Genomic DNA, 115,343 nt, shown 5'->3' with positions numbered 1-115,343 from the left:
TCGAATATCCCATCCGGTTGCGGATCCAGCTGGTTATTTAAGCGGTCGAGTCCCAGGATGGTGATAATAGGTGCACCTGCGTAATCTCCTTTGGCGTCGGGGATATAGCGTTTATCGCTGGGTGGACGGCCTTCTGCACCGGGGTCTTTATAATATACGTCCATGCGGAAGTCTTCCTTATTTACCTGGAAGGCGCCGGTAGCGTAAATATTTTTCATCATCAGGTCCCAGATCGGTAAAGTAGGGCGGGCAGATGTAGCTTTCAATAATTTGAGGAACAGTATGGGCTGATTGGCGCTGTTGTTTTGGTCTGGTGGTACATCCTGAGAAAACTCACCCACCTGGTATACCCTTCCGTTGTAGGTATACTGATAGGCCACTGCCAGTACTTCATCGGCCTGTAGTTGTTGATTTAAGGAGATGAAACCCAGTTGTTTGTTATAAGTATATTCGGTAGAATCGAGTTTGCGGGCGAATGTTTTTTCAAATTCAGAAACCGGTTGCAATCCCAGGGAGAGCAATCGGCTAACCACCGTCCCGGTATTCCGGCTCATCGGGTCCCGGATCAAGTTGGAATAGAGGTCGTTCGTTCCTCTATCGGGGAGCTTTGAGGAGGTATTAACTTTAATCGCTGTTTTATTGTAAGGATTTTGTTCCGCCAGGTCCATCAAACCTACGATATCACGTGTTTGTGTGGTAGCCCCGGTTTTGTTGGTCACCCATACTTCAAGGCGGGTGATATTGGTGAGCGACCTGATGATGGGCAGATTTGACATGGCATAGTTGAACGTATCCTTGAAAAACTGCGCCAACAGGAAGTGGCGGTTATCTTCATACTCATCTGCCCGGAGGTTGTAGTCCTGTACCTGGGTACCGCCTTTGAGCATGAGGTTTTGTTTCTGAGACTTCTGATTAGAGAGTACGCTGGTAACCGTTAAGCGGCCGAACTGTAACTGGGTTTTCACCCCGAACAGGGATTGTATCCCGGAAATGAGGGAGCTACGCAGTGGGAAGCTCACGTTACCGGCTTCTATTTTCTTGATAATTTCATCGGGATAACCGGTGTATTCGAGTTTTACCTGGTTTTCAAAATCAAATTGGGATTGGGTATTGTAGTTGGTAATCAGTTTCAGTTTATCCCCGATTTTACCGACTACGTTCATGTTGATACCCATATCAAAATTGAATCCGCCGTTTTTCCGGGCTTGTTCCACCAGTACGGGGTTTTTGATATTCTGACCCTGGTAGCCGAAAGTGAGGTCGAGGCTACCCTGGGGGCGTATATCTACTTTGCTGCCACCGAAAAGGCGGTCGAAAAGGTTGTTTCCATTATACAGGGCGGGGCCGTTGCTGCGCTGGTTAAGGTTACCGAGGGCGCTGGCTCTTTTCTGCCAGTAGTCCTGTTCGCTCTGTTTGGATTGTAATTGATAGAACTCGTTGAAGTTCATGTAGGTGGGGTTACGATAGTATTGGCTACCGATTTTTTCGGTAACCGTATATTGCTTCGTAACGGGATCGTATTCTACTGTTTTGTTGATGTTTGCAGGGTCTTTCAGATCAATACCTCCTCTGGACGTCGGATCCGTTAAAATGGGGCCGCGTCTGTCCTTCAGGGGGTATTTCAAGGTATCTTGTTTTCCGGTAGTATCGACTTTGGTTTGACCTGTAATGGTGGTATCCGGCTTCCATCTCTTGCTCGATAATTTCAGATTCCCAGAACGATCCCTAGCGGCAGTGTCAACAATGATAAAGGATACAATTGCTATCACGGCAAAAGCACCATAGTATGTTTTTCTTGCCAAGAAAAATAGGTTTTTATAGAGGATTTTATGTATTTATTATAAACTTTTCAGGGCCTTCTTTATGAGCTCTTCCAAGTTTTGCAATAGTGGCTCATTTTTCATAACTCTCTGGATCGCCGATTCTGCCATGTTCCGGGCTATGCCTAGAGTTATCAGAGCATTTAACGCATCTTCGTGCATTGTATTGTTTACAGTTGCAGATAAATGTGTACCAGTGTCCTTGTGCTTCGCAATTTTATCTTTCAGTTCCAGTATAATTCTTTTGGCTGTTTTAGCGCCGATTCCCTTCACGCTTTCGAGCATTCGCTCGTTTTCCATCATAATAGCACGTTGTACATCTTCTGGTTGTAAAGAGGACAACATCATACGGGCAGTACTGGCGCCTACACCTGAAACACTGATCAGCAGGAGAAAAAGACTTCTTTCTGCTTCTTCAAAAAAGCCATATAGCGTATGCGCATCTTCTTTAATCTGGAGGAATGTCAACAGCTTGCAACTTTCCATATTTTGTATGCGCGAATAGGTATTGAGACTGATCTGTACTTCATAACCGATTCCATTCACATCCAGATGAACAAGCGCTGGTGACTTATATGCCAATTTTCCGTTCAGATAAGCAATCATACAAGGTAAAGGTTCAGTAATTTAATTAAACTTTCGGAAATAGATTAATAATGTATTTGGGTGACCGGGGCAAAGATGCTAACTTTTAACGGATTGGCAATCCTTAAAGTTTGTCATATTCGACTTTTTTAGGAAATATACGTTTATATCGTATTTTTACGCCTCGTTTTAAACACATATTTAGTTTATATGAATAAAATAACGGCCGCCATAACAGCGGTGGGTGGGTATGTTCCGGACTACGTGCTAACCAACCAGGAATTAGAAAAATTAGTAGATACAACTAACGACTGGATAATCACCCGGACGGGCATTTCGGAGAGAAGGATATTGAAGGGAGAAGGGAAAGGAACCTCTGATCTGTGTGTACCGGTAGCTCTTGAAATCTGCAAAAAGAGAGGCATTTCTCCGGAAGAAATTGATCTGTTAATTGTGGCCACAGTTACCCCGGACATGACATTTCCGGCTACTGCCAACGTGGTAACCGATAAAATCGGCGCTACCAATGCGTTTGGTTTTGATATCAGTGCTGCCTGCTCCGGCTTCTTATACGCACTGGACACCGGTTCCCGCTTTATCGAAAGTGGCCGTTACAAGAAAGTAATGGTGATTGGCGCCGACAAAATGAGCTCTATCATTGACTATACTGACAGGACTACCTGTATCATTTTTGGTGATGGTGCCGGCGGCGTGCTGCTGGAACCCAATACAGAAGGGTATGGCCTGATCGACAGCATCCTGAAAAGCGATGGCCATGGCCGTGAGTACCTCCACATGAAGGCAGGTGGCTCCGTGAAACCAGCTACCCTCGAAACCGTAAACGCCCGTGAACACTACGTATACCAGGAAGGTAAAATGGTGTTCAAATATGCCGTATCCAATATGGCTGGCGCTGCGAAAGATATCATGGAACGTAATCAGCTGACTTCCGACGATATTGCATGGCTGGTACCTCACCAGGCCAACAAACGCATCATCGGCGCTACTTCCCAGTATATCAACGTACCAGATGAAAAAGTAATGATGAATATTCACCGCTATGGTAACACTACCGCCGGTACTATTCCATTATGCCTCTGGGACTACGAAAAACACCTCAAAAAAGGCGACAACATCATGATGGCTGCCTTTGGTGGTGGATTTACCTGGGGCGCCAACTATATCCGTTGGGCCTATGATGGTGAACAATACGGCAAAAAATAAACGATATTAGCCTCTCCGGATACCTGTACCACGTTGCCACACACCGCTACTACGTACAGGTATCCGGCAGCTATTACGCTTTCCAGGTGCCTAAAAACACCAGGAACTTCCCCTCACTTTCCGTTACCTGTAGCCCTCCCCGCATTTTATCCGTAAAATCTTTTGTAATCGCATAACTGATGGCGTACATATCCTGCTGCCAGTCGGATAACCCTTTTACAATACCCGCCGTATCCCCACCCGCATCTGCAATCATACGGCTATACACCTGCCCCTCACTTTCCCAGGCCGAAATAATGATCAGCGTTCCCGGTTGTGCATAGTGTACTGACAACCGCAGTAAATGCAGGTGCACGGTTCGCAGCATATCTACATCTGCCGCCAGGGAAGTATCTTCCGGTACCAGGTTCATGGCCACCAGGCCTTTTTCCGACATTACGCCTGCGGTTTGCTTCAATACTACTTCTATCGCCTCATACAGATTAGTAGACACCGGCTGATACCTGAAGCCGGCCAATTGCAGCCTTATCCATTTCAGAATGTTGTCAAAAACACATAAAGTACTACTGGAAACATCCGAGATCTTTTTTATCAAAGTAGCCATGGTGCCAGGGTCATCTTCATAATCCTTTAACCGGCCGGCCACATTGGAAATATAATACAGGGGCGCCCTGAAATCATGGGCGATAATGGTAATCAACTTGTTCTTAAACTCATCATTGGCCCGTAATGCCACACTTTTCAGCGAAATATCTGCATAACTGTTCGCCAGTTGCTGCTCCTGCTCCTGTGAAGCTTTAAACTGCCGGTAACGACTGAAAAGCAATATGACTAATAGTATCACAATGACAAACAGGCCTATGATCAAAAACTGACTTTGTTGTTTTTTGATCCTTCTGGCGGCCAGGTCCTGTTGCTGCTTCAACACCCGCTGGGTTAACTGCTGCAATGCCTGTTCTTTCAGAAAGTAATCGATATAATTAATCTTGTATTGATCTGATTGATAACGGGCCTGCTTCGCCATGCGCATAATTTCCCCGCTGTAATACTTTACTTTTTCTTTATCATGCTGTTGATCATAGTAGTCATATAAACCCGCTACCATGGGAAGGTTCAGCTCAATACATCCTGCCTGCTTCGCCAGCTTATAAGAAAGTTCCCGATAATAAGTAATTGCTACTTTATATCCCATATCCCCATAAGCTTCCAGCCGGTTATATATTTCCATGGCCACATAGGGCAAGCCTCTTTTTAACGCTTCCTCTGCCAACGCATTGATTTTGGCTTCTGCTTCTTTTCCTCTTCCCTGCGCCACCAGCGTATCTGCACAAAAAGCGTCCACATATAATCCTATTCTTCCTTTGGGATATTTATTGGCAATCTGCCGGGCTTTATGCCAGGCCCATTGTACGGAATCCTTACGGGTAGTATCTCCATAAAACCGCATGGCATAATTTACCAGTAACAAACTATAAATAGAATCCGCAGCGGCTGGCAAACGAGTGGCCATATGAAAGGCATCGTAAAAATAATTGTTGGCTTCCTCCGGCCGGCCCATATTCCGGTAATAGAGATACAGGTTACTCAACGTAGCGCATATACGCGCACTGTCCGATAACCCTTTATGAAGCTGCAATGCCCGGTATCCATAGATGCCGGCAATATTAAAATCCGTTCTCAGCGCATACACAAAGCTGATCACATCATAGGCATCCGCCATTCCCCTGTTATCATGCAACCTGTTAGCTATTTCCAACTCTTTTGATGCATAGTAAAAACAACTATCCAGGTTAATCATCATGTACAGTGTGCCTATTTTTCCCAGCGTCAGTACATACTGGCTGCTATCGCGCTGATCATGCAACTCCTGCATTAACTCCGGTAACTGCGGACTTTGCGCACCGGATTTACCAACAGTGCACAACAAGGCGATAGCCAACCAAATACTGCGTGGCCATTTTATATCACGTGCACGACTAATCGCTTTTCCCATTACTTAATTTCTACCCCTGTCAATGATTTCCGGGAGGCGGTAATAAAAAGTGCTTCCGCGCTGTTCATTATTATACGCATTTATTTCCCCCCGCATTTTATCAATAAAGTCTTTACAGATAATCAATGCCAGTCCGGCGCCTTTACCAGATCGCTCCTGCTCGTATGCTTTACTGTTCCAGGAAAACAGCAGGGGCAGTACTACGGCATCAATCCCCGGCCCTTCATCGCTCACTGCCACCGTCAGCCATCCATTTTTTCGTGTAGCCTTTATAGTTATTGATCCATTAACTGGCGAAAACTTAACCGCATTGTGTAAAAAATTCCGGTGGATGAACTGCATCATTTCGAAATCTGCCAACACCACAGTTTCTGGTGGGATATCCATCACTAGTTGCAGTTTCTTTTCTGTCAATAAATGTTGTAAGTTTTGGGCGGTTGCCCGGATCAGGTCTGTGAGCAGTAAGGCCTCCGGGCGATAAACGAAACCCGACAGCTGTGTGCGTATCCATCTTAATATTTCTTCAAATACCCCCAGGGTGCTGGTAGCTGTTTTCTCCACTTCCAGGATCATCTCTGCTGCTTCGGTGATGGTCAATGCTTTATCATCTATGAACCCGGTAATGTTCACGATGTTATGCAGTGGTGTACGGAAGTCATGTGCAATCATGGAAATCAGCTTATTCTTGAAATCGTCGTTATCCTGTAATGCTTTGTTGCCCCGGCGGATCTCTTCTTGCAAACCGGCCATATGGGCCCTGTTGATGCGGGATAACCGGTACGCGCGAATATAATATATGAGTAAAACCGTCAACAATATGGCAATTGCAGCGATAATGAGCAGCTGGTAATACCAGAAATGATTGGTGGTTTTAGCATACTCCAATTGTTCCTGCTGTGCCCGGTGCTGCATTTCAAGAGAATCTTTCAGTTCATCACCAAAGGCGTAGGCCAGGTAATCGGCTTCTCCTGCCAGCATATCATCTTGCTGCTGTTGCATGATATGCAGCGCAATACGGCTGTAGTTGGCGGCCTGCCGGGAATCTTTCCGATGTTGGTACCAGTTGTACAGGGTAGTAACTACCGGCAGCATTAACCCGGTGTATCCGCCTGCTACGGCATAATTCACCGACTGTTGCTGATAATGCAGTGAATCCGCTTTGCGTTGCCAGATACGATACCCCGTCAACTGTGTGCTGGCATACATGGCCAGGTAATTAAGCTCCGCGCTGTCGGCCGCGCGGATAACTTTTTTAAGTTTGTCTTCCGCTTGTTTTATTTCCCCTGCCCGCAAAAATTCATGGGCTTCAAACAATTGCACATAGAGCATGCCCAGTGGATCCTGGTATTTGTTAATCAGTACAGTAGCTTGTTTCAGGGCTTTCCGGGCATATGGCAACGCTGCTGTGTCGGCCGCATTTACCAGGTAATAATTTACCAGTACCCATGCCCGTAAGGAGTCCGACCCGGTTTTCCAGGCTACGTTCAATGCCCTGTTCAGGTAGTTTTGAGCTGTAGCATGTTCTCCTGCATATTGGTAATAGGTGCCCAGGTTCATGAGGGCGATGGCTACGCCTGTGGAATCGCCGGCAGCGCGACAAGCAGTGAGCGTATTCTCGTAAAATAAAAAGGAAAGATACCGGTGAGGGCGAAGGGAATAATAACGGCCCAATCCACGTAACGCCTCGCGGTGGCCTTTGTCGTAATGAATCCGGGTAGCCATGTCGTTGGCAGCTTTGGCATAACGGCCACTGCTATCCAGCTGCCGGGGCAGGTAGAGCGATGATAACCTGTTTAACGCATCCACATACAATGTGCTATCCGATATGGCGGACAATGTATGTTTAATTGCTATAATATCATTATGCTGTGCGCACAATGACTGTGAGAGGAACAGCAGACAACACAGGCCTGCATGGCGTATCCATACCATAAACGGGAATCAACAGGCCGTAAAATAGTTTTATTTACTATCCTGATTGTCATCCATTTTGTTCATTTTTCGGCCTTAGATTTCGAACACTAATCCTTTGCGTTTCAGTGCTTCATATTTCTCAGGATCAAAACGATACAGGTGTGCACCTTTCTTGGAAGAAGTCTTGTCTTTCTCTTCTAACTTTTCCATTACATCCAGTGATAATATCTTCTTGCGGAAATTGCGTTTATCGAGGGTTTTCTGATAAATTTCTTCGTAGAGGCTTCTTAATTGAGAGAGGGTAAATTTCTCCGGCAACAGTTCAAAACCGATAGGGTGGAATTGTGCATTGTTCCGGAGTGCGGCCAGTGCATCTTCAATCATCTTTCCATGATCGAAGATCAGTTCCGGGATTTCGTGGAGTTCGAGCCAGTGTGCCCCATGTTCCCTGGCCAGCGGTTTATCATGATTTTTAATACGTATGAGTGCGTAATAAGCAACAGATATTACCCTGGCGCCGGTATCGCGGTTTACATTGCCATAGCAATGCAGCTGGTTCATATAAATATCATCTAAGCCGGTAGTGAGTTCCAGTACACGGGCAGCGGCTTCATCAGTGCTTTCATCTTCCTGCACAAAACCTCCCACCAGCGACCATTCACCGGCCATCGGGGCTACCTTACGTTGCATGATTAATAACTTCAACCGGCCTTCATCAAAGCCGAAGATGATACAATCAACTGCCACCAGGTGTTTGGGGGCTTTCGCATAAAAAGAAGCAGCATTCATAAAGGAACTTTAAAGGCAGAAATCCGGTAAAAATAATAAAATCAACCTACTTTTTAGGTTTAAAACGACTGTAATCGGTAACGGGTAACTTACCCGCACCTAACAACCCTAATATATATACCAGTTGTCCCCGGTAAAAGGTACTATGATTGCACACCTGGATGATGACATCCTGCACGGCCATTTTATAGTGTTCACTCTTTTTTAGTGTATACGCAATGGTATGATTCAACTTCGCCTGGTTCGCCTGCTGTACCCATTCTTCCAGTAACCGGGATTGCCTCACTAAGCTATCACAGGCAGCGGAAAAGCTGCCCTGGAAATCAATAGTAGGATCCGATATTTTTTCGGTAAGCTGCAACCGCTGATACCAGGTACTTTCCTCCTGCCACAATTGGTACACCGTAGTCCGAATGGTAGCCGTTCCGGCGCCCAAAGGCCTGTCCAGCTGTTCTTCCGTTAGTTTAAGCAATCCTTTTACCAACTGCTGGTTTGCCCAGCAGTTATAAGCAGTAAAATGCACAAGCATATTTTTCATGTAAAAAAAGAGATTAATACCATCTGCGGCAAACAACCTACAAATTACAATATTGTTTTTCATTTTAGCATACGATATTTGCCTTCCCTATAACCTTGCTACCATGAATACGCTTACCTATCTAAGCCGGTGTATAATCAGGAATAATCCGCGGATCACAGACTACCAATACTTTCCTTCGGCTCTTATGCTGCGTGGTGGTGCTGTCAGGCATTTTGACGATGCCACGGCTGGCTGGCAGGCACCGCTTATTAAACATACCTGGCATGGACGTCCACAGGAAATCGCCTTATCAGACCTGTTACAACAAACCGGATCTACTGCCTGTATTGTGATGCAGCGTAACCAATTGCTCCTGGATGCCAGCTTTTCGGGATATACGGCCACGTCCATTAATACGTCTTTTTCTGTGGCCAAATCCATGGTATCTGCCCTTATTGGTATTGCCCTGGAAGAAGGTGCTATCCATAGTATCCGGGAATCTATAGGGAGATATATACCGCAGTATGACCTTCCGGGGCTGCGGGATATTACCATTGAGCACCTGTTACAAATGTGTTCCGGGTTACAGTACCGGGAAGGCGTAACGCCCTGGTCAGATGATGCCCGGGTATATTATGGCACCCACCTGCGGGAACAGGCCCTAAAAACGAAACTGGTAGAGGTGCCGGGCAGTACCTACCATTACAATAACTACAACCTGCTGTTGCTGGGATTAATCCTGGAAAAAACCACGGGGCAATCCGTACCCGCCTACTTCCAGGATAAAATCTGGCAGCATATTGGCGCGGAAGCCGATGCTTCCTGGAGCATGGACAGCCCCGCATCCGGCTTTGCCAAAATGGAAAGTGGATTCAATGCCCGGGCGATGGACTTTGTACGCTTTGGCGCCCTATGCCTGGACAATGGCAATGTCAAGGGCCGCCAGGTAATCCCGGCTGCCTGGATGGCGGAATCGGTAAGTCCGCCTATTCACAAAGCCGATACCCAAAAATACTTGTCCCGCCGCTCTCCTCCTTTGTGCAAATGGGCAGGCAGCCCCTCCGGCTACTACAAATACCTTTGGTGGGGATACCAGGTAGATCCACACAATTTTGATTATTTTGCATTAGGTGCAAAAGGACAGTTCATCTATATTTCTCCCCGCAAACAGGCCGTCATCGTACGTCTTGGCAAGCGCTGGGGAAAAACAGACTGGTGGCCCGGCACCCTGAAACAAATTGTTGACTCACTCGATTAATCATACAGACATGGAAGATATAACGTTAAGGGCTGCACGAAAAGAAGATTGCCCGGCTTTGATGAACCTCATCCGGGAACTGGCAATATATGAAAAAGCAGAAGAAGAAGTAACGGTAACACTCGCACAATTTGAGGATGCGGGCTTCGGCGCTCACCCGGTATGGAAAGCATTTGTAGCCACTACCATCATCAATGGTAAAGAAGTGATACACGGTATGGCGCTTTACTATACCCGCTACTCTACCTGGAAAGGCTGCCGCATGTACCTGGAAGACCTCATTGTAACAGAAAAATGGCGGGGTAAAGGCATCGGTAAAATGTTCCTGGATGAATTGATGAGAGAAGCAAAAGCCCAACAGTTTAGTGGTATCCTGTTCCAGGTGCTGGAATGGAATACACCTGCCATTAACTTCTACAAAAAATACACGTCCAAATTTGATCCGGAATGGATTAATGTGGCCATAGAATTAAACTAATTTTTTTCCGTTCATAATATTCCGGAATGGTATGTCGTCAATCCTCATTAATATTGAAGACATACCATTTTACTATGATTTTCATTCAGGATTTCAGAACACTTGAACAGGTAACCACGCCACAGCTATGTGATACTTTTAACACAGCATTCAGCGATTATATAGTCCCCCTGCACCTGACCCCTTCTATACTGGAGCAGAAGATACAAGGAGAAAATCTGCAACGGAATTTTTCCATCGGCGCCTTCGCCGGAAATGAGTTGGGCGGATTCATTTTACATGCCGTAGATAACATCAGTCGCCCTACTGTTTTGTACAATGGCGGTACCGGTGTGGTCCCTACCTACCGCGGACAACACCTCGTACAAAAAATGTATGAACGTTTTATCCCGGTATATCAGCAACGCGGCATCCGTAAAGTAATACTGGAAGTAATCAGCACCAATTTGCCTGCTATCAAAGCTTATACGAATAGCGGATTCCAGAAAGCCCGCGTTATTCACTCGTTCAAAGGCATGATAGCCACTCATAAAACACCCGCCAACATTACGATACAGGCCAATAAAGCACCTGACTGGAACACATTGGCCACCTTCATGGACATGACCCCCACCTGGTCTAATACCGTGGGCAGTATCGAGCGGGAAGGTATTTTCACCACTACCTGGGAAGCTGTTATCAATGGAGAAATGGCCGGCTATATCAGTGTGCATAAAGATACCCGCAGGATCAGGAATATTGCGGTGAATCCACAGTTCCGCAGACAAGGCGTTGGCTCTGCATTATTACAGCATGCCGCCGATCAACTGGGAGGCCCTTTTACCATCATCAATATTGATGATCATCTGCCAGAAATAAATGCCTTTTTACAACAGGCCGGCCTGGCGCATTATTTATCACAGTATGAGATGGTACTGACACTGTAAAAGAGCAGAAAGCATAAAGCAGAAAGCATAAAGCTATTGAGGCGAATGATTAAAGCGTTGGATTATCCGCTCTGATCATTCGCCTCAATAGCTTTATGCTTTCTGCTTTATGCTTTCTGCTCTTTATATCTAGTTGATTCCGTTTACTACGGTTTCTTTATTGATCTTCTGAATCAATCCCTGTAATACTTTACCAGGACCTACCTCTGTAAATTCGTGACCACCATCAGCAACCATTGCCTGAACAGACTGTGTCCATCTTACCGCGCCGGTTAACTGATCAATGAGGTTTTGTTTGATCTGTGCAGGATCAGTTACCGCTGTTGCTACTACGTTTTGATAAACGGGGCAGCTGGGTGTATTGAAGTTAGCGGTGTTGATAGCTGCCTGTAATTCTTCTTTGGCAGGTGCCATTAACGGAGAATGGAATGCGCCACCTACTGGTAATACCAGGGCGCGTTTAGCGCCGGCTGCTTTCATTCTTTCGCAGGCAATTTCCACACCTTTAATCGTACCGGAAATTACCAGCTGACCAGGACAGTTATAATTGGCTGGCACTACTATTTCGCCGGTTTCGGCGGTAACAGCAGCGCAAATTTCTTCTACTTTTGCGTCATCCAGTGCCAATACTGCGGCCATGGTAGAAGGCTGTAGTTCACATGCTTTCTGCATGGCGTTGGCGCGGATAGCCACCAGCTTTAAGGCTGCTTCGAAAGACAACACACCGTTTGCAACCAGGGCGGAGAACTCACCCAGGGAGTGACCCGCTACCATTTCAGGTTGGGAATGTTCCGTACACAGGAAAGCGATGACAGCATGCAGGAATACGGCGGGCTGTGTAACCTTGGTTTGCTTCAGGTCCTCATCTGTACCATTAAACATGATATCAGAGATGCGGAAACCTAAAATTTCATTGGCTTGCTCAAAAAGCGCTTTTGCTTTTTCGTTGGTCTCGTACAGATTTTTGCCCATACCCGGAAACTGTGATCCTTGTCCGGGAAATACGTAAGCATGCTTCATGTGGATATTTTGTTGTTTTAACGTTGCGGTTTTTTGTCTTATTCAGGATTATACTGATTATCCTGATTTTATGTTATTATGATTTTAAAGATAAACGAAGATATATAAATACGTATTATACATAATACATATTTATATATCTTCTAAAAATAAAATCAAAATCAGTGAAATCAGTATAATCCTGAGGAAGACAAAATTCGCTGTAAGACTCTTATTTGGAAATCAGTTTCATAAACTCTGCTCTCGTATCACCATGCAGAAACTGGCCGCTGAATGCGGAAGTTGTGGTGACAGAGTTTTGTTTTTGCACACCACGCATCATCATACACAGGTGTTGTGCCTCGATGACTACGCCTACGCCTTCTGGCTGCAAGGTTTCCTGTATAGCGTCCAGGATCTGATGTGTTAAACGTTCCTGCACCTGTAACCGGCGGGCAAATACATCTACCACCCTGGCTAACTTGCTCAGACCGGTGATATACCCGTTAGGAATATAAGCTACGTGCGCTTTTCCAAAGAAAGGCAGCATATGGTGTTCACACATAGAATATATTTCTATATCCTTTACGATCACCATTTCGCTATATGACTCCGTGAATTTCGCGCCTTCCAGGATAGCGCGGGCATCTTGCTGATAACCCTGGGTAAGGAATTGCATTGCCTTTGCCATGCGCTCAGGCGTTTTTTCCAGCCCTTCCCTGGCAGGATCTTCTCCTAACAGGTGCAGACATTCTTTATAGTTTTCTACAAGACCCGACGTGATCTTTTCATCGTAACTTTCAATCTTATTATACGCCATTCTTATATGATTTTAGTAAATTTCAAAGGCTGACATATACGTTCCCCTACCTTACTTTCCTCCGTAATATTCTACGTATATGCGAGGGGTTTCATACAACTTAATACAATGCAGTTGTACTTCTGCTGGCAAATGCTTCGCCAGTTGGTCCCAGATAGCAATAGAAAGATTTTCGGCAGAGGTGAATTTACCTGCCATGAAATCCACATCCATATTCAGATTCCGGTGGTCTATCTTCTCAATAACCGAATCCCGGATAATGATACCCAACGTTTTAGCGTTGAATACAAAGCCGGTTTCGGGATCAGGATTACCTTTTATAGTGACGTGCAGCTCGTAATTGTGACCATGCCAGTTTTCATTGGCACATTTACCAAAAACTTCTTCGTTCTTTTCTTTACTCCAGGCCGGGTTAGATAACTTATGCGCCGCATTAAAGTTCTCTACTCGCGTTAAATAAATCATTATTGCAAAAAATTTTCGCAAAAATACCACTATTAAATGAGTAGCCCCAAATTATCCTCATTCGTGTCAATTGTTTTACATGGGAGCAAGCATTTTTGCCGTACTTTTACCCCATGAAAATATTGGTTACCGCGGCTACCACACTGGAAATACAGCCTTTTTTACAGTACCTGGACGAACACCGCAGCACCTTCACTGCTGCTCACTGCGAAATAGACCTCCTCATTGCCGGCATCGGCATGATGCATACCGCTTTCAGCCTGGGACACCACCTGGTCCTGCATAAACCGGATATCGCCATACAGGCGGGTATTGGCGGCAGTTTCCGCCATGATTGGGACCTGGGACAGGTAGTTACTGTAAAACGCGAATACCTGGCCGACCTCGGCGCGGAAGACAATGATCAGTTTAAAGATTTATTTGATATACAACTCTGGCAACCCAACCAGGCGCCCTTTACCGGCACCTGCCTGGAAAATACCTTTGCCGGCCTCCCGGAACTGCCTCCCCTGCCCATCGCCACCGGTATCAGCGTAAACCTGGTCAGCGGCAGCGAGGCCACCATACAAAAACTCGTACGCAAGTATGACCCCGACGTAGAAAGCATGGAAGGCGCCGCATTTCATTATGCCTGCCTGCTGGAAAAAATACCTTTCCTCCAGCTGAGAAGCCTCTCCAATTACGTGGAAATCAGAGATAAAAGCAAGTGGAAAATCCCACACGCCGTAAAAACACTCAACGAAGAACTGATAAAAACGGTGCATACACTGGCCGGCATTTAACAACAGACAATAAAATTTTGATAGCATATGCATTTATCTTTAGGTTTTTCACCTTGCCCAAATGATACGTTCATTTTCGATGCACTGGTCAATAACAAAATAAACACACAGGATTTTACCTTTGATACCCACCTGGAAGACGTGGAAACGCTCAATAACTGGGCATTACAGGGCAAACTGTCTGTCACCAAACTGAGCTTCGCCGTATACCTCAAAGTAAAAGACCAGTATGAACTGCTCAACAGCGGCAGCGCCCTGGGACGTGGTTGCGGACCTTTGCTCATCGCTAAAAAGGACATCCCGCTGGATGAAATAAAAAATATGACCATCGCCATTCCCGGCGAAAACACCACGGCTAACCTCCTCTTCTCTATCGCTTTTCCGGAAGCGAAAAAGAAAAAAATAATGGTATTTTCTGACATCGAAAATGCCGTACTGAATGGAGATGTAGACGCGGGCGTCATCATCCACGAAAATCGCTTTACGTACCAGCTGAAAGGCCTCGTAAAACTCATGGACATGGGCGAATACTGGGAAAAAACTACCGGCAACCCCATCCCACTCGGTGGCATCTTTATCCGTAAAGACGTGCCGGAAGCTTCCCGCGCCCAACTGGATGCACTCATTCACCAAAGCCTGCAGAACAGCTATACTACCTATCCTCAGCTCTCCGACTATGTAAAGTCACACGCACAGGAAATGGACGAATCAGTAATGCGTCAGCATATCGACCTGTACGTAAATGATTTCAGTCTCGACCTGGGCAGCGAAGGAAAAGCAGCCGTAGCGGCACTCATGACAGCCGCCGAAAAAATACAGCGTTAAAACAACTGATTTTTTGTTCTTTTGTTGCGGTATGATCGAAAACAAGGATATAGACCTGTGGAACAGGTTCCGGCAAGGAGAGGAGCAGGCATTATACGCATTGTATGATCAGTATTACCACCTGCTCCTTTTCCTGGGCCTGAAAATATGCACCAACAGTGAACCGGTGAAAGATTGCATTCAACAGGTTTTCCTTTATCTCTGGGAGAAAAAAGAAAGCCTGGGGACGGTCAGCAACGTAAAAAGCTATATTATCACCTCCTTCAAACGCAGACTCCTACTGCAACTGCAACAGGAGAAAAAAGACAAGGGACTGCTCTCGCTGTGGATGAACCAGGAACCCGGCGATGACATTCCCTCCAGTGAACAATTACTAATACAGCAACAGCAGCATACAGAAGCCGTAGGACGCATACAGGGAGCCATTACATTATTAAGTCCCCGGCAAAAGGAATTAATCAATCTCCGCTTTTACGAAGAACGGAGCTACGACGAAATAGTGAACATCACCGGTCTTACACACCGCACAGTATACAACCATCTATACGAGGCATTAAAAACACTCAAGCTGTCACTGGAAGAGGATCTCAGATCTGGCAAGCTGAATCTGAAAATGCTCTTACTGTTACTTCCCCTATAAATCCCTTAGATTTTTTTCAAGAAGTCACACTTAAAATAAAAAATTTCTAAATCGAAAAATTTCCCGGTTCCTACCTGGTAAAACGGAAAAGATTGTCGCTCTACTTCTAAAATGAATGGGAAATGCTGCCAAAGGACTTAACAGAATTAGACCTGTTACTCGATGACTCCTTTCTGCAATATATCCGTCGTAATGACGCCGGAGCTATGCAGAAATGGGAAACCTATATCGCGCAACATCCTGAAATACAGGAAAAGGTGGCAGCAGCGGTAGCATTATACTATAATATCAATACCAGTGCCGCAGAATACGATAAAGCCACACAACGCACACGCTTACAACAAGCGGTTAAGGCAACAATGCCCGCACCTGTACGCCGCATTAACTGGCGCAGTTATGCCTGGCGTACAGCCGCAGCAGTGGCCCTGCTGGGAGGCCTTACCCTGCTTTGGAAAAAGCAACAGCCCACGCCTCCACCGGTAACCTACCTCGTATACTCCAGCGAATGGGGACAACGAAAAATGCTCACGTTACCAGATGGATCAGCCGTACTCCTCAACGCCAATACCAGCGTTAGAATACCTTCTGATTATAGCCATAAACACCGTCATGTTGAATTAATAAAAGGCGCCGCCCTCTTTGATGTAACGGGTAATACCGAAGACCCATTTGTGGTCACCAGCAAAGAAATACGCACCACCGTGCTGGGCACTTCCTTTCTCGTAAAATCATATGCTTACGAATCACAATCCAGTGTTTCATTGCTCAGCGGTAAGGTGAAAGTAAGTGAAAACGATGCCCGCAGCAGCGCCACCACACTTAATCCCGGAGAACAGGCCCGTTGGAATGAAACATCGCGGAAAATGACCAAACAATCATTTGATACCATTGCCCTCCACACCTGGAAAACTGGTAAGCTGGTATTCAGCAACGCCAGTGTACGGGAGGTAGTTGATCAACTGGAAAATTGGTATGGAATACCATTTGAAATAAAAGGAAATCTGTTGAATGCCAAACGGTTCTCAGGAGCCTTCGATAATGATAAACTTGAAAAAGTACTGAACATTTTTTGTTTCACAGCCGGATGCAATTTTCAAATACAACCGGATAAAGTAACGATTCAATTTTAATACAAGCGTTTCCACCAAAATCGCTAAATCGGGATCACCACAAGCTGCCGGCGCTTGTGATGGCCATATCAACCATTACATTTAAAAACTGACGCATGACTTTTAATTATGCGCGCCTCCGTGCGCTGTTTAACACTGCTGTTACACGACAGTTCACCACTTTGTTATTGTTGCTGATGCTCACGGGTATGGCATCATTCGGGCAACAGAAAAAAGTAGTTCCCTTGCAGGATATTTCCATGCAGGGAGCCATCCGTAAAATTGAAGCCGCTTTTCAGGTGAAGTTCTTTTATGTGGCAGGTACTTTACCCACCAAATCAATTACCCTCCCTTCCAAAGCAAGAAGTATCCAGGAACTGCTGGCAGAACTGGGAGCCGCTTCCGGATTGGAGTTTAAACTCAGCGGCAATATGATTGGTGTAATGAAACCTGATCAGTCAGGCAGATATAACGGGCAGGCGGCAGATAAGTACTCCGACAATACGCCATCAAACGTATACACATCACCACATCGCGCCGCTAAAGGAGTCGTTACAGACCACAAAGGTCAACCCCTTCCTGCAGCCACCATACGCGACATGATTACCGGGAAAGGTGCTGTAACAGATGCCAATGGAGCATTTGCTATCACAACCGAAGAAGGACATCCGGTCACCATTACCACTATTGGTTATCGTCCTAAAACAGTAGCCATTTCCGGCACAGACAATCATATTGTGTTAGAAGAAGATGCTACCAGCCTGGGTAGTGTAGTAGTGATGGGATATAGCAACAAACAAGCAGCAGAACTCACCGGTGCCGTACAAAAAATTTCCGGCGCCCAATTACGCAGTTCTGTTTCTTCTCCTAATATTTTATCCATGCTGAAAGCTAAAACTACCGGCATGTATATCGTAGAACCCAGTGCCAATGCAGGTGCTAAAGGACAAGTATTACTCCGCGGTATTTCCTCGCTGCCTTCAGGTACCAGTTCCTATTTTGGTCCGTTAATCGTGATAGACGGGGTGATTTCTACTGCACAATCTTTACAGGATGTAGTAAATCCTGCAGATGTAGAAAGCATTACAATCCTGAAAGATGCAGCATCTACAGCTATTTACGGTTCCCGTGCCGCGCAGGGCGTAATTGTGGTTACCACTAAAAGAGGTACCCAAAACAGCGGTATACAAGTTACCCTCGATACCCGCTATGGTGCTATCCGGCAAAACCGTGCTATCCATATGAATAGTACCGCGGAAGCCATTGCCGGAATGGATAAATTGATGCAACGCAAATGGGAAGAAACACCGTCGTTACATACACAGTTTCCCACTGCAGCAGACTTTATCAACCAACGCCGCATTTATACCGATGAGGATAAAACAAAAGATTTTAATTGGGAAAAAGCGTTGTTCAATGATGGTAACTTCTCAGATATCAGCCTAGGTATTACCAGCGGTAACGATAAAACCACCATATATGCCGGCTTAGACTGGTATAAAGAAAAAGGTATCAACTACGGAAATACCTTTGACCGCCGCAACCTGCGCCTGAATATCGAACAGAAATTCTCTGAAAAAATAAGCGGCGGTATCAACACCAGCGCCATCATTGACAAAACCATCAGCCGCACAGGTCTACCTGTCTTGTATTCAACACAGCCCTTTGTAACACCCTACAACGCTGATGGATCCCTGGCAGACAGCATCCCCGTAAAACAATCCACCAACTTTGGTGTACCGTACACAACCTACACCCAAAACCTTCCCGCAGAGAAAAAGTTCGATAATACCGCCATTACAGATAATATGCACTTCACCGGTACCGGGTGGCTCAGTTACAAAATATTGCCCTGGTTAAGTGTTAAAACCACTAATACCATCGATTATATTAACACACACTACAACGCTTACCTGGACCCCAGAAGTTTCTCCGGTAAATACGGCGGCTATCCCTACCTCTTTTCACCAGGTCAACCGGGAGTAAATGGTACGCTCTCTATTTCAGATGGCCGTTATTACAACTTTACCTCTACCAATACATTAACTGCTACCAAACAATTCAACGATCATAACTTCAGCTTCCTGGCCGGAACTGAATGGGCCAAACGTCATAGCGAAACACAGGCAAATGACTATTTCAATATGCTGCCGGGTGAACGCAACGCCGGCGCCGCTAAAAATATCGGCGACGCTATCAGCTATGTATATGGCATTCCTACCCGTCCCAATGGTACTTATGCTGAACGTGCCAGCTTCTCTGCATTTGGTGAATTAAACTATAACTATTTATCCCGCTACTTTGCTGCCGGATCGTTGCGTACAGATGCCTTTACCAACTTCGGCCGCAATAAAAGATATGGGACTTTCTATGCCCTCAGCGCCGGCTGGATGATCAACCGGGAAGCTTTTCTGGCAGATGTGAAAAGCATTGACCAATTAAAACTCCGTGTAGTGCACGGTACTTCCGGAAGAGATGTAGGCGATGGTTACCTGAACCAAACCCTCTACGGTAGCCCAAATCCTAATCCATATGATAATCCTGCCGGCGTTGGCGTACAAATCACCCAACTGGAAAACCCCAATATCAGTTGGGAAACTACGGTTAATAACACCATCGGTATTGACCTGGGATTATGGAAACGCGTTGAGGTGAATGTCGACCTATATTCCAAACTCAGCAAAAACCTGCTGCAACAAGTATATGTAAGCTCTGCACAAGGTTCCTTCCTCCAATACCAGAATATAGGGGAAGTACTGAATAAAGGACTGGAAGTGATGGTCAATACAAAAAATATTGATAGCAAAAACTTCACCTGGACCACTAACCTGAACATTAGTTTTAATAAAAACAGGATTCAGAAACTCTATAATGATTCTTTACTGGATAGCTACAGCCGGAGCTTTTTTCATTATGTGGGAGAAGATATTAACACCATCAGAGCCGTACACTATGCTGGCGTAAATCCCGATAATGGCGCTCCTTTATTTGAGAACTACGACGCTTCCGGAAAATTGCAAAAGGTAGAAGGCATGGGTAATTACGCGGACCTTCGTAACTTCCAGGTAGTAGGATCTGCTACGCCAAAATTCTTCGGCGGCTTTACCAACACCCTTACCTACAAACAGTTTTCACTCAGCGCAGAAATATGGTTCCAGGTAGGTAACTACACCCGTATGAGCATTATCAATAACTTCCAGGACCCAACGGCTCCTATGGGCGGTAGAAATAATGTCGCCTGGCAGTCGTCTCAAAAAATATGGCAACAACCCGGCGATAAAAATGCTAACTATCCAGATGTATACAGCAGTAAAATGACTCAATGGAGAGCATTTAATACCAACTCCTCTCTCATGTTCGGAAACGCCAGCCACCTGCGTATGCGTAACATCCGCCTGGGCTATGATCTTTCACCCAAAACATTATCCAAATTCCGGGCACAACGTGCAGGCGTATTCGTGAGTATGGACAATGTATTTGTTATCAAACACAAAGACTACGTAGGCGCTGATCCGGAAGGAGCTACCATCGGTTCCACCAGCTTTGCCGGCATTGGTATTGACAATGCCAATCCAAGACGTATCACCGCAGGTCTCAACGTAACTTTCTAAACTACTACCACATGAACCGGAAAATATTGATAGCATTTTGCAGCCTCTTTGCGCTAAGCGCCTGCAATAAACAACTGGATGATCTCCGTCCACATAACGTCACTAATGAGCAAATACAATTCTCCACACCGGGAGGATTTACACAAGCCAGCATTAACTTATACCAGATGATTACCACCGGCATAGGCATGGAAAATGACGCCTTTGGCTATGGTGGCATTGCTATGTTCCTTCCGGAAGCAATGGGTAATAATATCCATGGACTCGATCTGGGACTCAATAAAAATAGTGATGCATTTAATTACATCAACTCACCGGATAGAAATAACAGCTGGACCTACTACCTCTGGCGGGCCAGCTATTATACGATTCTCCATACCAACAAGCTACTCGACCACGTTGCGAAGGATGAAAAAGATCCGGTTATCCTACAGGCGAAAGCAGAAGCATTGTTTGTCCGTGCTTTTGTGTATTTCAACCTGGTACGTTTCTACGGCAAACCTTACTACCAGGATGCTGCCAACAGCCCTGCCGTTATGTTGATCACTACCGCTAACAACGCTGCCGATTATAAGCCCGCAAGAGCCAGTGTGAAAGCCGTGTATGACCAAATCGTCAACGACCTTGAAACTGCTATGCCCTTATTCTCACAGGATAAATCCAGCAGCTACGCGAGCAAGATGGGGGCTGCAGCGTTACTGTCACGCGTGTACCTATACATGGGCGGAACTTTTCAGCAGCCTGTCGCTGCTTTCAATCAAAAAGTAGTAGACAATGCTACCGGGATCATTAGTAGTAACAAGTTCGCCTTGTCACAAGACGCAGCCTATCGCACTTATTACAGCAGTAATAACAAAAATAATAAGGAAGATATTTTTGCCGGCAACATGGACTACGGTAATTCGTCTATCGCCATGTTGTATGCCTATCCACCCCGTGCCGGATACGATGGTGGTTATTATCGCCCTTCTGCACCGCTGTTAGCGCTGATAGCTCCAACAGACCTGCGTTCTTCGCACTATGTGGTAAATATCACTCCCGGCCTGACTACTGATACCATAGCCACCGTAAAATATATGCTTCTTTATAACGCCATCTTTAGCAAGTCGCCCTTCCGCTACCTGCGCCTGGCCGAAGTATACCTGAATCGTGCGGAAGCTTACGCCAAATTAGGTAACAAGGATGCTGCATTGGCCGACCTGAACACCATCCGCAACCGTGCCGGGCTGCCATCAGTAGATCTTTCCGGTGAAGCACTTTTCAATGAAATATTGTTACAACGCCGCATAGAACTGGCTTTCGAAGGACATAACTCCTTCGACTATTTCCGGAACGGCTTGTCAATGGTGAGGACCTACACCTCCGTTGGTAGCGGTGCGATGACCATACCAGCCACCAGTCCGAAAATACTACTGCGCATACCGCAGGAAGAAATCACACTCAATCCTAATCTGACACAAAATCCATAGTAGTATATGAGTAAAATAATCACCGTACTATCGTTATCGTTAGCCATAGCGCAGTTAGCTACTGCGCAGAAAAAATTCAGCATCACCGGCGACGCAGGCAGCAATGCTCCCGCTAAATATTACCTACAGTACAACAACGGGGAAAAATATATCACCGACAGTGCTGCAGTAGTAAACGGCAAATTCAGCTTTAGCGGAACTTTAGCACAACCTTCTTCGGGCATGATCTCCGCAATATTAAGCCGGTCAATGACCGGAAATAAAAAGGAACAGGCGTCTTTATTCCTGGAACCTGTTCCCATGACCGTCAACATACAGAATGGTGACCTTACCACCATTATATTGAAAGGCTCCGTTACCAATGATCAGTATCAAAAACTGGAAGCGGAAAAAGAAGCGGCTACCAAACAATATGAACCATTACTGCAAGCCCTGAAAAATGAAAAGGATCACGATAAAGCAGGCGCCATCCGCCAACAACTGGAGCCTTATTTCGAAGCAAACAGTCAGCTGTCCAGAAAATTCATCCGCGAACATCACAACGCTTTTCTCAGCCTGTACCTGATGCGCTTTGAAGTAGGCAAGTTGTCGCTGGATTCTGCCAAATACTATTTCTCCAGTCTGAGTCCCGCTTTACAAAAGACAAAAGACGGGCAGAAAATCGAGAAAGAAATAAAACAACTGGAAGCCGGATCTCCGGGTAGCACCGCCTTTAACTTCAGTAAAAAAGATATCAACGACCAACCCTTAAAACTTACTGACTTCAGGGGAAAATATGTGCTGCTCGATTTCTGGGCCAGCTGGTGTGTTCCCTGCCGCGCAGGCAATCCACACCTGCTGGAACTATACAAGGAATACAAGGATAAAGGACTGGAAATCATCAGCATTTCTGATGATGACCGCAATCACGACGCCTGGAAAAAAGCTGTGGAAAAAGATGGCATCGGTGTGTGGAAACATGTACTGCGGGGCCTCGACATGGATAAGGTGATGAAGGGTATTTCTAACCCCGGGGATGTTAGCGAACACTATGGCATTCATTCTTTACCCACTCAAATCCTCATTGATCCAAAAGGAGTCATTGTAGCCCGTTATGGTGGTGGCGGAGAAGAACATGAAGGATTAGACAAAAAACTGGCAGCAGTATTGCGATAGCTTTTAGCCATTAGCTTTTAGCTTTTAGCAAAATGCCGCGAATGATTAACATAGGTTGATCTTCCCGGCATTTTGCTAAAAGCTAAAAGCTAATGGCTAAAAGCTAAATAAAATCTTGACCCACACAAAGATTTTATAAATGCAGTACCGCGAATTTTGCATGATAAATGTGCAAATATGAAGCAATCCCGAATGATCAATGTTTTATCCCGCGTATACCTGTTTCTGTCGGCGGGAAGTTTTTTTATGGTAAGTATGATGGGCTTTTTCAGCCCACAGGCGGTAATGGATCTCGTACAGGTGAAGTTGCCTAACACCGATGCGTTTAGCTCCATCCGGGGCGTGTATGGCGGCGTGGGTTTAACGATCACGGTAATGCTGATACGCTGGGCCATTAAAGATATACAGCAGGGCGTTATTTTTTTATGCTGGCTCTGGGGACTATATGCGCTGTCGCGGATCATTACCTGGATGGTAGAAGGACCTCTGGGCGCTTTTGGCACGCAATGGCTCATCATTGAAGGCGTATTCTTTGCAATGGGCGCTCTACTGTGGCTACGTTTACGGAAAAACAGTTTTTCTTTCCAGGCATAAAAAATATAGCGGCAGGTTTAATAGGAAACGGGGTTCTTTCAACAAACAAACGAGCCTCGTTTTTAACCGTTTTTCTTTAATGCGTGCCCATATACTTCCAATGCACGTTTCCGCGCTACCTCATGCGATACAATGGGTTTCACATAATCAAATGTTTCAAATTCCGGCACCCATTTACGGATATATTGCAGGTCCTTATCAAACTTTTGTGTTTGCAAAGTAGGATTGAACACCCGGAAATAAGGCGCCGCATCGCAGCCTGAACCAGCCGCCCATTGCCAGCCACCGTTATTGGCGGCCAGGTCGTAATCCAATAACTTAGCAGCAAAATAGGCTTCTCCCCAGCGCCAGTCTATCAACAAATGTTTAGTGAGAAAACTGGCAGTAATCATGCGTACGCGATTATGCATGTAACCTGTTGCATTCAACTCCCGCATGCCTGCATCTACAATCGGATAACCGGTTGTGCCTTTACACCAGCGTTCAAACTCTGTATGGTTATTACGCCATGCAATTTTATCATATTCCCGCTTAAAAGCATGTCCGACTACATGTGGAAAATGCCAGAGAATCATCTGGTAAAATTCCCGCCATATCAATTCTTTGGCAAAAGTGGCATTCAATGGCATAGCATGTTGCATCAGCGCACGAATGCTGATGGTGCCAAAACGCAAATGAACGCCCAACCGGGAAGTGCCTGCTACTGCCGGGAAATCGCGGGTGGTATCGTAGTGTTGAATCAATACTTCCGGCAATTCTTTTGAAGGAAATTGTGCCGGGCCGGTTTTAAAACCCATCGTGTGCAACGAAGGAATGTTTAACGGCGACTGCTGATACAACTGCTTAATATACTTTTTGCAGGGATAAGGTGTAAGATGAAAATCCGTCAGGGTATCGTACCATCTTCTGCTATAAGGCGTAAAAATCGTATATGGTTCGCCGTTATCTTTCAATACTTCCTTTTTTTCCAGTATTACCTGGTCTTTATATGTATGAAAGGGAATACCTTTTGCGCCAAGCTGCTTACTGATAGCTGCATCCCGGCTAATGGCGTAAGGCTCATAATCATGATTAGCATATACTGCCGCCACCTTATACCTGGACATCCAATGTGAAAATGCAGCTTCAGGCGTCCCATAAAACACATCCATAGTGCTGCTATGTGTTTTCAATTGCTGCTGCATTTCTTCGAGTGCAGCATGGATGAACATCAGCCGGTGGTCCTGTTTTTCTTCCAGATCATCCAGGATGTTGGTATCAAAAATAAATACCGGCACTACCGGTATTCCTGCACGCAATGCGTAATAAAAAGCGGCCTGGTCTTCCAGCCGGAGATCCCGGCGAAACCAGCAAAGACTTACATGCTGTTCCATGCTAACGATTATTTTTCTGCAGCCATCACCCGGCTAAAAGCTAACCGCTAAAAGCTCATGCAAAATTGCGGCGGTAGCGTTCCCGTAACTGCTGTCGCGGAAAAGGCCCACCCAGCGAATGCCATATATGGCGTTCGTTAAAAAGATTTCATCTGCATTCTCGAGGTCATCAATATCAAGCGGTCTTTCTTCTACTTTAAACGGCAATTCTGCCTTCAGCAAATATTTCCGCATCACCCCGCAAACACCTCCTTCCGTAAGGGGTGGAGTATATATTTTTTTATCCCGTACAATAAACAAATTAGCGATGGTGCTGTCTGCCACACGTCCGTATTGATTCATCAGAATTGCTTCATTCAGCCGATGTTGTTTGGCATACATTGCGGCCATCACATAAGGTAAGCAATTATTGGATTTGATGGAAGATAACTTATCACAGCTCTTTTTCACATCCGGAAAAATATCAATCACCAAACCATTTTCGTTTAACTCCAGCACTGTTTTACTGAGTTCCCAGCATTGAATAATATAGTTGGGTAAATTATTCACCGGGTCATATAGTCCACCATCAGAACGGAAAATAGCTAACCGTACCCGGGCCAGGTGTGACACGTTATTCTTATTACAGAGGTCAATAATCTGCTTTGTAAAAAATGCTTTGGTAAAGTGTGGGGGGATATCGAAGTGCAGTAAATGTAAGCTGGCCAGCATTCTTTCGAAATGTAGATCTGCCATCAGTACATGTCCCTGGTATACTTTCAGGGTCTCAAAAAATCCATCCCCGTATCGAAAGGAGCGATTATCGGCAGTAAAAATCGGGTCAGCCGCAGGAATGTATTTACCGTTGTAACAAAGAAATCCAACTTGCACCTCGAACGTTTTTAGCAAGGTGAAAGGTACCAATTATTTGGGGATTTGAGAAGTTTGGGATTTCCGGATTTTGTTTCAAAGGGGTATGTATTGTTAAACAAAATATCTGATTTTAAAACCATCCGGAAATCCCACTGAATATTTATTTACGTTTTTGTAAGCCGCCGAAACGTACACCCACAAAGCCATCTAGCTGGTGAGAAGAACCCAGTAATGCGGTTAATACGCTACCGGAACCAACAAATAAGGGTCCTACACGGAAGCTGGCACCAGCGTTCAGCTTAGACAATTCGTTGTAACTGACCGGCAGGAAGAAACCGAAGATCCGGCCATCATAACGGGGCGTAATGCTGAAACCGCTGAAATACTGCGCATTATAAGGCTTGTTTTTACCGCTGGCCAGCGACAACTGTACATCCATATTTACATAAAACGCATGATGAATGTGGTAGTCGCCATTCAGCTGTAAAGTAGTAGGTAAACTTACGAAGTAAGAAGCATTACTGTTATCTGTAGCTGGTGTAAAATACTGGGGATATTTGCTTAATTCTGCTTTGTAGTTATCTAATTTAATACCATCCAGGTTTTTCATGGAAAACTGCTGTCCGGCAGGAATACCAATCGTGAAGGTACCACTACGGGTTACATCACGCTCGTACTTAATTTTGCCAATGTCCATCAGTGACAAACCGAGGCGGAACTTGTATTTGTTGGCGCCTTTTCCGTGGCTTTCACTCTCCGGACGGTATTCGTATACCGCTCCCAATTCTGCACCAACGCCATGTCCTGTAAATTTAAGCGCATCCGCCGCCTCAAAATCAGAGATATTGAAACCAGCGAAGTTCATCCCCACTTTTCCGGAAGCATTGGTCAGGTAAGCATCCTGTTTGCCTTCATCTACATTGAGCGTACCATGCAGGTGATCTATATTTATGGTACCGTTACCTGCACCGGAAAGGTATTTCAGGCTCACTCCTGCTTTCAGATAGTGAGGTCCCATGGTCAGCACTTCGCGGGCAACAGACACCCCATATTCTGCCCAGGCATTCACGCTTACCCGCATGTTGCTGTTGGAGGCAATGTTGTATGGCAGGTTAGCATTAGACGACAGGTCGTTTACAATTTTATCTGTAAACCTGCCATCCAGGTCGGTAACGTTGGCGACTACACGCACCCGGGAAGTAACCGCAAAAGCAAACTTACCTACGTTAAACATAGCAGAAGGAGCTACTACCCCCACATTCACCAGCGCCTTGGTTAACCCCTTGCTCTGGCCGAATAACTGGTTCTTGATAGAATCGCCGTTGAAAGCCGATCCGATATCGCCCATTTTATACTTCAACTGGTTGTTGGATACACCGGCATTTACGGCAAACAAGTTAACGTCCCAACGATAACGGCTATCTGCAATGTTGGCCGGGTTGGAAAATACACTGTTTACACCTGCATAACTACTGGTACGAAAGCCCGCAAAATCCTGGGCATAAGTGGTGGCACCGCATGACAATAAGAGGAATGTAAAAATCCTTTTCATAGTGACTATTATAGGTTAGGAATAAAATGCTAATAATGCTAAGGCATTAAGTATGCAAAAATATAAACATTAAAATTTATTATATAGTATAAACCCGACTATTAATAAAAATAAAAATGCCCCCGCTTTTGAAGAGCGGGGGCACGTAACGTGTATACGTTCGTTATCTTGTCAGATTTTCATCTCCGGAATATCTCCTTCAATAATTATTCTACCGGCTGTTTTAGCACGGATTTCTTCTACACTCACACCGGGTGCACGCTCCAGCAACTTAAAGCCATCGGGCGTTACATCCAGCACTGCCAACTCTGTAACAATCTTTTTCACACAATTAACACCAGTCAGCGGCAAAGTGCACTGGGGCAGTAATTTGCTTTCCCCTTTAGGATTGGTATGCATCATCGCCACAATAATATTGCGTGCAGATGCCACCAAATCCATGGCGCCTCCCATCCCTTTGACCATTTTACCAGGAATTTTCCAGTTGGCAATATCCCCTTTATCAGATACTTCCATGGCACCTAATACCGTCAGGTCTACCTTACCGGCGCGAATCATACCGAAGCTTTCAGAAGAATCAAAGAAACTTCCACCAGGCAATAATGTCACCGTTTCTTTACCCGCATTGATTAAATCAGCGTCAATATCTTCTGCAGCAGGATAGGGCCCCATACCCAATATCCCGTTTTCAGACTGCAACATAATAGAAATACCCGCAGGGATATAATTGGAAACCAGGGTAGGAATACCAATACCCAGGTTTACATACATACCATCCTGCAGCTCCTGTGCTATTCTTTTGGCTATGCCATATTTATCGAGCGACATGCTATAAAATTTGAAGCGTGGAAAATGTAATCCTTAGATCTTCACCGTGCGGCGTTCGATCCGTTTTTCATAATTACTACCTTGGAAAATGCGGTGCACATAAATGCCCGGCACATGAATCCCGTCGGGATCCAGTTCTCCCGGTTGCACCAGGTGCTCTACTTCTGCAATGGTAATATTCCCCGCTCTGGCCATAGAAGAGCTAAAATTCCGGGTAGTTTTGCGAAAAACGAGGTTACCCATGGTATCACCTTTCCAGGCTTTTACAATGGCGAAATCCGCGTGCAGCGCCAATTCCATCAGGTGAGGCTTACCATTAAATTCACGGACTTCTTTTCCTTCCGCCACTTCAGTACCATAGCCGGCAGGTGTGAAGAAAGCAGGAATACCCATGCCTGCCATCTGGATACGGGTAGCCAGGGTGCCTTGTGGAATCAGGTCTACTTCCAGCTCTCCGGCTAACAACTGTCTTTCAAATTCTGCATTTTCTCCTACGTACGAGGACATCATTTTCCTGATCTGCCGCGTTTTCAGCAACAATCCCAGGCCGAAATCATCTACACCTGCATTATTAGAAATACAGGTCAGGTCTTTCACCCCTTTTTTTACCAGGGCAGCAATACAGTTTTCCGGAATACCACATAATCCAAATCCCCCCAGCATCAGTACCGCTCCATCCCGGATATCTTGTAAGGCTTCGTCGGCATTAGCGATTACTTTGTTCATGTTTTGGTGTTTTATAGATTAAGACTGCCGCTTAACAAAAGGCCGGATCGTATCGAACCTTGGCAGTAATAGCACGCTGTCGGCATAAGGGAAAATGCTTCTCAGGCGAAAGCGCACCGGCGCATTTTCCTCTATAGGGTTACCCAAACGCTGTTTTTTGGCAGCAATGTTGGCCTGAGCCATCTGCAACACTTCTTTTAACCGGTTGGGATGACTCTCATAGTATTTGTAACTCTCCATAAATTCCTTCACACTTACTTTATGGATGTCCAGGATTTGCTTGTAATAAATCTTGACTTTGTCCTGCCTGATGGAATCATAATTGGGGGAATAAGTACCCTGGAACTCATTGCTATAGGAATCAGCAATAGACATATCTTCCAGGATATCACTCATTTTTTCTTTAGAGATATATTTACCCGGCACCTTGTCACCATCACCGCAGGCGAACAAAAACAATACGATCAAAGTCAGGGCGGTGTATTTCGTCATTATATTATTCATTATAGCTTATCGCTTTTAGCAGTCAGCTTTTAGTTCAGCGCGAAGGATTTTCCTAATGGCTAATAGCTAAAAGCTAATAGCTGTTACTTCATCTGTTGATACTTCTGTGCATTCGGTACGTCCATCTGTGACAGCAGTTCCGCAGCACGGCTTCTTTCCTGTGGCATTGCTTTGGAAAATATTTTCTGTAATTCTCCTCCTTTGGCGCTGAAGAATACCTGCATCAGCATGGAGTTGGGAATATCCTGGTGAATGGAATAGAGCATGTTCAGGCAATTCAGCACTACGCCACGTCCTTTATTTACATCATCATACATCACATCCAGTCCTTCCCGGTGATATTGATACATCACATCATGGAACTGCAGGAACTTTGCATTCAGGAGGTTATCCTGCAACCAGTAGCGGTTGCGGTTTCCTTCGAAGGCTTTCCAGCCGGAAATATCTTTTCCATCCGGTGCATTGTTCACAATGTTCAACGCTTTCTTGAAATACAGGTCGCCGCCACGTGGGGAAAAGGAATCATAATCCAGTCCCAGGATGATATTTACATAATAAGCCAGGATAGCAGTGAGATTGGAAGCCAGCGGATCGTTGCCTACAATACGGGTATCACTGTATTCCAGCTGTTGAAATTCTGCATACCGGAAAAGCACATTATTATCCTGGATATTCAGCAAACTGGTGACGTAGCTGCTGTTATATACCGGCCGTGTAGCCTGTATGGTCAGCGATGCCTTGTAAGTATCCGAGCCGGAAGTACCGGTTACATTCAGCAAAAAATTACATTCTATCCGTTCTGCGGGGGTAAAGGCATCATTGGCCCAGTGCCGGTTGTTGAGAAATTCGCGGATAGCATTCTGCAGGGTGGTAAATATCTTTTTATCCACTCCCTGTACCTGGGCAGCCACCACAGATACATTGGCCCTGATTTCCTGGGCCTGAACGGGACGGCAGCAGAATAATACAAATGCGCCTGCCAGGAGCAGGTAAAACGGGAAACGGTTATGCATGTTGCAGTTCAATTATAGCGGAAACAATATCCTGTGCCACGGCTTGTTTTGATTTCAGCGGGAAACTACGTTCATTTCCAGATTTGTCAAACAGCGTTACTTTGTTGGTATCATAGTTAAACCCGGCGCCTGCATCCGCGAGCGAATTCATTACAATCATGTCCAGGTGCTTCTCCCGCAGCTTTTTGAGGGCATATTCCTTTTCATTGTTGGTTTCCAGTGAAAAACCGATCAGCAGTTGCTGTGGTCCTTTGTTATCACCTAATGAACGGAGTATATCGGGTGTTTTCTCGAGATCTATGTGTAGCTGTGCTTCTCCTTTCTTAATTTTTTTATCGGCCACATTAGCCGGGCGGTAATCCGCTACTGCGGCGGCAGCCACCACAATATTGGCAGTCGGGTACAGGGCAGTTACCTTATCAAACATTTCCTGTGCTGTTTGTATGCGGCTGATGGTTACCCCGGTATGGCTAGTTTGCTGGGAAGTGGGACCCAGTACTAGTTGTACATTAGCGCCGGCATCTGCCAGTGCTTCAGCAATGGCGATCCCCATTTTCCCGCTGGAATGGTTGCTGATATACCTTACCGGGTCTATATGTTCGATGGTAGGTCCGGCGGTAACAATGGCCGTTTTACCCGTCAGTGGTTTGTTTTTTGAGTTTGCCTTCGGCAGATGTGTTTGCAGCCAGGCCACTATTTGCTCCGGTTCTGCCATACGGCCTTCACCGAAAAGGCCACTGGCCAATTCTCCGGAACCAATGGGGATTTGCTGATGCCCGTAGGCGATCAGTTTTTCCACATTGTGGCGGGTAGCCGGGTGATGCCACATGTCTTCATCCATGGCGGGGGCAAATACCACCGGGCAGGTAGCTGACAGGTATACGGCAAGGAGCAGGTTATCACAAAGGCCCTGTGCCATTTTAGCGATGGTATTGGCGGAAGCGGGGGCAATCACCATGATATCTGCCCAGCGGCCCAGCATAACATGGTTATTCCAGCTGCTATGGTCGGCGATGTTCATCGGCACCTCGTTTTTGGAGAGGGTGGCGAGGGTGAGGGGGGTAATGAAATCGGCTGCGGCGGGGGTCATGATTACCTTTACTTCTGCGCCTTCTTTTACCAGCAGGCGGATCAGGGTAGCCGATTTATAGGCGGCAATGCTGCCGGATACCCCCAGCAGGATTTTCTTTCCTTGTAGCATTTTGATAGCGTCCATGGAGATATATAAAAACAAAAGCGGCAGAAATCATTCTGCCGCCATGAAATTAATATTTTTATTTTTCGCAATCGCGCACCTCACAAAATAATGTGTGGCGGATTAGCTAAACAAATCGTCATCGTTCTTGCGGAAATAAATTTTGCTATCCAGGAATTCCTGTGTAGCCTGGATCGCTGGATTTGCCAGTCTTTCATAAAAACGGGAAATCTCAATCTGCTCCTTGTTCTCGTGCACTTCTTCGAGGTTGTCAGTATGACTGGCAAACTCTTCCAGTTTGGAATGGAGCTCCTCTTTCACGGAAATATTGATCTGATTGGCGCGTTTGGCTATCACGGCAATAGACTCATATAAATTACCAGTTCTGTTCTTAATATCGGTAGTATTTTTGGTTTCTACCCAGGGATTAAGGCTACTGGTTAGACTTCGCTTTAATTTGCTCATTATCCAGTGTTTTAATGTTGTTTTGCGCTAAGGTATAAAATTTTTCGGCATCAACCTTCAATTTACTGTTCGGGTAGTGATCCGCGAAATCCAGGTATTCGTCTAAAACGGTGGCGTAGCGCTCCTTTTGTTTCTCCGGAATACTATTTCTGGCATAATTATAATACGATCTGATGGCCATTACTTTGTATCCATCGCTTTTGTCAGAGTCGGGGTAATTGCGCATCAGGTTTTTGAAGGCGATACCGGCCGCTTTGAAATAGCCCAGGTTATAATACAGTTCGGCGCTGTTAAACTCTTTCTTTTCCAGCTTACGGCGGCACAACTCTATCACCAGGTTGGCTTCCGACACTTTATCCGCGGTTGGATAGTTGTTGATGAAGGTTTGCATGGCAGCAATGGCCTTCATGGTGTTAGACTGATCCAGGGATACTTTCGGGGATTGTTTATAGTAGCAGTATGCCTGCATATAGTCAATCTCCACTGCTCTCGGGCTGTTAGGGAACAAATCCAGGTAATTCTTAAACTGGAATGCCGCCTGTACATAGTCTTTAACATAGTAAGAGCAGTATGCGAAATTATAATACATCGGTTCAAACTTGTCTGTACCCTTATACACTTGTACCAGGTCAGTATACAGAGTGATCGCTGTATTGTATTTTTTCTTTTTAAATAACTGGTTGGCGTAGTCCAGTTTCTTTTCAAAGTTGTTGCTTTTCTCTATTCTACGCAACTGGTTGTTACAGGAGGTAGATACGATTGCCGCAAGAACAGTGATGTACAATAAAAATTTCCGCATAAAAGAGTGGCAAAATTAAGAATTAAATGTAAATGTAAGGCAGAGAGATGTTGATTGCTGTTAAAATTTTGCAAAAGAGAGAATTAAATCGCTGAATGCGAGGTTTTCCACGGCCATTGGAGTTGCTGACATTTTTACCACCCGGCTGTGGAAAATTGGCTTTCTAACACAAAAATGGGGGCAAAAAACAGTCAGATTAAAAAAAAAGCACACGCATAAATCCAAAAACGACCCATTTTCCCACCCGACACCTCTTTCCGGAATAACCCGCCCCATAGGCAACTCACATGATATAAACATCAGAACATGCATTATAAACACATTATCCACATGTAAATTTCAAGAATGCACACAATCCGTGCATAAACGGTAGCAGATGGCGGCCTATGCAGGCAATCCCATCTGTGGAAAAAATTTATAAAGTATTTTTTCGTTAAAAAGTGGGAAAAAGTGTTATTTTGTGTTAGAAAATGGATTTTCAAGGACTTTGCCCCATGGTATGACAGGATTTCTCGGTGAATATGAATCGACGCTGGACGCAAAAGGACGCTTTCTGTTACCTGCTGGTTTTAAAAAGCAGTTATCAGACGGGGCCGGAGGACAGTTTGTGATTAACCGAGGGTTTGAAAAATGCTTGTCCCTGTATCCCATGAATGAATGGCAGCCAATTTTTGAACGTATCAGCAAGTTGAATGACTTTGACCCAAAAGTAAGGGAATTCAGGCGGTACTTTTTAAACGGGGCCACCATTCTGGAGTTAGACAGTGCAGGAAGACTGCTGGTACCAAAAAACCTGTTGTCTTACGCCAATCTGGAAAAAGATATTGTGCTGGCAGCAGCATCCAATAAAATCGAGATCTGGGATAAAGCTAAATACCAGGAGTTCTTTGAAAATTTCTCACCAGGAGCGTTCAGTGATCTGGCACAACAGGTAATGGGAGGAGGAGATAACAACATTTCAATTTAAAGAGGGGAGCATATGGGCGAACAACAATATCATTTACCCGTTCTGCTACAGGAAACAACGGAACTGCTACAAATTAACCCGGAAGGGATTTATGTAGACGCGACGTTTGGAGGCGGAGGACATTCACGCGCCATACTGGAGAAACTGGGTGAAAAAGGAAGGCTGATAGTATTTGATCAGGATGAAGATGCTTACCGTAACAGGATCATAGACGAACGCGTAACTTTTGTACAACAAAACTTCCGTCATCTGCAACGCTTTTTAAAATTACACAAAGCAGAACAGGTAGACGGACTGCTGGCAGATCTGGGCGTATCATCGCACCAGTTTGACACCGCTGAAAGAGGATTCAGTATTCGCTTTGATGGCGACCTGGACATGCGAATGGACACGAGAACCGAATTTACGGCCGCTCAATTGCTGGCTACTTGGGGAGAAGCAAGGTTACAACTGATTTTCCAGGAATATGGGGAAGTCACTAATGCCAAAACCCTCGCACAAACAATTGTAAAGCAACGTAAAACACACCCCATGCGCACTATCACGGAATTTAAATCCGTGATTCAGCCCATCGTAAAAGGCAATCCGCAAAAATACCTGGCACAGGTTTTCCAGGCATTGCGTATCGCTGTAAATGATGAACTGGGCGCACTGAAAGATTTACTGGAGCAAGCTACCAACGTACTTAAACCGGGAGGCAAACTCGCCGTCATTACTTTCCACTCGCTGGAAGACAGGATGGTGAAAAATTTTATGAAGACAGGAAGGTTCGAAGAAGCACCCGAAGATCCGTTTGCGAAAGAAACACCCCCTAAATTGTTCAGATTAATCACAAAAAAACCGGTTACCGCCAGCGATGCAGAACTAAAGCTTAATGGGAGATCCAGAAGTGCAAAACTGCGGGTGGCCGAAAAACTAGCGTGACGCGGCTTAAACCGCTCACCAAATCCTACCCTATCCTATACACATCTGTTTGATTTGCGTTCAGGTTTATATTGTCAATTTTTTTAAAAGGCATAGAGCGTGTTGCAGGAAGAAACTATAGAAACAAACCAGGAAATCCCGGCGGATGACATCAACAACATTCCCCCGGAACAACGAAAAGAATGGCGGTTGCGCATCAACTACAGAGCGTTGGTACAAAACATGCCCTTTATCGGCTTCTTAGCCGTCCTGGCCCTGATCTATATCGCTAACAGTCACCTCGCCGAAAAAAAAATCAGACGTATCAATAAACTTGGGAAAGAAATAAAAGAGCTGAAGTGGGAATACATCAATGTGAAAAGTGAGCTCATGTTTCGAAGCAAAATGAGTGAAGTCAGCAAATCTGTTGAGCCGCTGGGACTTAAACAACTCAGCTCCCCTCCACAAAAAATTGTGCTGAAAAAGGAAGCAGAAAAATGATTTTAATATTGATGCCTGACGCTGCCCGCCTGACCCAGAAATCAGGTCGGGGATGCTGGTAAATCAAATCAATGGCAAGCATCTCAAATACAAATGCAGCCAGTGTCAGGTATCTTCTTAGCTTTTAGCTATTAGCTCTTAGCCCTTAGCCATCTATGGTTGAGGGCATTGATGTAGAAACTAATACTTAAAGCGATATAAATTAAACGCTGTTGGCTAATAACTAACAGCTAAAGTAAAACAAACTAAAAGCTAATAGCTAAACGCTAACAGCTAAAGCGATGGATGTAAAAAAGGATATATTGTGGAGAGTGTATCTGTGCCTGATCGGCATGGCGCTGTTCGGCGTGGCTATCCTGGTAAAAGTATTCTATATCCAGCAAGTACAGGGAAACTACTGGCGTAGCATGGCCGACAGCCTGCACACCGGCTACGTAGCCCTCGATGCGGAAAGAGGTACTATCTACTCAGAAGAAGGCAGAATGCTATCTACCTCCATTCCTTACTTCGACATCCGCATCGATTTCGCCGCCGATGGGCTCCGCGACAAAAACGGGAAAGTATTCGAAGAAAACCTGGACTCCCTCTCCTACAAATTGTCTGAAGTATTTGGTGACCGCACCAAAATCGCCTACAAACAATTACTGCGGGAAGGATATAAATCAAAGGATCGCTACTTCTTACTGAAAAGAGACGTCCCCTTTAACCAATACCAGGAACTACGCAGCTTCCCGATGTTTCGCCTCGGCAAAAATAAAGGCGGCATGATCGCTGAATCCAAAAGTAAGCGTATCAACCCCTTTAAATTACTCGCCAACAGAACCATCGGACTGGCCCGCGAAAATTCTCAGAGCGTAGGCCTCGAAAGAACCTACAACGATTACCTGAAAGGCGTTACCGGTAAAAGACTGATGCGCCGCATTGCCGGAGGCACCTACGTTCCCGTGGATGGTTATGATATTGAACCAGAAAACGGCCGCGATGTAGTCACCACCATCGATGTAAACATGCAGGATATTGTGGAAACAGCCCTCATGAATATGATGGTGCAAAACGAAGCTGACCACGGTACCTGTATCCTCATGGAGGTAAAAACAGGTAAAATAAAAGCTATCGCCAACCTCGGTAAACAACCCGATGGCAACGGCTACTGGGAAGATATGAACTATGCACTGCAGGTAGCAGAACCAGGTTCCACCTTTAAACTGGCTACTGTAATCGCTGTGCTGGAAGATAAATACGCTACCATGAACTCCATGGTGAACATGGACGGTGGCCGCTGGCAGGTAGGACGCAGAACCGTTTTCGATTCTGAACCTCACCCGGGCCCGCAAAATGTAACCATCAAACACGCCTTTGAACTCAGTTCAAACGTGGGAATGGCAAAACTGGCCTACCAGTTTTATAACCGGCAACCGAATAACTTTGTCGCCCATTTGAAAAAATTGCGACTCGATCAAAGTACCGGTATAGACCTGATAGGCGAAGGAAGACCAGTAATTAAAACCACTGCGTCCAAAACCTGGAGCAACACATCCCTGCCATGGATGGCATTCGGATATGAAGTGCTTATCAGCCCGTTGCAAACCTGTATGCTGTACAACGCTGTAGCTAACAACGGTAAAATGATGAAACCCTACCTCGTCAACTCCATACAGGAATATGGCCAGGTAGTTAAACAATTTGAGCCCACTGTACTGCTGGATAGCATCTGTTCTCAAAACACGCTGAAACAAGTACAGGCCATGCTCGAAGGCGTACCAATAGATGGTACCGCAAAAAAATTGCGGACCCCCTATTACGCTTTCGCCGCTAAAACAGGCACGGCACTCGTGGCAAATGGCAACCGGGGCTATGCAGACAAAATCTACCAATCTTCCTTTGCCGGCTATTTCCCGGCAAAAGATCCGCAGTATACCTGCGTGGTAGTGATAAAAAATAAACCGCATGCATTGCGCTTTTACGGCGCAGGCGTTGCGGGTCCCGTGTTTAGAGAAGTGGCAGATAAATTATATGCCATCGCAGTGGAAAAACAAAAACCCATGCAGGCAACACTGCAGCTGGATACCCTCCTGACCCTGAAAAATGGAAAAGGAAGCGAATGGAAACAAATCCTCGGTACCCTGCAACTGCCGGTAAACAGCGCCCCCGCCAACAACAGCTGGGTAAGCGCTAAGGTAACGGATCGCAAAATTGCCTTCCAACAAGTACCTCAAGTAAAAGGTGCCGTACCAGACGTTACCGGAATGGGATTGAAAGATGCACTCTACCTCCTCGAAAATGCAGGACTAAGAGTAGTGGTAAAAGGCGCCGGAAAAGTGAAAACACAATCACTCCCCGGCGGAACAAAAATAGGAAACGAACAAACAATCGTAATAGAACTGAGCTAGATGAAGACGCTGCGCGACATATTGCATAATGTAAGCATCCAGGCGGTGCATGGCAATACAGATATTACCATCAACGCCCTGGCCATCGACTCCCGGGCTATCGGAGCGGGCGATGCTTTCATTGCGGTAAAAGGAGTACATGTAGACGGACACGCCTACATCGACAAAGCAATTGCACAAGGTGCAGTAGCAGTGATCTGTGAATCATTACCTGACCAACGCGCGGAAAATGTATGTTATGTACTGGTAAACAACAGCGCTACTGCCAGCGGTATCATGGCGGGCAACTTCTATGATAACCCGTCTCATAAAGTACAACTGGTAGGCGTTACAGGTACTAACGGTAAAACCACCATCGCTACCCTGCTGTTCCGCTTGTTTACCAAACTGGGATATCACTGTGGACTATTATCTACAGTACAAAATCAGATAGGCGATACCGTTATACCGGCTACACATACCACACCGGATCCGATTAACCTCAACGCCCTGCTGGCACAAATGGTGAACGATGGCTGCCTCTATGTATTCATGGAAGTAAGCTCTCACGCCATCCATCAGCAACGTATTGCAGGACTAAAATTCGCGGGAGGCATCTTCAGTAATATCACCCACGACCACCTGGACTACCACAAAACGTTTGATGAATACATCCGGGTGAAAAAATCATTCTTTGACAACCTGCCCGCAGACGCTTTCGCCATCACCAACCTCGATGATAAAAGAGGAATGGTCATGTTGCAAAATACCAAAGCGAAAAAAGCAACGTATAGCCTGCGTACCCTGGCCGATTTCAAAGGAAAGATCCTGGAAAATAATCTCACCGGACTGGTAATGCTGGTAGGCGATACCGAAGTGCATTTCCGCCTGATCGGTGAATTCAATGCCTACAACCTGCTGGCCGTGTACGGCGCAGCAGTATCACTGGGCATCGATAAAGCAAAAGTATTACAGGCCCTCAGCGACATTCAGGGCGCAGAAGGCCGGTTCGATTATATCGTTTCTGATAAGGAACAAATTATCGCTATCGTAGATTATGCACATACACCGGATGCATTGAAAAATGTACTGGCTACTATCAAAAATCTGCGTAAAGGCAATGACCAGGTGATCACCGTTGTAGGCTGCGGCGGCGACAGAGATACCACTAAACGCCCTATCATGGGTGAAGTAGCCGCAGAAAATAGTGACCGCGTGATCCTGACTTCGGATAATCCCCGCTCGGAAGATCCGGTGGCCATTATCCATGAAATGGAAGCAGGTATCCCCGTTCATCTGAAAAAGAAAGTGATTTCCATTACCGACCGGAAAGAAGCTATTAAAACAGCCCTTTCCCTCGCCAATCGGGAAGATATTATTCTCGTAGCCGGTAAAGGACATGAAAAATACCAGGAAATCAAAGGAGTGAAACATCACTTCGATGATAAAGAAGTGCTGGTGGACATGATGAAGCTGATGGAAAAATAAAATTAAAACTGAAACTGAATACTTAATAATCCAATGACTTAAAAGCCTGTCTCACTGCGCAGCAGTAGGCGGGTTACGACTAAAACATATGTTATATTATTTTTTAAATTACCTGAAAACAGAATTTAAGATCAGCGTCATCGGCGGTGGTATGTTTCAGTATATCACTTTCCGTGTAACGATGGCATTGTTGCTGTCGCTGGTTATTTCATTGTTGTTTGGTAAAAGGATTATTAGGTTTCTGCAGAAAAAACAAATCGGTGAAACCATTCGTGAATTGGGTTTGCAAGGAGAAAATTCAAAAAAAGGTACCCCTACAATGGGTGGGCTGATCATTCTCTCTGCCATCGTAATACCCACCTTACTGTTTGCACAGGTGGCGAATGTTTACATCTGGCTGATATTATTATCTACTGTATGGCTGGGACTCATCGGTTTCCTGGACGACTATATCAAAGTATTTAAAAAGAATAAAGAAGGACTGGCCGGACGGTTTAAAATCATGGGGCAGGTAGGTTTGGGCCTCATCGTTGGTTGTACACTTTACTTCAACAATGATGTGGTAGTGTCACGCGAAGTAATGGGCGCCCGGAAACTGGCTCCTTATGAAAGACAAATCACCAACCACCCGGAACGTGTAACCCGCGATGGACACCGATTTGTGGACGTAAAAACGCCTATTACCACCATTCCTTTTGTAAAGAATCATGAATTCAATTATTCCAAATTGATTTCATGGATCCCAGGAGCAGAGAAATACACATTTGTTCTTTATATACTGATCGTCATCTTTATTATTACCGCGGTATCTAACGGCGCTAATCTGACAGATGGCCTGGATGGTCTGGCAACAGGTGTTTCAGGGATTATAGGCATAGGACTTGGCATCTTTGCCTATGTATCTGGTAACATCCAGTTCGCGGAATACCTGAACATCATGTATATCCCGGACCTGGGAGAATTGTCCATATTCATTGCCGCATTTGTAGGCGCCTGTATCGGATTCCTCTGGTACAATGCCTATCCGGCGCAAGTATTTATGGGCGACACCGGTAGTTTGGCATTAGGGGGTATTATCGCCTCCCTGGCTATCATTGTAAGAAAGGAATTATTGATACCTATCTTCTGTGGCGTATTCCTGGTAGAACTGTTGTCTGTTATGTTACAGGTATCTTACTTTAAATATACCAAGAAGAAATATGGTGAAGGCAGACGTATTCTGAAAATGTCGCCCCTGCACCACCACTACCAGAAAGTAGGTTATCACGAAAGCAAAATATCAGTTCGCTTCTGGATTATTACCATTATGTGTGTGGTAGTAGCCATTGCTACACTGAAAATGAGATAATAATTATACTAACAACGAAGATTAAACGAAATGGAACATAAACTCATCATATTAGGAGCCGGAGAAAGCGGAATTGGGGCGGCCTTGCTGGGAAAACAGCAAGGGTATGATGTATTTGTATCTGACGGAGGAACAATAAAAGACAACTATAAACAGGAACTGGCGGTAAACCAGATCTCTTTTGAAGAAGGACATCATTCCTGGGACATCATCCTCGAGGCCAACGAAATCGTTAAAAGCCCGGGCATCCCTGAAAAATCGGAATTGATGAAAAAGGTACGCGAAAAAGGCATACCGGTAATCTCCGAAATAGAGCTGGCCTACCGTTTCTCGACAGGTAAAAAGATTATTGCCATCACCGGCAGCAACGGCAAAAGCACCACTACTGCCCTCACCTACCACATTTTCAAAAACGCAGGACTGAATGTGGCCATGGTAGGAAATATTGGTATCAGCTATGCAAGGCAGGTGGCAACCGCACCGGCGGAGTATTATGTGATTGAAATCAGCAGCTTCCAGCTGGATGACATTAAGGACTTCAAACCCAATGTGGCCATCCTCCTGAACATTACGCCTGATCACCTGGATCGCTACGACTATAAAATGGAAAATTACGTAGCCTCCAAATTCAGAATCGCCATGAATCAAACAGCAGAAGACTATTTCATCTACTGTATGGACGATCCTGAGATCATGCGACATTTAGCGCAGCAACCCATTTATTCAGCATCAATACCTTTTACCATCATGAAACCACTGAAAGAAGGCGGCTTTATTGCCAACGACCAGTTGCACATCGATGTCAACGGAGATCCGGTTATCATGTCAATGTATGACCTGTCACTAAAGGGAAAACATAATCTGTATAATTCGATGGCAGCAGCTATTGCAGGCAGAACCATGGATATTAGAAATGAAAAAATCCGGGAAAGCCTTACCTCATTTGAAAGCCTCGAACACCGGATGGAATATGTGACGAGCGTGAGAGGCGTCGATTTTATTAATGATAGCAAAGCTACCAATGTAAACTCTGTTTGGTTTGCACTGGAAAGCTTCGATAAACCTATTGTCCTGATCATGGGCGGTGTGGATAAGGGCAACGACTATGATGCCATCCGCGACCTGGTGAAAGAAAAAGTAAAAGCCATCGTTTGCCTGGGCGTAGATAATACCCCCATCTTTGCAGCGCTGTCTAACGATACACCAGTAATGATCAACACTACCAGCATGCACGATGCGGTACAGGAAGCTTTTAAACAGGCTACCAAAGGAGATATCGTTTTATTATCTCCCGCCTGCGCCAGCTTCGATCTCTTCAAAAATTATGAAGACAGAGGCCGGAAATTCAAAGATGAAGTAAAAGCCCTGTAAAAGGTGATCATATAATAAATGGGTAAAACAAAAAACTAACAACAAACGGCAGGAAAGCTAATGGCTAACTGCCAACTACTAAAAGCTAAAAATGACTGGATTGCTCTATAGAACCAAAGGTGATAAGGTTATCTGGACGATAGTATTCTTTCTATCGTTAGTAAGCCTGCTTGCCGTATATAGCGCTACCGGTTCACTCGCCTACCGCGAAAGAGGCGGCCATACGGAGTATTATCTCCTGAAACAACTCACGGTACTGGTGATGGGACTGGTCATCATTTACTTTGCCCACCGCGTAAATTATACCATTTACTCCCGCGTGGCGCAGATAGGCTTCCTCGTGTCAATACCGTTGCTGATATATACACTGGCCTTTGGCCGGCACCTGAATGATGCCAGCAGATGGATCAGTTTACCCATCATCAACCTCACCTTCCAAACATCGGATGTGGCTAAACTGGCCATCTTCATGTATGTAAGCAGGCAATTATCCAGGCGTCAAAACCTGATTACGGATTTTAAAAAGGGATTTCTTCCCATCATCATACCGGTAGGCATTATCTGCGCACTGATTATGCCCGCCAATATGAGTACGGCACTCCTACTGGGCGCCAGCTGTATGTTACTCTGCTTTATTGGCAGGGTGCCACTCAGATTCCTGGCTTCTATGGTGGCCGCAGGAGCCGTATTGGTGATGCTGTTATTCTTCGTGGCGAAAGTAACCGGCATGGAAATGCGTACCAAAACATGGGAAAAACGTATCGACAATTTCATACATGGTGATCATACGGAAATGCCTTACCAGGTACAACAAGCCAACATCGCCATTGCTGGTGGTGGCATTTTAGGGAAAGGTCCCGGCAATAGTACACAACGTAACTTCCTGCCGCATGCCTATTCCGATTATATCTATGCCACTATTATTGAAGAATATGGCATGTTTGGCGCATTCCTGATACTGGCAGCCTACATGATTTTATTGCTGAGAAGTATCCGGATTTATAAAAGATGCCCTTATGCATTTGGCGCATTCCTGGCAGTAGGCCTCAGTGTAACATTAGTGATTCAGGCATTAACCAATATGGCCGTAAACGTACACTTGTTCCCGGTTACAGGGGTTACGCTGCCACTGGTGAGTATGGGGGGATCTTCTGTTTTATTTACCAGTATGGCCATTGGTATCATCCTGAGTGTATCCCGGAATGTGGAAGAAATGGAAGGAAAACAGGCAGAAAAAGAACGTTTAGAAAGAGTAATGGCAAATGCAGAAAACGCTGCAGTCGCTTAATACGTATTTATATAGCATCAATCGCAATTAGTATAAACATATGCAACGCAAGGTGATCATAGCAGGCGGCGGTACCGGGGGACATATCTTCCCGGCAATAGCGATTGCAAACGCGTTGAAAAAATTGCAACCAGACATCAACATCTTATTTGTTGGCGCTACTGGTAAAATGGAAATGGAGAAAGTGCCACAGGCAGGATATCCGATAGAAGGACTGGAAATAGCAGGTTTTAATCGCAGCAATATCTTCAAAAATATACTGCTGCCTTTCAAAATATGGAAAAGTCTTCGTCGTGCTAAAGCGATCCTGCAAAACTTTCAACCCGATGCCGTAGTGGGTGTAGGCGGATATGCCAGCTTCCCAATGCTGAACCGGGCACAGAAAAATGGTATTCCTACCCTGATACAGGAACAAAATTCCTTTGCAGGTAAAACGAATAAAATATTAGGCAAGAAAGCGAAGAAGATTTGTGTGGCGTATGATGGAATGGAAAAATTTTTCCCGGCAGATAAACTGGTGATGACCGGCAACCCTGTCAGGAACAATATTTCGCAATCGGCCGTTACCCGGGAAGATGCCCTGCATCACTTCGGATTACGCACCGACAAACAAACCATCTTTGCTGTAGGCGGCAGCCTGGGTGCTAAATCCATTAACGAAGGATTGCAGCCTTTGCTGAAAACCATCGTGGATAAAGACATACAGCTTATCTGGCAAACAGGAAAGCCGTATTATGAAACCGCGAAAGCAGCAGCAGCACCTTATGAGTCGCATATCAAGGTATACGACTTCATCAACGTCATGGACTTTGCCTACAAAGCAGCAGATGTGGTATTATCAAGAGCCGGTGCATTGGCGATCGCAGAATTATGTGTAGTGAAAAAGCCCGTGATATTTGTGCCTTATCCTTTTGCCGCGGAAGATCATCAAACTTCCAACGCCATGAACCTGGTTAACAAACAAGCCGGTTTAATCATTAAGGATGAGGAAGTGAAATCACAATTAAGCAGTGTGTTGTTCAGCCTCCTGCAAAACAGGGCGCTGATGGAACAGCTGGAAAATCATATCGGCAAACTGGGCAATCCCAATGCAGATATGGTCATTGCAAAACAAGTATTGGAAATTATTTAGTGTTTTTTAGCAGCATATATGGATTTGAATAGCATACAAAGGGTTTATTTCATCGGTATCGGTGGTATTGGCATGAGCGCCATTGCACGCTTTTTTAATGAAAAAGGGGTGCACGTGAGTGGTTATGACCGTACTGCCACCGCGCTTACCAGCAAACTGGAAGCAGAAGGTATGCAAATCCATTACAAAGACGATATAAACGAAGTTGATAAAGCAGCCAACCTGGTAGTGTATACACCCGCTATACCAGCCGGCCATACAGAATTGCAGTGGTACCGCGATAATGGATACGAAGTAGTAAAACGCAGCGATGTATTGCAGGAAATTACCCGTGCCATGTTCGCCATTACGGTAGCCGGTACACATGGTAAAACTACGGTGTCTACCATGATTGCCCACCTGTTAACCGACAGCGGTTATGGCTGTAACGCTTTCCTGGGAGGCATCAGCGTTAACTATAACAAAAATTTCTGGCGCAGCGATAAACAGGTAGCGGTGATTGAAGCGGATGAGTATGACCGGTCCTTCCTGAAATTAAGTCCGGACATAGCGGTGTTGACTGCCATGGATGCAGATCACCTCGACATATACGGCACTCCGGAAGCCATGGAAGAAGCTTTTATTCAATATACACACAATATTAAGCCCAATGGCACGCTGATTGCTAAGTTCGGCCTGCATCGGAATAAAGAACTCAATGCTACCAACAAGTTGTTGTATAGTTTACAAAACGATGCTGCCAATGCTTATGCCGCTAACATCCGCATGCACAACGGAGGATATGTGTTTGACGTCATGCAGCAGGACTGGATGATCGACAATATTTCGCTGCACATCGGTGGTATGCACAACGTGGAGAATGCAGTAGCCGCTATCACCGTAGCACACCTGCTGGGAATAGACGCCGATAAGATAAGAGCTGCCATGGCAAATTTCCAGGGTATTAAACGCAGGTTTGAATACGTGATAAAAACCGATAAGGTTGTTTATATAGATGATTATGCACACCATCCGGAAGAATTGCGCGCATTGATCAGTAGTGCAAAAGCATTGTTCCCGGGTAGAAAATGTACAGTTGTTTTCCAGCCACATTTATTTACCCGTACCCGTGATTTGGCAGATGGTTTTGCGGAAAGCCTTTCCCTGGCAGACGAGGTGATACTCCTCCCTATCTACCCGGCCCGTGAGTTGCCAATAGAAGGAGTAAGCAGTGAGATGATTGCAGAGAAGATGACCGCACCGGTCACCATCGTGCCGAAAGAAAAATTAATGGAATATCTCAGCGGAAAAGAATTGCCACTGCTGATCACCGCAGGTGCAGGCGACATTGATACGTTTAGAGAACCAATAGCCGAATTATTAAAAAAGCAGTAACAATATAAATCTGAAAATACTTGTCTAAAACAACCACAATATTAAAACGTCTGGGCATCGCTCTCCTTTGGGGAATGGCGCTTTCCGGCTTTGTAGTATTGTTGGTAGCGGCTATACAGGATAAAGACGCTGGCAAATGCAAGGGTATCCAGGTGAAGTTTGAAGGGAAAGATGATAACTTCTTTATTGAATCAAAAGACATCAAATCCCTGATCACGAAAGACAAAAGTGTGAATCCTGTTGGTAAACGAATAGGTGATATCAACATCTCCAGGCTGGAAGCATTAGTAGATCAGGATCCATGGGTAAAAAACGCAGAAATTTATTTTGATAACAGACAACAGCTGAATATCAAAGTAACACAACGCGATCCGGTAGCAAGAGTATTTACCTTTTCTGGTAATAGCTTTTACCTCGATGCCGCCGGCGAACATATCCCCGTATCCAGCCGGTACGCTGCCAGGGTGCCAGTATTCACCGGGTTTCCCACCGACGTGGAAAAGCTGCAAAAGGCCGACAGCCTTTTATCAGCGCAAATCGTAGATATGGGGACTTATATCGGTAACGACCCATTCTGGATGGCACAGGTAGAACAGCTGATGATCACGGAAGACCGGAGGTTTGAGTTTATACCTAAACTGGGAGACCAGGTGATTGCCTTTGGAGAAGGAATAGATATCGATAAAAAATTCACCAAACTGTTGGCTTTTTACAAGGAAGGATTAAATAAAGTGGGTTGGAATAACTATACACGGATCAATATCGCTTTTGATGACGAAGTCGTATGTACCCGTAAAGACGGTGTAGCTCCCTTACAACCAGTACTCAAAACAGATAGTTTGAAACTGGCTGGGGCAGATGAGCCACCTATTTCAGACACAGAAGACTCCGCTGCAAGTGCACCGGCACCAGTAAAGCCGGAACATGCAGTAGCTGCCAAACCGGCCGCAAAACCGGAACACGCAGCAAAACCAAAGGCTAAGCCGCAGCCAGCGAAAGTGACGAAGAAAGAGAAAACAAACGCTGCGCCAGCCAAACAACAACCTAAAGCAGTGTATAAGCCAGGGAATAAATCTGTTAACACATCAAAAAAACAAACAACGCCATGAATCAGGAAGCTCCCATCATTGTAGGACTCGACATAGGTACTACGAAGATTGCTGCCATAGCAGGACGGAAGAATGAATACGGGAAACTGGAAATCCTGGGATTCGGTAAAGCTACATCGTTTGGTGTGCAGCACGGTATGGTGCTGAACATTGACCAAACCATAAAAGCGATCAGGCAAGCACTCGAAAATTGTTATGCATCCAACCCCAACCTGGAGATTAACGAAGTATATGTTGGTATAGCCGGTCATCATATCAAAAGTTTGCAAACCCGCGGCGACATTGTGCGTAACGACACCGATGCAGAAATATCCCAGAAAGATATTGACCAGCTGATCAACGATCAGTACAAAACAGTTATTCCCGCGAGTGATCAGATCATTGATGTGATCCCGCAGCAATATATAGTGGATAGTTTGCAAAATATCACCTACCCTATCGGTATGTCTGGGGTAAAGGTGGGCGCCAACTTCCACATCATTACCGGCGATAAAAACGCCATCCGCAACATTAACCGTAGTGTGGAAAAATCAGGTCTCAAAATCCGTGACCTGGTATTACAACCACTGGCCTCCGCCGCTGCAGTTATGTGCGATATGGACTTTGAAGCAGGTGTAGCCATTGTAGATATTGGTGGTGGTACCACCGACCTGGCAGTGTTTTACGAAGGTATCCTCAAACATACTGCAGTAATCCCTTATGGCGGTGAAAACATTACCAACGACATTAAAAACGGACTGGGAGTATTAAAAACACAGGCAGAACAGATGAAAGTGCAGTTTGGTTATGCACTGGCAGATGAAGCTAAAAGCAATGCCTATATCACTATTCCGGGATTAAGAGGTCAGAGCCCCAAAGAGATTTCAGTAAAGAACCTGGCGCACATCATTCAGGCGCGAATGAGTGAAATACTCGATTTCGTAGTATATCATCTCAAACAAATCGGTATGGATAATAAAATGCTGAACGGCGGTATTATCCTGACTGGTGGCGGATCTCAACTGAAACACCTCATACAGCTGACAGAATACACCACCGGCGCAAGTGCCCGTATAGGTTTCCCCAATGAACACCTGGCAAGCGGCCACATAGACGAGCTAACCAAGCCTATGTATGCTACCTGCGTAGGGCTGATCCTGAAAGGATACAATGATTTTGAAAATGATCGTAAAGCACTGGAAGAAAATTATGTAAAAATTAATACCAGCTATCTTGCCAAAGAACAGGCTGCTCAGTCAGTAACTCCAACTGACGACTGGATAGAAGAAGCTGCCCCCACCAGCCAGGAAATACAGGATAGGAAAGCGAAAGAACGAAACGCCTCACTGAAAAACTTCCTGGACAAGATGAAAACAAAAATCATCGATATGTTCACAGAAGAGGAGGACGCAAAACTTTAAAAGTTAAATGGCGCAATTGTTGCAAAAACGAAACGTTAATAAATAAGAATTAAGAACCGATAAATTAATAATGACAGGACAAATGAACCATAGTAACATTAAAGCATATACGCACTTAATTCTTAATAGTTCATTATTATTTATCGTACTAACCCATAAAAGTTTAGAGTCATGATACATTTTGATCTTCCTAAGGAAAAATCTTCTATCATCAAAGTTATCGGCATAGGTGGTGGTGGAAGCAATGCGGTGAATCATATGTATAGCCAGCGCATTGACGGGGTAAATTTCATTATTTGCAATACCGATGCACAAGCTATTGCTAATAGCCCTGTTCCCAATAAAATACAATTGGGACCACACCTGACCCAGGGGCTGGGTGCCGGCGCCAATCCGGAAATCGGAAAACAGGCGACAGAAGAATCCTTTGAAGAAATCAAAAAAATACTGGAGGTAAATACCAAAATGGCCTTCATTACTGCCGGTATGGGCGGTGGTACCGGTACCGGTGGCGCCCCTATTATCGCCAAAATATGTAAGGAACTGGGTATTTTGACGGTGGGTATTGTTACCACTCCGTTCTCCTATGAAGGTAAGAAAAGGATGCTGCAGGCCGACGAAGGGGTAACCCGCCTGAAAGAATATGTAGACACCCTGCTGATTATCTCCAATGATAAATTACGCCAGAAATTCGGTGACCTGAAATTCAAGGCTGCCTTCGAAAAAGCAGATAACGTATTGGCTACCGCCGCGAAGTGCATTACCGATGTAATCAATTCTACCGGTCAGATCAACGTGGATTTTGCCGACGTTTGTACCGTTATGCGTAACGGTGGCGTGGCTATCCTCGGAGCTGCACTGGCAGAAGGCGAAAACCGTGCACAAAGAGCTATCGAAGACGCGTTAACTTCTCCGTTGCTGAACGATAACGATATACGCGGTGCTAAATGGATTCTCATCAACATCTCTTCTTCTGAAGGTGAATTTGAACATACACTGGATGAAATGGATATCATCCAGGCCTATGTACAAAGCCAGGCCGGAGAAGATTGCGACGTGATCCTCGGTGTGGGCTATGATCAATCACTGGACAGGCAACTGGGTGTAACCATCATTGCTACCGGTTTTGAACAAAAACCCATCACCCAGCAAAAAATAACGCCCTCCAACCCGGAGCGCGTAGAACCTAAAATTGTAATGCAATTAGGTAAAGATGGGGATGAAAAAAAAATGAGCGGGGTACAACAGGCACAGGGGCTGCTGTTCCAGGAACCACAGGATCTGATGGCACCACGTCTCATGGAACCAGTGATCACACATCCTGAACCTGTAATGGCTTATACACCACCACAGCCACAACAACAGGCGCCTATTGCTCCTGCCCGTCAGAACTATGTGCTGAATATACAACAGGTACCACCTGCACAGCCACAACAACCTGACCAACAGCAGCTACAACAGCAATATCAACAGGCACAACAACAGCTGCAGCAGCAAATGCAACAGCAGATGCAGCCACCTGTACAACCTGTTCAACAGCCGGTTCAACAAGTACCTCCTGCACATACCCAACAACCGAATGTTAACATCATTCAACCACAGGTGGGTAATGCAGCAGGCGGATATTTAACCAGACCGTCTCATATATATGTAGAACCAGGTGCACCATCTCCGGAAATGAAGATGGTATATAAAGAAGAAGAAGGCGCCGTAAATGTACCGCCTGCTCCTCCTGAAGTGCCTATGCAACAGGCTTATGAAGACCTGGAAGAACAGAAACGTAAACAGGCAGAAAGAGTGGCCAAATTACGCAGCATTAGCTTCAATGTGAAAAACATGGACAATAACGCGGAACTGGAAAATGTACCTGCTTACCTGCGTAGAAATGTAAACCTGGATAATGGTGCCGGCTCTGCTGAACACTTTTACTCCAATTACACCGTGAGTGGCGATCCAGGACAGAATAATCATACAGAAATCAATACGATCAATACCTTTTTAGATGGGAAAAAGCCCGATTGATGAACACATTTGATTGTTTTTTAGTTGTGTTAAAAAAAAATCCTCCGGTTCCCCGGAGGATTTTTTTTATCAATAATAAGATAGAAATCTCTCAGCAACTATTGCTTTAAAAATTATTCAAAGCCTGTTTTGCTGCTTCCAATACCTCCGCAGCAGGTGTAGTTTTGAGCGTTTCTTCCTCAAATGGCTTCAAAATGCTGTTCAACTGGTTCAATGCTGTTGCATTATTAGTGCGGGTAAACTCCGCTTTCAGTATCCTGATCTTCTCATAATCCTGTATACCTTCTACCAATCTTTCAAAACGAATGGAGGTTCTCGGTCCCGGATATACGAAATAGGTATCTCCTGCGGACCAGCTGCGGAAGCGGGAATCCTGTAAAGGCGCTGCTACCCAGCAGTTAAATGCCCAACGCAGGTAACCGGTATATCCTTTCAACGCAGCATGCCAACCCATGAAGGCTGATTCTGCCGGTGGCGAGAAAGTAAAAGTATTGGGAAACCCTTCTGTACAGCAGGTATAAAAAGTTGTCGGCAGCCCTTTCGCCAAACGCGCTTTCATCACATCTTCCGGGAATGATTCTCTTAATGCAATGCAATAGTCGTGAATTTCGTTGGCCAACGGTGCATGGTAAGAACCAGCCAGCGATACCTTGAAATCCTTATCTGCTTTACGAATCACGGCCAGGGCCTGTTTCATGTCTTCCATAGGTCTTTCATCCATAGCAATAGCCGTGATATTAAACCAACCCTTTGCTTTCAGATGTTTCACAAAATCATTCAGCATGGGTTGCCAATGAGCTGTGTATTCCGGTGTACCTGGTTTTGCCACAATGAAAGTATCTTTCGCTGTAGCTTCGTCATAATAATAAAACTTCAGGTTCCACGGAATCATGCTATAGCAGTTGATTTCCTTATGTATACCCTGATCCATCATGAACTGCACCCATTTATCAAAAATGCTGTAGTCATATACCCAGCCACCGTTTTTCTTCTTCGTCCATTTTACCATGGTACCATAAATATCCTCTGTTTGGCTGTTCCATGGATCATAGATAATAGTAGCGGTTATCACCTTCTGACCAGCATCCGCCAACATTTTGATATAAGGCTTCATAGCCTTGAAGTGGGCCTCACTCCAGGGTTTCACGCCATACATGCGGGCTATCGCATAAGGGCTTTGCCACAGGTCAAGATGGAAGCTCCAGTCTTTCGGAGCGGGTAATGTATGATCCAGCACTTTTATTTCATAGGGCATATTTACCACAGTAGCGCCGCTTTTCACCGTTACACTGCCTTTATATAGGCCGGCTGGTGTATTGGCGGGCACCTGTATACTCAGCCAAACCGGCTGTGTATTTTTAGCAGCAATGTCTCTTTTGTTGATAATATCGATACCATCTGCTACCAGGGAAGAATCAAACTCTCCGGGTCTGCGATATCCGCAACCACCGCCATCTTTGTTCAGGCCATCCGTCATTACATACCTTACAAATCCGGTGGTAACAGCATTGGCGCTGATCTGATGGCCTTTATCATCCTGTAGCGCAGATGCCTGGATGCTCACAGCTGATTGTGCCGCAGTAGACCAGAGAACCAGTTGGGTGTGAATGCGTTCTCCCTTCCAGGCAGTAGCCTTCCAGGAATCAGTAGCCGGGTTATTATCAGGAGCATTTCGTTTTTCATAACGCGTATCGGCAGTGCCGAATGCTACGTGGAGCCGGGCATCTTTAACGGCATCCCAGGAGGCCTGGTTAACGGGTTTTGGATCGGGCAATTCCTTGTAATCCCCGGCGGGACTGGTTTGCGCCCATACGTTTTGTTGCAGTGCCAGCAGTACCAGCACGCCAAAAAATTTGTTCACCATACTAAATTTTGCGTTTTACAGAGTTTGGGATCGATATTCCCCTACAGAAACAGGTTCCCTTATCCACCCAATATCTATAAAAAAAACTGGAATATCCAATTTGTGGGATAGGCGGAAATAGCAGAAAGCAAAAAGCGAAAAGCAAAAAGCTATAGAAGAGAATGATAAAAGCGAGTATACTTAGATACTCATCTGTTCTTATCATTCGCTTCTATAGCTTTTCGCTTTTTGCTTTCTGCTAATGTACAATCCGCTTCAATTGCAGGTTGGTAACAGGTGCTACCACCAGCGGATATTTCTCAATGGTTACATAACTGGAGTCCAGACCGAAACCTCTTTCTTCCGATAAACTGATCTTTTTCAGGAAGAAATACATTTTCATGATCATCCTTTCATACAACGGCAAATCGTTATCATGTGACAGGAATTTCTCCATCACAATAAACTGGAAGTCGCCCACCACGTTGTTTTTACTCAGTGATTCGTAGCGGCTGGTGATGTTTACCTCTTTGTTGCGTACCATGTCTTCCACCACCATTCTGAACATCAGGTTAATGCGTTGTTCCACTTTGAAACCAAGGCGGAATTCCACGCGTATTACCTCATTCGGGATAATGGTTTGTACAGAATACTCACTTAAATAAGGCTCATCTACTACGTCTACGTGAACAAACCAGTAGATATCTGCCCGTTTGGGCTTTTTATTAAGAATAGAATAGATGATTTTATGCTCTATCTCCTTAGGATTATCAGCACTACTCATATATACCAGGTGCGTAGCATATTTAGGGATAGAAGTATCATTGCTCAATTCCTGGATAATAGGCAGATAGTCTTCCAGTCGCACAAATTCCACGTAGCGGTTCTTGATTTTACGGGATTTGAACCAAACGATCATCACCAGGAATAGGGCACCAGCCACAATTACGGTTACATAACCACCGTGCATGAACTTCACTATGTTGGCAAAGAGGAAGGAGAACTCGATCGTAAAATAGACGACCAGGTATAGCAATATCCAACCGACCCATACCCTTTTGGTATAAAGATAAAAGGCAAACAGGCAGGAAGTCATGAGCATACAGATAGTGATCGACAATCCATATGCGGCCTCCATATTGGAAGACTCCTGGAAAATCAGCACAATGGCGGCACAACCTACAAACAACATGGTATTGATACCAGGAATGTAAAGTTGTCCTCTCATTTCGGTGGGGTAGTTTACCCGCATTTTGGGCCATAGATTCAGGCGCATCGCCTCAGCGATCAGCGTAAAGGAACCGGAGATCAAGGCCTGGCTGGCAATAACGGATGCCAGTGTAGCTATCAGTACACCAAAAATGATGAACCATTCCGGCATAATGGTAAAGAAAGGGTTCTGATCTTTGGGGATAATCTGTCCTTTTTGCGTGAGCAACCAGGCACCCTGTCCCAGGTAATTCAAAATAAGACAGGTTTTAACGAAGATCCAGGATACCCTGATGTTACCTCTACCACAGTGTCCGAGGTCTGAATAAAGAGCTTCTGCACCGGTTGTACACAGGAATACAGCACCCAATATGAGAAATCCTTTAGGGTAAGTGGTTAAGAGTTCAATAGCGTAATGGGGACTAAATGCTTTAAAGATGCTGAGGTCGTCGGCAATGTGAGAAATACCGAGGATACCGAGCATGGAAAACCACAGCACCATGATGGGACCAAACATACGGCCGATAGACACGGTACCGAACTGTTGCATTACAAAGAGGCCGGTGATAATAGTCAACACTATTTTTACAATGGTGAACTGACCGAGGTCTTTGAATACTTCCAGTGTTCTTAGCCCTTCAATGGCGGAGGTAACAGTAATGGGAGGAGTAATGATACCATCTGCGAGCAGGGCGGCGCCGCCAATCATACCGAAAATAACGGTCCATCTGGCGTGGCGTCGTACCAAGGCATACAGTGAAAAGATACCACCTTCTCCTTTATTATCTGCCCGGAGCGTCAGGATAACGTATTTAACGGTGGTTTGGAGGGTAAGTGTCCAGATAATACAAGAAATACCACCTATCACGAGCAGGTCGCTGATGGGGTTTCCCCCTACGATGGCCTTGAAAACATAGAGTGGAGATGTTCCGATGTCGCCGTAGATAATACCGAGCGCTACTACGAGACCTGCCAGGGAGACCCTGTTAATGTTTATTCCCACGTAATAATAAGTTGGTTAAAAAGCCTTCAAAATTAGGGGTAAATATTGATACTCCAACAATAATTCTAGTGGAGTAGGAATAGCAAAAAAAATCCTCTCCCAAAGCAGGGAGAGGATTTTTTTTAGTTATCATCTTAATGAGTGATACTGATTAGTTAGCAGGAGCTAAGTCAACAGTGCCAGACTCACCAGGAGTGTTTTGTTTGATGAAACGACCGCGGTCGATTCCTTGTTTGTCAGCCAGGTAGTCGATAACTGAATCAACGCGACGGCTGCTCAGATCAACACCACCTTTCTTACCTTTTGCACCTGCGTGGCCAGTAACCAGTACGTTGCAAGAAGGATGAGATTTCAGGCTGGAAGCAACAGAAGCCAGGATAGCTTCTTGATCTTTACCAACTTTGGTAGAGCTACCTTTGAAGGAAACGCTAGGCAGAACCAGGCTAGAGCAAGCCTCTACAGGACGGTTTTTGCAGCATTCTGGATCTGGGCATTTACCAACGCCATCAGCATCAACTGGTTGGCAGTAAGTAGGAGTGATCAGTTGTTTGTCTTTGTAATCAGGAACGCCATCACCGTCAGTATCTTTAGCTACACCGTGAGAATCAACTGGTGCACCTGCTGGGGTGTTAGGTTCGCGATCGAATTGGTCAGTTACGCCATCACCATCAGCATCAGGCAGAACCGGAGCTGGGATCTTCATGTGCCGTGGGTTGCTCAGCTCGCTGTAAGCGTATTCCAGTGGGTTGATCCACCATAATGGCTGTACGCGTTTAGAAGAGTTACCCAGGTTGAAGTTCAGACGTAAGCTGGTGTAAGAATAGAAATCTTTGGTAGAACCACCGGGACCAGGATATCCATCCAGGTATGCGTCAAATGGCATGGTGATTTTTTCTTCCAGACCGATGTTGAAGCGTTTAGAAACTTTGAACGCAACACCAGTACCGAGATCCAGTGCGTGACGGATCAATTGGTTGTCGTCTTTACGACCGATAGCAATTCTGTTACCCTGAGAAGGAGCATTTTGTTCATACTTCTTGTCTCTCAGATCGTTCAGTTGTTTGCGGATATCGCTACGTTTAGCACCGAAGTTAATGCCGGAATAGTCATAACCATTACCGTTTGCATCCAATGCATCCACGTCAACATCAGCCATTACGATAGAGTAACCAGCCAGTAAATACCAGTTAACTTTAGGTTCAGCTCTGTAGAACAGGATGTTGCTCAGAGAAGCCAACACGTCCAAAGACAGCTGATGGTTCTGAGATTTGTAGTTAGGAACGATCATTCCGCCGTTCTTAGCTGCAGTTGCTGCCCATGGGTTACCGTTTGCCGCGAAGCTTGGGCGCAGTTTATAGTCCTGGCCTTTATCGATAGAACCGATGTACTCAGCTCTCAGGGAGAAAGTGTGACCCAGTGCTTTTCTCAGGGAGATACCGCCACCGAAACCTGGTTGAGCTGGAACAGTTCCGTCAATCACGTGTAAACCACCACTTAAACCCAGTTCCCACATATCTCTCGGTTTAGCCGGGAAATTTGATTGGTGGTTCGTGAAGTTATTTTGTTGTACCATACGCTTGCTAGACACTTTGGTGCTATCCAGAGCATCGTAGCCGGTTGGTTGAACCTGTGCAAAACTAGAAGATGCTGATAGTAAACCCACAGCGCCTGCCAGTAATAAGTACTTTTTGCTTGCCATAATTGTTTTTTTTATTAAAAACTGTTAAAAATTTACTAATAACCCGTTTTTTACCTAGCAAAGGTAAATATCATAAATGAATATACAAATTTTTCTTGCAATATTATTTTCATTGATAAGTCCCTCAAAATTAGAGCTTAAATGAAAGTATTTATATACCTTAAATCCTGTTAAGTTAAACTTGTGTATACCCCTTGTTAAAGGAAACCTTAAGCCGTGTTAAAAGAATGTTATACTCCATATACAAATTAAAGGCCAAAATGTTAAAATGTGATTTATAAAACCTAGCTTAGCAATCCTTTTTTATTTAATACATGGATGATATTAAACACCTGATAGGGAAAGAATTACAGGATTTTGAGAGTAAATTCGCAGATTCAGTAAAAAGTCATGTGCCATTGCTGGACAGGATCATGCACTACATTGTGAAACGCAAAGGGAAGCAGATCAGGCCCATGTTTGTTTTATTATCAGCAAAACTTTTCAGTGACAATATCCAGGAAAGTACCTACCGCGCCGCCGCACTGGTAGAGTTGCTACATACCGCCACCCTGGTGCATGACGACGTAGTAGATGATGCCAATGAACGCAGGGGACTTTTCTCTATCAACGCTTTATGGAAAAATAAAATAGCCGTACTGGTAGGCGACTACCTCCTGTCAAAAGGACTGCTACTGTCATTGAATAACAACGACTTCCGGACTTTACAGATCTTATCTGAAGCCGTGAAAGAAATGAGCGAAGGAGAATTATTACAGATCGAAAAAACCCGGAAGCTCAATATTAAAGAAGATATTTATTTCGAGATCATCCGCCGCAAAACAGCCTCATTACTGGCTTCCGCCTGCGCCGCCGGTGCATGGAGCAGCAGCAATGATGAACACACCACCGAACAAATGCGCCTCTTCGGAGAAAAAGTAGGCGTAGCCTTCCAGATAAAAGACGACCTGTTCGACTACGGCGCTGCCAAAATTGGTAAACCTACCGGCATTGACATACGGGAGAAAAAAATGACACTCCCCCTCATTTATACCCTGGAACACGCTTCTACAGAAACCAGGAGAAAAATTATTAACATAGTAAAAAATCATAATACAGATAAGGATCGAGTAGCCGAAGTCATCCGCCTGGTAAAAGCATCTGGAGGAATCGACTATACCCGGCAAAAAATGTTTGAATACCGCGACGAAGCCCTTACCATCTTGCATAAATTCCCTGAAAATGCAGTCAGAAATGGATTGGAATCACTGGTAAGATTCACCACTGACAGAACATTTTAGAAAGAATAAAAAATAATGTAATATGCAGATAGAGCCGAATGCTTACTAAAACAAACTAATGCAAAAACGCTGGACAGTAAAGGCATATCAACCAAACCAGGAACAGTTACTTCAATCATCATTGCGTATACATCCGTTGCTCTGCCGGCTATTGGTACAACGAAATGTAACCAACTTTGAGGCTGCCCGGCAATTTTTTCGCCCAACGCTGGAAGACCTTCATGATCCCTGGCAGATGAAAGACATGGATAAAGCCATTTCGCGCATTGAACTGGCTTTTTTCCAACATGAGAAAATATTGATTTATGGAGATTATGATGTAGACGGCTGTACTGCAGTAGCCACTGTGTATGCATTTCTACAGAAGCTCTACAATAATATTGAATTTTATATCCCTCACCGCTACCGGGAAGGATATGGTATTTCCATGCAGGGCATAGAATATGCCCGCGACAACGACTTCAGCCTGATTATAGCGCTGGACTGCGGCATTAAATCCATCGACCATATTACAACCGCCAAAGAATGGGGCATAGATTTCATCATCTGTGATCACCACCTGCCCGATGCCATATTACCACCGGCAGTGGCCATTCTGAATCCTAAACAGGTTGACTGCCCCTACCCTTACAAAGAATTAAGCGGTTGCGGCATAGGATATAAACTGATCAGCGCATTTGCACAAAAAAGAGGACTACCCGCTGCCGAAGCCAATAAATTCCTGGACCTGGTTGCTACCAGTATTGCGGCAGATATTGTACCCATGACCGGGGAAAACAGGATACTCGCTTTTCACGGCCTCGTGAAAGTAAATGAAGATCCCCTACCCGGCATTAAAGCGCTGATTACACTCAGTGCCTTAAAAGAAAAATTAACCATCGCCAACCTGGTATTTGTGATTGCTCCCCGCGTTAATGCCGCAGGCAGAATGGATGATGCCAGAAAAGCCGTGAACCTTTTTATTGAAAATGATGTGGAAAAAGCTGCCGCCATTGCAGCAGTACTACACGCAGACAATTTCGACAGAAAAGAAATAGACAACACCATTACCCAGGAAGCCATCTCCCTGTTGCAAAACGATGCAGATATTGCCAAAAGGAAATCTACCGTATTGTACCAGGCACACTGGCACAAAGGCGTTGTAGGCATTGTGGCTTCCAGGCTGATCGATAAATATTATTATCGTCCAACTATTATCCTCACCCAGGCCAACGACGATAAAGTAGCCGGATCGGCCCGCTCTGTGATGGGCTTTAACGTTTACGAAGCTATTCACCAATGTAAGGACCTCCTCGAAAATTACGGCGGGCACTTTTACGCCGCTGGTATGACGCTGAAAACAGAAAATGTGAAAGCCTTCCAGGAACGCTTCGAAGAAGTAGTAGCCAATACCATACGTCCAGACCAACTGGTACCGGAAATAGTCATCGACTCTGAAATTCAGTTCGCAGATATCACCCCTGCATTCTTTAATATCCTCAAACAATTTGAACCACTGGGACCTGAAAATCTACGCCCGGTTTTCCTGGCCAAAAACCTGGTTGACAATGGCTATTCAAAAATTGTAAAAGAGGAACATATTAAGTTTTCCGTAAAACAGGGAAGATATGGGCCTACTATGTCCGGCATCGGTTTCTATATGGCCGAAAAATTCCCGCTGCTGACAGAGAAAAAGCCATTTGACCTGGTGTTTTCACTGGATGAAAATGAATGGAACGGACAAACCTCTCTCCAGCTAAAAGTCATCGATGTCAGGGCTTCCAAAAATTAATTTTCATAACGCTGTTTTAATATCTATCCGCTAATAAAACAGCGCTATGAAATATCATTACTATTTATGTTGCTTTAACAACCACGTATATACATCAGCGTTAGCATAGGTACGTGTCCAGGCATCGTGGCCACCAGTTGGATATTCTGTATACTGTACATTGCCTCCTATGGCTTTCAGGGCGTTCACCAGTGTACGCGAATTCTCTACATTAACAGTTGGATCATCGGCACAATGAAAAACCCAGGTAGGCATAGTTTTCAACGCCGGCATACGATTTACATCACCACCACCGCAAATAGGAATAATAGCAGCAAATTTTTCAGGACGGGCAGAACTCCAATCCCAGGTACCATATCCCCCCATGCTCAACCCGGTCAGATATACCCTTTTTGGATCCACATGATATTTAGCCAATACCTCCTTGTAAAGTATATCCAGGTATTGTGGGTTCCACCAGCCGCTTAAACACTGTGGCGCAATCATCACAAAAGGTTTCCCGCTCACCACTTTTACCAACCCTGCATTTCTTAATACGTTAATGTCACTGCCCATTTCTCCCACTCCATGCAGGAAAATAACCACTGGCCACTTGTAACTTTTTTCGCTATTATAAGTGTCCGGAATATATAACAGGTAGTTACTCACATTTCCACCCTTTGTATCTATTTTTTGTACAGTGATGCCAGGTGTTTGTTGGGTAAAAGTATCTCCCGGCGGTGGTACCACAGGTGGCGTGGTAACCGGCGGCTTCGGAGCCACCGGTGTAGAGGTTTCCGTTTTAGAACAGGAAAAAAGTGCGAGCATACTCAACACCAAGACATGGTTTAAAATTTTAATTACTCTTTTTTTCATATAACTACTATAAACTAAAAATCCCTCCCGCCATACGGCGGGAGGGATAGGTTTTACAATATTTTTCTCCTGCTTTGCTTGAACAAGCAGCTTCGGGGGTTGCTGCAAATAACAACTAAAAAAACAGGAAACGAATTTTTTTTTTATTGTGTAGTTATCCTATTTTTTTTCGTGCATCAACTCCACGCTTCTGTTTACAAAAGCAGTCAGATCAGCGCCGGTCAACAGATTCTGGGATAATAACGCCAGATCTGCCAGGTTTTTGATTTGCTTCTGCTGTAACTCACTATTACCTTCTTTCAGAATTTGTGTGTATACCGGGTGATTCGCATTCACGGTCATGCTGATTTCATCAGGCATATTGGCATACCAGCTCATTCCGCCACCGCCCATTGCTGCCATGTCTTTCATACGGCGCATCAGTTCAGGACGGGTAACAATTACCGGTTGCGCTTCTGCGCTCAATCCTTTCATTTCTACCTTGATGTTAGGCTGCGTTACCTGGGCACCAAACAATTCTTTCAGTGTCCCTTCCTGTTCCTGTGATAAAACAGTAGTGGTGTTCTCTTCTTTATCAATCAGGTTATCCGCGATATCTGCATCTACACGGGTAAATGAAACATTGTCCCATTTCATTTCCATATTATTAATGAAAGCCGCATCTACCAGGGTTTCCATCTTCACTACGATGAAACCTTTGTTCTTTGCAGCCTGGATGTAGCTATCCTGTTGTACAGGGTTAGTAGCATACAGTACTACCAGCTTCTGCTCTTTATTCGTTTGCAGGGCAGCTGCCGCAGTACGGTATTCTTCCTGGGTATAAAATTTACCACCAGCTACATCTTCCATGATCAGGAATTTGTTCGCTTTTTCCATGAACTTGTCGTCGGTCATCATACCGTATTTCACGAACAAGCCAATAGAATCCCATTTATCTTCAAAAGAAGCACGGTCATTACGGAAAATTTCATCCAGTTTATCGGCTACTTTTTTGGTGATGTGCGCATTGATTTTCTTTACATTCGGATCTCCCTGCAGGTAGCTACGACTTACGTTCAGCGGAATATCCGGGCTATCGATTACACCATGCAGCAACATCAGGAATTCAGGCACAATGTCCTTTACTTCATCCGTTACATATACCTGGTTGGAATACAGATTGATTTTATCTTTCTGCATTTCATAGCTCTTATTGATTTTCGGGAAGTAGAGAATACCGGTTAAATTAAACGGATAATCCACATTCAGGTGAATCCAGAATAATGGTGGTTCAGCAAATGGATATAATTCCTTGTAAAAATTCTGGTAATCTTCGGTAGTCAGTTCGCTTGGTTTCTTTGTCCAGGCGGGGTTGGTATTGTTAATCTGTGTTCCTTCAAAAGTAACCGGAACAGGCAGGAACTTACAGAATTTCTCGAGGATAGAACGGATACGGCCATCTTCCAGGAATTCTTCGCTTTCCTCGTTGATGTACATGACGATTTCGGTACCTCTGTCAGCTTTGCTGGTTTCTTCCAGTTCATACTCGGGACTGCCATCGCATTCCCAGCGAACTGCTGCGGCGTCTTCCTTCCAGGATTTGGAGAAGATTTCCACTTTGCTGCTCACCATAAAGGAAGAATAGAAACCAAGACCAAAATGCCCGATGATATTGGTACCATTCTCTTGTCCTTTGTACTTCTTCAGGAATTCTTCTGCTCCTGAAAAAGCCACCTGGTTAATATATTTATCCACCTCTTCTGCAGTCATACCGATGCCATGATCTGCGATGGTGATTGTTTTTTTCTCTTTATCTACTCTTACATCAATGGAGATATCTCCCAGATCACCTTTGAACTCGCCTACACTGGCCAGGGTCTTTAACTTCTGGGTAGCATCTACCGCGTTACTTACCAGCTCGCGGATAAAAATTTCATGATCGGAATACAGGAATTTCTTGATAATTGGGAAAATATTCTCTGTTTGAACACGTATTGCACCTTTTTGCATTGGTTATCTGATTTTTGTAATAAACTTTTCAAAGGTTGTGCCAGTAGGGTAATACTGACAAGATGACAAGAGGTATATTATAATAATATAGAATATATTTTCAGAAGATAGATATGCCGGTAATTTTGTGGGCTGCAAATAATGGCAGAAACTCCCCTGATTTTTTGCTCATCCATATAAAAATATGATATAGTTAACTTTCCTCACTATTAACAAAAAAATCATATCACAAAAGGGATGTTTTCCGTAGATTTAAACAACCGAAATCTGATTACCCCATTTTTTAAAATCATACTATGGAAAAACCTCTACTCTCGTTACTGTTTATTACTTTATTTTTTGGTCACCAGGTAGCCGGACAAACAAATCCAACCGCCCAGCCGTTGCCTTATCAACAGGACTTTGATGCGTTACCTGCTGCATCTACCACTTATCCGGGCGGATGGCAGGGATGGCTGCTTACTGGTGCGCCTTCCGGTAACTTTAACACAGCAGCCCCTGCCAGCGATAAACCACTGACAGGCAATGGCAGCGCATCATCTACCGGAAATGGCGTATATAATTACACTGGTAAATTAGGCTTCCTGAACAGCGGCAGCGCAGATAATGCGTTAATGCTGGCCATCAACACCAGCGGTCAGCAAAACATACAGTTGACCTACGACGCCATGACAATCAGGAATCCTTACGACGGAAACTCCAACACGCGGATTAATGAAGTAATTGTACAATATCGTATAGGCAATACCGGTAGCTTCATCAATATGAATGAAACAGCCTATCAAAATGACACCACTACACAAACCGGCCCGGGAGTTACGCAGCCGCAAAACAGTGTCAATAAATCAGTGATACTTCCTCCAGCCTGTAGCAACCAGGCATTGGTACAGCTACGCTGGGTAAACAGACAAATCAGCGGAGGTGGATCCCGACCAGGATTTGCCATTGACAATATCATGGTAACCGGATCTGGCAGAGATACCACTGCCCCGGCCATCAACAGCCTGGAGCCGTCTAACGCTGCGGTGGATGTATCTCCTGTTACATCTCCCAAAATAACATTTACAGAAAACATACAACCCGGCACAGGATTTATTTTGCTGCACAGCAGCAGCGGTGCTGTTGACAGCCTTCACATCAGCAATGCTGCCGTGATTGTAGGGAACAATACACTAACGATTAAAAAAATACTGCGGCCTAACAACCACTATTATATCACCCTTGACAGCGGTATCGTTAAAGACCTCTCCGGCAACGGATTTGCCGGCATCAACGACAGCACACAATGGGGCTTTACCACCGGCAACCAGGAACTTAATTACACCTTTAACGACTGTACACCCAATGGTAGCAGCATGCTGAGCAGCGGATTTACACAGTATAGTGTAAGCGGCGCACAGGTGTGGGCCTGCACCACTTTCGGGCAAAACAACAGCAATGGCGTACAAATCAACGGTTATAGCGGAGGCCCGGTAGAAAATGAAGACTGGCTGATTTCCCCGGCTTTTGATCTGACGGGGTTACATTTTCCGTTGTTACAATTTAGCAGTCGCACCGCCTTTGCAGGTGCACCGCTGACGCTTCGTGTTTCTACCAATTACAATGGCAGTGGCGATCCCCGCCAGGCAACCTGGACTACCATCAATGGTCGTTTTCCGGAGGCTGGCAGTGATGCTTGGCAATTATCTTCCGGTATTAATCTTACCGCCTTCAAACAAGGCAATGTATATGTTGCATTTGTATATACTTCCGGACCGGCTATACAGGCGGCCCGCTGGACCATCGATAATTTCAGCATCAAAGATACTACAGCAGCACCAGCGCCAACGCTGAACAGCAGCCCGGCCACGCTTGATTTTGATTATGTAAAATCCGGGCAAACTTCCACCTCACAAAGCATCCGATTCTGGGCCAATGACTTTACCAGCGACCTGCGTATCAATGCGCCTGCGGGTTTCAGGGTATCACTTGATAACAGCAGTTTTAGCAGCCAGGTAACTTTTGCCCTGGCCGATATCAATGCGGGGCCACAGGAAGTATATGTACAATTTGCGCCCCCTGCCACCGGACAGGCTTATAGCGGTACCCTCCAATTTAATGGCACTAATTTTTCGGACCAGCATATCACCCTGGCAGGCACTTCCCTGCGTTCGCTGAAAGTTGTCAACTGGAATATAGAATGGTTTGGCAGCCCGGTGCAAAACCCAGCCAATGATAGTTTACAACAGGCCAACGTTACCACGGTACTTAAAAAACTGGATGCCGACATTTTTGCCCTGGCGGAAGTGGTGGATACCGCCCGTTTCCGCGCGGTTGTGCAACAACTTCCGGGATACGACTACGTATTGTCGGACTTTGGTTCTTATGCAGACAGTACCAGCGATGTGGATTATGTGAGTGCACAGAAGCTGGCGTTTGTTTACAAAACCGCGGTGATCCGGAAGATCCGGACTTATGGTGTATTACGGCGGGGTGGCAGCAGCACGGCTTATTACAACTGGTCGTCTGGTCGCTTCCCTTACCTGATGGAAGCTACCGCCAAACTGGACAATGATTCAGCGCGGATACAGTTTGTGCTGATACATGCCAAAGCCAATACGGGTACCAGTGCAGAGAAAATCACCTCCTGGCATCGTCGCAAAGATGGTGTGAAAGAGCTCAAAGACACCCTGGATGCGCAGTATCCTTATAGTAATATTATTATGTTGGGAGATTTTAATGATGACTTATCCAAGACCATTACTACGGAATTACTCCCCGACACTACCACTTCTTATATTGACTTCATCAATGATAGTACTGACTATAAGCCACTTACACTGCCGTTAAGTTTAGCGGGACGGAGGTCTACCGTTAGTTATCCTTCGGTGATTGACAATGTGATTGCCTCCAATGAGGTGGGGGTAGCTTATATCCCGGCATCTGCCGCTATTCAAACCCAGGTGGAAAAGCTGGTCGGCAGTTATGGTACCACTACCACCGACCATTACCCGGTGATGAGCCGTTATAGTGTGCCTATATTAGCCAATCCATTGCCCGTACTGGATTTCAATGCTAAGCCAGAGGGGGGCAAAGTGCTATTAAACTGGCGGACTCCTTATGAAATCAACAGTAAATACTTTGTGGTAGAGCGTTCCAGGAATTATCAGACTTATGAAGCTGTGGATACGGTGGCGGCGCAGGGCAGTACGCGGGAAGCATCGGCGTATATGACCTATGATGAGAAGCCCTGGTTTGGATTTTCATCTTACCGGTTAAAAATAGTAGGGTTGGACAGCAGCGTAAGGTACAGTCCGGTTAAAATGATTTTCATGGTAGACAAAGAGCTGTTATGGAAGTTATTATGGTGTATCTTTGGCCACCAATTACAGTATTGGGTGGATTGGCCGCAGGGTGGTGCCGCTATTGTGGAATTGATAGATGTGCAGGGACATATCCGTTATTCAGGCCGGGCGGAATTCATGAAAGGGAAAAATTATAAAACTATTGACATAGACCAGTTGCCGACCGGCGTTTATTTCCTGAGGGTGCGGTCGCAGTCGGGTAACCAGGTCCAGGTTAGCAAGATTCTCGTTAACCACTGATCTTTTTGAAAAAACCATGCAAACGAGACGCCGCTCCGGGCCACCGGGGCGGCTTTTTATACCCTATAAATAACTGATTATTAATACAATACACATTACCCGTCAAATATTTGGCGAATAACGGAGTAATCTTGTGGAAATAAGGAATAGTTCAGTATCTTTGCGGTCCTAATTTTTTAATTAAACCATTTAAAACAGGGAATTATGAACTACGAATTGATGGTGATCTTTACCCCTGTGCTTTCTGAGGACGACTACAAAGCCGCCCAAAAGAAATTCGCTGATGTTATCAAAGACAACGGCGGAGAAATCACGCACGAAAATCCCTGGGGATTAAGATCACTGGCGTATCCGATCCGGAAGAAAACTACAGGTATGTATGTTGTTCTGGAGTACAATGCGCCATCCGACCTCAATGAGAAGCTGAAAATCCAGCTGAATCGCGATGAAAATGTATTACGTCACATGATTACTGCACTTGATAAGCACGCTGTTGCTTACAATGGTCGCAAAAGACATGGCGTAAATGCTGAATCTAAAACCACTGAAGCTTAAAATTATGGCAGTTAAACCTAAACAAGAAATTAAGTACTTAACAGCCGTAAAAACTGAAAAACGTCAGAAGAAATACTGCCGTTTTAAGAAGTTGGGCATCAGGTACGTAGATTACAAAGACGCGGAGTTTTTGAAGAAATTTTTGAACGACCAAGGCAAAATGTTGCCACGTCGTATTACGGGTAACTCCCTGAAATTTCAGCGTAAAGTAGCCCAGGCTATTAAGAAAGCTCGTCAAATGGCTTTATTGCCTTATGTTACTGACCTTTTAAAGTAAGAAGTTATGCAAATTATCTTAATACAAGACGTAGATAACCTGGGTCAAAAGAATGAACTGGTTAACGTAAAAAATGGTTACGCCAGGAACTTTCTGATTCCTCAGAAATTTGCAGTAGAAGCAAGCCCTTCTAACATGAAGCAACTTCAGGAGCGCCTGAAAGTGCAGAAAGTGAAAGAAGAGAAACTGCTGGCTGAAATTGCGAAAGTAGTAGAAGTGTTGAAAGCTTCTCCTATTAAAATTGGTGCTAAAACCGGTACTTCCGGTAAAATCTTCGGTAGCGTAACTGGTGTTCAGATTGCTCGTGCAATTAAAGAACAGAAAGGTTATGAAATTGACCGTCGCCGCATCCACATCCTGGATGATGTGAAAGAACTCGGTACATACAAAGCTCGCCTCGATTTCGGTAAAGGCAACGAAACCGAACTGGAATTCGAAGTAGTAGCAGAGTAATATTCCAACTTGTTGGAAAAAGAAACTTCCCGGACTGGATTCAGTCCGGGATTTTTTTTGTGGCAATATCAGCTTTAGTTGTCTACCATATTGTACCGCTGAAAAACTCAAATCTTATTAGTATTTTCATACCCTTATTCCGCCATGAGTATGAAAAATGTTATCTATTGTTTAATTGCCGTTATCACTATTTCCGCTTGTAGTACCAATAAATACAAAGCGGCCGTTCCCCGGCTGACCACCATTGGTATCCGCGGCGATGATATCCCGCAATACACCTTCCATTACGACGAAGCAGGCAACCTGCAGGAACTGGTACATCATGAACAATCGAATGATACCAACGTAAGCACCTTCTTTTACGACAACGCCCACCGCATTACCGCCATGGTACTGTCTAACCGGGATACCAACCAGGTACAGCAACGTGCCCGGGTAACCGCCTGGGATAAAGAGGGAAACATTACCGAAATAAAATACTTTGATGCCCGGGAACGGCCGTTACGCACCGCCAGCATCCGCTGGAAAAAAGGATTACCGGAAGTCATGAAGTACTCCGATTCCACGCAGGCCATCAGCTGGAATTACAATAAACATGACCACGAAAGGAAAGACATCTGCATAGATAGCTTTTCCGGGAAAAAAGAAGACACCCTGGTTACTTTACGTACCGCACATTATGAATGGGATGATTCTATTAATCCCATGCGGCCAATTGTGAACCAGTTGCTCATCAGCTGCGCCGTGGCTCCTGCCACGCACCTCACACCAGTGGGCAACCTTTCCAATGCCTTTTTACACCTGAGTACCAACAATCCGTCGCTGGTAAGGATCACCGAAAAAGAAACACCTGTTTATCAACAACATTTCCAACCCTACGAGCGTTCATCGCTGTATCAATACACCTATTATTACAATGCCAACGGATTTCCCCTGGGCGCCTGGGTACATCTGCACAGTGAAGGCTTTACCAAGCCAGGTACTGACACTGAATTTGTAATGGAATACCACTACGAATAAGCGTTATTGGTGATTTTTCATTAACTTTTAGGAGATGAAAATCACAGACCGACTCAAAGTAATGCCGGTTACACTGGTGCTGATAGGGATAAACACAGGAGTGTTCCTGTATACCGCTATAACAGGCATGGATATATGGTGGGGAAACGGGGCACAATTGCTGCATACCGGCGCCAATTACTGGCCGGTGACCATCGGCCAGCGGGAATATTGGCGGTTATTAAGCAGTATGTTTTTACATGCCGGGTTATGGCACCTTTTCACCAATATGCTGGGACTATTTATAGGTGGCTTTTTCCTGGAGCCGGTGCTACGGAGCCTTCGCTACGGAACAGCTTACCTGCTAACCGGTATCTTGTCAGATTATATGAGCATCTGGTACCATAAAAGTGCAGTAAGCGTGGGCGCCTCGGGAGCCATTTTTGGCATTTTTGGGATGTTTCTGGCCTTGCTTACTACGCCCCTCTTCCCAAGGAAAATACGACAGGGATTACTGGCTTATATCGGCTTATTTATAGCGTTAAACGTAATAGCTGCTATTATCTCGCAGGGCGTGGATAATGCAGCACATTTGGCCGGCTTTCTGAGTGGCACGCTGCTCGGGTACTTTTTCTTCTTTACGTTAACAAAAACTGATGGAGAAAGACTATCCGCTTAACCTTCTTACGAAGGTCTAAATACTTACATTTGTACACTTAAAATGCGACAAAAGATGATGAATAAGTTATGGTTCCTCCTGTGTACTGCCACCATTCTGATGTTGGGGTGCAAAAATAAACAGGCAGGCAATACAACCGCCGCCAACGATTCCACCCCTCCTGCTATTCATAACATTCCGGACGATACCGTTCAGATAGGCAATAAAACTTTCTTTGTTTACTTTATTGAGAAAGCTGATTTTGATAAATATCCCTTCCCCGCAGTAGACTCTGTGGAAACTGACGTACTCGCCAAAGATACATCCGTAAAAAGAGAAGGCACCAAACTGACCATTCAGCTAACCAATGGCAAACAAAGAGTGATGGCCAACAATAACAGTGAAGGAGAAGATTATATCGGATATACTTTTGCGGCTAATTATCCCACTATTAAAAGAAAAGGATTCTACGTTACCTATTATGAAGGGAGTGCCTTTGAACTGGTAAACACCCTCAACGGTGATTCGATGATGACCTGGTCCGCACCTTATATTTCGCCAGACAAAAAGTATATTCTCACTGCCTCTATGGACCTCGTAGCCGCCTTTGATCCTAACGGATTTCAATTGTTTTCAGTGGCTAACAATGAGATAAAACCTGTGGGAGAAGTAAGCCTGACCGACTGGGGTCCCGGCATGGTACAGTGGATTAATAACAAAACAATCCTGTCTGAATATATCACTATTGATGAGGAAGGTAATACACAAATACAATATGTGAAAATGGTGATGCAATAATAACTATTTAGTATATTTAGATAGTTATCACCAACATCTAAATCCACGCTGCACATGAAAAAACTGATCGCTTCAGGATTATTACTGGTATGCTTTTTTTCCTATACTGCATTGGCTGCGAATACCTTGTTTCAGGCGCCAACTATGAATATAGAAGGCACCGCCAGTTCCATTGTAAGTAAGCTGGATAAATCGTTACTGTTAACAGCCATACAAAAGCCCAAATTACTGAATATTGTAACCGGGTACCTTAAGCAAAAAGTAGCACTGCAACCTTTACAACAAAGTAATCAGAAAGCTTATACCACCAAAATGAACAGCATACAAAATGGTCTGCAATCAAAATTAAAACCATTGTTCACACTAACACAATACACCGAATACCTGGGACTGAAACCCAAATCGTTCGATGAAACCGATGTACTGTCGCAATTGTATTATTGAGCATACAGCATAAAACAAAAAGCTATTGAGGCGAATGATTAAAGCGGAAAATAATATTCGCTCAGATCATTCGCCTCAATAGCTTTTTGCTTTACGCTTTGTGCTTATAAAATAATTTGTCTGTCGCGGGCAACAATGCGCCAGTTAGCAGTTACGGTATTACCTTCTGTTACATATGCCTTTTCGTATAGTGCTACTGTAGGACAAATATGCAGTGGTACCCCATACAATAAAGTACCAACCGGATATTGTGACGAGTCTGCCACCTGCAATACCAGGTGCTCTTCACTTTGAGAAACCGGCGTTGCTGCCGGAGCATTGAGGAAGTGAACCCTTGGCTGCGGACTTTCGGCAGCTACTGACTTATGGCCCAGGTCCATGCAAATATGCGTTTCATCGATCACCGAAATGACCCGGCTGATCACAAGTGCCGCCCACTTAAATGGTTGTTCCGGTAAATTCCGGCCATATCCCCAATCCCAGAAAATGAAAGTTCCGGGACTACACTGAATATCTTTCCTTTGAGCATGTATCGGAAAGGTAGGGCTACCACCCGCCACAATCAAGGGCTGCGGAAGTCCGCTATCCCGAATCTGTGCGGCCAGCGCTGCTACCGGAGCATAGGCTGTATCACATTTTTCTTTTCGTATAGCGATGTCTGTATCATGAAGATGACCATCATAAGCATGCAGTCCAACGGGAATAATACCCGGTAAGGTATGCAGGTACTGATACAGTTCCAGTGCTGCCTGCGTAGGTTTAATACCCGTGCGATTCATCCCCACATTCAGATCCAGGTATACCGGCAGGCGACGTCCCTGCGCGGCGAAAATGCCACTGATCGCCAGGGCTGCATCCGGGTTATCAGTAATGCAGGAGAAAGATGTTTGCGGATACTTCTGTACCAACTCCAGTAAACGCACTACTTTTGGTCCTACTGGCTGATAAGCCAGTAACACATCGGGCGCCTTCGTCATTCCCAGCATTTCTGCTTCTGCAATGGTAGCACATTTGAACCGTGTTATCCCTGCTTCCAACATCAGTTGCGCTACCTCGGCTATTTTATTTGTTTTTACGTGTGGGCGTAACCGTTGTACGTCACCGATCATTGTTTTTAGCAATGCAATGTTTTCTACTACCCTATCTTTATAAACAACAACAGCAGGGGAATCAACCTGCGCTGCGTTTGTAAGCTGATACCATTCCATGAAAAAATATTTAGACGCTATTTATTTCTTACCTGTAAAAACAAACTACGTATATTCATATACGTTATACCACCATACTTAGCAACAAACACCCTATTAACCCTGTTACAGAAACAATGGTTTCCATCACAGACCATGTTTTAATGGTATCCTTCACTGACAAGTTAAAGTATTCTTTGAACATCCAGAAACCCGCGTCATTTACATGGGAGAACATCAGGCTGCCTGCACCAGTGGCCAGTACCATCAGGTTAGGATTTACGCCGGAAGCGGCTATCATGGGCGCTACAATACCTGCAGTTGTTAATCCTGCTACCGTAGCAGATCCGATACATACCCTGATAATAGCAGCAATTCCCCAGGCCAGCAACAATGGGTGCAGGTGCAGGTTTTGTAAGGTGGCAGCAATATAACTGCTTACCTGGCTGTCGTGCAGCAACTGTGTAAGCGCGCCAGAACCACCTATGATGAGGATGATTACCGCCACATCCCTGACCGCATCCTCCATAATACCCATTACTTTTTTTGCCGGCATCCCCCTTCTCAGGCCTAATAAAAACATGGCATTTAATACCGCCAGCAACATAACTATCAAGGGTTCGCCCAACCAGGTGGCTACCTGGTAGACCGGTTGCCCATCTTTCGTATATAATTTAACGATGGCAGTTGCTGCCAACAGAAATACCGGCAGCAAAGCGGCAAAAAGACTGGTCAATAATCCCGGCAGCTGATCATCCGGAATAGGCGCGGCCACAAATAGCTTTCCGGGCGGTGTAGTATAGTGTTTAAGAAAACGGGAAAACACGGGCCCCGCTAAAATAATGGCAGGTACGGCCACCATGATTCCAAACACCAACGTCATACCCATATTAGCATGAAACTGCTCTACCAGTGCAGTAGGAGAAGGATGTGGAGGCAAATAACCATGTGTAACTGACAAGGAAGCCAGCATAGGAATACCCAGGTATACTGCCGGCAATTTTGTGCGCGCGGCCACGGTAAAAATCAGTGGCACCATCAACACAAATCCAATCGTATAAAACAAAGGAATACCTACTATAAAACCGGTCAACATCAGCGACCATTGCACATACTTAGGACCAAACAGGTTCATTAACTTGCCCGCAATCTGCTGCGCTGCACCACTTTCCGCCACCAGCTTACCCAGCATACTTCCAAACACAATCACCACAATCAGCGAGCCCAACGTTTTACCAATGCCGGTTTGAATAGACTGGGTGATTTCCGTTACATTCATATGCAACGCCAGCCCCATCAGCAAAGACACAATCAGGAAAGAAAGGAAGGTATTTAAGCGCAGCCAGGTTACCAGTATTACCAGTAAAATAATAGCTGCAATAACAATCAATAAGGGCATATGCTTACTGTTTTACATGAACATGGAAAACAACAAGATAATAAAATATTATTCGTATCTCAAGGCAATGATAGGATCTAATTTAGAAGCCTTATAAGCCGGATAAAGGCCCGATACCAGCCCCACCGCAGCGCAGATACTTACCCCGATAAAAATCCATAGCCAGGGTATGATAAAGGGAGAACTTAACAGGATAGAAACAACGTTGCCCACCAACATGCCCATAATAACGCCTATAATGCCGCCCATTACACTAATGATAATGGATTCATACAGGAATTGAGTACGTACTACATGACTGGTGGCGCCCAGCGCTTTTGTGACGCCTATTTCCCGGGTACGCTCCGCTACAGATACCAACATAATATTCATTAACCCAATGGCAGAACCCAAAAGCGTAATAAAAGCAATAACAATCGCCAACAGGTTTACCTTACTTAAACTGGCAAATAACATTTCTGCGATGCTATCACTTTTGCTGAGCGTAAAGTTATCTTCTTCGTTGACCGCCAATCCACGGATGATGCGGAAAAGACCAGTAGCTTCTCCCTGTGCCGCATCCATCTGCTTAATATCTTTTACATTCACACCTATCTGATAACTCGCATTAGGACGATTAAACACCCTGCGGGTATTATTCACCGTAGTAATCACCACATTATCAGCACTCATCATTTTACTACTTCCTTTCTTTGCCAGCACCCCTATTACACGGTACCGGATATCTCCCACCCTGATACTGCTATTCACCACGTTCTTCAGACTCTTCCCAAACACTTTCTCTGCTACATCTTTTCCCAAAATGGCCACGTTTCTGCCAGACTCCACATCCAGCTGATTAAAATCTCTTCCCTGGGCAATTTCATAATTGGAAATCTTCAGGTAGTTTTCATCTCCCCCTATTACCTGCACATTCGGATTTGTTTTCTTTTCATCTTTATAAATGGTAGCAATGCCAGTAGCCTGGAAAGAAATACTTACCACTGCGGAGAAATGATATCGATCACGGAAAGCCAATGCTTCCTGGTAAGAAATGACCTTATTACTATTGGATTTTTTTACCTTCTTAATATTCTTGTTGCCCTTGGAAGCTTTTTGATCGTCATCGCCAATATGCACCTGCATACCCCGGTTACGAATAGAAAAACTGTTGGCTCCCATACTGGCAAAACTGCTATAGATACTACTTTTCATGCTGTCTATCGCCGTAAGAATACCTACCAGCACGGTAATACCTAATGCGATAATAGCCACAGTAAGACCTGTGCGCAATTTATTGCCGGTTACAGAACGATATGCCAGTGAAAAAATATCTCTTGATTGCATAATGAAGGGTTACCTATAAAGTTAGTGTAATATACCTATTAAATCCATTCGTTTTGGGATGAACGGCATAAAGCAGAAAGCAAAAAGCGTAAAGCAAAAAGCTATTAAAACGAATGACCAAAGCGATTATTGATTAATCTACGCTTTGGTCATTCGTTTTAATAGCTTTTTGCTTTACGCCTTCCGCTTTTTGCTCATACTAGATCCAGCACAGCAACAGGTTCGGGAACAATCCCAACACCAGCACCAGTATAATTGTCAGTATCAGTGCTGCTTTAAAGCCACCAGATACCGGCTCAACTTCCGGCTCACCGGTTTTGAAATACATCGCAATAATAACGCGGAAATAATAGTATACGCTGATAGCTGCACAGAGTACTGCTATAATTACCAGCCACAGTAAGTGACCATGCTGGATAGCAGCAGACAGCACAAAATACTTTGCAAAGAAACCTGCTGTTACAGGAATACCCGCCAATGAAAACAGGAATACAGCCACTGCTGCTGCCAGTAACGGCTGCTTACGTGCCAGGCCATTGAATCCTTCGAAGGTATAATCTTTCAGTTTCATCAATACCGCAAACACACCAATGGTAGCAATGCTATACGCTGCTGCATACAACACAATACCCTGGCCCCCCAGTTTATTCATAGCTACTACTGCAAAGAGCATAAAACCTGCCTGGGCAATACTGGAGTAAGCCAACATGCGTTTAACGCTCTGCTGAAATACAGCGCTGAAGTTACCGAGTATAAGGGTGGCGGCAGTGATAATGGATAATATTAACGTCCAGTGTTGACTGATGTTACCACCTGCAAAAGCAGTGTGGAACAGCCGCAGGAAAGCCACAAAAGCACCCGCTTTCACGATGGTAGACATGAAAGAAGTGAACACAGTAGGTGAACCATCGTATACATCCGGTGTCCAGAAATGGAATGGCACTGCAGATACTTTAAATGCCAGGGCAAACACCATTAAAATAATACCGCACAAAGCCAGAGGATGAATGCTTTCTGTGCCCAGGCCTAACCCGGAAATTTCAAATGTACCAGCCGCTCCATAAATCAGGGTAATACCCATCAGCAGGATACCAGTAGAGAAAGATCCCATCAGGAAATATTTCAGCGAAGCTTCATTGCTTTTCAGACTTTTCTTGTCTGCTCCGGCCAGTATGTACTGGGGAATTGACATAATTTCAATCGCCAGGAACAGCATGAGCAGGTTACTGAAGCTGGAAGCGAGTGTAATACCTGCCAGGATGAAGAAAATAAGTGCAAAATAATCACCTACATGCTCTCCTACCTTTTCAAACTCACTGCCGGATAACAGGAAATATAACAAGGTGGCACCCAACGCCACAGCGTTGAATATTACACCAAATTTGGTCACCTCAATCATGCCATACATTACATATCCGCCGAGTTCCACTGACGGATACTGTGCCAGGTTAGCAATAAATGCTACCAGGATGGCCGCGATGGCAAAAAATTTAATATGCTGCTTATTGCGTACAAATAAACCAACAAACATCAGTACAACGCCCGATAAAGCAGTAGAAATTAGTGCATTCATATTTTTGCGTTACAAAACCCCGTTACAAATTTTTCCACCTGTTATTTAGCAACTACTAAATATCAGAATAATTGATTTACCACTTCCGTAGTGCCACTCACCAAATCCAGCATAGGTTTGGGATAAACACCCAGCACAATGATCATGATCACAATCAGACTCAATGCCAGGGTTTCTCCAGGCTGTAAATCTGTAGTAGTGTCGGTTAATTCATTGCTTTGACCAAATATCACCTTCTGTATCATACCCAGGGTATAAACAGCAGCGAGGATAATACCTAATCCGGCAAATGCCATAAACCAGTGATTATATTGGAACAATCCGCTGAACATCAGGAACTCACCAATGAAACCATTGGTAAGTGGTAAACCGATGTTAGCCAGACTGATGATAACGAAGAAGATAGCCATGCGTGGCGCTTTCTGTGCCATTCCACCCAGCTGATCCATGTTTTTCACACCCAAACGATTTTGTATTACTTCCACGATGATCCACAAACCAATGATATTGATACCGTGGTTAAACATCTGTACTAATACCCCTTGCAGGCTTTGTTCGGTGTTGGCGAAAATAGCCGCACACATCAAACCAATGTGGGCAATGGAAGAGTAAGCAATCAAGCGTTTCAGATCATTCTGTACCATGGCAATGCAGGAAGCATAGATGATACCGATGATGCATAATACGATGGCTACGTCAGACCACATAGCCGCTCCTTGCGGGATCACCGGTAACAACCAGCGGATCACACCAAACAAACCCATTTTCACCATTACACCCGAAAGGATCATGGTAACAGGGGTAGGTGATTGCTCGTAAGTATCAGGCTGCCAGGTATGGAAAGGGAAAATTGGCATTTTAATGGCAAAAGCCGCAAAAAATAGCCAGAATAACCATTTCTGATCTTCCGGATTCACCTGTAAATGAGTGAAGGAAGTCCAGCTGAAAGAATGATCCGGTGTCAGCGAATACAGGTAGATAATACCTACCAGCATTAACAGGGAACCCAGGAAAGTGTATACAAAGAATTTAAAGGTAACGGCGATACGTTTTTCTCCTCCCCACATAGAGCAGAGGAAATAAACAGGTATCAGCGCCAGCTCCCAGAATATGTAAAACTGCAGGGCATCAAACGCGGTGAATACACCTGTTAAACCCGCCTGCGATAATAACATTAAACCATAAAAAGCACCCGGCTTCTCGAAGTCGCGGTTATAAATGGTGATGAAAACAAGCAGAGAAGCAATCGCTGTCAATAAGCAAAGCATCACCCCCATTCCATCTACGCCTACTCTGAATTGACTTCCCAGCTGCGGAATCCAGTCGGCCACGAAATTCACATTACCAGGAGCCGTGCGAAAGGTACACCAGGTTCCTATTGCAATCACCACTGTTGCCAGGGATGAAATCATGCCCAGTACCTTCGGTCCGGACCCCTTCAGACCAAATGCGATAAGGCCCGCTATGAAAGGAATCAATATTAATAAAACTGTCAACATAATTTATCTGCGCTTGTAACTTCTGCTATTGGTTTATAATAAGAATCCGATCACAAATAATACGATCATACCAATCACCATGGCAAAGATGTAAAATCCTACCTGACCATTTTGTAACAGCCGGATGCGTTGTCCGCCCAGTTGTACTCCACGGCCTACACCATTTACCAACCTGTCGATACCTGCTTTTTCTACAGTATCACGGAAGAAACGGCCTAATTCGTAGAGTGGTTTAACGATGATAGTATCATACAATTCGTCTATGTACCATTTGTTTTCGAGCACTTTTGCCAAACCGGTACTTTCTGTACCCGCATCTTCATAGTTCGCAAATTTCTGACGGGCGAACAGGATGAATACAATCACCAATGCACTGCTCACACCCATCAGCAACCATTCTGTACCATGCGACAAATGATGTGGTACCACAAAAGGAGCAGAAGGGGCAAAAACCGGCGCCAGGTATTCTGCCAGCAGGTTTTTCGTTCCAAATACTTCCGGCAAACCAACATAACCACCAATAACAGACAGTATTGCCAGTATTACCAATGGAATAGTAATAGGAGAAGGACTTTCATGGAGATGATGTTCCTGGTCATGTGTACCACGGAATTTACCAGTGAAAGTAATGTAGTATAAACGGAACATGTAGAAGGCGGTCATCAGTGCACCGATCAGGCCCAACACATATAATACCGGGTTATTGGCATATGCCTGCGCCAGTATCTCATCTTTAGAGAAGAACCCGGAGAAGCCAGGGATACCTGCAATAGCCAAACAGCCTACGAGGAATGTCCAGGCCGTAGTAGGCATGAATTTTTTCAGTCCGCCCATCTTCCGGATATCCTGTTCACCGCCCATGGCGTGAATGACAGAACCGGAACCAAGGAATAACAGGGCTTTGAAGAACGCGTGTGTCATTACGTGAAACACCGCCGCTCCGTAAGCACCTACGCCGAGGGCAAGGAACATATAACCTAACTGGCTCACCGTAGAGTAGGCCAGTACTTTTTTAATATCGTTTTGCTTTAACGCAATAGAGGCGGCAAACAAAGCGGTAGCCAGACCAATGATGGCAATCACAGTTTGGATATGTGGGGCCAGTGTATATATGACGTTGCTGCGTGCAATCATATAAATACCGGCAGTTACCATGGTAGCCGCGTGGATCAGGGCAGATACAGGAGTAGGACCCGCCATCGCATCCGGTAACCAGGTATATAAAGGAATCTGGGCCGATTTACCCATCGCACCTACAAACAGCAACATGGCAATAGCGGTGATAATACCGTTATTCATACCCAGTGGCGCTGCTTTGGCAAATACGTCGGGGAAAGTAACCGTACCAAATTGCATGATCATAAAGAAGATGGCGATCAGGAAACCCAAGTCGCCAATACGGTTCATGATAAATGCTTTCTTAGCGGCATTATTGTAGCTGGTATTTTTAAACCAGAAGCCAATCAGGAGGTAAGAGCAAAGTCCTACACCTTCCCAGCCAATAAACATCATCACATAGTTGGCGCCCAGCACCAGGATCAGCATAGAGAAAACGAAGAGGTTCAGGTAGGCAAAATACCTGGCGAAACTCTCATTACTTTCATCATGCATGTATGAAGTGGAGTAGATATGAATCAGGGTACCTACGCCGGTGATCACCAGCAGGAAAAGGGCACTCAACTGATCTACCTGGAAAGCAAAAGGAATATGCAGGGAACCTACATTAATGAAATCAAACAGGGTCACTACCTGTGCAGAAAATCCCGGAGTTTTCACTTCCAGGAATATTAATAAGCTAATCACAAAGGACGCCAGTACAGCGCCACTTCCAACAAATCCTACCAGGGACTTGGATAAAAATCTGCGTCCCAATCCATTCACCAGGAAACCTAATAATGGTAAAAATGGTACCAGCCAAACTAGATTAATCATTTATCAATTCTATTTACGACGTCGAAAAAGTTAATAATTAAGAAAACCCTGAATTATTAATTTTTCAGCCTGTTAAGAATGTTAATATCTACTGAGTGTGTATTTCTGTAGACCATCGTAATGATAGCCAATCCAACCGCTACTTCTGCAGCCGCTACCACCATAATAAAGAATACAAACAGCTGCGCCGATCCGGCATCTACCCTGCCTGCATCTGCCCACATTTTGGAGAATGACACCATCAACAGGTTTACCGCATTCAGCATCAGCTCTATGCACATAAAAATAATGATCGCATTTCTGCGCATCAGTACACCCATCACACCTATGCAAAACAAGGCGATACTCAGGAATATGTAATATTGAACAGGCATAAAATAAATTACGAATTACGAATTACGAATCACGGAAAATCCCGCCTACCGTATATTACTAGTCTTTTTTACCAATTACTACGGCTCCTACCATTGCACTGAGGAACAGGATACTGCTCACTTCAAATGGTACTACGTATTGTTTGAACAGGAGCTGACCGAGATTTTGAATCAAACCAATCTCCGTAGCCTGTGTGCTCAATGCCGGCATGCTGGCATCGCGCAGCGCGGCCACCAATACTACCAGTAAAGCACCCCCGCTGATCGCACCTGCATATTTCAGCCAGTTGCGTTTCTGCGGCTCCAGTTCAGCATTCAGATTCATCAGCATCATCACGTACAGGAACAATACCATGATGGCACCTGCATATACAATGATATGCACTACTGCCAGAAACTGGGCATTCAGCATGATATAATGCCCGGCAATGGTAAAGAATGTTACGATCAGGCACAATACGCTCGTCACAGGATTCTTACTCAATACCACGCCCAACGCTGATACCAGCGCGATGACCGACAGCACCATGAAAATTATTTGTTGTATACTCATTCCCATCTCTGCTATGTTTGACTATGTATTTTTAGCTAAATGTGCGCTGTGAATAATATTATTTGTTCTCTTTCGGATGAGGAATCAACAGGTCATCTTTTCCATAGATAAACCCTTTACGCTGATAGTTTGCAGGCGCAAATGTTTCAGACATATATACTGCATCTTTAGGACAAGCCTCTTCACAAAAACCACAGAAAATACAACGCAGCATATTGATTTCATATTTCGCCGCATACTTCTCTTCTCTATACAGGTTTTCTTCTCCTGGTTTTCTTTCTGCTGCTTCCATAGTAATGGCTTCAGCAGGACAAGCTACTGCACACAATCCGCAGGCAGTACATCTTTCACGTCCTTCTTCATCCCGGTTCAATACATGTAAACCACGGAACACCGGGCTAAAGTCACGTTTCTTCTCAGGAAAACTTACCGTTGCCTTGCGTTGAAAAAGGTGCTTGAATGTAATACCCATGCCTTTTGCAATAGCCGGGATATACAACTTCTCTGCGAAGGTCATCGGCCGGCGATCTACTGCTTTTGCCCTGTTTGTTAATGCTTGCATAAATGCTTTATTTAATCCACACTACCGTGTGTATTTAATTAGATGATATTAATGTTGACGTGCCAGTATTACCGCTCCTGTGATCAGCATATTCACCAATGCCAATGGAATCATTATTTTCCAACCCAAACGCATCAGCTGATCATAACGGAATCTTGGAACGGTCCAGCGCACCCACATAAAGAAGAATATAAAACCAATCGTTTTAATAAACAACGCCAGGAATCCGAGAATCGTAAGCAGGTTACCATCCAGGCCCAGCTTATCCATATATGGGAAAGCATAACCACCGAAGTACATGGTAGAAATGAGGGCTGAACTGATAAACATGTTGATATATTCCGCAAACAGGAAGAAACCGAGTTTCATGGAAGAATATTCCAGGTGATAACCACCATTCAACTCATTCTCCGCTTCCGGTAAGTCGAAAGGAGCACGGTTACATTCTGCGAAAGCACATACCAGGAAGATAAAGAAACCTAATGGCTGATAAATAAAGTTCCATAAGCCATGACGCTGCTGCTCTACGATGTCTTTTAAGCTCAGGGAGCCGGTTAACATCAGCAGGGCGATCAAAGCCAGACCCATAGGCAGCTCATAGGAGATAATCTGAGAAGCCGCACGGATAGAAGCCAGCAGGGAAAATTTGTTGTTAGATGCCCAGCCTCCGATCATAATACCATACACGCCCATGCTCACCACACCGAAAATGAAGAGGATACCGATGTTTACATCCGCTACTTGCAGGGAAATGGTACGACCGGCAATTACCAGGCTGTCTCCCCAGGGAATTACGGCGCTGGTCATACAAGCCACCATCATGGCAATAGACGGTCCCAGGATGAAGAGGAAACGGTTGGAATTAGTAGGAATAATTTCTTCTTTAAAGAAGAGTTTACCACCATCTGCGAGGGGTTGTAACAGTCCCATGGGACCCGCACGGTTAGGACCCAGACGATCCTGTATCCATGCTGCTACTTTTCTTTCTCCCCAGGTAGAATACATGGCCACTACCAATGAAAGGACCAGTACCACTGATATCAGGAGTACTTTTTCAATTATAAAAAACCAATCTATGCTTAATAAGGTCATACTTACACGTAATTACGATTGTTACTTCTTAAAATCATCAGAGTGAGCCGGGCCGGGGATCTTGGAAAGATCAATCTCCGGTCTGTTTACCTGGCTTTCAGAGTGAATATTAAACACCAGTTTAGGTTGTCTTCCATCCAATACTTCCACCAGCGCATCTTTAGGTTTCACGGTATTCACGTAGTGACCCTGGGAAATAACGCTGTTACGTTCTATTTTGCGTGGACCTTCAATGATCCAGTCTTTCGCTTCTTTTTTATCAAAACGGCAGGTATCGCATATAAATGCTTCTACTTCTCCGTATTTGTCCTTGCGGGCAGTTACTCGGAATACTTCGTCACCACGCATCCACAATACTGTTTTACCGCAGCATTTAGGATTTTCGCAGTTACGGTGTGCATCTACCGGTTTCAGGAACCATACGCGGTTTTTGAAACGGAAGGTCTGATCTGTTAACGCACCTACGGGGCAAACATCAATCACGTTACCGATAAAGTCATTATCCAGGGATTGGGAGATGTAAGTACTGATTTCAGATGCATCTCCACGGCCCAGTATCCCGTGTTCACGTTTTTCGGTGAGTTGATCAGCGGTATACACACAGCGGTAGCAAAGGATGCAACGGGTCATGTGTAACTTAATATGATCACCGAGATCTACTTTATCAAAAGTTCTGCGTTTGAATTCGTAGCGGGTTGCGTCTGCACCATGTTCATAGCTCAGATCCTGCAGATGGCATTCTCCGGCCTGATCACATACCGGGCAATCCAGTGGGTGATTCAGCAGCAGGAATTCCACCACTCCTTTACGTGCGTCCAATACTTCCGGAGAAGTGATGTTGGCTACTTCCATACCATCCATTACAGTGGTACGGCAGCTGGCCACCAGTTTAGGCATAGGGCGCGGATCGGCATCTGAACCTTTGGATACTTTCACCAGGCAGGTACGGCATTTACCACCGCTACCCTGCAGTTTGGAGTAGTAACACATGGCTGGCGGCACTATTTCTCCTCCTATCTGCCTGGCCGCATTCAGTATGGTTGTACCGGGTTCCACCTCTACAGAGATGTTATCGATTTTAACCTTAAATAATTTTTTTTCCTCCGCCATCTTATTATAGTTTTTGCCTGCAAGCTGCGCAGCAGCAACGAAGCAAAGTTTATGATTTTGTAACTTATTTACTATTCTTTGGTTTGCCTCCCCTATTATACCGCAGCTGGTGCTGGTAACGGATCTGCATAATGCGCCAATCCGAAATTACGGGTTTGTGATTCCTGCGGATTAGCCACGTGCCATTCGAATTCATCGCGGAAGTGACGGATAGCTGCTGCTACCGGCCATGCTGCTGCATCACCGAGCGGGCAAATCGTATTTCCTTCAATTTTGCGTTGAATATCCCACAGCAAATCAATGTCACTCATTTTGCCTTTACCATATTCGATATTGTGCAACACTTTCTTCATCCAGCCGGTACCTTCACGGCAAGGGCTACACTGACCGCAGCTTTCGTGATGATAGAAGCGGGCAAAAGTGAGGGTGTTACGAACAATACACTGGTCTTCATCCATCACAATAAAACCACCGGATCCCAACATGGAACCGGTAGCAAAACCTCCATCAGCCAGGCTTTCGTAGGTCATCATGCGCGTTTCTCCTTTGGCTGTTTTCAGCAGCAGGTTAGCAGGTAACACCGGAACAGAAGATCCACCGGGGATACAGGCTTTCAGACGTTTGTTATTTTTGATACCACCGCAATATTCATCAGAATAGATAAACTCCTCCACGGAGATATTCATTTCGATTTCATATACGCCGGGCTTGTTGATATTACCGCAGGCAGAAATCAGTTTGGTACCGGTAGATTTGCCGGTGCCGTATTTAATATATTCGTCACCGCCGATGTTCACAATAGGTACTACAGCTGCGAGTGTTTCTACGTTATTCACCACGGTAGGTGACTGCCATAATCCTTTTACCGCCGGGAATGGAGGTTTAATACGTGGATTACCGCGTTTACCTTCCAGGGATTCAATCAGGGCTGTTTCTTCACCACAGATATAGGCGCCTGCACCGCGTTGTACATATATTTCCAGGTCAAAGCCGGTACCCAGGATATTTTTACCCAGCCAGCCTTTGTTCTTAGCTTCTGCAATGGCTTGTTCCAGGATATCCGGAATCCAGGCGTATTCACCGCGAATGTAGATATAGCAACTGTTAGCACCGAGGGTAAAGCTGGAGATGAGAAGTCCTTCGATGAGGAGGTGAGGGATAAACTCCATCAGGTAGCGGTCTTTGAAAGTACCGGGTTCTGATTCATCCGCGTTACAAACGAGGTAACGGGGAACACCTTCTGGCTTGGCGATGAAACTCCATTTCATGCCGGTAGGGAAGCCTGCACCACCACGCCCTCTCAGGCCGCTCTTTTTCACTTCTTCCAGTACGCCATCCGGTCCGAGCGTTTTCAGCGCCTTTTCAGCTGCCGCATAACCGCCGTTGCTCCGGTAAGTATCATAGTACCGGATGCCTTCAATATGTGCTTTATCTAACAGTAATTTGCGTCCCATTGTCTTCCTTATGGTGTAATGGTTCCGGTATTCCCGTCCCCATCAACAGATTTTTGTGTATATCTTTTATGCCTTACGTATGCCGTGTTGCGAAATGCGGTCTGCCAGTCTGTAAAACAGCAGGCCGGCGCTAACACCACAGATAAAGGAAACAAACCAGTTGTCGATCCGCCATAATGCGGTGAGTAATCCCATCAGCAACAGCGCTTCTACGAGCTGCAGTTTATGACGCTGATACATTTCCTTTAAACGCATGAATATATTGTTTTTCGGATGCATCAGTTTGCGTTTGCTTTAGCCCTGCATTCTGCAATGATCTCATCTACCTTGGCCGGTGTGAGGTGTTCGCGGTAATGTTTTCCTAATTGCATCATAGGCGCATATCCGCAGGCACCGAGGCATTCTACTGTTTTCAGGGTGAATAACCCATCTGCAGTGGTTTCGCCTACACCGATTCCCAGTTTGCTTTTAATATAATCAATGATCTGATCGGAGCCACTTACCATGCATGGACCGGTTTGGCATACCTCAAAAAGATAGGTGCCTACTGGTTTCAGGTTGTACATGCTATAGAAAGTTGCTACCTCGTATACTTCAATTGGTTCGAGTTGCAGTAACGTTGCCACGTAGTCCATTGTTTCTGCACTTAACCATCCACCAAATGCTTCCTGAGCCAGGTGCAGCACCGGTATCAATGCACTTTTCTGCTTCCCTTGCGGGTAGCGTGCAATGATTTCTTTTACTTTATTCAGTTTCTCTTCCGAAAATTGAACCACAGCCATTATTTTAATCAGCTTTAATCTTCAAAATATTCTTTAGCAGATTCGTGTTGTCACCGCAAGTGGCTACTACGCATCCAGCTCACCTGCAATCAGGTTCAGGCTACTCATACAAACGATCGCATCACTCAACATGCCGCCCTGTACCAGTTCAGCATATGCCTGGTAGTAAATGAAGCAGGGACGGCGGAAGTGCAGTCTGTAAGGACTACGGCCTCCATCGCTGATCAGGTAAAATCCAAGTTCACCATTCGCACCTTCTACGGCATTGTACACTTCACCTGGTAATATATCTGTTTCACCCATCACTATTTTAAAGTGATAGATGAGTGCTTCCATTTTCGTATATACATCCTCTTTAGCAGGTAGGTAGTAAGCCGGAACATCAGCGTGGTATACATCTGCAGGCAGTGTTTTCAGTTTATCCATCGCCTGACGGATAATGCTGAGACTTTCCCACATTTCTGCGTTACGTACCAGGAAGCGATCGTAGCTATCACCAGTAGTACCTACAGGAACGGAGAAATCAAAATCCTGGTAAGAGCAGTAAGGATTAGCTACGCGGACATCGTAATCCACTCCTGCTGCGCGCAGGTTAGGACCGGTGAAACCATAGCTGAGGGCTCTTTCTGCGCTGATACCGCCCACACCCTGGGTACGCTCCATGAAGATACGGTTGCGGGTAAGCAGGGTTTCAAATTCTTTCAGTACAGCAGGATATTCAGCGAGGAAGCGTTCTATTTTAGCAAATGCAGCAGGCGTGAAATTTCTTTCAAAACCACCGATACGGCCAATGTTGGTCGTAAGACGGGAGCCACATATTTCCTCATAAATTTCGTATATCAATTCCCGATAGGTCATCACGTATACGAAACCGGTTAATGCGCCGGTATCTACTCCCATTACGGAGCTACAGATCAGGTGATCTGCAATACGTGCCAGCTCCATGATGATGACGCGCAGGTAGTCTACTCTTTTAGGCGTTTCAATACCCAGGAGTTTTTCTACGGTCAGCAACCAGCCCATATTATTAATAGGGGCGGAGCAATAGTTCAAACGATCGGTGAGTGGTGTAATCTGGTAGTAAGGACGACGTTCTGCAATTTTCTCGAAAGCGCGGTGGATATACCCCACGGTAGAAACAGCGCTTACAATACGTTCGCCATCGATTTCCAGAATATTCTGAAATACGCCGTGTGTGGCCGGGTGAGTAGGACCCAGGTTAAGCGTAGTCGTATCTTTTTCTATCGAGCCTTCCGGCAGTTTTATATGTTGTTTCTGATCTAACATAACCTGGTTGTATTAAATAGTTCCTCCCCTTCCAAACATCTCATCATCTTTATCAATACGCATGGAGTCTTCCAGCGGAAATTCCTTTCTCATAGGGAAATAGGTCATTTCATCCACATTCAGTACGCGTATCAGGTTAGGATGCCCAACAAAGTTGATTCCGAAGAAATCATACGTTTCGCGTTCCATCCAGTTGGCAGATTCGTACAACTTGGTGGCGGTGAAAACATCTGGCTGAGCTACCGGCGCAAATACTTTCAGCCGAAGCCTGATGTTGTCCTGCAGGTTATGCAGATGGTATACGACTGCCAGTTCTTCATTTTTTCTATCCGGATAATGCACAGCAGTGATATCCGTTAAAAAACGAAAACGCAACTCCTCATCATCAAACAGGAATTGCATTACTTTCAGGTTATAATCTTTCTGTGCGGTGAGGGTAAGCAGCCCAAACGGCTCCTCAAAGCCGGTTAGCACATCTCCAAACTTCTCCGTCAGGCGTTGCTGTATGCGTTCGTTTGTTAAAGACATTAACAATTTGAAATTTACGATTTACAATTAACCATTCTCCTCCTTACTTGATGCCGTATGACTCCATCAGCTCCCTGTATCTGTCGGAGTTGCGACGGCGAAGACTTTCATTACCTACGAGGTCCTGTATTTTCATGAAACCATCGATAATGCCTTCTGGTCTTGGAGGACATCCCGGCACATATACATCTACCGGAATCACCTGGTCAATACCCTGTAATACGGAATAGGTATCAAAGATACCACCACTGCTGGCGCAGGCACCTACGGCCATTACCCAGCGGGGTTCAGCCATTTGCAGGTATACCTGGCGTACAATAGGCCCCATTTTCTTGGAAATAGTACCCATTACCATCAGCAAATCGCACTGACGGGGCGTAAACGCCATACGTTCCGCACCAAAGCGGGCCATATCATAGGTAGCTGCCATTGTAGCCATGAATTCAATTCCACAGCACGAAGTGGCAAAAGGTAAAGGCCAGATGGAGTTTTTACGCGCCAGGCCTATTACTTTGTCAAATGATGTGGCATAAAATCCTTCACCGGAATATCCCTCAGGGATCTCCACCATTTTCACCTTGTTATTATATTGAACCGGACGAGCCATTGGATTAAGTTTAGCGTTTTAAAATTAGTCTTCCCACTTCAGAGCGCCTTTCTTCGTAATGTAGATAAATCCACACAAAAAGAAGCCCACAAACATCAACACTGCCATAAAACCCTCCCATCCCAGTGCCTTGAAATTAACAGCATACGGATAGAAAAAGATTACTTCCACGTCAAATAACACGAAAAGAATAGCGGTAAGAAAGTATTTGATGGCCATCGGCTGACGGGCATTTCCCTTCTGCTCGATACCACTTTCAAAGTTAATAAGCTTATCGCTGGTTTTGCGCTTGGGACCCAAAAAGTGAGTAGCTAACATCGTGATCCCTACGAAACCTAAAGCTGCAACTAATTGCAATACTATAGGGAAATAGCTAAAAGGAGTAGTCGTTGCTGACAAAAATACAGTATCTGTATACATAAGCTTCCCGATAAAAACATTGTCCGAATGCGCAAAAATACTGTAAGTTGACCAAATATCAAATCTATTAGGGGTTAAAATATTATCTTTTTTCACCAACCGGAAACTAAAAAACCTCCTGTGGGTACAGGAGGTTTTCAGTTATTATATCGTATTTACGACTTATTTCTTGTTCTGACCTTGCTTGGCAGCAGGTTTAGGTGCTGGCTTGCTAGCTGCTTTTTCACGGGCAGCCATGTTTTCAGTGATTTGTTTAGCGGTTTCGTTGTTTGGATCTAATGCAGTCAGTTTATCTGCATAGATCTTCAAATTCGCTTTATCTTCTTTATAGTAGTAGTACAGCATTTCGTAGCTGTAGGCTTTGATCAGCGTTTGCTTATTTTTAGCCGGGTCACCTTCTGACATTTCAATGTATTTGTCATAGTATGGCTTAGCTATACCAGCCTGCGCCTGCTGATCTTTCGCGTTGTTGGTATAACCTCTCCAGTAGTAACCGGTACCCAGGTCAGGTTTTACTTCGATTACTTTCTGGAACGCCATATCTGCTTTATTCAGCAGGGTAGTGTCATATGGATTCACTGCCACAGCGCCATAGAAATAGTTAAGGCCTACGTTGAAATAATCGATCGCCTGCAGTTGTACTTTGTTGGCCACAGATAATTCGTTGGCTTTTTCGTACCACTCAGCGGCAGCGGTGTAGTTCTTCGCTGTTTTCAGCTGTTCTGCAATCTGGATAAAGGTTTCCGGATCTTTAGCAGTGATAGAGCCTGCATATTTTTCCAGGTAAGCCAGTCCTTTGTTAGTGTAATCGGTTTGGGTAGCCACATCACTTGATTTCAGCTTCATATAAATGGTACTCAGCAACTTATAGTCGTTGGAATCCAGTTTAGACTCACCTACTTTAGTGGCGTATTCATCCATTACCTGTTTAGCGTTCAGGGAATCACCTTTCTGCAGGTAAGCATCACCTATCAAGAGGCTCAGCTTATTCTGGTAGAAAGCGTCTGCACCTGGCATGGTAGCTTTACCTTTACTGATGGCTGCATCATAATCTTTCTTGAAGAAGGAGATATAAGCAGACAGGTATTCGTTTTTAGTTTTATCAGCCGGATCTGCTACAGCCATGTATTGTTCCAGGTATTTAGCAGCATTTTCCCAGGATAACTGATCCTTTTTAGGCGTGATGTAGAAGTTAAACAGCTCGTAGAAAGCAGGACCATATTTAGGATCCATGTTGGTAGCTTTGGTGTAATCAGCTACTGCTTCAACTTTCAGTCTTGCATTGTAGTTCACCAAACCTTCTTTCATTACAGCTTCTGCATTGTTAGGATCCAGTTCCAGCGCTTTTTCATAAGTAGTGATGGCTTTACCACCATTTTCACCACCCAGGAAGCGGAGGGCATCTCCCATTTCAATATAATCAGCTGCGGTAGCAGTGTATTGTTCTTTTTTCTTGCGTCCTTCGTTGTTCAGGAGTTTTTCCATGATGGTCAGTGCGTAAGGACGGTCACCACCTTTTACTTCAGTGTTGGCATCAGCGATAGCGCGGGCAACATCTCCATCACGGCCTTGTGTAGCAGCGCTGGCAGCTTCAAATTTTGTTTTGGCAGCAGCAGCATCACCTTTCAGCAGATCAATACGTCCCATTCCTACCTGTAATAAAGCGGAAGTAGGCACTGCCTGTAACCCTTTCTGGAAGGTAGCAGCAGCACCTGCCACATCTTCCTGACCGAGTTGTGCTATACCGAGGTAATAATAAGCTTTGTCCTCCGTAGGCTTTGCGGCAATCACTTTCTCAAAATTCTGCTTGGCAGACAGATACTTACCATAATACAGGTCTTTCAATCCATCTTCCACAGATTGGGCCATCGCACCACTGGAGGCAGCGCAAAGCAGTGCTACGATTAAACTTTTCCGTTTGTTCATGCAATCTGGTTTTTTAGTTTTAGTTGTGTTTTTTTTCTACTTCAGATTGGCTTCTCTGAATACTACATTCAACCGGGCCGGGAATAAACGAAACTGCTTTATCACCAGTTGTCCTTCATAACTGCCGAGGAAGGTTGCAAATCCATTGCCAAGCCCATGATAGGGCTCGTTCAGGCAAAAGAAGAAGCCACGCTTTAATGGATAGGTACCAATACCAATATAAGCTTGGTATGGCTTAACAAAATCCGAACCATTGTCTGCCCTAAGCCTTACAACGGATACTTTTCTTGTAAAAGCCATCGCTGTTGAGTCGGCAGGATCAGAGATCCAGCTCACCCCTATCACTCCTATCGCGTCTTTATTTTTGGACACGTAATCCACCACTTCCGGGTTGGTTTTGGCAGCCATGGTATTGGTTGGCAAAGGCTTACCCATGTTGATGGAGTCCAGAATATATCGCACGGTGCTTGAGTTGGCATTATCAAACACCAGTTGCCATTTTCTTTCGTTGTTGGTGCCATTCATAATCCCGCGTACCTGTTCCATATTTAATATAGAATCAGGATTCTCTTTATTTACCACCAGGGCCAGGGCGTCCCAGGCCAGTAACAGGCTGGTAGGCTTATATTTCAATTGTTTGAAATAATCGAGTTCCTGTTGGTTAAAGTCGCGCGTCACGATCACCAGTCGGGCACTATCATTTAAAAGATCTTTAAAGCACTCAGTCTCCGGTTTATAAGTAGGGATGATATGTGCTTTGGGATACAGTGATTCAAAAACTTTTATTTCAGAATCTATCAGCGGTTTATATGTCTCATCCACACTAATGCGGATGGTTCCTTCTGTAGCTGTATCTAATTTTTTCGCATTTGGATTGGGGCCACAGGCCGCCATCAAAATAATTGCTGCTAAATATACAGCATTCATCTTTCTAAAACTGAAAAACATATCACACCTCTTTAGTTCCTGTTAATAAAAAGTTTTCTCACTCCGTTGTAAACCCTAAAGAGGCCGTAGATCATTAACACCGCACCCGCAATACTCATTGTAGTAGGGGATATACGGAACTGTGCCAGTCCCAGTTTTTCCGCAAAAATTGCGAACAAACCAAAGAGTATAAAAAATAACCCCCTGATCAGCTCACCCATTGGCCGATACCTGCTTTCCTGTCTTCTGCTTGTTTGTTCTTCGTGTGTTTCCATGTTTGCGAATTACAATTATACAAAAAAAAATTTTTTAATCGGGTAAAGAGAATTTTAGAAGAATGTTAAAAAACTGCCGCAAATCTGCACTCAATTACTTATCCGGCCGCAATTTGAGGCATTTTTTCAACATGTTGTAATATTTCGATTTAAAATATCATCATTTCCTGCATTTTACAGTTTGCAGCCTTTTATGCTTTATAACACTAAAATTCTTCCTTTTATACCTGTTTTCATGATAAAGATGCAAATCAATGCACATTTCCATAATATCTTGTAGGTTTGCGGCCTGATATTCAACTATTGATCCGCATGAAAATATTGATGGTTTGCCTGGGTAATATCTGCCGTTCACCACTGGCAGAAGGGATTATGAGGCACCTCGCCGAGGCGAGGCAACTGGATTGGGAGATCGACTCCGCCGGCACCGGCAACTGGCATATTGGCGATGCCCCGGACCGCAGATCCGTAAACATTGCCAGGAAAAACGGGGTAGACATATCCGGCCTCCGTGGCAGGCAGTTTCAGACCACAGATTTCGATACATTTGACCGCATCTATGTAATGGACCGGAGCAATTTTAATGATGTCACCCGCAAAGCACGTAACGAAGCAGACAAAGCAAAAGTCCATTTCCTGCTGCCAGAGCAACAGGAAGTACCAGATCCCTGGTTCGATGATGCATTATTTGCCCCCGTATATACAATGATTTATGAGGCCTGTGAACAGATCGCAGACCAGCAACAATAAAACTTTTAATAATTTTTTGAGATGATAAAACCCGGTATTCCTAAAGGCACCCGCGATTTTGGCCCGGTGGTAGTAAGAAAACGTAACTATATCTTCCAAACCATCAGAGATACCTTTGAAGTATTCGGCTTCCAGCCGCTGGAAACCCCTGCGATGGAGAATTTGTCGACCCTCATGGGGAAGTATGGAGAAGAAGGAGATAAGCTGATCTTTAAAATCCTGAACAACGGGGAAATTTACGAACAGGCACAACAGGCTAAAGATAGCCGTGAACTGGCCAACCTGTTAACAGAGAAAGCATTAAGATACGACCTTACCATTCCTTTTGCAAGATATGTAGTGATGAACCAGCATGAACTGGCGCTGCCTTTTAAGCGTTACCAAATGCAACCGGTTTGGAGAGGAGACCGTCCAGCCAAAGGCCGCTATCGTGAATTCTACCAATGTGACGCCGATGTAGTAGGGAGTAATTCATTGCTGAATGAAGTGGAATTATTACTCATCTACGATGCTGTATTCACTAAATTAGGCTTGCAGGGATATGAACTCCGCATTAATAACCGCAAGATACTCGCTGCCCTGGCGGAACTGGTTGGTAAAACAGACATGCTCACCGACATCACCATCTCCATAGATAAACTGGATAAAATTGGTATGGATGGCGTAAAAGGGGAACTGCGTGAACGTGGATTAACAGAAGAAGATATTACCATCATTGAAAATTTCCTGGGAATTAAGGGCGACAACCAATCCGTGCTTACCCAACTCCGTACCCTCTTTGCTGCTTCTGAGACGGGCAAAAAAGGTATCGAAGAACTGGATTTTGTACTGCATTCCGGCTATACTACTTTTAACACGACTCCTATATTAGACCTCACATTAGCACGTGGTCTTAACTATTACACCGGGCTGATTGTAGAAGTAAAAGCACCTGCCACCGTGAAAATGGGCAGTATTGGTGGTGGTGGCCGATATGATAACCTCACCGGCACCTTCGGTTTGGAAGGCATTTCAGGTGTAGGTATCTCTTTCGGCGTAGATCGTATTTACGATGTCCTGGAAGAATTGAAATTATTCCCGGAAACGGCGCAGCAATCTACCAAAGTGCTGTTCCTGAACCTTGGCGAAGACAGTGCCCGCGCTGCTTTTGGTTATATGATGCAATTACGGCAAAAAGGTATTGCGGCCGAATTGTTCCACGAAAACGCCAAGATGGATAAACAAATGAAGTATGCCGATAAAAGAGGTATCCCTTATGTTATTATCCTGGGAGAATCAGAATTACAGGAGAATATGCTGAGTGTGAAGAATTTGACGAATCGTCAGCAGGATAAAATTAGCGCAGCAGCGTTGCTGAACTATTCATTCTGATAAATAGCTATAAAAAAGAAGGCCCCCCGCTAAATTAGCGGGGGGCCTTCTTTTTTATAGACTTACGCATTATTTAGCGTGACGTTTTGCAAATTCTGCTTTTGCACTTTCCAGGTACTTCACAAATGCTTCTACATCTTCTTTCGGATCATAACCATATCCCTTGCTTACCAGTGGCTTACCTTCCAGGTCTACAGGAATATAGTAAGGCTGTGAGTTACGGTTAAAGTGAGTTACTTCCAGGTCCTGATTCTTCTGACCAACATTCGTCACTTTCTCACCTGTAGTCTTAGAAACATACTTCTCCTCATCAGCAAGTGATGTTTTCTCGTCGGTATACAAAGACGCTACAATAAAGTCATTGCGCAGAATCTTCATTACCGCCGGAGCTGACAATACTGATTTTTCAAACTTACGGCAGTTTACACAGGTATGTCCGGTGAAGTCCAGCATTAACGGCTTATTTGCCGCCTTAGCTGCTACCAGCGCCTCTTCATAATCAAAGAAAAGACTTTCTACACCGGGGATTTCAGAATGTAAGATATCCACCAGCTTCTTAGGTTTCACCGTATTAGCCGACTGACCGCCAGTACCACTTCCGCTACCTGCGCCACTTTCCAGTGATGCTTGTATATCTACCAGCGATTTATTCAGATTGAAATCCTGGGAACCTTCATGAGGTAAAAATCCGCTGATACCTTTCAAAGGTGCACCCCACATACCCGGGATCATGTAGATCACAAAGGTAAATGTAACGATGGCGAAGCAGAGTCTTGTTACCGTCAGGAACGGCACATCACTGTCGTGGCTGAATTTCAGCTTACCAATCAGATATAATGTCAACAAACCAAAAATGGCGATCCACAGTGCCAGGAATATTTCCCGATCCAACAGGTTCCAGTGGTAAGCCATGTCTACGTTTGAGAAGAACTTCAGGGCCAATGCCAGTTCCACAAAGCCCAGTGTTACTTTCACTGCATTCAGCCATCCGCCGGACTTACCGATTTTATTCAGCAAGCTGGGGAACAAGGCAAACAGTGAAAATGGAATAGCCAGTGCCAGGGAGAATCCAAACATCCCAACCAATGGGCCGGAATTACCACCTTTAGCAGCCAGCACCAACAGGTTTCCTAAAATAGGGCCTGTACAGGAGAAAGATACAATTGCCAGGGTCAGCGCCATGAAGAAAATGCCTACCATACTACCCATACCCGCCTTTGAATCAGATACATTCGCCCAGGAACTTGGCAAACTGATTTCAAATGCTCCAAGGAATGAAAACGCAAATAACAGGAAAATCACAAAGAAGATCATGTTAGCGATTCCATTGCTGGCCAATGAATTGAGTGCGCTGGCACCAAATATTTTGGTGATCACGAAGCCCAAAAGGGTATAAATAACGATAATAGACAAAGAATAGATAAATGCATTCTTGATACCTTGTGCCCTGGTAGCACTACGCTTAGTGAAGAAGCTCACTGTAATTGGAATCATAGAGAACACACATGGTGTAATCAATGCAATGAAACCACCGCCAAAGCTGGCGATGAATATCCACCACAAGGATTTGTTGGAAGCATCATCATCCGCTACATCGCCTTGAGGAGCACTTGTATTACCACTTGTGGCTGCAGCAGTAGTAGTTGGTGCTTCCACCGCTACGCTAAATACTTCCTCTTCAGGTACTGCATTGTCGCCTTTCAGCGCCATGTAGGCAATGGTGCCTTTTATCTTATCAGCAGGCGCTGTCAGTTTCACATCTGCCAATAGTTCTACTTCATTCTCAAAATATTTTACTTCGAGATTATCGAACAAAGGCTCTTTGCGATTTTCCAGTTTACCATTTTCTGTAATCCCTGCAATGGTAGCCTTCATACTGCTATCCAGCACCACTCTCGTATTAGGATCATCATTTCCCATAGTGGTGGAAAAAAGCAACCAGCCTTTTTCTATGGTACCCTTCAAGTGTAGCACATATTCCTGGTCACTTTTCTTTTCTGCAGAAAACTGCCATTTAACAGGCTTCGGGCTGGCGTCCTGCGCATTTGCGCGAAGCGCAAAAATGGCAAAGACAGGTATTAAAAATGAAAGCAGATGCTTCATAAAGTCAATAGGCTTTAAATAATACAGAATTGAGAAAACAAGAAACGAGTTCCCATAGTGAGGAACTCGTTCTTCGAATATTGTTATTGGTTACCGGATTCAAATTATTTTCCTCCAACAGTCACCGCAAATTCTACTTCTTTAGGAGGTAAACACTGGTGGTCATCGCACACCATGTATTCTACCGAACCTTTTACTTTGGTAGCAGCTTTACCTTTTACGGTTACTTTCTGTACAAAGTTTACGGTGTTCTCGTAGTATTTCAATTCTGAATTGAAGTTCTTGTCGAATGATTTGTGCAGTTTACCTACTTCTTCCACTTTACCAGTTACGGCAGCCAGTGGGTTTTTAGTGAACTTGAAGGAGGTTGGAACCGGCCCTTCTCCTGCTTCCTGCGCGTATACGTGCCAGCCGGCATCAATAGTAGCGGTGGCGTGTACTTCGTAGGTAGTGGCGTTTACTTTTTTAGCGGTGAAACTCCATTTTACCGGATTCTCGATCTGAGCGCTTGCCAGGATGGGCAAGGCGAACAAAACCAGTGCTGTGAGTAATTTTTTCATGCTTTTCTTTTTAATTGGTTGGTTGATTTAATCTATTAATTGTTGTTGATCAGACTTTGTAATATCAGCTGGCCGTCAGTATTACCCAAAGCCAGGCTGGTAGCTCTTTCCGGGTGAGGCATCATACCAAAAACATTTCTATTCTTGTTACAGATACCTGCAATATTACGGATGGCGCCGTTAGGATTAGCAGATTCAATAATATTGCCAAACTCATCGCAATAGCGGAAAATCACCTGGTTGTTCTTAAACAACTCATCCAGGGTGGCATCGTCCGCATAGTAACGGCCTTCACCGTGTGCTACCGGAATCATCAGTGACCTGCCTGCCACATCTTTAGTGAGGGATGCAGTTGGGTTTTCACTTTTAATGTATACGTTTTTGCAAACAAATTGCTGACGCTCATTCTGTAATAATACGCCTGGCAGCAAACCTGCCTCACATAATACCTGGAAACCATTACAAACACCAATTACACGGCCACCTTTATTGGCAAATTCTATCACACTCTGCATCATTGGGCTGAATCTGGCGATAGCGCCGCAACGCAGATAATCACCATAGGAGAACCCACCCGGTAATATGATACAATCTTCTGTGCTAAATGCGCTCAGGTCTTTATCCTTATGCCACAGTTCTATTACTTCCTGCCCCAGGTCATTACGCAGGGAATCAATCATATCATGATCACAATTAGAACCGGGAAAGGTGACAACGCCAAATTTCATCTGAAAATGTTTTGTGTTTATGTGTAAATAATGCTTTAAAATCCGTTTTTTCCCCGGTATTTTATCCTCATTTTCACGAATGACAAAGCTACTGGGAAAGGACAAAATTACTTCGCCGTTCGCAATTTTCCATTGCCGTTTGTCCTGATTTAACAAAATACTGGTAATCAGCCCCTTAAAATGGAGAAATTAGCTGAAATATTGCATAACAATTACATATGCCAGCGTAATGAAGTGGATGATGTTGGCAAAAGTATCGTTGGTTACCGACCAAAATACGTTACCCGCAAACATAGAAATCGGCAGTACCGCCAATACCCAGTAAGCAGCCGAAAAGTGAATATTGAAGAATGGCACCAGCATCGCCACCACTACATATATAATTAATGCCGCCCATATCTTACGGCCCTGTATGAGCATCTTCTTCAGTGGACGCTGCAATAACAGCCACCCCAGCACAAAAAAGAGTACACAAGCCACCATGGCTCCCCATACCTTATAGTCAGTGATCATCGGCAATGAAGCCCCTATGTTTGGAATCTTCCGTAATAAGGTCATTTGCCCGGTGAGGAACAGGTAAGTCCCCATCAGGTATAGCGGACAAATCAGCCCCAGCAAAGCGATAATCCACTCTGCCAACCGGAAAGCACGCATAATCAGCATACTTGCCAGCAGTAAAAAGCAGAAAATAACAGAAGGGAAATAGAATAACCCGCACACACCGAGCGCAAAACCGATATTGAATACCACATCACGGGCTGAAGTACGTGTATACAATTCCGTTATACTGGCGAATACCCACAGCATAATCAGGTTCACCAGCAAAACGGGCGAAAACACGTTCCAGCTATGTAGCATAGATGTAAAAAGCAGGTAACACATGGCCGGCAAATACGTAGGCCGGGGAAACAACCGGTGATGGTTGATGATGCGGGTAAACAGCAGGGACTGTAGGAACAACAGCAGCACAGCCAACGATGTAAACAGCAGGGGACTATCTCCCGCCAGGCCATGCATCCATTTCACCAACAGGTGATATAAAAGCCCCTCTGATCCATCCGCCATAAAGGTAGATGGATGAACCAGGTAATAAAATTTAACAAGCAGTGTGTATATCAACAACAGCAATACCGTAAGCGGATTGCCTGAACGGAAAAAACGTATCACAATACAAAGGTGTGATTAAAAGTCAATTTTAGCAAAGCAAATATAATTCCTGTAAATACATGGTATCACTACAGTTCTACCAGCAATTTGTTTTCCGTAGCGGGGCATCCAGGTAAAACCCTTGTCCAGGTTACGTAAGGTAGGCATACGATTCACCTTACCACCCGGCGCCAGGCTTACATCTGTTAACATATAGCTTCTTCTGTCCAGCTCATTATACAGGAAACGCAGTTCACTGCCTACGTTTACCATCAGGTAAGACAGGTACAGATCCGCATTATCGTCATATTGGCTCTTGTGGACAAAGTTATTCCACTGCATATTACCTTCATCGTCAAAAGACATTACCACTACGTTGTCATAATGATAACGCAGGCCCTGAGAGTTGTTCCAGTAGTAAGGATTGTAATACATGGAGGAATAAGGGGAATAGTAGTAAGGCGCGTACATACCGCTATACGGGCTGCCATACATATAATTCCACCGGTTCCAGGGCTGGTAGCGGGAAGAGGTAGAGAAAGATTCTGCCGTCAGCAAAAATCCGCCATTGGCGGTGTTAATAATCTTGCGGATGAAGTAGTCGTTAAACGCTGCATTAGTACTGGACTCTCCACGGGCATTCACTTTGAGGTCTTCCGCAAACGCGATTGATTTCTCATAAAGCGTTTTATAATTGCCGTAGTCGTACTTATACAGGTACAACCCATCTACGTTTCCTCTTTTCTGTTTATAATAAAAGGCAGTGACCAGGGCGGTGTGCTTATTGTTATCAAGCTTCATTTTCACCTCATCCAGCAGTTGTGCTTTGAAGGCCATGGGAGAAGTTTCAAAACTGTCTACCAGCGACCGTTTAACCACCATGCTGCCGCTCACCACGTAATCCCGGTTGGAGGTCCGTTCTAGTTTATTGAAGATAAGATCGCCGGTGTTAGTGAGATTGAAGTTGCTGAGGAATTGTTTTTTCTGCATGGGCAGCGATAAGCGGCTGTTGTTCACCAGGCTCATGGCGCTGTCGTACAGGAAGGTATAAAACACGTTGTTGTCTTCCCGGTCCTGGTTGATTTTATACACCATGATGCGGTTCTTATCTTCCGAAACTTCCACAGAATACACTTTATTCTCTTTGGAATAGTTGCCTATCCGGGTAGAATCGATGAGGATAGGTGCATCACTAAAGGTAGCATCCGGCGACATGGTAGCACAAAAGCTATATACGGCATCTTTGCGCTGGAACTGGTACAGCATCAGTATTTTATTCGGGTAGGCCACAAAGTCCATGCTGATCACCTTACGGGGCAGAAAGTCCAGTTTAACCCGGTTCTTGAGCTGCATTTCGCCATCATACACTGATACCACATAGTCGCCCCGGTCTGTTTTATACACAAGGATATTGCCTGCTACCTTGCCTATAATTTCAAACTCGGTGCTTTTGTAATCATCTTTCTCCGGTTCAGAATAGGTGATTTTCTGTGCCATTGCTGCCGTGCCGGCAAAGAGCAGCAACAATACTAACTGTAGGCGGTATAGCTTATACATGCGGTAATTTAGATTTCAAGTATTGTATGATAAAGCAGATGGCGCATTTGCATGCCCCATTTTCAAACTTACATTAAAATTCAGAAATTAAGTTGTCAATTTAAAGCTGGTAAGTCCTGCCTTTACATAAATTCCAAAAGGCCCGATTTATTGTGTATTTTTATTAAATTATTTTAAAAAAGCAGCTATTACTTGATGGAAACCGTAATAATAACCGGTGGAACAGGACTTATAGGGACGGCATTGACCCAGCTGCTGCTGGAACGCGGCTACAAAGTAACGATTCTCAGCAGGCGGCCAGAAACAGGCAGCAATAAAGCAGTCAGCTATGCCCATTGGAATGTGGATACGCAAACAATAGACAAAGCCGCCATCCAGGAGGCCGACTATATTATACACCTGGCAGGAGCCAATGTAGCTGACAAACGGTGGACGGCCGCCAGGAAACAGGAAATTATTGATAGCCGTACCAAAAGCAGTGAGCTCATTTTCACGGCATTGCAAACTATTCCGAATAAGGTAAAAAAGGTGATCAGCGCTTCCGCTACTGGCTATTACGGTGAATTTAAAGACCACGCCTTTACAGAAAACGATCCCGCATATACCGACTTCCTCGGCACTACCACAAAGGCCTGGGAAGAAAGCATCTCCAAAGTAACCACCCTGCAAAAAAAGCTGGTGATTTTCCGTACCGGCATTGTGTTAAGCCGGGATGGGGGCGCCATCAAAGAATTCTACAAACCACTGCGGTTTGGATTCGCTACTGTACTGGGCTCCGGAGAACAATTTGTGCCCTGGATTCATATCCATGATATTGTCCGGTTATATTTCAATGCCATTGTGAATGATAAGCTGGAAGGCGTGTACAATGCGGTAAGCCCCAATCCGGTTACCAACCGGGAATTAATTCTCAGTATGGGTCGCATTGCAAAAGGCGGCAGCTTTATGACCACCTATGTACCTACTTTTGCGTTGAAAATAGCTTTGGGAGAAATGAGTATAGAGGTCTTAAAGAGTGTAAAAGCTTCTGCCAACAAAATACAACAAACTGGTTTTCAGTTTTCTTATCCTACCATCAACGAAGCGATGGAGCAGTTGTTCAGCCGGTAATGGTTTTTTTCATGGCTGCTGCTTTCAGCAACACTTCTTCCCATTCTTTTTCCGGATCACTGTAAAAAGTAATAGCGGAGCCGGTTTGGAAGGAGAGGTATTGATCAGCTGCATTATACAGCATACTGCGAATCACCACATTAAAATCGAAATCACCAGTGGGTGAAATATAACCTACTGCTCCGGAATAAAGCCCACGGCGGGTTTTCTCGTATTGTTCAATAAGTTGCATGACCCGTATTTTAGGCGCGCCTGTCATGGAGCCCATGGGGAAAGCGGTGCGCAATACGTCCGTAAATGGCTGTAGTGGCGGCAGCTGTGCCGTCACTGTAGATATCATGTGATGCACCTGGGCAAAAGAATAGATCCCAAAAAGCTCAGTTACAGCCACAGTACCTTGTAAAGCGGTATGGGATAAGTCGTTGCGTACCAGGTCTACCACCATTACATTTTCGGCGCGTTCCTTGGCATCCTGGAATAGTTGCTCCTGTAATTGCCGGTCTATTGCCGGATCCGGGTCTTTGCGGCTGGTGCCTTTAATGGGCTGGGAAATCACGGTGGTTCCTTTCTTCTGCATAAAGCGCTCGGGACTGGAACAGACCATGTAGCGGTTATTCAACCGGTAATACGCCGCAAATGGTGCAGGAGATAAGGTGTTCAGCTGTTTAAACAAAGTGGGTGGATAGATGTCCACTCCTTCCATGTAGTTTTCCCGGCAAAAATTCACTTCATAGCAATCGCCGTGCAGGATATGCTGTTGTAGCGCCTTTACTGCGGCAATATAGCGCTGGTGATCCAACCGGCTATGCAGTGGTTGTAAATGAACCGTGCGGGCAGGCACCACGTTAACGGGCATACGCAAACAAGCGGTGTAAATGTCGTGTGCCATTTGCTCCGTGAAAGCTTCACCGCCTATATGTACCTCATTTTTCTGCAGTTGCATGATCACGCGGGGAACAAAAAAACACATATCCGGGAAGCCGATTCCATCAAAGTGTTGCGACTGTAATCCGGGTACGGTTTCATTTTTGAGATCATAGGCCAGGTGTCCGAAAAGCCAGTCCTGATGTGTATGGTGAAACGCCTGCAAAGCGGAGAACGCATTTCCTGCGTTTACTTCGAGGGTATGTAAGGCATCTGCAGCGAGAATAGCCTCATATTGGTGCCAGGGAGAATCGTAATTATTATTATCTAAAAAACAACAAATGTTGAACTGGTTAGCCCAATCCAACATTTGTTGCTTAAATATTTTCTGATTATCTACCGGAAAGGTGTGAAATATCCTGATAACAATCGTTTTTTAATGCTTAAAAATCATCATCATCATCGTCAAAACGATCATTGAACAGGTCCATGTCTTTGAATTCATCATCGATACCTAAATCATCGTCATCGTCGGCCTTTTTACCGCCTGTGCTTGGGCGACCGCGTTTACCTTTTGACTTAGGCATGTCAAATTCTTCAAAATCAGGATCGTAATCATCATCCTCTCCTTTCTCCCAGGCATCATCAACATCATCTGCGTCATCATCGGCATCATCATCATCCTCATCGTCGTCTTTACTACGTTTGGATTTAGATGCGGACTTATCTGATTTCTTTGAGGCAGATTTGGAAGGTTTCACATCTTCATCATCATCTTCCTCATCATCATCATCCACCTCTTTCTTAGGCTTGGCCGCAGCTTTAGGAGCGTCTTTTGCAGTCTTAGGAGAAGTAGTTTTTTTGGTCTCTTTCTCTTTATCAGATTTTGATTTCATAATAGGTTGCCTTATTTCTTTGCCGTAAAGTTTTAATAGTTTTTTTTATTCGCCAAATTTTTTTTGCCGTTTTTTTTCCTTACTTTTTTTCCTTTTACTTTTCAAGGATCTGATCGCGTCCGGGTCCGTTGGAAACGTATTTCACAGGAACGCCGAGGTAGCTATCTACTGCTGTAACAAATGCTTTCATCTCTGCCGGTAACTCATTGAATTGCTTACAGGTAGAAGTTTTATCTGTCCATCCTTTAAATGTCTCCCAGACAGGTTTAATGTCCAGACCGTTTATTTGGAAAGGCAATTGTTTAGTTTGTTTACCGTCGATTTCATACGCAGTGCAGGCTAATACTTCATCAAATTCATCCAGCACATCACTTTTAGTCATTACCAGTTGTGTTACACCGCTCAGCATGCAGGTATAGTTCAGTGCAACCAGGTCAATCCAGCCACAGCGGCGGGGGCGGCCGGTTACGGCGCCAAACTCATGACCTGCACTACGCAGTTTTTCACCGGTAGCGTCATGTAATTCTGTAGGGAAAGGTCCGCTACCAACACGGGTGCAATAAGCTTTGGTTACACCAATTACTTCTTTAATCCATTGAGGAGCAATACCTAAACCGGTACATACGCCTGCAGAAATGGTGTTGGAAGAAGTAACAAATGGATAGGTACCGAAGTCCACATCCAGCATGCTTCCCTGCGCACCTTCTGCTAATACTTTTTTACCTGCTTTCAGCTTTTCGTTCAGGAAATATTCACCACTTACTACGTTCATTTTTTGCAGGAATGGAATTGCTTCAAAAAACTCAGTTTCCCAGGTAGCAATATCTTCTGCCAGTCCTTCGATATTATAGTGAGCCAGCAATTCCAGGTGTTTCTGCTTCAGCTTCTCATACAAATTCCTGAAATCAGGCGATAATACATCACCTACGCGTAAACCGTTTCTACCGGTTTTATCCATGTAAGCGGGGCCGATACCTTTTAAAGTAGAGCCAATTTTATCGTTGCCTTTTGCTGTTTCAGACGCTTTGTCGAGTGCACGATGCGTAGGCACAATGATATGCGTTTTTTCTGCTATAAACAGATTTTTTGTCAGATCCACACCCAGTGCTGCAATATCTTCACTTTCTTTCTTGAAAGCTACCGGATCCAGCACCACGCCATTACCAATGAGGTTGATGGTCTTATCATGGAATACTCCAGAGGGAATTGTACGCAGTACTACTTTCTGTCCGTTTATATACAAGGTGTGACCAGCATTCGGGCCACCCTGAAAACGGGCAATCACGTCGTACCTGCCGGCAAAATAGTCCACAATCTTACCCTTGCCTTCGTCGCCCCATTGCAGGCCTAACAAAACGTCTACCATAATGATTTAATTAAATATCGGAGGTTGTTGCTTTAAAAGAAGTCGCAAAATTAAGGCGAATATTAACAAATACAAACAAATTACCGATTGCATCGGCAAGAATTACGAATTACGAATTACGAATTACGGATTTACGGGTAGATATGCCCGAAGATCATCCGCTTTTATCTCCCTATAGATCCGTAATTTGTAATTTCTTTCTCAGGATTCCTCCAGGCGTTGAATAGATTGAATTCCTTCCAGCTTTTTAAGCCTTTCTACCAACTCATCCAACTCCTCCTTGTCATGCACATACACTTTAATCAAACCTTCAAATAAGCCTTCTTTCGACTCAATGCTGAGGGCTGAGATATTAATCTTCAACTCACCGGAAATGATATTGGTAATTTTGTGGATCACCCCTACATCGTCCATACCAATAATGCGTAAACCTGTCAGGAAAGAGATTTCCCGGTTCTTCACCCATTTGGTTTTCACTACCCGGTGGCCGTAGTTAGCCAGTAACTGTGCGGCATTGGGGCAGTTGGTACGATGTATTTTCAACCCTTCGCTGGCGGTAATAAACCCAAATACGTCATCTCCCGGAATAGGACGACAGCAATTGGCCAGTTTATAGGCTATTTTGTCGGAGCTTTCTCCGAAGATAATCAGTTCTGCATCCTTCTTGGAAGGCAGCTGATGTTTCACATGTTCTTCCGGTACGTGTTCCGGCAGTTTTACCGGTTTAGGCGGCTCCAGTTTGTCGCCCAGTACGCTGAATTGTTTCAGCTCTTTGAGGTCAATATTTTTCACCGCTACCTGGTAATACAGGTCAAGCGGGGATGGCTGTTTATAGAATTGTACCAGTTCATTGACATTATGTTGACTGGCAGAAATATTCATGTGAGATAACTTCCGTTCCAGCGCGGCCTTTCCGTCCATCGCCACTTTCCGCTTCTCTTCTTTCAGCGCGTCCTTGATCTTGGATTTGGCTTTGGCCGTTAAAACAAAGTTGAGCCAGTCTTCCGATGGCTTTTGTTTATTGGAAGTAATGATTTCTACCTGGTCTCCACTGCGCAGTTTATGGCTCAGGGGGACCAGTTTATAATTCACTTTGGCGCCGATACATTTATTTCCTACCGCACTGTGGATAGAGTAGGCAAAATCCAGTGCGGTGGAGTTCACCGGCAATATTTTCAGATCTCCTTTAGGCGTATACACATAGATCTCTTCTGTGAAGAGGTTGCTTTTGAAATCAGCCAGGAAGTCGAGCGTATTGGAATCCGGGTTGTTCAGTATCTCGCGGATCTGGGTGAACCACTGATCAAATTTAGACTCCTGCTGGGGAGATGCGCCACTGCCTTCTTTATATCGCCAGTGCGCGGCTACTCCTTTCTCGGCATAGTCGTTCATGCGCTTGGAGCGGATCTGCACCTCTACCCATTTACCATTGGGTCCCATCACCGTGACGTGCAGCGCCTCGTATCCATTGGATTTGGGGTTGCTGAGCCAGTCGCGGGTTCTTTCCGGGCTGGGATGATAGAAATCGGTGATGATGGAATACACTTTCCAGCAATCTGCCTTTTCCTTTTCCAGTGCGGAATCCAGGATAATACGGATGGCAAAAAGATCGTATACTTCTTCAAAGGCGACGCCTTTGGTTTTGATTTTATTATGGATAGAGTGAATGGATTTCGGACGTCCGTATATTTCGAACTGAAATCCTTCTTCCTGCAGCACCTCCTTGATAGGCTTGATGAATTCGTTGATGTAACGGGTACGCTCACGTTTGGTTTCCTTCAGGCGTTTGGCTATTTCCCGGTAGGTTTGCTGCTCCGTATACTTCATGGCCAGGTCTTCCATCTCCGACTTGATGTTATATAACCCAAGACGGTGTGCCAATGGGGCATATATAAAGACAGTTTCGGAGGCAATTTTCAATTGCTTTTCCCGGCTCATGCTGTCGAGCGTACGCATATTGTGCAAGCGGTCGGCCAGCTTAATCAGAATTACCCTGGGGTCATCGGCCAGGGTCAATAATATTTTCTTGAAATTTTCTGCCTGCGCCGTACTGGTGCTGGAATCTATAACAGTAGAGATCTTGGTCAGACCGTCTACGATATGTGCTATTTCATTACCAAATTCACGGGATACATCTTCCAGGGTGACTTCTGTATCTTCCACGGTGTCGTGCAACAACGCGCAGATAGCGGAACGCACACCCAATCCGATTTCTTCCACACAAATCTGTGCTACAGCCAGCGGGTGCAGGATATAAGGCTCCCCGGATTTGCGCCGCATTTCCTTGTGTGCATCTGCTGCCATTTCAAAAGCAGTACGTACCAGCTCCCTGTCGCCTTTTTTCAAACGGGGTTTTAATGCCCTCAATAAAGCACGGTAATGCCGAACGATCTCTTTCTTTTCCTGCTCTTCGTCTAAATTATATTTTTGTACTACCACTGTTTCCATTAGAATAAAGTTACGATTTAATATAATCTGAAAGAAGCGCCGGCAGTGAAAAAGCAAGGTTGCACATAAATGTCCCGCCCTTTCCGGCTTTGATACCGGAAAAGGACGGGATGGAAATGATTGTTTAGGTTAGCTATATGACTCGCAGGTCACGTAAGTGGAACACATATTTTAACTGGCAGTAATGTTTCGGGGACATTCAGCCGCAGCCCTACGTTATACACCGTTTCCAGTTCTACACGCGGCTCCAGCTTCAGTTGTTTGCGGATGCGGCCTATGAATACATCCATACTGCGACTGGCATAGAAATCTTCCTTACCCCACACCCGCAGTAACACTTCGTCTTTCTGCACAATAATATTGGGGCGGCTCAGGAAATAGCGCAGCATTTTGGCCTCAATGGGCGATAATTTACTCTTTACCAGCTTGCTTTCCGTTTCATAAATTTTCAGCTTCCGGTAATGGTAGGTATAAGTACCGAGGTTATGCCCAATCAGTAATTCTGTCCGGTTAGGACGGGTCCACTTCAGCATTACGCGGATGCGTCTTACCAATTCTTCAAAGCTGAAGGGCTTTATCATGTATCCATCTCCCCCTAATGTAAAGCCGTTGATCCGGTCTTCATCCTGCACTCTTTCAGACGACAGGAAAAAAATGGGCGTCAGCATGGTACTGTTCCGGATTTCTTTAGCCAGTTCAAAACCATTCATTTTGGGAATAACGATGTCTATCAGGCAAATGTCGTAGCGGTTCCGGTTATAGAGGTTCCAGGCGTCTATCCCATCATAACAGTGCTCTACGTTGTAGCCGGCCTGTTCCAGGTGTTGTTTTACGATGCCTCCAAAGGCTTTATCATCTTCAACAAGTAAGACTCTTGGGTTTCTGTTCATAAAGCTATCATTTGTGATAATCCGGTTGTGAACGCCCCATTTGTTTTAAACAAACGGATTTTACTTTCTTTGGCTGACACTTTTTTACAAAAGGCTGATTGGCCAGGAAGCGTTTTCGCTTATTTCGGTCCGCTAAAAAGCTGGATGAATCTCACGCTCCGTTTATAAAAACAAAAAAGAGAGGACCGCGGGTAAGCCGTCCTCTCTTTTTTTTATTAATTAACACTAATTCACATCAATTCACACTTTTTCCACATTTGCTATTTTAATAGCCACCGCATGCTGAAACCCTTTCTGACGGAGGGATGCAGGCACTTGTATCTCCACACCTGCCGCCGTAGTTTTCCACACCAGCTTATTGGTAGTTCCCAACATCTGCAAACGGGTACCTTTCGCAGGATTCAGTCCTTTGAAAGTGATTACCGCCGGTAATTGCTCATTTTCATCCAACAGGTAAATGGCGTATACGCTGCCATCTTTCTTACGGGTAAAACATACCTTACCATCTTTATATGGCGCTACTGCACGGGTACCATAAATAGCGTCACCATTGATATGCATCCAGGCGCCGATACCTTTCATGGTAGTGTAAGCGGCTTCATGTAACTCGCCATCAGGACCAGGGCCCACATTCAACAGGTAGTTACCGCCTTTGGCTACAATGTCCACCAGGTTATGAATCAGGGTATTCACGGATTTGTACTTATCGTCCGGTACATAAGACCAGGAACCGCCCATGGTCATACAGGTTTCCCATGGATAGCTCAACGGAGCAGCAGGGATTTCCTGTTCGGGCGTCCGATAGTTTTCATAAGGACCATGCACACTGCGGTCTACCACGATCAGGCCCGGCTGATGACTGCGGGCCATTTTTGCAATTTTGCCCATGTCAATATCCTGATCCTGAGGTGCCGTTTGGTTCCAGGAAAGCGATTCCTTCGTTTGTTGTTTAAGTGGACGTACCCAGCCGCCATCCAGCCAAAGGATTTCCAGTTTACCGTAACCTGTCATCAGTTCTTCAATCTGATTGTAGGTAAACTGCTTGAATTTTTCCCATCTCTCCGGATATTTTTTAATATCATAATTCACATTTCTATCACGGGGAGGGAAATAATCCCACCAGTAAAAGTTGGTGTGCCAGTCGGGCTTGGAGAAGTACGCACCTGCGTGAATGCCTTCCTGGCGGAATGCCTGGAATACTTCTTTCGCGAGGTTAGCACGTGGATTTTTGCTGAAAGCGCCGTCAGCAGCGGTAATCTTATAATCCGTTTGTTTGGTATCAAACATACAGAAGCCATCATGGTGTTTGGTAGTAAACACCAGGTATTTCATACCAGCATCCTTGGCCGCTTTCGCCCATTTTTCGGGATTGAAGTGAACCGGGTTAAAGGTTTTTCCCAGTGCTTCATACTTTTTCAGGTAGTCGTAATAAGGAACGCCTGCTGGCTTACGCTGTGTCCAGCCTTCATCTTCCGGGCAAATACTCCATGATTCCACCACGCCCCATTGGGAGTAAGGACCCCAGTGCATGAGCATACCAAATTTCCAGTCCTGCCATTCGTCCAGTTTCTGTACAACTGCCTGATCAGTTTCAGGTACGTAAGGCGGCTCTCCGCTCTGTGCTTTAGCGGCACTGATGCCCATCCATGCACAGCCTAATACAATCCAGAATTTCTTCATTGTCAGTGTTTATAAGTGGATTCTAATGTAGTTATCTTCAATGCCTGCTGAACAATTTCAGGCAATTGATTTGTTTGCAATCTGATTGTCCGGGTTTCACCGGGTAACAGGTCGAAATAATTCTCTTCAAAATGTGTGGCCGCTGGCGCATTTTCCAGTGACAGATAAACATTTCTGACCAGTTTATCCGCTTTGATACGGATATATACGGCATTTTTATCGCTGGCTATTTTGCTGGTTACTATTTCCAGGTGTGGTGTTTCCAGGTTCATCTCCTTTGCCGGAGCGAAATAAAAGATATTTCTCGCCATATCCTTATTGTCAATTCGCAATTGCGCATAGAATATTACCGTTGACGGGCTTTTTCCCTTTAAAATAGCCGCCGTATCAATTGCATGCAACCGGATGCTGGTATTAGCATGGAGGGAAATGTCCTTTACTTCGTTTTGCCAGATCACCTTTCCGGCCAGGTCTACTGCTGTCAATTTCAATTGCGCAACGCCCTGGCATTCGTCGGTTACTACATAGGTGCAAAGTTGTCCTTTCTCTATCACGTTAGAAACCAGGCAAGGCTTAAACGCCTCTTTTACATAGTACTGCAGGGCCTTCCAGCGACCGTTGTACTCACGCCCCGACCAGGAAGCGCCCGGCCAGCAGTCGTTCAACTGCCAATAAAGTGTTCCCATGCAATAAGGCATTGCCCGGCGATGTGCTTCTATAGCCACTTTCATTCCTTCTGCCTGCAACACCTGGCTCAGGTATACAAAAGAAGGGAAGTCTTTAGGCTCGTGATAGTAATGCAGCATATATGTTTTAATCGCCGCATTCCCTTTAGCAGGGCTCTTTTGATGCGACTGCATCACATTGGAGAAAATATCATCGTCTTCTTTGGTCGCAAAAGTGCGGATGGTTTCCATAGATGGGAAGGACTGGAAACCATATTCGCTCATGAAGCGGGGAATATGTGTATTAAAGGCTTCGAACCATTCCATTCCATGCCATACGCCCCAGTAGTGGTTATCGCCTTTGGTAAAGTCTTCCACTTTACCCCAGTTACTGATAGGCGAAGAGTGGAAATAGAATGTTCCCGGCTGATACGCGGCTACCTGTTGCGGTAACACTTCTTTAAATAATTGTTCATAACCTTTCAACAGGCTTTGCCACTGTAGCTTCGTATAGGCGTAACCGCTCTCCCAGCCCCAGTTTTTAATAGCTACCGCCACTTCATTATTGCCGCACCATAATGCCAGGGAAGGATGATTACGCAGGCGTTTGATGTTATCTGCTGCTTCTTGTTTTACATTGTCCAGGAAAGCAGGATCGGACGGGTAGAGCGTACACGCGAACATAAAATCCTGCCACACGAGGATGCCTTTTTGGTCGGCGAGTTGATAGAACTGATCCTCTTCATAAATGCCGCCACCCCATACGCGCACCATATTAAAATGGGATTCGGCCATATCCAGGAACAGCTGCTCGTACTTTTCTTTAGTGACTCTTGGCAGGAAATTATCCTGGGGAATGTAATTGGCGCCTTTCATAAATACTGGTCTGCCATTTACTTTTACGTAGAAAGATTCTCCGAGGCTGTCTGGCTTATTCACGACTTCAATGGTACGCAGCCCTACCTTATTGTGTTGACTAGCAACTACTTTTTTATTATTCAGCAAATTGGCTTGCAGCGTGTATTGCACCTGTTCGCCCATGCCGGCAGGCCACCATAATGCGGGCTTTTTAATCCCGAAAGGTACTTTTACCACATTGTCGCCAGCCTGCAACTGTACTGTTTGCAGCGCCAGCTCCGGTGCCTTCGCATTCGGGGTGATTGATTGCAATTGTACGTTGTAATCCCCTACCACAGAGGCGGTAATCGTTATTTCAGCCGTCATTTCTGCCATTGTGGTATCCAGTTTTTGCTGCTGCCAGTACACATCACGGATGGTGGCTTTATTCCAGCTATGCAGGTAAACCGGGCGCCAGATACCGGAAGTAACCAGGCGCGGGCCCCAGTCCCAACCGTAATGGTAGGGCGCTTTGCGGGCATAAATACTTAAAGCGATATCGCTGGCATCGTTGCCAGCAGGATAGAGGATGCTATCCTGCAGAAATTTGGGTATATCCGTTTTTATGGGACTTTTAAACAGGATACGTAATTCGTTGTCGCCCGCCACCAGCCATTCTTTGACATTGACGATGTGTGATACAAACATGTTGGACGACTGCAGTATCAAATGGTTGTTGAGGTATACATCTGCATAAGTATCCAAACCTTTGAACTCCAGTTCTATTACGTCAAAACGGAGCTCCTCTTTTTTCAACTTCCATTTTTTGCGGTATTGCCAGTCTTTTTTATCTACCCATTGTACGGCTTTTTCATTGGTACCGGCAAACGGATCGGGAATTAGATGCTGGGCCAGCAAATCGGTGTGAACGGTACCGGGTACGGTGGCCGGCCGCCAGATACCTTCATCGGCACGGGAAAACTCCCATCCGGATGATAGCGGAATGTTGTTGTCCTGCGCGGCTACACGGCCCAAAACGGCTAAAAACAAACACGCAGTTAACAGAATATATTTCATGTTCTTATTTTTTCAGAAGAACCAAAAATAATACTGATTTACGATCTTTGAGAAATGAAAAGTATCTGGCAACAAATATTGAGGTATCTCTACATCGGTAAAAAGGATCCCAATGCACCAAAAACACGCTATGTGGCAATGATGCACGGGATGAACAGAATTTCCTTATTACTTTTTATTATCGCGATCATTATCATGATCGTGAAGCTGATCAGGAGGCATTAAGCGATCGCATATTCATAAATCACTTCTGCCGCGCGGCGGGAAGCATCTTTTTCTCCCAGCTTATGCCATAATTCCGCATAGTCTTTCATGACGCGGTTTCTGGCGGCTTCGTCTTTCAACAAAGCAGTTAATTCTTTCAGCAGGTTTTCTTCGGTGAGGTCGTGCTGAATCAGTTCCTTTACCACCAGCTTGTCCATCACGAGATTGACGAGGGAGATATATTTTACTTTAATGAGGTGTTTTGCAAAGAAGTAAGAGATTGGATTCCCTTTATAACATACCACTTCCGGCACGCCAAATAAGGCTGTTTCCAGGGTGGCGGTACCTGAAGTCACCAGTGCTGCTTTCGCCTGACGTAGTAAATTGTACGTTTGCCCTTTAACCATAGACACGTTGGGATGCTGTCCTGTCAATGCTTCCAGGAAGTGATCATCTAAACTGGGGGCCTGTGCTACGATAAACTGGTACTCCGGAAAATGTTTCGCCATGGTAAGCATGATCGGGAGCTTTACACTCACCTCCTGCTTACGGCTACCAGGCAATACGGCAATCACGGGCTTATCAGATAATGGCGCATCCGCAGGTTGTTCTTTCGCTGCTTTAATCACTTCTACCAGCGGATGTCCTACATATTCTACTTCGTAATTCCATTTGTGGTAAAAAGCCTTTTCGAAGGGAAGAATACAAAGCATTTTGTCTACGCTCTGCTTTAGCTTCTTCACGCGGTTCTCTTTCCAGGCCCAAACCTGTGGAGAAATATAGTATACTATTTTGAAGCCCTGTTGTTTTCCCCATTCTGCAATCCGCATATTAAATCCGGGGTAATCTACGAGTACCAATACATCTGGCTGGTAGGCGGCAATATCTTTTTTACAGATATCTATATTACGCAAAATAGTACGCAGGTTCATCACTACTTCCACAAAACCCATAAAGGCTAATTCCTTGTAATGCTTTACCACATGGGCACCGGCAGCTTCCATTAAATCACCACCCCAACTACGTATATCCGCAGACGTATCCAGCTGCCTTAATTGTTTTACAAGATTACTGCCATGCAAATCACCTGACGCCTCTCCTGCAATAATGTAATATTTCAACTTCGTATAGATTAAAAATTATCTGATCAGTTTGAGCAATAAAATGACAATTGCGTACAACATAGTCATCAGGAAAATGCCTTTGGCCGTGATATCCAGCCGTTTTCTGGTGTATAAGAAAAATACTACTCCATTCAGCAATAAGCAGATACTTGTCAACTTAGGCAGCATTTGCCGGTTATCTTTGATGATTCCCAGGAACTGACCCAATCCAACATCGGTATGGTTCAGCCGGATTACAAAAATATAGTACAGAAAAAACGCGGCTACCGGGGTTAATAACCCCAGCAAAATCCCTAATGAAAGATTGTCTTTTTTTAACATACAGATAGTAGCATTTAGCCGTTAGCGCTTAGCAGTGATATAAGAGAAAGCATTTCTCTACAAATCTTTCCAATCCGCTTCCAGCTTCTTTTTCAATGAATAGTTAGTCAGGTCAAATTGTACCGGTACAATGGATGCATAATTGTTATCCAATGCCCAAACGTCCGTGTCAGACCCGGTATCCCGGTTTTTGAATTCTCCTGTTAACCAGTAATATTTTTTTCCATGTGGATCCCGGCGTTCATCAAATTCTTCTACCCATTTAGCATCTGCCTGCCGGCTTATTTTCAGTCCTTTGAATGCTGCTTCGCTAACAATAGGAATATTCACATTAAACAGGGTCCCTGCGGGCAAATCGGATTCCAGCATACGCCTGGTGACGTCATGCGCTACTTTCTTTGGTAAAGAAAAATCCGCATCATAACTATATTCCAGGAAGGAGAAACCTACAGAAGGAATACCTTCAATAGCCGCCTCCATGGCTGCTGACATGGTACCGGAATAAATGACGTTAATAGAATGATTAGCCCCGTGGTTAATACCGCTCACACAAATATCTGGTTTACCATGGAGTATTTTATCGCGGGCCAGTTTCACGCAGTCTACCGGTGTACCGGAACATTGCCATGCTTCTATGCCCTCAAAAATATCTACCTGGTTTAAACGTAACGGAACACCAATGGTAATTGCATGGCCTTTACCCGACTGCGGGCTATCCGGTGCTACCACTACCACTTTGCCTAATGGCCTTACTGCTTCTATCAATGCACGGATGCCCGGCGCCGTAATGCCGTCATCGTTTGTTACCAATATTACCCGTTCCTTTTTAGCCATAATTCACATTTTTGCTTTGCAGCACAAATTTAAGCTCTCTACCAAACATTTCGCTTTAAAAGAATGTGAAATATATGGATAATTCTACAGATCGGATTTTAATATTTTCCTGAAAACCAAATAGATGCCTAGTGCGATATACACGAACATGGCGGTTATATATACATAAGTATCGTATTCCGTTCCACTGGAGACCATCTTACTTACCATCGGCCACGGCAGTATTTCATCGCCACTTTGCAATGGAAGCAGCCTTCCAATTGGTCCTACATACTTTTTGAGGATAGAAGACAACAGTTGATCCAGCATGATATTATAAGCCATGAATAATACAATGCCCAGTCCTGCCCGTTTAACCAACACACTGATCAACAGCGCAATGGTTAACATTACATTGAGTTGCAGGAAATAATACAGCATATACTGATACCCTTCCAGGCTGAAAGGCTTATCTCCATAAATAAAGCCCACCAACGTAGCACTAATGGTAGCTACCAGCAAGGTAGTCAGCGAAATAGCCACCAGCCAGAACAGCTTGGCATACACAAAATGGCTGCGTTCCCAGCCATCAATCACATTTTGCCGGTTGGTGCGGTAGGTATATTCATTAGTGACCAGGATGATCAGTAATAATCCGAACAACAGCGACATATAACTATTCATGGATGCCATGGTTTGCCATACATCCGGGAAGCTGAACGGATTGCCCAACATCTTGCTCACCGTTTTAAATTCCTTCCCACTCAACTTATCTGCTCCCAGAAAATTAGCGGCAGGAATGATAATCAGCGCCAACAGCAACATTGCCCAAAAAGTACGATAGGTTTTTACTTTCAACCATTCGGTATAGATAATTCGTTTCATGCAGTAGCGTTATTAGTAATTTCCAGGAATGCGGTTTCCAGACTCTTCTTACGGCGTTGTAGATGATTGAGCCAGATACCCTGTTGGGCGCAGAAATTGTTGATGGCGGCGGCATCAGGAGCTGCAGAAAAATAAGCTTTTACGATATCGCCCGAAACCTCCGCACCAGTACAGCCAGCATATTGCAGCAGCGCCGCTTGCAGCGCGGCATTGTTGGCGGCCGATAACTCCACAAAATCATTGCGGCTGATTACTTCATTCACCGCGCCAGACAACAGTAATTTTCCCGACCGGATAATCGCCACATGTGTACATACCTTTTCCACCTCATCGAGCAGGTGACTGGCCAGGATGATGGTTTTGCCGGTATCCGCCAGTTTACGTACCAGGCTTCTTACTTCAGCAATACCAGAGGGATCCAGCCCGTTGGTGGGTTCGTCCAGGATCAATACGTCCGGATCACCGAGCAGTACGGCGGCCAGCGCCAGCCGCTGCTTCATACCCAGGGAATACGTTTTGAACGGGGAATGCTGCCGCTGGGTAAGGCCGCAAATCTCCAGCACGCGGGGGATATCCGCTTTGTCGCGCTGCTTTATCGCCGCAGAGATTTCCAGGTTTTTATATCCACTGAGATAATGATAGAAGTTGGGGGTTTCCAGCAAGGTGCCGATCTGTCGCCGCTCTCCAGCAGTCGGTGTCTTATCAAATAAGGTAAAACTGCCGGTATCAGCTTTGAGTACATCGGTAACAATACCGAGCAGGGTTGTTTTGCCGCTGCCGTTGGGCCCCAGCACACCAAACACGCTGCCAGCCGGCACATCGAAGGAAATATCCGACAGGGCCTGTACTGGTCCGTATTTCTTGGACACGTTTTTTAAGGATAGAATTGGCACGGGAAAGAATTAAAATGGACAATAAAAAAGGGAAACGCAGCGAATGATCTTATGGCTAATCTTCACTACATTTCCCCTAAATTAAAATAACAGTTTTTAGTTTCGTACAGGCTTACCTGTTTTAATCACACTCTGCAAGCGTTCCAGGGTTTTACGCTCACCGCAAAGACTCAGGAAAGCTTCCCGTTCCAGGTCCAGCAGGTATTGCTCGCTTACATAAGATGCTTCTGTAAGATCTCCACCACACATCACATAGGCCAGTTTATTTGC

The 115,343-nt window shown here is 44.9% G+C and carries 102 protein-coding genes (2 of these 102 running past the window's edge); 39 read left to right on the top strand and 63 right to left on the bottom strand.

What is annotated here, in order from left to right:
• Together sov and ruvA are read right to left on the bottom strand one after the other, a co-directional pair.
• A protein-coding gene (gene sov, locus AC5ZC7_RS01595; RefSeq protein ID WP_496159911.1) for a T9SS outer membrane translocon Sov/SprA crosses the window boundary here: on the bottom strand, positions 1–1,802 show its 5' end (the start). The gene continues 5,458 nt to the left of window position 1, outside the view; only the first 1,802 of its 7,260 coding nucleotides appear in the window; it begins with the start codon at positions 1,800–1,802; the stop codon falls past the left edge of the window.
• Between the two features lie 36 nt (positions 1,803–1,838).
• Entirely contained in the window at positions 1,839–2,426 is a 588-nt protein-coding gene (gene ruvA / locus AC5ZC7_RS01590; protein WP_496159912.1) for a Holliday junction branch migration protein RuvA, read from the bottom strand.
• Positions 2,427–2,615: 189 nt separating this feature from the next.
• Between ruvA and AC5ZC7_RS01585 the strand changes: the two genes are divergently transcribed.
• Entirely contained in the window at positions 2,616–3,629 is a 1,014-nt protein-coding gene (locus tag AC5ZC7_RS01585) for a beta-ketoacyl-ACP synthase 3 (protein ID WP_496159913.1), read from the top strand.
• Between the two features lie 73 nt (positions 3,630–3,702).
• Here the strand turns inward: AC5ZC7_RS01585 and AC5ZC7_RS01580 are convergent, their stop codons facing one another.
• The 4 genes from AC5ZC7_RS01580 to AC5ZC7_RS01565 form a co-directional block, all read right to left on the bottom strand.
• The gene (locus AC5ZC7_RS01580) at positions 3,703–5,622 is read right to left on the bottom strand and encodes a sensor histidine kinase (RefSeq protein ID WP_496159914.1); all 1,920 of its coding nucleotides are present in this window, start codon (positions 5,620–5,622) and stop codon (positions 3,703–3,705) included.
• 3 nt (positions 5,623–5,625) lie between these two features.
• Positions 5,626–7,458 (bottom strand): ATP-binding protein, encoded by a 1,833-nt coding sequence (locus AC5ZC7_RS01575; RefSeq protein ID WP_496159915.1) that lies wholly within the window; start codon positions 7,456–7,458, stop codon positions 5,626–5,628.
• 171 nt (positions 7,459–7,629) lie between these two features.
• Entirely contained in the window at positions 7,630–8,325 is a 696-nt protein-coding gene (locus AC5ZC7_RS01570) for an NrtR DNA-binding winged helix domain-containing protein (RefSeq protein ID WP_496159916.1), read from the bottom strand.
• Positions 8,326–8,371: 46 nt separating this feature from the next.
• Positions 8,372–8,863: a DinB family protein gene (locus AC5ZC7_RS01565; RefSeq protein WP_496159917.1), complete on the bottom strand. Its 492-nt coding sequence runs from the start codon at positions 8,861–8,863 to the stop codon at positions 8,372–8,374.
• A 103-nt stretch (positions 8,864–8,966) separates the two neighbouring features.
• Here AC5ZC7_RS01565 and AC5ZC7_RS01560 point away from each other — a divergent pair, with 103 nt between their 5' ends.
• The 3 genes from AC5ZC7_RS01560 to AC5ZC7_RS01550 all read left to right on the top strand — a co-directional run bounded on the left by AC5ZC7_RS01560 (position 8,967) and on the right by AC5ZC7_RS01550 (position 11,507).
• Positions 8,967–10,103 (top strand): serine hydrolase, encoded by a 1,137-nt coding sequence (locus tag AC5ZC7_RS01560; protein ID WP_496159918.1) that lies wholly within the window; start codon positions 8,967–8,969, stop codon positions 10,101–10,103.
• Between the two features lie 10 nt (positions 10,104–10,113).
• Positions 10,114–10,581, top strand: a complete 468-nt coding sequence (locus AC5ZC7_RS01555; RefSeq protein ID WP_496159919.1) for a GNAT family N-acetyltransferase — start codon at positions 10,114–10,116, stop codon at positions 10,579–10,581.
• 74 nt (positions 10,582–10,655) lie between these two features.
• Positions 10,656–11,507, top strand: a complete 852-nt coding sequence (locus AC5ZC7_RS01550) for a GNAT family N-acetyltransferase (RefSeq protein WP_496159920.1) — start codon at positions 10,656–10,658, stop codon at positions 11,505–11,507.
• Between the two features lie 129 nt (positions 11,508–11,636).
• On the opposite strand, the gene fabD is transcribed toward AC5ZC7_RS01550, so the two are convergent.
• The 3 genes from fabD to AC5ZC7_RS01535 form a co-directional block, all read right to left on the bottom strand.
• A complete protein-coding gene (gene fabD, locus AC5ZC7_RS01545) occupies positions 11,637–12,527 on the bottom strand; it encodes an ACP S-malonyltransferase (protein ID WP_496159921.1) in 891 nt (296 codons plus the stop codon).
• 211 nt (positions 12,528–12,738) lie between these two features.
• Entirely contained in the window at positions 12,739–13,326 is a 588-nt protein-coding gene (gene folE, locus AC5ZC7_RS01540) for a GTP cyclohydrolase I FolE (protein WP_496159922.1), read from the bottom strand.
• A gap of 51 nt (positions 13,327–13,377) precedes the next feature.
• Complete coding sequence (locus AC5ZC7_RS01535; protein ID WP_477075190.1) at positions 13,378–13,791, bottom strand: 6-pyruvoyl trahydropterin synthase family protein; 414 nt, start codon at positions 13,789–13,791, stop codon at positions 13,378–13,380.
• 113 nt (positions 13,792–13,904) lie between these two features.
• Here AC5ZC7_RS01535 and mqnB point away from each other — a divergent pair, with 113 nt between their 5' ends.
• From mqnB to AC5ZC7_RS01495, 8 genes are all read left to right on the top strand, one after another.
• The gene (mqnB, locus tag AC5ZC7_RS01530; protein ID WP_496159923.1) at positions 13,905–14,573 is read left to right on the top strand and encodes a futalosine hydrolase; all 669 of its coding nucleotides are present in this window, start codon (positions 13,905–13,907) and stop codon (positions 14,571–14,573) included.
• A 27-nt stretch (positions 14,574–14,600) separates the two neighbouring features.
• Positions 14,601–15,398, top strand: a complete 798-nt coding sequence (locus AC5ZC7_RS01525) for an MqnA/MqnD/SBP family protein (protein WP_496159924.1) — start codon at positions 14,601–14,603, stop codon at positions 15,396–15,398.
• A gap of 31 nt (positions 15,399–15,429) precedes the next feature.
• Positions 15,430–16,038 carry a sigma-70 family RNA polymerase sigma factor gene (locus AC5ZC7_RS01520; RefSeq protein WP_496159925.1) on the top strand — a complete coding sequence of 203 codons (609 nt, stop codon included), beginning with the start codon at positions 15,430–15,432 and terminating at the stop codon, positions 16,036–16,038.
• A gap of 122 nt (positions 16,039–16,160) precedes the next feature.
• Positions 16,161–17,168, top strand: a complete 1,008-nt coding sequence (locus AC5ZC7_RS01515) for a FecR domain-containing protein (RefSeq protein ID WP_496159926.1) — start codon at positions 16,161–16,163, stop codon at positions 17,166–17,168.
• Between the two features lie 95 nt (positions 17,169–17,263).
• Positions 17,264–20,758 (top strand): SusC/RagA family TonB-linked outer membrane protein, encoded by a 3,495-nt coding sequence (locus AC5ZC7_RS01510; protein WP_496159927.1) that lies wholly within the window; start codon positions 17,264–17,266, stop codon positions 20,756–20,758.
• 11 nt (positions 20,759–20,769) lie between these two features.
• Positions 20,770–22,227: a RagB/SusD family nutrient uptake outer membrane protein gene (locus AC5ZC7_RS01505; protein ID WP_496159928.1), complete on the top strand. Its 1,458-nt coding sequence runs from the start codon at positions 20,770–20,772 to the stop codon at positions 22,225–22,227.
• A gap of 6 nt (positions 22,228–22,233) precedes the next feature.
• On the top strand, positions 22,234–23,382 hold the full coding sequence (locus tag AC5ZC7_RS01500; protein ID WP_496159929.1) for a redoxin domain-containing protein: 1,149 nt from the start codon (positions 22,234–22,236) through the stop codon (positions 23,380–23,382).
• Positions 23,383–23,559: 177 nt separating this feature from the next.
• A complete protein-coding gene (locus AC5ZC7_RS01495; protein WP_496159930.1) occupies positions 23,560–23,976 on the top strand; it encodes a DUF4345 family protein in 417 nt (138 codons plus the stop codon).
• A 62-nt stretch (positions 23,977–24,038) separates the two neighbouring features.
• On the opposite strand, the gene AC5ZC7_RS01490 is transcribed toward AC5ZC7_RS01495, so the two are convergent.
• The 10 genes from AC5ZC7_RS01490 to AC5ZC7_RS01445 all read right to left on the bottom strand — a co-directional run bounded on the left by AC5ZC7_RS01490 (position 24,039) and on the right by AC5ZC7_RS01445 (position 33,283).
• Positions 24,039–25,349 (bottom strand): FAD-binding domain-containing protein, encoded by a 1,311-nt coding sequence (locus AC5ZC7_RS01490; protein WP_496159931.1) that lies wholly within the window; start codon positions 25,347–25,349, stop codon positions 24,039–24,041.
• Between the two features lie 33 nt (positions 25,350–25,382).
• Positions 25,383–26,219, bottom strand: a complete 837-nt coding sequence (locus AC5ZC7_RS01485) for an aminotransferase class IV (protein WP_496159932.1) — start codon at positions 26,217–26,219, stop codon at positions 25,383–25,385.
• Positions 26,220–26,361: 142 nt separating this feature from the next.
• Positions 26,362–27,753 (bottom strand): DUF5723 family protein, encoded by a 1,392-nt coding sequence (locus AC5ZC7_RS01480; protein WP_496159933.1) that lies wholly within the window; start codon positions 27,751–27,753, stop codon positions 26,362–26,364.
• 171 nt (positions 27,754–27,924) lie between these two features.
• Positions 27,925–28,581: a 3-oxoacid CoA-transferase subunit B gene (locus AC5ZC7_RS01475; RefSeq protein ID WP_496159934.1), complete on the bottom strand. Its 657-nt coding sequence runs from the start codon at positions 28,579–28,581 to the stop codon at positions 27,925–27,927.
• Positions 28,582–28,614: 33 nt separating this feature from the next.
• Positions 28,615–29,307, bottom strand: a complete 693-nt coding sequence (locus tag AC5ZC7_RS01470) for a 3-oxoacid CoA-transferase subunit A (RefSeq protein WP_496159935.1) — start codon at positions 29,305–29,307, stop codon at positions 28,615–28,617.
• Positions 29,308–29,325: 18 nt separating this feature from the next.
• Complete coding sequence (locus AC5ZC7_RS01465; protein WP_496159936.1) at positions 29,326–29,799, bottom strand: DUF4296 domain-containing protein; 474 nt, start codon at positions 29,797–29,799, stop codon at positions 29,326–29,328.
• Positions 29,800–29,894: 95 nt separating this feature from the next.
• On the bottom strand, positions 29,895–30,824 hold the full coding sequence (gene porD, locus AC5ZC7_RS01460; protein WP_496159937.1) for a type IX secretion system protein PorD: 930 nt from the start codon (positions 30,822–30,824) through the stop codon (positions 29,895–29,897).
• A complete protein-coding gene (gene coaBC, locus AC5ZC7_RS01455) occupies positions 30,817–32,040 on the bottom strand; it encodes a bifunctional phosphopantothenoylcysteine decarboxylase/phosphopantothenate--cysteine ligase CoaBC (RefSeq protein WP_496159938.1) in 1,224 nt (407 codons plus the stop codon). Before coaBC ends, porD begins: the two co-directional genes overlap by 8 nt.
• A gap of 102 nt (positions 32,041–32,142) precedes the next feature.
• A complete protein-coding gene (locus AC5ZC7_RS01450; RefSeq protein WP_079469388.1) occupies positions 32,143–32,484 on the bottom strand; it encodes a DNA-directed RNA polymerase subunit omega in 342 nt (113 codons plus the stop codon).
• Positions 32,453–33,283 carry an outer membrane protein assembly factor BamD gene (locus tag AC5ZC7_RS01445; protein ID WP_496159939.1) on the bottom strand — a complete coding sequence of 277 codons (831 nt, stop codon included), beginning with the start codon at positions 33,281–33,283 and terminating at the stop codon, positions 32,453–32,455. The genes AC5ZC7_RS01450 and AC5ZC7_RS01445 overlap by 32 nt, the downstream gene beginning before the upstream one ends.
• A gap of 499 nt (positions 33,284–33,782) precedes the next feature.
• On the opposite strand from AC5ZC7_RS01445, the gene mraZ reads away from it, so the two are divergent.
• The 13 genes from mraZ to ftsZ all read left to right on the top strand — a co-directional run bounded on the left by mraZ (position 33,783) and on the right by ftsZ (position 50,555).
• Positions 33,783–34,250 carry a division/cell wall cluster transcriptional repressor MraZ gene (mraZ, locus tag AC5ZC7_RS01440; RefSeq protein ID WP_291922766.1) on the top strand — a complete coding sequence of 156 codons (468 nt, stop codon included), beginning with the start codon at positions 33,783–33,785 and terminating at the stop codon, positions 34,248–34,250.
• Between the two features lie 12 nt (positions 34,251–34,262).
• Positions 34,263–35,174, top strand: a complete 912-nt coding sequence (gene rsmH, locus AC5ZC7_RS01435) for a 16S rRNA (cytosine(1402)-N(4))-methyltransferase RsmH (protein WP_496159940.1) — start codon at positions 34,263–34,265, stop codon at positions 35,172–35,174.
• A 99-nt stretch (positions 35,175–35,273) separates the two neighbouring features.
• Complete coding sequence (locus tag AC5ZC7_RS01430; protein ID WP_496159941.1) at positions 35,274–35,654, top strand: FtsL-like putative cell division protein; 381 nt, start codon at positions 35,274–35,276, stop codon at positions 35,652–35,654.
• A gap of 281 nt (positions 35,655–35,935) precedes the next feature.
• Positions 35,936–38,044: a penicillin-binding transpeptidase domain-containing protein gene (locus tag AC5ZC7_RS01425; protein ID WP_496159942.1), complete on the top strand. Its 2,109-nt coding sequence runs from the start codon at positions 35,936–35,938 to the stop codon at positions 38,042–38,044.
• A complete protein-coding gene (locus AC5ZC7_RS01420; RefSeq protein ID WP_496159943.1) occupies positions 38,045–39,511 on the top strand; it encodes a UDP-N-acetylmuramoyl-L-alanyl-D-glutamate--2,6-diaminopimelate ligase in 1,467 nt (488 codons plus the stop codon). It begins immediately after the preceding gene.
• 88 nt (positions 39,512–39,599) lie between these two features.
• Complete coding sequence (gene mraY / locus AC5ZC7_RS01415) at positions 39,600–40,859, top strand: phospho-N-acetylmuramoyl-pentapeptide-transferase (protein WP_496159944.1); 1,260 nt, start codon at positions 39,600–39,602, stop codon at positions 40,857–40,859.
• A gap of 30 nt (positions 40,860–40,889) precedes the next feature.
• A complete protein-coding gene (murD, locus tag AC5ZC7_RS01410) occupies positions 40,890–42,230 on the top strand; it encodes a UDP-N-acetylmuramoyl-L-alanine--D-glutamate ligase (protein WP_477075213.1) in 1,341 nt (446 codons plus the stop codon).
• 91 nt (positions 42,231–42,321) lie between these two features.
• Positions 42,322–43,518 (top strand): FtsW/RodA/SpoVE family cell cycle protein, encoded by a 1,197-nt coding sequence (locus tag AC5ZC7_RS01405; RefSeq protein ID WP_496159945.1) that lies wholly within the window; start codon positions 42,322–42,324, stop codon positions 43,516–43,518.
• Between the two features lie 40 nt (positions 43,519–43,558).
• Positions 43,559–44,650: an undecaprenyldiphospho-muramoylpentapeptide beta-N-acetylglucosaminyltransferase gene (gene murG, locus AC5ZC7_RS01400; RefSeq protein ID WP_496159946.1), complete on the top strand. Its 1,092-nt coding sequence runs from the start codon at positions 43,559–43,561 to the stop codon at positions 44,648–44,650.
• 18 nt (positions 44,651–44,668) lie between these two features.
• Positions 44,669–46,024 (top strand): UDP-N-acetylmuramate--L-alanine ligase, encoded by a 1,356-nt coding sequence (murC, locus tag AC5ZC7_RS01395; protein ID WP_496159947.1) that lies wholly within the window; start codon positions 44,669–44,671, stop codon positions 46,022–46,024.
• A gap of 20 nt (positions 46,025–46,044) precedes the next feature.
• On the top strand, positions 46,045–47,133 hold the full coding sequence (locus AC5ZC7_RS01390) for a POTRA-like domain-containing protein (RefSeq protein ID WP_496159948.1): 1,089 nt from the start codon (positions 46,045–46,047) through the stop codon (positions 47,131–47,133).
• A complete protein-coding gene (gene ftsA / locus AC5ZC7_RS01385; protein WP_291922745.1) occupies positions 47,130–48,533 on the top strand; it encodes a cell division protein FtsA in 1,404 nt (467 codons plus the stop codon). The genes AC5ZC7_RS01390 and ftsA overlap by 4 nt, the downstream gene beginning before the upstream one ends.
• 171 nt (positions 48,534–48,704) lie before the next feature.
• Positions 48,705–50,555: a cell division protein FtsZ gene (gene ftsZ / locus AC5ZC7_RS01380; RefSeq protein WP_496159949.1), complete on the top strand. Its 1,851-nt coding sequence runs from the start codon at positions 48,705–48,707 to the stop codon at positions 50,553–50,555.
• 106 nt (positions 50,556–50,661) lie between these two features.
• On the opposite strand, the gene AC5ZC7_RS01375 is transcribed toward ftsZ, so the two are convergent.
• The 3 genes from AC5ZC7_RS01375 to AC5ZC7_RS01365 form a co-directional block, all read right to left on the bottom strand.
• Positions 50,662–52,419 (bottom strand): glycoside hydrolase domain-containing protein, encoded by a 1,758-nt coding sequence (locus tag AC5ZC7_RS01375; protein ID WP_496159950.1) that lies wholly within the window; start codon positions 52,417–52,419, stop codon positions 50,662–50,664.
• A gap of 238 nt (positions 52,420–52,657) precedes the next feature.
• Positions 52,658–54,610 carry a KUP/HAK/KT family potassium transporter gene (locus AC5ZC7_RS01370; protein WP_496159951.1) on the bottom strand — a complete coding sequence of 651 codons (1,953 nt, stop codon included), beginning with the start codon at positions 54,608–54,610 and terminating at the stop codon, positions 52,658–52,660.
• Between the two features lie 151 nt (positions 54,611–54,761).
• Complete coding sequence (locus AC5ZC7_RS01365; RefSeq protein ID WP_496159952.1) at positions 54,762–56,309, bottom strand: OmpA family protein; 1,548 nt, start codon at positions 56,307–56,309, stop codon at positions 54,762–54,764.
• Between the two features lie 314 nt (positions 56,310–56,623).
• Here AC5ZC7_RS01365 and AC5ZC7_RS01360 point away from each other — a divergent pair, with 314 nt between their 5' ends.
• Complete coding sequence (locus AC5ZC7_RS01360; RefSeq protein WP_496159953.1) at positions 56,624–57,589, top strand: polyprenyl synthetase family protein; 966 nt, start codon at positions 56,624–56,626, stop codon at positions 57,587–57,589.
• Between the two features lie 58 nt (positions 57,590–57,647).
• Positions 57,648–59,360: a single-stranded-DNA-specific exonuclease RecJ gene (gene recJ / locus AC5ZC7_RS01355; RefSeq protein WP_496159954.1), complete on the top strand. Its 1,713-nt coding sequence runs from the start codon at positions 57,648–57,650 to the stop codon at positions 59,358–59,360.
• A 60-nt stretch (positions 59,361–59,420) separates the two neighbouring features.
• On the opposite strand, the gene AC5ZC7_RS01350 is transcribed toward recJ, so the two are convergent.
• Positions 59,421–60,215, bottom strand: a complete 795-nt coding sequence (locus AC5ZC7_RS01350) for a carboxylesterase family protein (protein WP_496159955.1) — start codon at positions 60,213–60,215, stop codon at positions 59,421–59,423.
• Positions 60,216–60,374: 159 nt separating this feature from the next.
• A complete protein-coding gene (htpG, locus tag AC5ZC7_RS01345) occupies positions 60,375–62,204 on the bottom strand; it encodes a molecular chaperone HtpG (RefSeq protein WP_496159956.1) in 1,830 nt (609 codons plus the stop codon).
• A 296-nt stretch (positions 62,205–62,500) separates the two neighbouring features.
• Between htpG and AC5ZC7_RS01340 the strand changes: the two genes are divergently transcribed.
• The 8 genes from AC5ZC7_RS01340 to AC5ZC7_RS01305 all read left to right on the top strand — a co-directional run bounded on the left by AC5ZC7_RS01340 (position 62,501) and on the right by AC5ZC7_RS01305 (position 69,972).
• The gene (locus AC5ZC7_RS01340) at positions 62,501–65,788 is read left to right on the top strand and encodes an Ig-like domain-containing protein (protein ID WP_496159957.1); all 3,288 of its coding nucleotides are present in this window, start codon (positions 62,501–62,503) and stop codon (positions 65,786–65,788) included.
• A 204-nt stretch (positions 65,789–65,992) separates the two neighbouring features.
• A complete protein-coding gene (gene rpsF, locus AC5ZC7_RS01335; RefSeq protein WP_249207562.1) occupies positions 65,993–66,343 on the top strand; it encodes a 30S ribosomal protein S6 in 351 nt (116 codons plus the stop codon).
• Between the two features lie 4 nt (positions 66,344–66,347).
• Positions 66,348–66,620: a 30S ribosomal protein S18 gene (gene rpsR, locus AC5ZC7_RS01330; RefSeq protein ID WP_133806446.1), complete on the top strand. Its 273-nt coding sequence runs from the start codon at positions 66,348–66,350 to the stop codon at positions 66,618–66,620.
• Between the two features lie 6 nt (positions 66,621–66,626).
• Positions 66,627–67,073, top strand: a complete 447-nt coding sequence (gene rplI / locus AC5ZC7_RS01325; RefSeq protein WP_291922726.1) for a 50S ribosomal protein L9 — start codon at positions 66,627–66,629, stop codon at positions 67,071–67,073.
• Between the two features lie 150 nt (positions 67,074–67,223).
• Positions 67,224–68,093: a hypothetical protein gene (locus AC5ZC7_RS01320; RefSeq protein WP_496159958.1), complete on the top strand. Its 870-nt coding sequence runs from the start codon at positions 67,224–67,226 to the stop codon at positions 68,091–68,093.
• A gap of 34 nt (positions 68,094–68,127) precedes the next feature.
• Positions 68,128–68,751, top strand: a complete 624-nt coding sequence (locus AC5ZC7_RS01315) for a rhomboid family intramembrane serine protease (protein WP_496159959.1) — start codon at positions 68,128–68,130, stop codon at positions 68,749–68,751.
• 54 nt (positions 68,752–68,805) lie between these two features.
• Positions 68,806–69,528 (top strand): hypothetical protein, encoded by a 723-nt coding sequence (locus AC5ZC7_RS01310; protein ID WP_496159960.1) that lies wholly within the window; start codon positions 68,806–68,808, stop codon positions 69,526–69,528.
• A gap of 54 nt (positions 69,529–69,582) precedes the next feature.
• Positions 69,583–69,972: a hypothetical protein gene (locus AC5ZC7_RS01305; protein WP_496159961.1), complete on the top strand. Its 390-nt coding sequence runs from the start codon at positions 69,583–69,585 to the stop codon at positions 69,970–69,972.
• 104 nt (positions 69,973–70,076) lie between these two features.
• Here AC5ZC7_RS01305 and AC5ZC7_RS01300 read toward each other — a convergent pair whose 3' ends face one another.
• The 21 genes from AC5ZC7_RS01300 to AC5ZC7_RS01200 all read right to left on the bottom strand — a co-directional run bounded on the left by AC5ZC7_RS01300 (position 70,077) and on the right by AC5ZC7_RS01200 (position 90,785).
• Entirely contained in the window at positions 70,077–71,180 is a 1,104-nt protein-coding gene (locus tag AC5ZC7_RS01300; RefSeq protein ID WP_496159962.1) for an alanine racemase, read from the bottom strand.
• Positions 71,181–71,244: 64 nt separating this feature from the next.
• Positions 71,245–72,558, bottom strand: a complete 1,314-nt coding sequence (locus tag AC5ZC7_RS01295; RefSeq protein WP_496159963.1) for a gluconate:H+ symporter — start codon at positions 72,556–72,558, stop codon at positions 71,245–71,247.
• Between the two features lie 48 nt (positions 72,559–72,606).
• Positions 72,607–73,884 carry an ABC transporter permease gene (locus AC5ZC7_RS01290; protein WP_496159964.1) on the bottom strand — a complete coding sequence of 426 codons (1,278 nt, stop codon included), beginning with the start codon at positions 73,882–73,884 and terminating at the stop codon, positions 72,607–72,609.
• Between the two features lie 199 nt (positions 73,885–74,083).
• Entirely contained in the window at positions 74,084–75,457 is a 1,374-nt protein-coding gene (locus AC5ZC7_RS01285; protein WP_496159965.1) for an NADH-quinone oxidoreductase subunit NuoN, read from the bottom strand.
• A gap of 62 nt (positions 75,458–75,519) precedes the next feature.
• Complete coding sequence (locus tag AC5ZC7_RS01280; protein WP_496159966.1) at positions 75,520–76,956, bottom strand: NADH-quinone oxidoreductase subunit M; 1,437 nt, start codon at positions 76,954–76,956, stop codon at positions 75,520–75,522.
• A gap of 33 nt (positions 76,957–76,989) precedes the next feature.
• On the bottom strand, positions 76,990–78,888 hold the full coding sequence (gene nuoL, locus AC5ZC7_RS01275) for an NADH-quinone oxidoreductase subunit L (RefSeq protein WP_496159967.1): 1,899 nt from the start codon (positions 78,886–78,888) through the stop codon (positions 76,990–76,992).
• A 56-nt stretch (positions 78,889–78,944) separates the two neighbouring features.
• Entirely contained in the window at positions 78,945–79,262 is a 318-nt protein-coding gene (gene nuoK / locus AC5ZC7_RS01270; RefSeq protein ID WP_079469422.1) for an NADH-quinone oxidoreductase subunit NuoK, read from the bottom strand.
• A gap of 58 nt (positions 79,263–79,320) precedes the next feature.
• Positions 79,321–79,821, bottom strand: coding sequence for an NADH-quinone oxidoreductase subunit J family protein (locus AC5ZC7_RS01265; protein WP_291922713.1), 501 nt, complete (start codon positions 79,819–79,821; stop codon positions 79,321–79,323).
• Between the two features lie 52 nt (positions 79,822–79,873).
• Positions 79,874–80,377, bottom strand: a complete 504-nt coding sequence (gene nuoI / locus AC5ZC7_RS01260) for an NADH-quinone oxidoreductase subunit NuoI (protein ID WP_496159968.1) — start codon at positions 80,375–80,377, stop codon at positions 79,874–79,876.
• Positions 80,378–80,425: 48 nt separating this feature from the next.
• Entirely contained in the window at positions 80,426–81,469 is a 1,044-nt protein-coding gene (gene nuoH, locus AC5ZC7_RS01255) for an NADH-quinone oxidoreductase subunit NuoH (RefSeq protein ID WP_496159969.1), read from the bottom strand.
• A 21-nt stretch (positions 81,470–81,490) separates the two neighbouring features.
• Complete coding sequence (locus AC5ZC7_RS01250) at positions 81,491–82,579, bottom strand: 2Fe-2S iron-sulfur cluster-binding protein (RefSeq protein WP_496159970.1); 1,089 nt, start codon at positions 82,577–82,579, stop codon at positions 81,491–81,493.
• A gap of 95 nt (positions 82,580–82,674) precedes the next feature.
• On the bottom strand, positions 82,675–84,033 hold the full coding sequence (nuoF, locus tag AC5ZC7_RS01245) for an NADH-quinone oxidoreductase subunit NuoF (RefSeq protein WP_496159971.1): 1,359 nt from the start codon (positions 84,031–84,033) through the stop codon (positions 82,675–82,677).
• Positions 84,034–84,099: 66 nt separating this feature from the next.
• Positions 84,100–84,288 carry a hypothetical protein gene (locus AC5ZC7_RS01240; RefSeq protein ID WP_496159972.1) on the bottom strand — a complete coding sequence of 63 codons (189 nt, stop codon included), beginning with the start codon at positions 84,286–84,288 and terminating at the stop codon, positions 84,100–84,102.
• A gap of 23 nt (positions 84,289–84,311) precedes the next feature.
• Positions 84,312–84,815, bottom strand: coding sequence for an NADH-quinone oxidoreductase subunit NuoE (locus tag AC5ZC7_RS01235; protein WP_496159973.1), 504 nt, complete (start codon positions 84,813–84,815; stop codon positions 84,312–84,314).
• 66 nt (positions 84,816–84,881) lie between these two features.
• Positions 84,882–86,102: an NADH-quinone oxidoreductase subunit D gene (locus AC5ZC7_RS01230; RefSeq protein ID WP_496159974.1), complete on the bottom strand. Its 1,221-nt coding sequence runs from the start codon at positions 86,100–86,102 to the stop codon at positions 84,882–84,884.
• Between the two features lie 12 nt (positions 86,103–86,114).
• Positions 86,115–86,630 carry an NADH-quinone oxidoreductase subunit C gene (locus AC5ZC7_RS01225; RefSeq protein ID WP_496159975.1) on the bottom strand — a complete coding sequence of 172 codons (516 nt, stop codon included), beginning with the start codon at positions 86,628–86,630 and terminating at the stop codon, positions 86,115–86,117.
• Positions 86,631–86,673: 43 nt separating this feature from the next.
• Positions 86,674–87,237, bottom strand: a complete 564-nt coding sequence (locus tag AC5ZC7_RS01220; RefSeq protein WP_496159976.1) for an NADH-quinone oxidoreductase subunit B — start codon at positions 87,235–87,237, stop codon at positions 86,674–86,676.
• A 24-nt stretch (positions 87,238–87,261) separates the two neighbouring features.
• Complete coding sequence (locus AC5ZC7_RS01215; RefSeq protein WP_496159977.1) at positions 87,262–87,753, bottom strand: NADH-quinone oxidoreductase subunit A; 492 nt, start codon at positions 87,751–87,753, stop codon at positions 87,262–87,264.
• Between the two features lie 66 nt (positions 87,754–87,819).
• Positions 87,820–89,583 carry a tetratricopeptide repeat protein gene (locus AC5ZC7_RS01210; RefSeq protein WP_496159978.1) on the bottom strand — a complete coding sequence of 588 codons (1,764 nt, stop codon included), beginning with the start codon at positions 89,581–89,583 and terminating at the stop codon, positions 87,820–87,822.
• Between the two features lie 36 nt (positions 89,584–89,619).
• Complete coding sequence (locus AC5ZC7_RS01205) at positions 89,620–90,531, bottom strand: substrate-binding domain-containing protein (protein ID WP_496159979.1); 912 nt, start codon at positions 90,529–90,531, stop codon at positions 89,620–89,622.
• A gap of 11 nt (positions 90,532–90,542) precedes the next feature.
• Positions 90,543–90,785 (bottom strand): hypothetical protein, encoded by a 243-nt coding sequence (locus tag AC5ZC7_RS01200; RefSeq protein ID WP_291922686.1) that lies wholly within the window; start codon positions 90,783–90,785, stop codon positions 90,543–90,545.
• Between the two features lie 312 nt (positions 90,786–91,097).
• On the opposite strand from AC5ZC7_RS01200, the gene AC5ZC7_RS01195 reads away from it, so the two are divergent.
• The gene (locus AC5ZC7_RS01195; protein ID WP_496159980.1) at positions 91,098–91,535 is read left to right on the top strand and encodes an arsenate reductase/protein-tyrosine-phosphatase family protein; all 438 of its coding nucleotides are present in this window, start codon (positions 91,098–91,100) and stop codon (positions 91,533–91,535) included.
• A gap of 21 nt (positions 91,536–91,556) precedes the next feature.
• Complete coding sequence (hisS, locus tag AC5ZC7_RS01190) at positions 91,557–92,906, top strand: histidine--tRNA ligase (protein ID WP_496159981.1); 1,350 nt, start codon at positions 91,557–91,559, stop codon at positions 92,904–92,906.
• A gap of 69 nt (positions 92,907–92,975) precedes the next feature.
• Here hisS and AC5ZC7_RS01185 read toward each other — a convergent pair whose 3' ends face one another.
• The 5 genes from AC5ZC7_RS01185 to AC5ZC7_RS01165 all read right to left on the bottom strand — a co-directional run bounded on the left by AC5ZC7_RS01185 (position 92,976) and on the right by AC5ZC7_RS01165 (position 99,000).
• On the bottom strand, positions 92,976–95,009 hold the full coding sequence (locus tag AC5ZC7_RS01185) for a cytochrome c biogenesis protein CcdA (protein ID WP_496159982.1): 2,034 nt from the start codon (positions 95,007–95,009) through the stop codon (positions 92,976–92,978).
• Positions 95,010–95,113: 104 nt separating this feature from the next.
• Complete coding sequence (locus tag AC5ZC7_RS01180; protein WP_477075253.1) at positions 95,114–95,569, bottom strand: protein-disulfide reductase DsbD domain-containing protein; 456 nt, start codon at positions 95,567–95,569, stop codon at positions 95,114–95,116.
• A gap of 35 nt (positions 95,570–95,604) precedes the next feature.
• Positions 95,605–96,297 carry a phosphoribosylformylglycinamidine synthase subunit PurQ gene (purQ, locus tag AC5ZC7_RS01175; protein ID WP_291922677.1) on the bottom strand — a complete coding sequence of 231 codons (693 nt, stop codon included), beginning with the start codon at positions 96,295–96,297 and terminating at the stop codon, positions 95,605–95,607.
• Between the two features lie 189 nt (positions 96,298–96,486).
• Positions 96,487–97,464: a hypothetical protein gene (locus AC5ZC7_RS01170; protein ID WP_496159983.1), complete on the bottom strand. Its 978-nt coding sequence runs from the start codon at positions 97,462–97,464 to the stop codon at positions 96,487–96,489.
• A 15-nt stretch (positions 97,465–97,479) separates the two neighbouring features.
• Entirely contained in the window at positions 97,480–99,000 is a 1,521-nt protein-coding gene (locus AC5ZC7_RS01165; RefSeq protein WP_496159984.1) for a hypothetical protein, read from the bottom strand.
• 195 nt (positions 99,001–99,195) lie between these two features.
• On the opposite strand from AC5ZC7_RS01165, the gene AC5ZC7_RS01160 reads away from it, so the two are divergent.
• Positions 99,196–100,110 (top strand): TIGR01777 family oxidoreductase, encoded by a 915-nt coding sequence (locus tag AC5ZC7_RS01160; protein ID WP_496159985.1) that lies wholly within the window; start codon positions 99,196–99,198, stop codon positions 100,108–100,110.
• On the opposite strand, the gene AC5ZC7_RS01155 is transcribed toward AC5ZC7_RS01160, so the two are convergent.
• The 7 genes from AC5ZC7_RS01155 to AC5ZC7_RS01125 all read right to left on the bottom strand — a co-directional run bounded on the left by AC5ZC7_RS01155 (position 100,100) and on the right by AC5ZC7_RS01125 (position 110,833).
• A complete protein-coding gene (locus AC5ZC7_RS01155; protein ID WP_496159986.1) occupies positions 100,100–101,344 on the bottom strand; it encodes a chorismate-binding protein in 1,245 nt (414 codons plus the stop codon). The genes AC5ZC7_RS01160 and AC5ZC7_RS01155 overlap by 11 nt on opposite strands.
• Positions 101,345–101,417: 73 nt before the next feature.
• Positions 101,418–101,870, bottom strand: coding sequence for a hypothetical protein (locus AC5ZC7_RS01150; RefSeq protein ID WP_496159987.1), 453 nt, complete (start codon positions 101,868–101,870; stop codon positions 101,418–101,420).
• A 94-nt stretch (positions 101,871–101,964) separates the two neighbouring features.
• Entirely contained in the window at positions 101,965–103,236 is a 1,272-nt protein-coding gene (locus tag AC5ZC7_RS01145; protein WP_496159988.1) for an adenylosuccinate synthase, read from the bottom strand.
• Between the two features lie 201 nt (positions 103,237–103,437).
• Positions 103,438–105,684 (bottom strand): RelA/SpoT family protein, encoded by a 2,247-nt coding sequence (locus AC5ZC7_RS01140; protein WP_496159989.1) that lies wholly within the window; start codon positions 105,682–105,684, stop codon positions 103,438–103,440.
• A 149-nt stretch (positions 105,685–105,833) separates the two neighbouring features.
• On the bottom strand, positions 105,834–106,574 hold the full coding sequence (locus tag AC5ZC7_RS01135) for a response regulator (protein WP_496159990.1): 741 nt from the start codon (positions 106,572–106,574) through the stop codon (positions 105,834–105,836).
• A 240-nt stretch (positions 106,575–106,814) separates the two neighbouring features.
• Complete coding sequence (locus tag AC5ZC7_RS01130) at positions 106,815–108,254, bottom strand: alpha-L-fucosidase (protein ID WP_496159991.1); 1,440 nt, start codon at positions 108,252–108,254, stop codon at positions 106,815–106,817.
• A 2-nt stretch (positions 108,255–108,256) separates the two neighbouring features.
• A complete protein-coding gene (locus tag AC5ZC7_RS01125; protein WP_496159992.1) occupies positions 108,257–110,833 on the bottom strand; it encodes a glycosyl hydrolase 2 galactose-binding domain-containing protein in 2,577 nt (858 codons plus the stop codon).
• 54 nt (positions 110,834–110,887) lie between these two features.
• Between AC5ZC7_RS01125 and AC5ZC7_RS01120 the strand changes: the two genes are divergently transcribed.
• Complete coding sequence (locus AC5ZC7_RS01120; protein ID WP_496159993.1) at positions 110,888–111,058, top strand: DUF6728 family protein; 171 nt, start codon at positions 110,888–110,890, stop codon at positions 111,056–111,058.
• On the opposite strand, the gene lpxB is transcribed toward AC5ZC7_RS01120, so the two are convergent.
• The 6 genes from lpxB to AC5ZC7_RS01090 all read right to left on the bottom strand — a co-directional run.
• Positions 111,055–112,158: a lipid-A-disaccharide synthase gene (gene lpxB, locus AC5ZC7_RS01115; protein ID WP_496159994.1), complete on the bottom strand. Its 1,104-nt coding sequence runs from the start codon at positions 112,156–112,158 to the stop codon at positions 111,055–111,057. The genes AC5ZC7_RS01120 and lpxB overlap by 4 nt on opposite strands.
• Before the next feature lie 18 nt (positions 112,159–112,176).
• Positions 112,177–112,482, bottom strand: coding sequence for a hypothetical protein (locus tag AC5ZC7_RS01110; protein ID WP_496159995.1), 306 nt, complete (start codon positions 112,480–112,482; stop codon positions 112,177–112,179).
• 57 nt (positions 112,483–112,539) lie between these two features.
• Positions 112,540–113,316 carry a 5'/3'-nucleotidase SurE gene (surE, locus tag AC5ZC7_RS01105; RefSeq protein WP_496159996.1) on the bottom strand — a complete coding sequence of 259 codons (777 nt, stop codon included), beginning with the start codon at positions 113,314–113,316 and terminating at the stop codon, positions 112,540–112,542.
• A gap of 84 nt (positions 113,317–113,400) precedes the next feature.
• Entirely contained in the window at positions 113,401–114,180 is a 780-nt protein-coding gene (locus tag AC5ZC7_RS01100; protein ID WP_496159997.1) for an ABC transporter permease, read from the bottom strand.
• Entirely contained in the window at positions 114,177–115,049 is an 873-nt protein-coding gene (locus tag AC5ZC7_RS01095; protein ID WP_496159998.1) for an ATP-binding cassette domain-containing protein, read from the bottom strand. The genes AC5ZC7_RS01100 and AC5ZC7_RS01095 overlap by 4 nt, the downstream gene beginning before the upstream one ends.
• Positions 115,050–115,169: 120 nt before the next feature.
• Positions 115,170–115,343 carry the 3' portion of a 3-hydroxyacyl-CoA dehydrogenase NAD-binding domain-containing protein gene (locus AC5ZC7_RS01090; RefSeq protein WP_496159999.1) on the bottom strand. It continues 2,229 nt past the right edge of the window, so the window shows 174 of its 2,403 coding nt (coding positions 2,230–2,403); the start codon falls outside the window, past its right edge; the stop codon is at positions 115,170–115,172.

Source organism: Chitinophaga sp. 9-1-y (genome assembly GCF_059511905.2).
Note: the sequence above shows the minus strand (reverse complement) of the source record. Positions and strands in the feature narration are given on the sequence as shown.

Coding starts and splice junctions, on each gene's coding strand:
- ruvA (WP_496159912.1), bottom strand. CDS start 2,426: ATGATTGCTTATCTGAACGGAAAATTGGCATATAAGTCACCAGCGCTT.
- AC5ZC7_RS01585 (WP_496159913.1), top strand. CDS start 2,616: ATGAATAAAATAACGGCCGCCATAACAGCGGTGGGTGGGTATGTTCCG.
- AC5ZC7_RS01580 (WP_496159914.1), bottom strand. CDS start 5,622: ATGGGAAAAGCGATTAGTCGTGCACGTGATATAAAATGGCCACGCAGT.
- AC5ZC7_RS01570 (WP_496159916.1), bottom strand. CDS start 8,325: ATGAATGCTGCTTCTTTTTATGCGAAAGCCCCCAAACACCTGGTGGCA.
- AC5ZC7_RS01565 (WP_496159917.1), bottom strand. CDS start 8,863: ATGAAAAATATGCTTGTGCATTTTACTGCTTATAACTGCTGGGCAAAC.
- AC5ZC7_RS01560 (WP_496159918.1), top strand. CDS start 8,967: ATGAATACGCTTACCTATCTAAGCCGGTGTATAATCAGGAATAATCCG.
- AC5ZC7_RS01555 (WP_496159919.1), top strand. CDS start 10,114: ATGGAAGATATAACGTTAAGGGCTGCACGAAAAGAAGATTGCCCGGCT.
- AC5ZC7_RS01550 (WP_496159920.1), top strand. CDS start 10,656: ATGATTTTCATTCAGGATTTCAGAACACTTGAACAGGTAACCACGCCA.
- fabD (WP_496159921.1), bottom strand. CDS start 12,527: ATGAAGCATGCTTACGTATTTCCCGGACAAGGATCACAGTTTCCGGGT.
- folE (WP_496159922.1), bottom strand. CDS start 13,326: ATGGCGTATAATAAGATTGAAAGTTACGATGAAAAGATCACGTCGGGT.
- AC5ZC7_RS01535 (WP_477075190.1), bottom strand. CDS start 13,791: ATGATTTATTTAACGCGAGTAGAGAACTTTAATGCGGCGCATAAGTTA.
- mqnB (WP_496159923.1), top strand. CDS start 13,905: ATGAAAATATTGGTTACCGCGGCTACCACACTGGAAATACAGCCTTTT.
- AC5ZC7_RS01525 (WP_496159924.1), top strand. CDS start 14,601: ATGCATTTATCTTTAGGTTTTTCACCTTGCCCAAATGATACGTTCATT.
- AC5ZC7_RS01520 (WP_496159925.1), top strand. CDS start 15,430: ATGATCGAAAACAAGGATATAGACCTGTGGAACAGGTTCCGGCAAGGA.
- AC5ZC7_RS01515 (WP_496159926.1), top strand. CDS start 16,161: ATGCTGCCAAAGGACTTAACAGAATTAGACCTGTTACTCGATGACTCC.
- AC5ZC7_RS01510 (WP_496159927.1), top strand. CDS start 17,264: ATGACTTTTAATTATGCGCGCCTCCGTGCGCTGTTTAACACTGCTGTT.
- AC5ZC7_RS01505 (WP_496159928.1), top strand. CDS start 20,770: ATGAACCGGAAAATATTGATAGCATTTTGCAGCCTCTTTGCGCTAAGC.
- AC5ZC7_RS01500 (WP_496159929.1), top strand. CDS start 22,234: ATGAGTAAAATAATCACCGTACTATCGTTATCGTTAGCCATAGCGCAG.
- AC5ZC7_RS01495 (WP_496159930.1), top strand. CDS start 23,560: ATGAAGCAATCCCGAATGATCAATGTTTTATCCCGCGTATACCTGTTT.
- AC5ZC7_RS01490 (WP_496159931.1), bottom strand. CDS start 25,349: ATGGAACAGCATGTAAGTCTTTGCTGGTTTCGCCGGGATCTCCGGCTG.
- AC5ZC7_RS01480 (WP_496159933.1), bottom strand. CDS start 27,753: ATGAAAAGGATTTTTACATTCCTCTTATTGTCATGCGGTGCCACCACT.
- AC5ZC7_RS01475 (WP_496159934.1), bottom strand. CDS start 28,581: ATGTCGCTCGATAAATATGGCATAGCCAAAAGAATAGCACAGGAGCTG.
- AC5ZC7_RS01470 (WP_496159935.1), bottom strand. CDS start 29,307: ATGAACAAAGTAATCGCTAATGCCGACGAAGCCTTACAAGATATCCGG.
- AC5ZC7_RS01465 (WP_496159936.1), bottom strand. CDS start 29,799: ATGACGAAATACACCGCCCTGACTTTGATCGTATTGTTTTTGTTCGCC.
- porD (WP_496159937.1), bottom strand. CDS start 30,824: ATGCATAACCGTTTCCCGTTTTACCTGCTCCTGGCAGGCGCATTTGTA.
- coaBC (WP_496159938.1), bottom strand. CDS start 32,040: ATGGACGCTATCAAAATGCTACAAGGAAAGAAAATCCTGCTGGGGGTA.
- AC5ZC7_RS01450 (WP_079469388.1), bottom strand. CDS start 32,484: ATGAGCAAATTAAAGCGAAGTCTAACCAGTAGCCTTAATCCCTGGGTA.
- AC5ZC7_RS01445 (WP_496159939.1), bottom strand. CDS start 33,283: ATGCGGAAATTTTTATTGTACATCACTGTTCTTGCGGCAATCGTATCT.
- mraZ (WP_291922766.1), top strand. CDS start 33,783: ATGACAGGATTTCTCGGTGAATATGAATCGACGCTGGACGCAAAAGGA.
- rsmH (WP_496159940.1), top strand. CDS start 34,263: ATGGGCGAACAACAATATCATTTACCCGTTCTGCTACAGGAAACAACG.
- AC5ZC7_RS01425 (WP_496159942.1), top strand. CDS start 35,936: ATGGATGTAAAAAAGGATATATTGTGGAGAGTGTATCTGTGCCTGATC.
- AC5ZC7_RS01420 (WP_496159943.1), top strand. CDS start 38,045: ATGAAGACGCTGCGCGACATATTGCATAATGTAAGCATCCAGGCGGTG.
- mraY (WP_496159944.1), top strand. CDS start 39,600: ATGTTATATTATTTTTTAAATTACCTGAAAACAGAATTTAAGATCAGC.
- murD (WP_477075213.1), top strand. CDS start 40,890: ATGGAACATAAACTCATCATATTAGGAGCCGGAGAAAGCGGAATTGGG.
- AC5ZC7_RS01405 (WP_496159945.1), top strand. CDS start 42,322: ATGACTGGATTGCTCTATAGAACCAAAGGTGATAAGGTTATCTGGACG.
- murG (WP_496159946.1), top strand. CDS start 43,559: ATGCAACGCAAGGTGATCATAGCAGGCGGCGGTACCGGGGGACATATC.
- murC (WP_496159947.1), top strand. CDS start 44,669: ATGGATTTGAATAGCATACAAAGGGTTTATTTCATCGGTATCGGTGGT.
- ftsA (WP_291922745.1), top strand. CDS start 47,130: ATGAATCAGGAAGCTCCCATCATTGTAGGACTCGACATAGGTACTACG.
- ftsZ (WP_496159949.1), top strand. CDS start 48,705: ATGATACATTTTGATCTTCCTAAGGAAAAATCTTCTATCATCAAAGTT.
- AC5ZC7_RS01375 (WP_496159950.1), bottom strand. CDS start 52,419: ATGGTGAACAAATTTTTTGGCGTGCTGGTACTGCTGGCACTGCAACAA.
- AC5ZC7_RS01365 (WP_496159952.1), bottom strand. CDS start 56,309: ATGGCAAGCAAAAAGTACTTATTACTGGCAGGCGCTGTGGGTTTACTA.
- AC5ZC7_RS01360 (WP_496159953.1), top strand. CDS start 56,624: ATGGATGATATTAAACACCTGATAGGGAAAGAATTACAGGATTTTGAG.
- recJ (WP_496159954.1), top strand. CDS start 57,648: ATGCAAAAACGCTGGACAGTAAAGGCATATCAACCAAACCAGGAACAG.
- AC5ZC7_RS01350 (WP_496159955.1), bottom strand. CDS start 60,215: ATGAAAAAAAGAGTAATTAAAATTTTAAACCATGTCTTGGTGTTGAGT.
- htpG (WP_496159956.1), bottom strand. CDS start 62,204: ATGCAAAAAGGTGCAATACGTGTTCAAACAGAGAATATTTTCCCAATT.
- AC5ZC7_RS01340 (WP_496159957.1), top strand. CDS start 62,501: ATGGAAAAACCTCTACTCTCGTTACTGTTTATTACTTTATTTTTTGGT.
- rpsF (WP_249207562.1), top strand. CDS start 65,993: ATGAACTACGAATTGATGGTGATCTTTACCCCTGTGCTTTCTGAGGAC.
- rpsR (WP_133806446.1), top strand. CDS start 66,348: ATGGCAGTTAAACCTAAACAAGAAATTAAGTACTTAACAGCCGTAAAA.
- rplI (WP_291922726.1), top strand. CDS start 66,627: ATGCAAATTATCTTAATACAAGACGTAGATAACCTGGGTCAAAAGAAT.
- AC5ZC7_RS01320 (WP_496159958.1), top strand. CDS start 67,224: ATGAAAAATGTTATCTATTGTTTAATTGCCGTTATCACTATTTCCGCT.
- AC5ZC7_RS01315 (WP_496159959.1), top strand. CDS start 68,128: ATGAAAATCACAGACCGACTCAAAGTAATGCCGGTTACACTGGTGCTG.
- AC5ZC7_RS01310 (WP_496159960.1), top strand. CDS start 68,806: ATGATGAATAAGTTATGGTTCCTCCTGTGTACTGCCACCATTCTGATG.
- AC5ZC7_RS01305 (WP_496159961.1), top strand. CDS start 69,583: ATGAAAAAACTGATCGCTTCAGGATTATTACTGGTATGCTTTTTTTCC.
- AC5ZC7_RS01300 (WP_496159962.1), bottom strand. CDS start 71,180: ATGGAATGGTATCAGCTTACAAACGCAGCGCAGGTTGATTCCCCTGCT.
- AC5ZC7_RS01295 (WP_496159963.1), bottom strand. CDS start 72,558: ATGCCCTTATTGATTGTTATTGCAGCTATTATTTTACTGGTAATACTG.
- AC5ZC7_RS01290 (WP_496159964.1), bottom strand. CDS start 73,884: ATGCAATCAAGAGATATTTTTTCACTGGCATATCGTTCTGTAACCGGC.
- AC5ZC7_RS01285 (WP_496159965.1), bottom strand. CDS start 75,457: ATGAATGCACTAATTTCTACTGCTTTATCGGGCGTTGTACTGATGTTT.
- AC5ZC7_RS01280 (WP_496159966.1), bottom strand. CDS start 76,956: ATGTTGACAGTTTTATTAATATTGATTCCTTTCATAGCGGGCCTTATC.
- nuoL (WP_496159967.1), bottom strand. CDS start 78,888: ATGATTAATCTAGTTTGGCTGGTACCATTTTTACCATTATTAGGTTTC.
- nuoK (WP_079469422.1), bottom strand. CDS start 79,262: ATGCCTGTTCAATATTACATATTCCTGAGTATCGCCTTGTTTTGCATA.
- AC5ZC7_RS01265 (WP_291922713.1), bottom strand. CDS start 79,821: ATGGGAATGAGTATACAACAAATAATTTTCATGGTGCTGTCGGTCATC.
- nuoI (WP_496159968.1), bottom strand. CDS start 80,377: ATGCAAGCATTAACAAACAGGGCAAAAGCAGTAGATCGCCGGCCGATG.
- nuoH (WP_496159969.1), bottom strand. CDS start 81,469: ATGACCTTATTAAGCATAGATTGGTTTTTTATAATTGAAAAAGTACTC.
- AC5ZC7_RS01250 (WP_496159970.1), bottom strand. CDS start 82,579: ATGGCGGAGGAAAAAAAATTATTTAAGGTTAAAATCGATAACATCTCT.
- nuoF (WP_496159971.1), bottom strand. CDS start 84,033: ATGGGACGCAAATTACTGTTAGATAAAGCACATATTGAAGGCATCCGG.
- AC5ZC7_RS01240 (WP_496159972.1), bottom strand. CDS start 84,288: ATGCGTTTAAAGGAAATGTATCAGCGTCATAAACTGCAGCTCGTAGAA.
- AC5ZC7_RS01235 (WP_496159973.1), bottom strand. CDS start 84,815: ATGGCTGTGGTTCAATTTTCGGAAGAGAAACTGAATAAAGTAAAAGAA.
- AC5ZC7_RS01230 (WP_496159974.1), bottom strand. CDS start 86,102: ATGTTAGATCAGAAACAACATATAAAACTGCCGGAAGGCTCGATAGAA.
- AC5ZC7_RS01225 (WP_496159975.1), bottom strand. CDS start 86,630: ATGTCTTTAACAAACGAACGCATACAGCAACGCCTGACGGAGAAGTTT.
- AC5ZC7_RS01220 (WP_496159976.1), bottom strand. CDS start 87,237: ATGGCTCGTCCGGTTCAATATAATAACAAGGTGAAAATGGTGGAGATC.
- AC5ZC7_RS01210 (WP_496159978.1), bottom strand. CDS start 89,583: ATGAACAAACGGAAAAGTTTAATCGTAGCACTGCTTTGCGCTGCCTCC.
- AC5ZC7_RS01205 (WP_496159979.1), bottom strand. CDS start 90,531: ATGTTTTTCAGTTTTAGAAAGATGAATGCTGTATATTTAGCAGCAATT.
- AC5ZC7_RS01200 (WP_291922686.1), bottom strand. CDS start 90,785: ATGGAAACACACGAAGAACAAACAAGCAGAAGACAGGAAAGCAGGTAT.
- AC5ZC7_RS01195 (WP_496159980.1), top strand. CDS start 91,098: ATGAAAATATTGATGGTTTGCCTGGGTAATATCTGCCGTTCACCACTG.
- hisS (WP_496159981.1), top strand. CDS start 91,557: ATGATAAAACCCGGTATTCCTAAAGGCACCCGCGATTTTGGCCCGGTG.
- AC5ZC7_RS01185 (WP_496159982.1), bottom strand. CDS start 95,009: ATGAAGCATCTGCTTTCATTTTTAATACCTGTCTTTGCCATTTTTGCG.
- AC5ZC7_RS01180 (WP_477075253.1), bottom strand. CDS start 95,569: ATGAAAAAATTACTCACAGCACTGGTTTTGTTCGCCTTGCCCATCCTG.
- purQ (WP_291922677.1), bottom strand. CDS start 96,297: ATGAAATTTGGCGTTGTCACCTTTCCCGGTTCTAATTGTGATCATGAT.
- AC5ZC7_RS01165 (WP_496159984.1), bottom strand. CDS start 99,000: ATGTATAAGCTATACCGCCTACAGTTAGTATTGTTGCTGCTCTTTGCC.
- AC5ZC7_RS01160 (WP_496159985.1), top strand. CDS start 99,196: ATGGAAACCGTAATAATAACCGGTGGAACAGGACTTATAGGGACGGCA.
- AC5ZC7_RS01155 (WP_496159986.1), bottom strand. CDS start 101,344: ATGTTGGATTGGGCTAACCAGTTCAACATTTGTTGTTTTTTAGATAAT.
- AC5ZC7_RS01150 (WP_496159987.1), bottom strand. CDS start 101,870: ATGAAATCAAAATCTGATAAAGAGAAAGAGACCAAAAAAACTACTTCT.
- AC5ZC7_RS01145 (WP_496159988.1), bottom strand. CDS start 103,236: ATGGTAGACGTTTTGTTAGGCCTGCAATGGGGCGACGAAGGCAAGGGT.
- AC5ZC7_RS01140 (WP_496159989.1), bottom strand. CDS start 105,684: ATGGAAACAGTGGTAGTACAAAAATATAATTTAGACGAAGAGCAGGAA.
- AC5ZC7_RS01135 (WP_496159990.1), bottom strand. CDS start 106,574: ATGAACAGAAACCCAAGAGTCTTACTTGTTGAAGATGATAAAGCCTTT.
- AC5ZC7_RS01130 (WP_496159991.1), bottom strand. CDS start 108,254: ATGAAGAAATTCTGGATTGTATTAGGCTGTGCATGGATGGGCATCAGT.
- AC5ZC7_RS01125 (WP_496159992.1), bottom strand. CDS start 110,833: ATGAAATATATTCTGTTAACTGCGTGTTTGTTTTTAGCCGTTTTGGGC.
- AC5ZC7_RS01120 (WP_496159993.1), top strand. CDS start 110,888: ATGAAAAGTATCTGGCAACAAATATTGAGGTATCTCTACATCGGTAAA.
- AC5ZC7_RS01110 (WP_496159995.1), bottom strand. CDS start 112,482: ATGTTAAAAAAAGACAATCTTTCATTAGGGATTTTGCTGGGGTTATTA.
- surE (WP_496159996.1), bottom strand. CDS start 113,316: ATGGCTAAAAAGGAACGGGTAATATTGGTAACAAACGATGACGGCATT.
- AC5ZC7_RS01100 (WP_496159997.1), bottom strand. CDS start 114,180: ATGAAACGAATTATCTATACCGAATGGTTGAAAGTAAAAACCTATCGT.